Here is a 114,442-nt window from a genome sequence, read left to right as displayed (position 1 = left end):
TCTGCGTCCCCTCTACGATGCGCTGTATGATTTGCTGGGCTTTGACCGCACGCAAAAACTGTTTGAAAAACAGGTGATCGAGATCGCCCCGCTGGCCTACATGCGCGGACGCACCCTGAACCACGCCTTCGTCATCCTTGACGAGGCGCAAAACACCACCGTCGAACAGATGAAGATGTTTTTGACGCGCATCGGCTTCGGCAGCAAGGCCGTGGTGACGGGCGACGTCACGCAAGTCGACCTGCACAAGAGCCAGACGAGCGGCCTGATCGACGCCGTGCACGTATTGAAAGATGTGCGCGGCATCGGCTTCACGCAATTTAACAGCACCGACGTGGTGCGCCATCCACTCGTCGCGCGCATCGTCGACGCCTATGAAACGGCGCAGGCGGCCAACGCCGACGCCGCCCAGTTACTCCCCTTGTTGAAACCAGCTGCCGCCAAAAATGTCCGAAAAAAATAAACTGTCCCTGTCCGTGCAATACCCGGACGCCCGCCTGGAAACCCTGATCACGCGCCCGAAAGTGCGCCGCTGGGTCAAGGCGGCCCTGTTCGCCCCCGCCGAATTCACCATCCGCTTCGTCGACGCGGAAGAAGGCCGTACCTTGAACCGCGATTACCGCGAAAAGGACTACGCCACCAACGTGCTGACGTTCGCCTACAACGAAGGCGAAGAATTAAGCGACGACGAGCCGACGCGCGCCGACATCATCCTGTGCACCGACGTGCTGGAAAAGGAAGCGGCGGAGCAGAAGAAAAGCGTGGAAGAGCACACGGCCCATCTGATCGTGCACGGCGTGCTGCATGCGCAAGGCTACGACCACATGGATGACGAAGAAGCCACCGAAATGGAGGGTCTGGAAACGGAAATCCTCGCAAAACTTGGCATTACCGATCCGTACAAGGAGTAAGACCATGGGAACCTGGGCCACTGACGCCTTCGGCAACGACTACGCCATGGATTGGGCACAGGACTTGCACGAATATAAAACCCTGGAACTGGTCGAGACGACGCTCGACAACGTCATCGACAGCCAGGAAGCGGAACTGGAAGCGCCGTTCGCCGCCGAAGCGCTGGCCGCGCTGGAAGTGATCGCGCGCCTCCTGGGCAAGCCGGGCGAGGACGATCCGGCCACGGCGGAAGTGGACGAGTGGGTGGCCGCCTGCAAGAAAAAGGTGACGCCGCCGCTGCTGGACAAGGCGCGCCTGGCCTTCGAGCGCATCACGGCCGAGTCGTCGGAACTGCGCCAGTTGTGGCAGGACAGCGAGCATTTCGCCGACTGGCAAGCCGACGTGGCGGCCCTGCGCGCGCGCGTGCTGGGCCCGGACGCCGCGTAAAACATCGGGCAACGGCGCACTTCGACGTATTAAATTTGCATCAAAAGCGGGGAAATCCGGTATTCCCCCACTTTTGGTGTATCCTATATCCCTTCGCAACAACGGCTCACGCCTCCTATGCCCGAGCACCCTAGTGGCGTCAGAACTGACGTCAAGCCCCACCGGTCACTGTTTGAACGCCTGACCGCACTCATTTCCCCCGAGCCAGAGAACCGTGCAGAATTGCTCGATGTTCTACACGATGCGCATGAACGCAAGCTGATCGACGCCGACGCCCTGTCGATGATCGAAGGCGTGTTTCAGGTATCGGATCTCTGTGCGCGCGACATCATGATTCCCCGCTCGCAAATGGATGTCATCGACATCAGCAAGCCGATCGAGGAATGGATGCCGGAAGTCCTGTCCACCGCCCACTCGCGCTTCCCCGCGATCGAAGGCGAGCGCGACAAGGTCATCGGCATCCTGCTGGCGAAAGACTTGCTGCGTTATTACGCAGAAGAAACTTTCGACGTCCGCGACATGCTGCGCCCCGCCATCTTCATCCCCGAATCGAAACGCCTGAATGTGCTGCTGCGCGATTTCCGCGCCAACCACAATCACATGGCCATCGTCGTCGATGAATACAGCGGCGTCGCCGGCCTGATCACCATCGAAGACGTGCTGGAACAGATCGTCGGCGATATCGAGGACGAATACGACTTCGACGAAGCCGAGGACAACATCCTGTCGCTGAAGGAAGGCCAGTTCGGCCCCCGCTGGCGCGTCAAGGCGCTGACCGAGATCGAACAATTCAACGAAGAAGTGGGCAGCCACCTGGTGGACGACGACGTCGACACCATCGGCGGCCTCGTGTCGAAGTACCTGGGCCGCATGGCGCACAAGGGAGATATCTTCGACCTGGGCAATTTGCGCTTCGAGGTGCTGCGCGCCGATGCGCGCCAGGTGCACGTGCTGCTCGTCGAGCGCCTGCCCAACGTACCGGAACTGGAACTCTGACATGCGCGTCCTGTAAATGCGTTTCAGACGCGCCGACCCCAACGCCCCCGCCAAACCGCCCCGCAGCACCTGGGCGCGCATGCTGACTGCCGCCATCGCCGGCGCCGTCGCCGTGCTGGCGTTCGCCCCTTTCAGCTACTGGCCGCTGCAAATCCTCAGCCTGGGCGTGCTGTTCTACCAGGTGCTGCGTTCGTCCAGCGTCAAGGGCGGCGCGCTGATCGGCTGGGCCTACGGCTTCGGCTGGTGCGCGGCCGGCACGCACTGGCTGTACATCTCCATGCACCGCTATGGCGACATGGCCGCGCCGATCGCCGCCGTCGCCGTGGCCCTGCTGGCCCTCCTGATGGCCATCTACGTGGCCCTGGCCATGGGCGCGGCCGCCTGGCTGCGCCAGCGCTGGGTGCTGTCCCTGCCCGCCATGACCCTGCTGGTGCTGCCCGCGACCTGGACCCTGTTCGAATGGACGCGCGGCTGGCTGTTTACGGGTTTTCCGTGGCTGGCCACCGGTTACGCCCACAACGCCAGCCCGCTGGCCGGCTTTGCCCCCATCGTCGGCGCCTATGGCCTGGGCTGGCTGGCGGCGCTGTCGGCCGGCGCCCTGCTCTTGCTCACGCACCGCACGCGCTGGTTCGCGCTGGGCGGCGTGATCGCGCTGTACGCGGCCGGCATCGGCTTGCAATATGTGGCGTGGACGCACCCGGTCGGACGCCCGATCACGGTGCGCCTGCTGCAGGGCAATGTGCCGCAGCAGCAGAAATTCGACCCCGGCTTCGTGCTGGGCGCCCTGCAGATGTACCAGGGCGCCATCACCAGCGCGCCGGCCGACCTGATCGCCACGCCGGAAACGGCCGTCACCGTGCTGCCGCACCAGCTGCCGCCCGGCTATCTGGATAACCTGGCGACGTATGCGCGGCAGACGGGCAGCTCGATTTTGGTCGGCATGCCCGTGCTCGACGAGCAGCAGCGCTTTTACAATGCGGCCGTGGGGATCACGCCCAACGGCACGCCGGGACCGTACTACCAGTACCGCAAGCACCACCTGGTGCCGTTCGGCGAATTCGTGCCGCCCGGCCTGCACTGGTTTGTCGCCATGATGGCCATCCCGCTGGGCGACATGGGCCGCGGCGCCGAGGTGCAAGCGCCTTTGGCCGTGCGCGACCAGCTGGTGCTGCCGAATATCTGCTACGAAGACCTGTTTGGCGAGGAAATCGCCGGCCAGCTGGCCAGCGCCCACCGCAGCGGCAAGCAGTCGGCATCCGTGCTGCTGAATATCTCGAACCTGGCCTGGTTTGGCGATTCGATCGCCATCCCGCAGCATCTGCAGATCTCGCAGATGCGCAGCCTGGAAACGGGCCGCCCCATGCTGCGCTCGACGAATACGGGCGCCACCGCCGTCATCGACGGCAAGGGCGTGGTGCAAAGCCTGCTGCCGCCGGAACAGCAAGCCACCCTGGCGGCCAAGGTGCAAGGCATGGGCGGCATGACGCCATACATTCTTTACGGCAACAAACTGGTACTGGCCCTGGCCGCGCTGGCCCTGCTGACGGCCTTCCTGCTGTCGCGCGCCGCCCGCCGTGGCCGCGCCGCGCAGCAATAAGCGGCCGATATTGCCCGAAGAGTCACAGTGGGCCCGTAAAAACCGCTAAAATTAGCAAAACCCCGGCCCGGACGCGCTTCCAAGCATGTGTCCGGGCTTCAAGCAAACCTTAACAAAGCGCAGCCTCCCGCGCGGCGAACTCATACGATGCTCACATTTCAACAAATTATCCTGACCTTGCAAACCTATTGGGACAAGCAAGGTTGCGCCCTGCTCCAGCCTTACGACATGGAAGTCGGCGCCGGCACCTTCCACACCGGCACCTTCCTGCGCGCGATCGGCCCGGAGCCTTGGCGCGCCGCGTATGTGCAGCCTTCGCGCCGCCCGAAGGATGGCCGCTATGGCGAAAATCCGAACCGCATGCAGCACTATTACCAGTATCAGGTGGTGCTCAAGCCCGCGCCGGAAAACATCCTCGACCTGTATCTGGGTTCGCTGGCCGCCCTGGGCCTGGATTTGAAGCAGAATGACGTGCGCTTCGTCGAAGACGACTGGGAAAGCCCGACCCTGGGCGCCTGGGGCCTGGGCTGGGAAGTCTGGCTGAACGGCATGGAAGTGACCCAATTTACCTACTTCCAGCAAGTGGGCGGCCTCGATTGCAAGCCCGTGCTGGGCGAAATCACCTACGGCATCGAACGCCTGGCCATGTACCTGCAAGGCGTGGAAAACGTGTATGACCTGGTGTGGACCGAGTGGGAAGAGAACGGGGTCACGAAAAATCTGACCTATGGCGACGTCTTCCACCAGAACGAAGTGGAACAATCGACCTACAACTTCGAGCACGCGAATACGGACCTGCTGTTCGAACAGTTCGGCAACTACGAAGCGGAAGCGAAGCGCCTGATCGAGCTGCAACTGACCCTGCCCGCCTACGAAAAGATCATGAAGGCTTCGCACAGCTTCAATATGTTAGATGCGCGTGGCGCCATCTCGGTGACGGAACGCGCCGCCTACATCGGCCGCGTGCGCACCCTGTCGCGCCTGGTGGCGCAAGCGTATTACGACTCGCGCGAGCGCCTCGGTTTCCCGATGCTGCCCGCAGCAGACCAACCCGCCGCCGCTTGATCGCCTAGCTCATACACCGCCGTACCAGACAAGAACACCATGAACCAAACACTGCTCATCGAACTGCTGACCGAAGAACTGCCGCCGAAAGCGCTGGCCAAACTGGGCGCCGCCTTCACGGCCGGCATCGTCAACGGCCTGAAGGCGCGCGACTTCCTGGAAGCCGACAGCGTCGCCACCAGCTACGCCTCGCCGCGCCGCCTGGCCGTCTCCATCACCAACGTGCGTGAAGTCTCGCCCGATAAATCGATCCGCGAAAAAGTCTTGCCCGTCTCCGTGGCGCTGGACGCGAACGGCAACGGCACCCCGCCGCTGGCCAAGAAACTGGCCGCGCTGGGCTTCCCCGACCTGACGGTGGCCGAGCTGGAACGCGCCGCCGACGGCAAGGCTGAAAGCTTCTTCTACACCTACACGGCGCCCGGCAGCCAGCTCGCCACGGGCGCGCAAGCTGCCCTGGCCGAGTCGGCCGCCAAGCTGCCGATTCCAAAGCTGATGAGCTATCAGCGCCCGGACGGCAGCACCGTGCAATTCGTGCGTCCGGCCCACAGCCTGATCGCCCTGCACGGCATCAATATCCTGCCGTTGACCCTGCTGGGTTTGACGGCCGGCCGCACCACCCTGGGCCACCGCTTCCTCACCGACGGCGAACCGATCACCATCGCGCACGCGGAAAACTATGCGCCGTCGCTGATTCTCAACGCCAGCGTCATCGCCAGCAACGAGGAACGCAAGGAGCGCATCCGCGCCCAGTTGCTGGACAAGGCCGGTGCCGACCAGGTGCTGATGCCCGAAGCGCTGCTCGATGAAGTCACGGCCCTGGTCGAATGGCCGGTCGTGTATGAGTGCCACTTCGAGGAAGAATTCCTGGCCGTGCCGCAGGAATGCCTGATCCTCACCATGCAGACGAACCAGAAATACTTCGCATTGACGGACAGCGAAGGCAAGCTGCGCTCGCGCTTCCTGATCGTCTCGAACATCGAGACGGACACGCCAGAGCACATCATCGGCGGCAACGAGCGCGTCGTGCGCCCGCGCCTGTCCGACGCCAAGTTCTTCTTCGAGCAAGACAAGAAGAAAACCCTGGCATCGCGCCTGCCGCTGCTGGCCAATGTCGTCTACCACAACAAGCTGGGCACGCAAGCTGCGCGCACAGAGCGCGTCAAGTCGCTGGCCGGCGCCATCGCCGCCAAGCTGCAATATGACGTCGCCCTGGCCGAACGCGGCGCCCTGCTGGCCAAGGCCGATTTGCTGACCGACATGGTGGGCGAATTCCCCGAGCTGCAAGGCATCATGGGCACGTACTACGCGCGCCATGATGGCGAACCGGAAGAAGTGGCGCTGGCCGCCTCCGAACACTACCAGCCGCGCTTTGCCGGCGACAGCCTGCCATCGACCGCCACCGGCACCGCCGTGGCGCTGGCCGACAAGCTCGAAACCCTGGTCGGCATCTGGGCCATCGGCCTGGCGCCGACGGGCGACAAGGACCCGTTCGCGCTGCGCCGCCATGCCCTGGGCGTGCTGCGCATGCTGCTGGAAAAACGCCTGCCTTTGTCGATCCAGGGCTTGCTGGCCGATGCCGCCGCGCAGTTCGCAGCCGTTCCCGGCTTCAAGGACCCGGTCGCGGACGTCACCACCTTCATGCTGGATCGCCTGCGCGGCATCCTGCGCGAGCGCGGTTTCTCGCCGAATGAAATCGAAGCCGTCGTGGCGCAGAATCCGGACCGCCTGGACGACATCGTGCAGCGCCTGGAAGCCGTGCAGGCGTTTGCCGCCCTGCCGGAAAGCGCCTCGCTGGCCGCCGCCAACAAGCGCATCACGAACATCCTGAAAAAGAACGAAGAAGCCGTGAGCCAGGTCGCCGCCGGCGGCGTCAACGTGGCGCTGCTGCAGGACGAGGCGGAGAAAAAACTGGCCGCCGCCGTCTCGCGCGTGCAGCCGGAAGTCGACGCGGCCTTCGCCAAGGGCGACTTCACCAGCACCCTGCAAACGCTGGCGCAGCTGCGCGACGATGTCGATGGCTTCTTCAACGACGTGATGGTGATGGCCGAGGATGTCGCCCTGCGCAACAACCGCCTGGCCTTGCTGTCGTCGCTGCACGGCATGATGAACCGCGTCGCCGACATTTCGAAGCTGGCGGCATAATGGGCACGCCGGCGCTGAAACTGATTATTCTCGACCGCGACGGCGTCATTAATCATGACTCGCCGGACTTCATCAAGTCGCCTGCCGAATGGCTGCCGATACCCGGTTCGCTCGAAGCGATCGCCCGCCTGAACCAGGCAGGCTATCGCGTCGTCATCGCCTCGAACCAGTCGGGCATCGCGCGCGAATATTTCGACATGACGGTCTTGAACGCGATCCACCAGAAGATGCACACATTGGCGCAGCAGGTGGGCGCCGATATCGACGCCATCTTCTTTTGCCCGCATGCGGGCGCGGACAATTGCGACTGCCGCAAGCCGAAGCCCGGCATGTTCCATGAAATTTCGCAGCGCTACAACACCAGCCTGAAAGGCGTGCCCACGGTCGGCGATTCGCTGCGCGACCTGCAGGCAGGCTTCATCAGCGGCTGCGTGCCCTACCTGGTCCTGACGGGCAAGGGCGAGAAGACCAATGAAACGGGCGGCCTGCCGCCTGGCACCCAGGTCTTCCCCGACCTGGCCGCCGTCGTCAGCCACCTGCTCAAGGCGCCAGCGACACCGGCGCCCACAGTGGCATTCAGTATCTAATCTTCGGAGAACCGCATTGCGTAATATTTCCCTGTTCCTGCGATCCCTGCTGTTCATGATCATCATGATCGTGGCCACCATCGTCTGGGCCTGCGTGTGCTTTTTTGCCGCGCCATTGAGCTACAACAAGCGCTATTGGGTCACCTCGCGCTGGAACGTGTTTATCCTGTGGTGTGCCAAGGTCATTTGCGGCATCCGCTATGAAGTCAAGGGCGCAGAGAACTTCCCCGATGCGCCGGCCATCGTGCTCTCGAAGCACCAGTCGGCCTGGGAAACCATCTTTTTGCTTCCCAGCCTGCCACGCCCGCTCGTATATGTGTTCAAGAAGGAGATTTTGTACATCCCCTTCTTCGGCTGGGCCATGGCGCTGCTGCGCATGATCCCCATCGACCGCAAGCAGGGCAAGCATGCGTTCAAGAGCGTCGTCGCACATGGCAAGCGCCGCCTGGCAGATGGCCAATGGATTATCATGTTCCCTGAAGGTACCCGCATTCCCGTGGGCCAGGCGGGCAAGTACAAGAGCGGCGGCACGCGTTTGGCTATCGCCACGGGCGCCGTGGTGGTGCCGATTGCGCATAATTCAGGCGAGTGCTGGCCCAAGCAGTCATTCCTCAAACGCCCGGGACTGATCACCGTCTCGATAGGCAAACCGATTTCGCCGGAAGGGCAAACCCCGGACAGCATGATGCAACAGGTGGAAAATTGGATAGAATCAGAAATGCGCGTCATTTCGCCTCACGCCTACAACGCTGGCTAGACGGCATCAGCGCGGTCATCCAGGAGCCGACACTGCGCCAGCAGATGAAGACCATCAGGGTCGGCGACCAGCAACTGGATTTGTTCGCGCATGACGTCTCGACCAGCACGCCCCCGGCGGTGCGCCCCACGGCACCGCCAGCGCCGCCCGTGGCGCCACCGCTAGTGGCACCCGCGCCCCCCATCGCTCGTCCTGCCCCGCCTCCCCTGCCTTCCCCGCCACGCACCGCCGATGGCCCGCCACTGCGCCAGCTGCAACTGGGCAGCCACCTCGTCGAATTTGCCCTGCGCCGTTCCACGCGCCGTTCCATCGGCTTCATGATCGACGATAACGGCTTGCGCGTCACGGCGCCCAAGCGCGTCACCCTGGCCGAAATCGACAACGCCATCCGCGCCAAGCAAGGCTGGATCGTCTCGAAACTGCTGGAACGGGGCGAGCGCAAGGTGCAGCGCCAGCAGCGCCCGCCCGTGGCATGGATCGACGGCGCCGTGCTGCCCTACCTCGGTGGCGACATCACCTTGCGGTTGCACCAGGCACCGCGCCACCGCGCCAGCTTCCAGCGCGAGACGAATGAGCTGCACGTTTGGGTCACGCCCACGGGCAGCGAACAGCAGTTGAAGGAAAAAGTGAAGGGATGGTTCCAGCACGAAGCGCGCCAGCTGTTCGAGGCGCGCCTGGACGTGTATGCGGACAAGCTGGGCGTGCAGTACGATTCACTGTCGCTATCATCGGCCGGCACGCGCTGGGGCAGCTGCACCATCGAGCGCAAGATCCGCCTGAACTGGCGCCTGATCCATTTCGCCCTGCCGCTGATCGACTACGTGGTGGCGCACGAACTGTCGCATCTGCTGGAAATGAACCACAGCCCCCGCTTCTGGGCCACCGTGGAATCGATTTATCCCGATTACGATGGCGCCAAGCAGGCGCTCAGAAAACGCTCGCAGGAATTACCAGTCCTGTTCAATTAAGCTGGCAGCAAAGGCTGGATCGCAGCGATCGTGCGCGGCGTGGCGCCCCGGTGCTGGCTGGCAAACGCCAGCGCTTTTTCTCCCATGGCCGCCAGGCGCGCGGGATCCTGCAGCAGGGCCGCCGCCTGCGCCATCAGCGCGTCGGCGTCCGCCACCAGCGCGGCACCGCCGGCGGCAATCGCCTGTTCGGTCACCAGCGCAAAATTGAAGGTGTGGGGGCCGATCAGCACGGGCTTGCCCAGGGCCGCCGGCTCGATCAGGTTTTGCCCGCCCAGCGGCAGCAGGCTGCCGCCCACGAAAGCGCAATCGCAGGCCGCGTAATACGCAAACATCTCGCCCATCGAGTCGCCCAGCAGCACCTGCGTGCCCGCAGCCACGATGCCATCCTGGCCCAGACCGGACCTGCGCTGCACGGCCAAGCCCTGCGCCGCGATGAGTTTTTCCACCTCGTCAAAGCGCTGCGGATGACGCGGCACGATCAACAGCAGTGCATTCGCGGGCAGGCTGGCGCGGGTATAAGCATCGAGGATCAGCTGCTCTTCCCCTTCGCGCGTGCTGGCGCACAGCAGCACGGGACGTGTGCCGATGGCGCCGCGCAGCCAGGCGCCTGTCGCCAGCGCCGTTTCGGGCACGACGACGTCGAACTTGATGCTGCCCGTGACCACCACGTCCTGCACGCCCAGCTGACGCACCCGATCGGCATCGTCCTGCGTCTGCGCCGCCACCAGGGTGATGCCGCGCGCCGCATCGGCAATCAATTTGCCCAGGCGCTGCGCCTTGCCCAGCGATCGCTGCGACAGGCGCGCATTGGCCAGCACCACGGGTACTTTGTAGCGATTGCATTGGTGGATCAGGTTTGGCCACACTTCCGTCTCCATCAGGATGCAGATACGCGGCGCGAAATGGCGGATGAAACGGGCCGGCATGGCGCCCGTGTCATACGGCAGGTAGCGTTGCACGAGGCGCGTCCCGTGTTTCGCGAACAGGGCCTTGCCCGTGGCGCGCCCCGTCGGCGTCATGTGCGTGAGGACGATGCGGCATGCGGGCCATGCGGCCAGCAGCGCATCGATCAGCGGTTCGGCCGCGCGCGTCTCACCGACGGAGACGGCGTGCAGCCAGATGGTGTCGGTAGCGGATGTCGGCCGGCGTCCATAAAAGCCCAGACGCTCGCCCCAATGCTGGCGGTAGCCGGGTTCCTGGCGTCCGCGCAGCCACAGCCGCGCCAGCACCAGGGGCAAGGCCAGCCACCAGGCAAGGGTATAAAGAAGTCGCATATTTGTTTGATGTTAAAGTCAGGCGGGAGGGTGGTCGGCCAGCAGGCGCCGCGCCGCGGCCAGCACTTCCGGCACGCCGGGCGGCGCGCCTTTGTCGCCCAGGTTGATGATTCTCGGCGACCAGTTGCCTTCCGTTTTCCACAGCGGCGAATCGGCATAGATTTCCACCGTCGGACGCACAAAGGCGGCGGCGATATGCGTCAGGCCCGTGTCGACGCCGATCACCAGCGCCGCATGGCGCGCCAGCAGGGTGGCGTCGTCCATCGACAGCTTTGGCAGCAGGCGCGCGTTGGGCAGGCTGGCCGCCAGTTGTTCGGCTTCCGCCTTTTCCTTGGGCGAACCCCAGGGCAGCAAAATCGGCATGGGCGCGAGCGCGTGGCCCAGGGCGATCCAGTTCTCCGGCGCCCATTTCTTGGCGTCGCGCGCCGTGCCGTGGAAATACACGCAGTAGGGCGCCTCGCCCATCCAGTCCGGACGCGCTTCGCTGGCCGATACGTCCGGCAAGCCGAAATCGGCCGGCGTGTCGACCGTATAGCCGAGTGCCGCGCCGGCCACCAGGCGGCCGCGCGCTACCGCATGCGTACGCGGGTCGAGCGGAATGCTTTTCGTATGAAAAATGCGCGAGATGCCTTCGTAGCCGGAGCCTTCGCTGCCATTGGCCAGGCCGACTTTCTGTCCACCCGGCGCCAGGCGCGCGGCACCCATGATGATGCCCGTCTTGAGCAAGCCCTGGGTATCGAACACATAATCGTAGCGCGTCTGCCGCAGGCTGCGGAAAAAGGCAGCGATTTCCGCACGCGTTTCTTTCTTGCCCAGGCTCTTGCGCCAGCGCCGCAGCGCGAACGGGAAGATGGTACCCACGCGCTGGTTCAGGCGCACCAGGCTGACGTAACCCTCTTCGACCACCCAGTCGATGGTCGCATCCGGATAATGGCGGGCGATGTCCGCTACCATCGGCAGGTTATGCAGCACGTCGCCCAGCGAGGACACCCTCACCAGCAGGATTTTCAAGGGCGCCTGTGCGCCAGCTTGGCCGGCCATGCTGTCAGAACGGCAGCACAGCGTCTGGCTTGGCGGCCAGGATCACGCTTTTGAACTGTCCCTGGATGCGCGCCAGCGCTGCCGGCGTTTCCGCTTCGAAGCGCATGACGATCACCGGCGTGGTGTTCGACGAGCGGGCCAGGCCGAAGCCATCCGCGTATTCCACGCGCAAGCCGTCGATGGTGATGATCTGCTCATTGCCAGGGAAGACGGCGTCGCGGCGCAGCATGTCCATCAGCGCGACATTCTCGCCTTCCTTCAGCTCCAGGTGCAGTTCGGGCGTGCTGTCGGACTGCGGCAGGGAGTTCAGCAAGGCCGATGGATCGGCTTCGCGCGTGAGGATTTCCAGCAGGCGCGCAGCCGAATACAGGCCATCGTCGAAACCGTACCAGCGGTCCTTGAAGAAGATATGGCCGCTCATTTCGCCACCCAGCGGCGCACCCGTTTCGCGCAGCTTGGCTTTCACCAGCGAGTGGCCCGTCTTGTACATCAGCGGCACGCCGCCATGCTTGGTGATGTAAGGCGCCAGGTGGCGCGTGCACTTCACGTCATACAGAATCTGCGCGCCCGGATGGCGGGTCAGCACGTCGGCGGCGAACAGCATCATCTGGCGGTCGGGGTAGATGATCTGGCCATCCTTGGTGACCACGCCCAGGCGGTCGCCATCGCCATCGAAGGCGATGCCGATTTCCGCATCCGTCTCGGCCAGGCAGCGGATCAGGTCTTGCAGGTTTTCCGGATGCGCCGGATCCGGATGGTGATTCGGGAAATTGCCATCGACTTCACAGAACAGTTCGATGACCTCGCAGCCCATGCCGCGGAACAGGTCGCCCGCAAATGCGCCGGCCACGCCATTGCCGCAATCGACGGCGATCTTGATCGGGCGCGCCAGCTTGACGTCGCCCAGGATGCGCTCCAGGTAGGCGGCGCGGATATCATGCGTGGCATAGCTGCCTGGCGTGCTGCTGGCGCGGCCGTCGTGCGCGACGATGCTGTGGTACAGCGCCTGGATCGCTTCGCCGTGGATCGCTTCGCCGGCCAATACCATCTTGAAACCGTTGTAGTCGGGCGGATTGTGGCTGCCCGTGACCATGATGCCGGAACGCGTGTCGAGCACATTCGTGCCGAAGTAGACCATCGGCGTGGCCACCACGCCCAGGTCGATCACGTCGACGCCTGCCGCTTGCAAGCCCTGCGCCAGCGCCGCCGTCAATTCCGGCCCAGACAGGCGGCCATCGCGGCCGATCACGACCCGCTGCTCGCCCTTGGCCAGGGCGGCCTGGCCAAATGCCTGACCGATCTTGTGGGCCACGCTGGCATCGAGGGTTTTAGCGATGATGCCGCGAATATCGTAGGCCTTGAAGATCGTTCTGGACAATGGAAGCATGGTGTGGGCGGTATAAAGAGGGTCAAATAGGGTGCCTGGCAAGGTGCAGCGCGGGGCTGACAGCTTGCTACTGCGCCAAGAGTATACCGAATTATACGCGCAGCAGATCGATCGACTTGCCCGATTCCACCCATTGCCTGACCCACAGCGGCTGGCGGCCACGGCCTGTCCATTGCTCGGTCGCATTGTCAGGATGGCGGTAACGCACCGCGACTTTGCCCGTGCGCGGGTGCAAGCCGTCGAGTATCAGCTGTTTCAGCGGAATGCCCGCCTGCTGCGCGATGGCCATGATCTGTTCGCGCGCCTTGTTCAAGTCTTCGCGCTCGCGGCCGTTCAATTCCTGCTTGACATTATCTTCCAGCTTGCGCAATTCCAGCATCGTCATCGTTGACAGATCCATCCGGTATATCCTTTACATTAATTTAGATAATAAAATCACGTGGAATATACTACATTGCATAAACATCTGCGCAGCGTTGCATAATCCATCGCCTATTGAATCACCGCCATCGGCTTATTTATCTGCTCCATATTAAGATTCAATGAAAAATATCCCGAAAGTACGCGTAGAAAATAAATAAACATGGATGAGTGGTATTCCGGCAGCCTGCGCAGGCCGCTTGCAAGATCAGCGTGGCGCGGCTATCCATTCCGATAAACGCGCTGGCGGATGATTATCGATATACGCCAGCGGGAAATGCCGCCCCATTAAATCTCCGGCAGCATAATCGGCATCCGCTTTTCTTCCCGCCGGCCGTGCGCGCAATCGGGTACCGGCCAGGAATGCACCCAACGCCAAAGGGCAGGCATGCTTATAATGCAGGCGCGTAGTTCACTTCACCCCGGCACATATGAAAACTTACTTTATCGGCGATCTGCAAGGCTGCCATGCACAAACCATCGAACTGATCGAACTGATCCAGGCGGCAGCGAATGGCCCGTACCGCCTGCTGTTCGCTGGCGACCTGATCAACCGCGGCCCGGCCTCGCTGGCCACGTTGCGCCACGTGCACGCGCTGGCGCAGCAGGGCCTGGCCGACAGCGTCCTGGGCAACCATGACTTGCACCTGCTGGCCGTGGCTAACGGCATACGCCCCGAGCATGCGTCCGATACGCTGGCCGAAATTCTCGACGCGCCCGACCGCGACGAGTTGATCAACTGGCTGCGCCAGCGGCCGTTGGCACTGGCACACGATGGCCACGTGCTCGTACATGCGGGCTTGCTGCCACAATGGAGCGCGGCCCAGGCCCTGTCCCTGAGCGGGGAAGTGTCCGCGATGCTGCGCAGCGACGGCTGGGTGGCCTTCCTGCGCACCATGTACGGCAACGAGCCAGCCGCCTGGCGCGACGACCTGCAGGGCGCCGACCGGCTGCGCTGCATCGTCAACGCCATGACGCGGCTGCGCTTTTGCACGCCGGAAGGCGTGATGGACTTCAAGATGAAGGAAAGCGGCAGCCCGCCGCCGGGTTCCGGCCTGCTGCCCTGGTTCGACGTGCCGGGACGGCGCAGCGCCCGCGACACCATCGTCTTCGGCCACTGGTCGGCGCTGGGACTGCAGCTGCGGGAGCACCTGATCGGCCTCGATAGCGGCTGCGTCTGGGGTGGAAAACTGTCGGCCGTGTGCCTGGAAGACCGCTCGCTGCTGCAAGTCGCCTGCCCCGCCTTCCAGCAGCACAGCGGCAAGCGCTAAATGGCAAGCATGGCGCGCATATGCTTAGTCGAAATCGGTCGTTGGCCTTGCCGCGCGCAGCCCGTATGATGCAGCTTTTGCCTTTGCGATCCCATGCATCCTGATACCGACAGACTGGCGCGCTGGCTGCTCGGCAGCCTGGAACTCGACACCGCCGTCCTGCATGTGGGCCAGTACTGCGGCCGCTGGCGCGCCTCCACGGCGGGCCGGGAACTGGGCAGCTTTCACCTGGTACTCGATGGCCACTGCTATCTGCACCTCGACGGGGCGGCTCCGATTGCGCTCGGCCCGCGCGACGGCGTCTTCCTGCTGCGCGACTTGCCGCACTTCCTCAGCCCGCACAGCGACCCGCTGCAGGCGGTCAGCGCGCAAGCCATGCTGCCGCTGCAGTCGTCCACGGACCAGCCGGCGACGGCGCTGGCCTGCGGCTTCTTTCAATTTCGCGGCGCACTCTCCGCGCTGATCGTCGACTCCTTCCCGCCGTACCTGCTGATACGCGGCGACGCGCCCGCCTTCAACGCCGCTGCCGCGCTGTTCGACCTGATACTGGCGGAAGCCGGCGGCGACCCGGAACAACCGTCGCCGCTCATCGCGCGCCTGGTCGAACTGCTGTTCTTTTACCTGATACGCCATGTGGCGCAGGGCGAACAGGTGGCGGCCGGCCTGCTGTCGCTGCTGCACCGGCCCGCATTTTCGCCGCTGCTCGAACGCATGCTCGACGCCCCCGCCGACGACTGGTCGATCGAGAACATGGCCAAGGCCGCGTGCATGTCGCGCGCCAGCTTCTGCAAGCATTTCGCCAGCGCCAGCGGCCACTCGCCGGCACAGTTCCTGCTCCTGCTGCGCATGAAGATCGCCGCGCGGCGCCTGCACGATGGCGTCTCCGTCGAACGCGCGGCCGAACTGGTGGGCTACCGCTCGCACGCCGCCTTTACGCGTGCCTTCAAGCGGGTCACGGGCGAACAGCCAGGCGCCTACCGGCGCGACCAGCGCCAGCGCCAACTGGCCAGCTGAAATCAAGGATCGCACAATCGCAGACGAACGAGCACAAAAGGACGACGCTGACGTCTGTTACCTGCACGGCATGGCCGATATAATGCATGAGTGACTTACCAACTTAGCAAGGTACCCCATGTCCCGTCTGACGCTGCACACTCTCGATACCGCCCCGGCCGATAGCCGCCCCTTCGTGGAAAAGGCCATCGCCAACAATGGCTTCCTGCCCAACCTGATCGGCGTGCTGGCCAATGCCCCGCTGGCCCTGGAAACCTATCTGACCGTCTCCGGCATCAATGCGCGCGCCAGCCTGACGTTAATGGAACGCGAGGTGGTGCAGATCACGGCCGCGCGCATCCACGGCTGCGATTTCTGCATCGCCGGCCATAGCGCCATCTCGCTGAAAAAAGCGGGACAGACACCGGACACGGTGCGCGCCCTGCAGCATGGCCAGCCGACGAACGACGCCAAGCTGGACGCCGTCGCCGCCTTCGCCACGGCCGTCATCGCCACGCGCGGCGCCGTCAGCGACGCCGAATACCAAACATTCCTGGCGGCCGGCTACAACGAACAGCAGGCGCTGGAAGTGGTGCTGGGCATCAGCCTGGCGACGCTGTGCAATTTCTCCAACAGCCTGGCCGGCACGCCCGTCAATCTGCAATTGACGCCCTACCTGCCTGGCGCCGTCTGACATGGGCCACCTCAATCACTGGCTGCACACGCATGCCGACCAATTGGACCAATCGTCGGACCTGGCTGAAACCATTTTGCCAGCCCTCGCTGGCGACCAGTTGCTGGCCATCGGCGTGCCGCAGGAACACGGCGGCGCGGGCGGCGACGTACGCGACGCCATCGACGCCATCGCCAAAGTTGCCGAGCAATCGGTGACGGCGGCCTTTGTTTTCTGGGGCCAGCGCTGCTTCATCGAATTCCTGCTGCAAAGCGGGAACCGCGCCCTGGCCGAATGCCGCTTGCCTGGCCTGCTGGCAGGCACGCAGGCGGGCGCCAGCGGCCTGTCGAACGCCATGAAATTCTTGTCCGGCATCGAACAACTGCAAATCACGGGCGCGCGCCAGGAAGACGGCTTGCTGGTCGACGGCGGCCTGGCCTGGGTGACGAACTTGCGCAAGGCGGGCTTTGTCGCGGCCGCCGCCGTGGCGCCGAACGATGGCGCGCCCCCTGTCATCGTCGCCTTCGACAGCGGCACGGCAGGCGTGCAGCGCAGCGACGACCTGGACCTGATCGCCCTGCGCGGCAGCAATACGGCTTCCGTCAAGCTGGCACAGGTGCACATTCCCGCCGCGGACATCATCAGCGACAACGCGCCGGCCTGGCTGCCGCAGGTGCGCCCATCGTTCCTCGGCATGCAGTGCGGCCTGTCGATCGGCCTGGCGCGCGCCAGCCTGGCCAAGGCGGCGCAAATTTCCGCCGGCTCGCGCAACCAGCTTACGCCGCGCATCGAAGCACTGCAAGCGACCCTGGAAGCCGCCGTCGCCACCTTGCTGGCAGGCGTGCACGATGGCCGCTTCAAGACGCAGGCGCCGGCCATGTTCCGCCTGCGCATACAGCTGGCCGACGTGCTGCAGCAGGCGCTGATGCTGGAACTGCAAGCCATGGGCGGGCGCGCCTACCTGAACGCCGAGCAGCAGGGCTTTGCCCGCCGCTGGCGCGAATCGTCGTTCATCCCCATCGTCACTCCCAGCCTGACGCAGTTGCAGGCAGCCTTGCAGCTGTTCGACAGCCAGCAGGCGGCCAAGGCGGCGGGAGCGCCGGCATGAGCGTTGCTGATTGGGCCTTGCAGGCGCAGGATCTGAGCTATGCCTATGCGGGCAGCGCGCCCGTGTTCCAGCACGTGTCTCTGGGTGTGCGCAAGCGCGAAATCGTCTGCCTGCTGGGCGGCAGCGGCTGCGGCAAATCGAGCCTGTTGCGCGTGCTGGCCGGCTTGCAGCCGCCGTCCACGGGCGAGATTCAATTCCTCGATGCCCCCATGCGCGAACCGGACCCGCGCAGCGCCCTCGTCTTCCAGCAAGCCAGTTTGCTGCCCTGGCTGAACGTCACGGGCAATGCCGGTTTTGGCCTGGACTTCAAGCACCAGCCCAAGCTGACGCGCGAAGCGCACCAGGCGCGCGTGGCGCAAGCCATCGAAGCGGTGGGATTGAAGGGACGCGAAAAGCTGTATCCATCCGCCCTCTCGGGCGGCATGGCGCAACGCGTGGCGCTGGCCCGTGCGCTGGCGCGCGAACCGGAACTGCTGTTCGCCGATGAACCGTTTTCCGCGCTCGACGCCATCACGCGCACCGAGATGCAATCGCTGCTGGTCGACGTGGTGCACCGCTGGCACACGGCCGTGCTGCTCGTCACACACGATATCGATGAAGCGATCCTCGTGGCCGACCGCATCCTGCTGATGGGCGGCAAGCCGGGCAACATCGTGCGCGAATGGCCCGTCGCCATCGCTCAGCCCCGCATCGGCCACAGCGCAGACGTCATCGCCCTCAAGATGGACATCCTCGACGCCCTGCAGGCGCTGCAAAAGCAAGACCAGCAGCCAGCCTTCGCCCCCCTATAACCAATCGGAGCACTTCATGTCCCTCCCAGAAAATAACACCCCCCTGCATATCTGCGCCTCGTCCGATTGCGACTGCGGCCTGACGCGGCGCGACTTCCTGCGCATGTCGGCCCTGGCCACGGCCAGCGTGGCTTCTCCCCTGCTGTTCGCCGGCGACGCCATGGCCCAGCAAGGCCCAAAAGGCGACGACCAGCCCGTGAAAATCGGCTACCTGCCGATTACCGACGCCACCCCGCTGCTCGTCGCCCACGCCCGCAAGCTGTTTGAAGCGGAAGGCCTGCAGGCGGAAACACCTCGCTTGTTCCGCAGCTGGGCGCAGATCATCGAAGCCTTCGTCGCCGGCCAGGTCAACGTCATCCACCTGCTGTCGCCGGCCACCCTGTGGGTGCGCTACGGCGCCAAGTTCCCTGCGAAAGTCGTCGCCTGGAACCACGTCAACGGTTCCGCGCTGACGGTGGCCAACGAGATCAACAAGGTCTCCGACCTGGGCGGACGCACGGTCGCCATCCCGTTCTGGTACTCGATCCACAACATCCTGCTGCAGCAAATCCTGTCCTCCAACGGCCTGACCCCGGTCACGCGGGCGCGCAATGCCGCCATCAAGCCGAATGAAGTCAACCTGATCGTGCTGGCGCCGGCCGAAATGGTCTCGGCCCTGGCCAGCAAGTCCATCGCCGGTTACATCGTGGCCGAACCGTTCAACGCGGCGGCGGAAAACGCCGGCATCGGCAAGGTCCTGCGTTTTTCGGGCGACGTGTGGAAAAACCATGCATGCTGCGTCACCTTCCTGTCCGAGCGCGACATCAACACGCGCCCCGAATGGGCGCAGAAGGTCACCAACGCCATCGTCAAGGCGCAGTTGTGGACGCGCTCGAACCAGGTCGACACGGCCAAGCTGCTGTCGAACGTGGGCGAGCACCGCTACACGCCGCATCCGCTGCAGGTGCTGACCAAGGTGCTGGCCACCAGCGATTACGCCGGCTATGAAAAGCAGGGCCTGATCGTGCACAAGAACTGGCAGCAGCGCCGCATCGACTTCCAGCCATATCCGTTTGCCTCGTACACGGAAGAACTGGTGCGCGCCATCGGCCGTACCAAGGTCGAAGGCGATACGCGCTTCCTGGCCAACCTCGATCCGAAGTTCGCCGCGCGCGACCTGGTCGATGACCGCTTCGTGCGCAAGGCCATCACGGCAGTCGGCGGCCCAGCCGCCTTCGGCTTGCCGGCCAACCTGCTGCGCAGCGAAACCGTGGCGGTCTGACGATGGCAAGCAAGTTGTTCACGAAGTTCGGCCTGCCCCTGGTGGGGCTGGCCTGTGCCTTGCTGCTGTGGTCCATGGGCGTGACGGCACTGGAGAAATCCACGCCCATCGCCACCGCCTTCGCGCCCTTGCCCACGGCGCTGGCGTTCCAGGAGATGGTGGGCGGTTCGGATATCTGGCTGCACGTGGTATTGAGCCTGCAACGGGTGGCCGTGGGCCTGGGACTGGCGATCGTCATCGGCGTGCCGCTGGGCGTGCTGGTGGCCATGTCGAAGAGCTTTTCCGGTGCGGCCATGCCGCTGTTCCAGTTGCTGCGCATGATTTCGCCGTTGTCGTGGATGCCGATCGCCGTGATGGTGCTCGGCGTCGGTGATGCGCCCGTGTACTTCCTGCTGGCGTTTGCGGCCGTCTGGCCGATTTTGCTCAATACGGCGGCCGGCGTGGCGCGGCTCGATCCGAACTGGCTGCTGCTGGCACGCAGCCTGTCGGCCACGCGCAGCGAAATCGTCTTCAAGGTGATTTTACCGGGCATCACGGCCGATATCCTGACGGGCGTGCGCCTGGCCATCGGCATCATCTGGATCGTGCTGGTGCCGGCGGAAATGCTGGGCGTGTCGGCGGGTCTCGGTTACTTCATCCTCGATACGCGCGACCGCCTCGCGTATTCGGAGCTGATGGCCGCCATCGTGCTGATCGGCATACTCGGGTTTATCCTCGACTACCTGGCCCGCGCCGCGCATGCGCGCTGGCTGCACGTCAAAAACTAGGCGGTCTTTTCCAGCGGCAGCGCGGCGGCCACCGCCGCCTGCGTTGCCGTCGCCAGTTCGCGCCGGTGCGCATCGAGCGTCGCCACTGGCGCCAGACAGGTCAGGCGCGCCGTGATGGGCGGGCCGCTCAGAATCGCCACCATGCTTTGCGCAAAGCTCATCTCGCCGATGAAGTCGACGGCGTGGTGCAAGGCTCCCTTGTCATCCACATACACGAGCGCGAACGGCTGCACCGGCACTTGCGCGTCGATGGCCGCCTCGAACAGGTTGGCGTGAAACGGCAGTATCTGTCCTTGCGCGGCGGTCGTGCCTTCGGGGAAGAACGCAATGCGCTCGCCCGCCGTCAATTTATCCACCAGGCCCTGGAAGATCAGGCGCAAATCGCGCTTGCTGCCGCGCGAAATGAAGATGGTGCCGGCGCGTCCCGCCAGCCAGCCCAGGATAGGCCAGGCGCGGATTTCCGCCTTGGCGACGAAACGGCAAGGGTGCACGGCATTGATGACGAAGATATCGAGCCACGACACGTGGTTCGCCACCACCATCGCATGGTCGAGCGCCGGCACGCTGTCCGCCGGCTGCGCCACGTGCACGCCGCAGATATCGAGCAGCTGCGTCGACCAGCGGCGGATGCGCCGGTTCCGCCCCTCCAGGTCCAGCCAGGGAAAGAGCACGGCGCTCTTGGCCATGCCGCAGCTCAGGTGAATGGCGATGCGCGCGAGGCGGTAGGTAAGCAGAAGTTTCAAATCACACCAACAAATAAACCAGAACCGAAATCCGGGAGCAGACAAGGGATGCCGGGGCAGCGTGCCCCGGTCCACGGATCTGATTTTTTAACGCTGAAACGCCACCTGTCCGGCGACGATGGTCGCCTTGACGATGCCGCTCAGCTCATAGCCGAGGAAAGGCGTATGCTTGCCCTGGCTGGCCAGCGAGGCCGACGACACGGTCCAGCGCGCGGCGGGATCGAAGACGCAGATGTCGGCCACTTCGCCCACGGCCAGGCTGCCGGCAGGGATGCCGGCGACACGGGCCGCGTCGGCCGTGACCTTGGCCACGGCGCGCGCCAGCGGACGGGCGCCCGCCTGCGGCTGCGCCAGCGCATAGTCGTCGGCCCATTTCAGGGCCAGCGACAGCAGCAGTTCCAGGCCAGTGGCGCCGGGCGACGCTTCGCCGAACGGCAGCAATTTTTCATCGTCGTCGACGGGCGTGTGGTCCGAGCACATGGCGTCGACCGTACCGTCGAGCAGGCCGGCGCGGATCGCATCGCGGTCGCGCTGACTGCGGAACGGCGGCGTGACCCTCGCGTTCGGGTCGAAGAAACCGATATCGGCGTCCGTCAGGTGCACATGGTGTACGCCCACGTCGCAGGTGACAGGCAAGCCTTCGGCCTTGGCGGCGCGGATCAGTTCCAGGCCCGCCGCCGACGAAATGCGGCACAGGTGCACGCGCGCGCGGCTGGCGCGCATCAGCTCGAAAATCGTGTGCAGCGCGATGGTTTCGGACATCACGGGCACGCCAGACAAGCCCAGGCGCGATGCCAGCGGGCCGCTGTGGGCGATGCCGCCGCGGCCGATGTGCGGGTCTTGCGGGCGCAGCCAGACCGTGTAGCCGAAGGTGTTCGCGTACTGCATCGCGCGCAGCAGCACGGTGGTGTCTTCGATCGGCTCTTCCGCCTGCGCAAAGCCGATGCAGCCCGCTTCCGTCAATTCGGCCATTTCCGTCAGCGACTTGCCCTTCAAGCCCATGGTCAGTGCGCCCAGCGGATGCACGTGCGCCTTGTTCTGCGTCTTGGCGCGGTATTTCAGCATTTCCACCAGACCCGGCTCGTCGAGCACGGGATCGGTGTCGGGCGGGCACACCAGGCTCGTGACGCCGCCCTGAAGGGCTGCCTGCAATTCCGATTCCAGCGTTGCCTTGTATTCGTAGCCCGGCTCGCGCAGGCGCGCGGACAGGTCGACCAGGCCGGGGGAGACCACCAGGCCGGCCGCGTCAAAGGTGGTGTCGGCGGTGAAACCGGCCGGGGCACTGCCCACGGCCAGCACCTTGCCGTCGGCGATAAACAGGTCTTGCAAGCCATCGATGCCGTTGGCAGGGTCGATCAGGTGGCCATTCTTGATATGTAGTGTCGTCATGCTCGCTTACTCGTCCTTGGGCTATCAGCCCTGATTACCAGCCAAAATACTCATCACCGCCATGCGCACGGCGATACCGAACGTCACCTGCGGCAGAATCACCGCCTGCGGACCGTCGGCCACGGCCGAATCGATCTCCACGCCGCGGTTCATCGGGCCCGGATGCATGACGATGGCATCCGGTTTTGCCAGCGCCAGGCGCTCGGGCGTCAAGCCATAGCTCTTGAAATATTCCTGCGCCGACGGCAGCAGCGCGCCGCTCATGCGTTCATTTTGCAGGCGCAGCATGATGATCACGTCCACGCCTTTGAGGCCTTCATCCATGTTGGTGAAGGTGCGCACGCCCATCTGCTCCAGGCCGCCCGGCAGCAGGGTATGCGGGCCGATGGCGCGCACTTCCGGCACGCCCAGGGTGGTCAGCGCGTGGATGTCGGAACGGGCCACGCGGCTGTGCAGGATATCGCCCACGATGGCCACCGTCAGGTTGGTGAAATCCTTCTTGTAGTGGCGGATCGTATACATGTCGAGCAAGCCCTGGGTCGGGTGCGCATGGCGTCCGTCGCCCGCGTTGACCACGTGGACATGCGGCTGCTTCGTGTCGATCAGGTGCTTGGCGATCAGGTAGGGCGCGCCCGACTGCGCATGGCGCACGACGAACATGTCGGCATGCATGGCCGACAGGTTGTCGATGGTGTCGAGCAGGGACTCGCCCTTGCTGGCCGATGACGCCTGGATGTTCAGGTTGATGACGTCGGCCGACAGCCTTTTTGACGCGATCTCGAAGGTGGTACGGGTGCGCGTGGAGTTTTCAAAGAACAGGTTGAAAACGCTCTTGCCGCGCATCAGCGGCACCTTTTTCACATCGCGGTCGGAGATGCCGACGAACGAGGAAGCGGTATCGAGGATGTGGTTGACGATAGACTTCGGCAAGCCTTCAATCGTCAGCAGATGTTGCAGTTCGCCGTGTTTATTCAGTTGCGGATTAAGCATGGTGGGTATCTATGGTGAGCGTGAATTTTCCATCGTCGGCTTGCTTCAGGACCAGGGCCTGACCCGGCGGCACGGCAGTGAAGGCGGCCACGAAATCGGCGGCCACCGGCAACTGGCGTTCGCCGCGGTCGACCAGGGCGGCCAGCATGATCTTGGCCGGGCGGCCATAGTCGAACAATTCGTTGATGGCCGCGCGCGTGGTGCGGCCCGTGTACAGCACATCGTCGACCAGCAGGATGGTGGCGCCGGCCACGTCAAAGCTGATTTGCGTCGGCTTGACGTCGGCATGCAGGCCCTTCTGGGCGAAGTCGTCGCGGTAGAACGAGACATCGAGCACGCCCAGGCGGTCGAGCAGGTTCAGGTCGCGTGCCAGGCGTTCAGCCAGCCAGGCGCCGCCCGAATGGATGCCGACGATGGCCACGTTGGGGATGCCCGCCAGGCCGCTCTGCACCTGTTGCAGCAAGACCGCGTACAGGGCCTCGGCGTCGAGTTGGGAAGGATTCGTAGGATGCGGCATAGGGTTCTTGATCATTCAGGAATGGGTCAAAGGTCAGATTAATAATTCGCGTCGAAATACTGTTGCAGGATGATGGCGGCGGCGCGGTCATCGATGACTTCACCCCGCTTGGCGGCGATGACGGCCGATGAATAACGCTCGTCGACCAGTTCCACCGGCAGGTTGAAGCGGCCATGCACCTGGTTGGCGAAGCGGCGACAGCGCGCGCTCATTTCGTGTTCCGTGCCATCGGGATGGCTGGGCAAGCCCACCACGATGCGGCTCGCGCCCCACTCCTTGATCAGGCTATCGATGGCGGCAAACTTCGGCTCATTCGCCGTGGCCGTGATCACGCTGAGCGGCTTGGCCTGGCAAATCATGGTATTGCCGATGGCCACGCCGATGCGTTTCAAGCCGAAATCGAAGGCGAGGATGGTGTCGATGGCGTCACCGCTCATGCGTGGCCAGCCTCGCTGGCGAGCATGAGGGGATCGATACCGAGCAACTTGATGGCCGCCACATAGCGCTGCTCGATGGGGAAATCGAACAGGATGTCGGCCGAGGCGCCCACCGTCAGCCAGCCGTTGCGGCCGATCTCGTCTTCCAGCTGGCCCGGACTCCAGCCCGAGTAGCCGATCGAGACCAGCATGCGCTCGGGGCCATCGCCCTTGGCGACGGCTTCGAGCACGTCGATCGAGGTGGTAAACGCCACTTCATCGGTCACCGTCAGCGACGAGGAATAGCGCGCGCCCGGCGTATGCAGCACGAAACCGCGGTCGTCCTGCACCGGACCGCCGAACATGATCGGTTCGTTGATGATGGGCGTGTCGCTGCCGGCCGCCAGTTTCAGGTCGATACGGTCGAACAGCACTTCCATGGTCATGTCGGTGGGCTTGTTGATGACGACGCCCAGCACGCCGTTTTCATTATGTTCACACACGTACACGACCGTGCCGCCGAAGATCGGATCTTGCATGGCCGGCATCGCAATGAGGAAATGGTTGGCCAGATTCAGGGTGGAGGAACCGGTCGCGGCCGGCTCTCCCACACCCTGCATCAAACGATGTCCTGGTAGAGTCTGGTCGATTTTACTCTTTTTCATACGCGATGCTCTCTCTGTGGGCTTGCTGGCAAGTCTCGCTTACCCCGCTATCGTACGCCTGGCACCTCCTGCCGCGAATGTTGGGCGGCGAGAGCCGTGTTGCCAGGCGCTATTCTTGTTATGTTATAAATTAATGGTCAATTCGCTTTGCCTGCAGGCGCATTTCAATGCCAATTGTAAAATTGATTGCAAAATCGCTGTCGCACATAAAGCACCACGAACATACCCGGTAGTTTACACTGAATTGCCGCCGCAGCGACGCCAAAGGCGCGACGCGAGCGGCGATAAAGCCCCGTTGGCGGCAAAAAATGGCCTATCTTTGACCCTGAACACGCGAAATAATGACAATCAAGACTTCCCTGGTGTGGTTCCGGCGCGATCTGCGCGCGTTTGATCATGCTGCACTGCATCACGCCCTGCGCCAGAGCCAGACCGTGCATTGCGTCTTCGTGTACGACACCGCCATCCTGGCGGCCCTGCCGCGCCGCGACCGGCGGGTCGACTTCATCCATGCCAGCCTGGCCGAGCTCGCTGGCGAGCTGCGCCAGCTGGGCGGCGACCTGATCGTGCTGCACGCAGACGCGGCCGAGGCCATCCCGCGCCTGGCCGCCGAATTGAACGCCGACGCCGTCTTTGCCAACCACGACTACGAACCGCAGGCCATCGCGCGCGACGCCACGGTGGCCGCCGCGCTCACGCGCGATGCGCGCCTGTGGTTCAGTTTCAAGGACCAGGTGATCTTTGAAAAGGACGAAGTGCTGACGCTCTCGGCCAAGCCGTATACCGTCTACACGCCGTACAAGAATGCCTGGCTGAAGAAAATGCGCGCGGAACCCGGCTGCCTGGCGCCATTCGCTATCGAGCCGCATGCGGCCAGCCTGGCGCCGCCGCGCGCCGGCACACCGGTGCCCCTGCCCACCTTGGGCGAGCTGGGTTTCGAACCGAGCAACCTGGCCGAGCTGGCCATTCCCACCGGCATGTCGGGCGCCAGCATGCTGTTCGAGGATTTCCTGCCGCGCGTGGCCCGCTACGACGTGGCGCGCGATTTCCCCGCCCTGAAGGGACCGTCCTACCTGTCCATGCATCTGCGCTTCGGCACCGTGTCGCTGCGCTACCTGGTGCGCACCATCGTCGACCTGATGGATAGGGGCGGCGGAGGCGATGGCGCGCCCGTCTGGCTGGCCGAACTGATCTGGCGCGATTTCTACGCCATGATTTTGTACCAGAACCCGCACGTGGAAGGCGGCGCCTTCAAACCGGCCTACGACGCCATCGCCTGGGACACGGGTCCCGAAGCCGATGCCGCCTTTGCCGCCTGGTGCGAGGGACGCACCGGCTATCCGCTGGTGGACGCGGCGATGGCGCAACTGAACCAGACAGGCTATATGCACAACCGCCTGCGCATGGTCACGGCCTGCTTCCTGATCAAGGACCTGGGTATCGACTGGCGCCGCGGCGAAGCGTATTTCGCGCTGCACCTCAATGACTTCGACCTGGCGTCGAACAACGGCGGCTGGCAATGGGCTTCGTCGTCCGGCTGCGACGCCCAGCCCTACTTCCGCATCTTCAATCCGATCACGCAATCGGAAAAATTCGATGCCAGCGGGCGCTTCATCCGCCGCTATCTGCCGCAGCTGAAGGCGCTGGGCGACAAGGAAATCCACGCACCCTGGCTGGTGCCGCGCATGCTGCTCGAGCAAAAAAACATCGTGCTGGGGCGCGACTATCCGGAACCGCTGGTGCAGCACGACGAGGCGCGCAAGGAGACCCTGGAGCGTTATGCCGTGGTGAAGGTGGTGGCGTAGGTCAAGATTCGGTCAACAAGCGCCCCACTTCCGCCAGCAATTCCTCTTCCTGGAACGGCTTGCCGAAATACGCATTCACGCCCAGCTCGAACGCATGTGCGCGGTGCTTGTCGGCACTGCGCGAAGTGATCATGATGATGGGGATGGCGCGCGTCTTGTCGTCGCTGCGCACATTGCGCGTCAAATCAAAACCATCCATGCGCGGCATCTCCACGTCGACCAGCAGCAGGGCCGGCATGGCAGCCGGCTCCAGCGCATGCAACTGCTCCAGCGCATCGACGCCATCCTTGGCCAGCAGCACCTGGTAGCCTTCGCGCTCGAACAGGCGCTGCATCACGCGGCGCACCGTCAGCGAATCGTCGACCACCATCACGCGCACGGCTGGCACGGCCAGCGCGCTGGAAGCGGCATGCTGCGCGCTGCTGGCCAGCGCATATTGCGACAACAATTCTGGATGATGCTCCAGGTGCTGCGCCAGCGCCACCGGGTTCAGGATCAGCACGATGTCGCCCGTGCCCAGCACCGTGGCGCCGGCGATGCCCGGCATGCGCGCCAGTTGCGGGCCCACGTGCTTGACCACCACTTCGCGGTTGCCCACCACGTCATCGACCTGCAAGGCCAGCCTGTCGTTGCCATTTCTCAGCAGGAGCACGGGCGCATAGCGCTGCGTGGCCTGCGCCGCCGGCGTCTCGCCCAGCATGGCCGACAGGTGGTGCAGCGCCAGCGACTGGCCGTGCGACTCGATGCGCCCGGCCGCCCGCACCTGCTCCAGCTGCTCGCCTTTCAGGTGCAGCACCTGCTCCACCAGCACCGATGGCAAGGCATACGTCTTGCCGTTGGCCGCCAGCAGCACGACCTGGGTGACGGCCAGGGTCAGCGGCAGGTGGATGGTGAAGCGCATGCCCAGGCCCGCCTGCGTCAGCGTTTCCACGCGCCCGCCCAGGGCCAGCGCTTCGGAGCGCACGATATCCATGCCGACACCGCGTCCGGCCAGTTCCGTCAGGCTGTCGGCGGTGGAAAACCCGGGCGTGAAAATCAGCTCGGCCGCCTGCGCGTCGGTCAACGGCGCATCCGTCGCCACCAGGCCGGCGCCGTGTGCCTTGGCACGAATGCGTTCCAGGTCCAGCCCCGCGCCATCGTCGGAAAAGGCGATCGCCACTTCATTGCCCTGCTGGCTGACCTGCACCAGCAGCTCGCCCGTCTCGCTCTTGCCCGCCGCCAGGCGCGCGTCGCGCGGCTCGACGCCGTGCACGATGGCGTTGCGCAGCAGGTGCTCGAAGGGCGCGGCCATGCGTTCGAGCACGCTGCGATCGATTTCCACGCCGCCGCCGCGGATGTCGAGGTTGACCCGCTTGTCGACTTCCTTGGCGCTTTGTCGCGCCACTCGGAACAGCCGTTCGGCGATGCTGGCAAACGGCACCATGCGGATCTGCATCAGGTCGCGCTGCAGCTCGCGCGTCAGCCGCGCCTGCAGCACCAGGTCGTCCGTCACCGCATCGACGCTGTGGCTGAGGTTTTCATGGAAGGACGCCACGTCGTTGACGCTTTCGGCCATCATGCGCGTGAGCTCCTGCAGGCGCGTAAAGCGGTCGAATTCGAGCGGATCGAAATCGCGCTCGCTGCCGACGGCCATGCGCGAAGCGATCTGCGATTCGGCCTGCATTTCCACTTCGCGCAGCTGGCGCCGCAGGCGCGCCAGGTTGTCGGAAAACTCGGACAGAGAAGCGCCCAGCACACCGACTTCATTTTCCATCTTCGAGCGCGTGATCGACACTTCACCGGCCTGGTTCACCAGGCGGTCGAGGATATCGGCGCGCACGCGCACCAGCGCCGCCTTCGGTTCGACGGCCGGCGTGTCTTCCATGCCAGGCAAGGGCAGCAAGGGCTGCTGCAACTGCTCGAACAGGTGCAGCGCATGGTCGTAATGGGCCAGCAATTCCTCGAAGGCCTGCGGCGTGGCGGTACCGGCGTGCAGCATGTTTTCGATATGCGTCTCGATTTCATGCGCATGCTGACCCAGGCGCATGGCGCCGGCCATGCGCGCGCTGCCCTTGACCGTATGCAGGGTACGCAGCAGCATCTGCGCCTGGCCACTGTCGTGCGGCTGCTGCTGCCAGCTGCGCAGCGCCTCGCCAATCTGCGGCAGCAGGTCGGCGCCCTCCTCCAGGAAGACGGACAATAAATCGAGGTCGAGTTCATCGCTGATGCCGGCGCTGGCCGCCAGCAGCGCGGCCGCATCGGCCGGCATGATGGTGGGCGCAGGCGCTTCCGGCGCCGCATGCTCCAACGGCGGCGCGTGCTCGAAGCCGGCGTCGAACAGGTCGTCGCTGGCGCCGCTGTCGTGCACCAGCGCCGGTACGGGTGCTTCGGCAGCCTCCGGCTGCAGCGCATCGGCGACGATGCTCGCATACGTCGCCTCGAACAGCGCCTCGAGCTGGGGCACAGGCATCTCGGCCAATGCGTCGGCCAGCGCGTCGGGTAGCGACTCGGCAGGCTGGGCCGGTGCGCCGACGATACTGGCGTAAGCGGCCGCAAACAGGGCGTCGAGCCGCTCTTCCTTGCTCTCGCCGGGCGCCGCCGTCAGGGCGCGCCACAGGGTGTTGAGCGCTTCGATCATGTCCGGCTGCGTTGGCGCCAGATCGCCCAGCGCAAACGCCTGCAGCATTTGCCCGATGCGCTGCGTGGCCTGCTCCAGCACGTCGTGCTGTTCGGCGCGCAGGCCGGCCAGCGGCGGCACCACCGTTTCGATCACCGTCTCGAGCGCATGCGCCAGGTCGCGCAGGGACTGGAAGCCGACCGTGCCCGACGTCCCCGCCAGGGTATGCACGGCTTGCAGCGCTTCCGCGCTGACGGCGCGCTGCTCATGACGCCATTCGCCGAAGTCGCGCGTGAGCACGCGCAGCAATTCATCCGTCTCGGCCAGGTAGATGTTGTACAAGGGAAGGCTGATGCGCAGTTCGCCCACGTGCTTGAGGTGATCGTCCGGCGCTTCGTGGAGCGCGGGCGCCGTGGCCAGGGGAAGGCCGATCACATTGCCATTGCCGGCCACGGGCGCGGCCGGGCGCGGCTTGCGCAATTCGAACGGACCGCCTTCGCGCACGCGCTCGGCCGCCGCCAGCAGCATGCCGGCCTCGCGCTCTCGCCCTGCCCCGCCTTCCAGTTCCGCCACCCATTCGCTGAGCTGGTACCAGCCGTAGTTCAGCAGGGTAAACAGATCGTCGCTGACGGGTCGCGCTTCGGCCAGCCAGGTATTCATGACGCGCTCGATGGCGCCGGCCGCTTCGGCAAACTGCGCCAGGCCGATCATGCGGCTGCTGCCTTTCAGGGTGTGGAACGAGCGGCGCAGCATGGCCAGGTGGTCGCCGCTGGCGGCTTGTTCGCGTGGCAGGGCCAGCGTGGTGTCGACAAAGGCCAGCACTTCGCGCGCTTCGGCGATGAAGATGTCGAGCATCTCCGCATCGACATCGGTCACTGCCGGCGCGGCATCCATGCCGGCACGCGCGGCGGGCGCCAGGGCCTGGTCGAGCAAGGGTACGGGCACGGCGCCGGCGGCGGCGACTTTTTCAAATGGCAGGGCGCGGAAGGTGCCGGCGGCGGCATCGAAATGAAAACGCCCGCTGGCCGCCTGCGCGTTGCGACCCAGCATATCGATAAAAAAGCCCAGCGCGCTGACATTTTGCGCGATCTCGTCGAGCGCCTCGGCCTGCGCCTCCGCCTTGGCGTCGCCACCGGCCAGCTGCCGCACGGCCGCATCGACCTGCAGCACGGCGGCGCGCGCATCGTCCTGTCCCAGCCCGGCCAGCTGCTGCTGCAACTGCGCCAGCACGGGCGCGACGCCATCAAGGGTCCCCGTCCGCGACGCATCCGCGTAATACGCATTGAGCACCTTTTCCACCTGGCGCAAGCCCGTCTTCATGTCCTCGGCCAACGCGGCCACGGTCTGGCCCTGCTCGATCTGGCGCGACAGCTCGCCCGCCGTGACGGGCGGCGGCGCTTCGCCAGCCAGCAGCGCCTGCAGGCGCGCGACGATGGTTTCCGCATTGCCGGCGAAATCGTCCGGCAGGCGGCGCAGCTGTTCCAGGCCCGTGTCGGCAAACAGCAGCGCCATGCCGATTTCATTCTCCAGGGCCGCACTGCGCCCGCTGGCCACGGCTTGCCGCGCCACGGCCGCGCATTCGCGCAGCAGGCTGGCCAGGGCCGGCTGCTTGAGGGACTCCACATGCGCCGCCACCTGTTGCAGCGACTCGTCGAAATCCATGCCCAGGGCTGGATCGAGGTCGGCCTGCGCCAGGCGGTTCCAGCTGGCGCGCGCCTGCGCCAGGGCCGTGCGGGCGCCTTGCAAGGCATCCTGGTCGACCTGGCCATAGCGCCGCGCTTCCACGTCGGCGGGCAGCATGCCTTCCAGCGCGAAGGCGGCGCGCAGCTGGCGTGCCTGCGGCGTCGGCGCGTGTGCCGCGGCGATGAAGAACAGGGCGTCGCGCAGCATCGCTTCGGGCAGGCTGGCCGTGCCCTGCGCCAGGCGGCGCAATTGCAGGTTGATCAGGCCGAACAGCTGTTTGACGTTGAGCGTGCCCATGCCCTCGCCGCTGGCCGCCAGCCCCGCAAACGCCTGCATGGCGAACCAGAAGGTACGCGCCGGCGCCTCCTGCTGCGCGTCGGCCACCAGGGTCAAGGTGGCGTGCAGCTCGCCCGCGTGCTGGCGCCGCGCCGCGTCATCCTGCGCCTTCAGGAAAGGCAGCAGGGATTTCTCAAAGCGCCCGCGCCAGGCCGGATAATCGGCCGCCGGCGGCGCCTCCGCCAGCGCGATGGCATGCCCTTCCAGCATCGACGCTGGCGGAAAAAACAGGTCGGCCGGGTGGATGCGCTCGGCGCCCAGCATGGTTTGCAGGTCGCGGTAGTAGGGGAACAAACGCGTCGGCTGCGGCGGCGTGCCGGCCACCAGGTCTTCCAGGTATTCGGTCAGGGCCTGATACAGGTCGGCGACGACTTGCGCATGGTCGAGCGTGTATTCCAGGCTGCCGTCGCGAAAGCGCGCCAGCGCCTGTTCCGCGCCGTCCGTCAGCAGGCTGGCGCCGGCCACGTCCACCATCACCAGTGCGCCATGCGCCTGGTGCAGGTGCGAGCGCGCATGCTGCAGGGCCGTGGCGCGTTCCTCGCGCTCGCGGCCACCCGCCTCAAACAGGGCCGTTTTCGAGCGCCCCAGCGCTTCACGGATCTCCACCATCACCCACGACAGAGGTTCGCTGTCGAACGGCTTGGACTGCTGTGGACTATCAGGTGTGCTCATGCATGCCTCGGTAAGGAAATCGCCTGGACTGGCGCGGCGTTCAGGCGGCGACGCGGAAGCGCGACACCGAATTTTTCAGTTCCTGCGCCAGCATCGACAGTTTATGGATCGATTGCGCCGTTTGCTGCGTGCCATCCTGGGTCTGCTCCGTGACGCTCAGGATATGCTGGATATTCAAGGCCACGCCGCTGGCCGAACCGGCCTGCGTGCCGGTGGCGAACGAGATGCCCTGGATCAGTTCGGCCAGGTGTTTCGACACCTGGCTGATGTCGTTCAAGGCGGCGCCGGCCGCGTCGGACAGGCGCGCGCCCTCGACCACGCCCTGCGTTGAAGTTTCCATCGCCCGCGTCGCATCCTGGGTATCGGCCTGGATGGTGCGCACCAGCGCGCCGATCTGCTTGGCGGCGGCGGCCGAGCGTTCGGCCAGGCGCTGCACCTCCTCGGCGACGACGGAGAAGCCGCGCCCCGCCTCGCCGGCCGAAGCGGCCTGGATGGCGGCGTTCAGCGCCAGCACATTGGTCTGCTCGGTGATGTCGGAAATGAGCTCGGTGATTTCGCCGATCTCCTGCGACGATTCGCCCAGGCGCTTGATGCGCTTGGAAGTATCCTGGATCTGCTCGCGGATTTCATGCATGCCCTTGATGGCGTTTTCCACCGCCGTCGAACCCTGCTGCGCCGCCGCCACCGACTGGCGCGCCACGTCGGCCGAGACGCTGGCCGACTTCGACACGTCGGTAATCGCATTGGCCATCTTGACCACGGTGGCGCTGACGCCCTGGATTTCGCGCGACTGCTGCTGCGACGCGATCAGCAGCTTGCTGGAGATGCTTTGCGCCTGCGTCGAGGCGCGATTGACCTGTTCGGCCGTCGCCGTCACCCTGCCCACCAGGCCGCGCAATTCCTCGACCGTGTAGTTGACGGAATCGGCGATGGCGCCCGTGATGTCTTCCGACACGGTGGCCTGTACCGTCAGGTCGCCGTCGGCGACCTTCTGCAATTCGTTCATCAGGCGCAGGATGGCCGCCTGGTTCTGTTCATTCGTGGCCTTGGCCTGCTCCTCCTGTTCCTGCGACAGCAGGCGCAGGATTTCCGCCTCCTGGCGCCGCCGCTCGGCGTCGCGCGTGCGGTTGACGGAGTCCTGTAGCAGCACCCTGCCGATGCCGGCCGCCGCGATCAGGGTCAGCAGCACGCCGCCGACCATCATCCAGAAGGCCATGCCCAGGGTTTCCTGGTTCACGTGGTACATCTGCTGCAGCAGGGTCAAACGCTGGCGCAGGTCTTCGTTCTCGTTGAAGATCAGCTGTTCGGCGCTTTTCGCCGAACTGAATTTGTCGAGCCGGTCGAGTATCGACGAGACCAGCTTCTGGTAAGTATCGAAACTGGCCTTCAGCGCCACGAGCCGGTCGCGCAGTTCGGCGTCGCGCGTGGGCGCCAATTGCAGCGACACGCTGCCATTGAGCAAGCCTTCGACGGCCGTGCGGAAATACGTCGTGTCGCGCCCCAGCGAGAACGCCGTTTCCGAGCTGATGCTGCCCGACGACAGGAACTCGCTGGCGCTGCGGCTCATGCGCTGGCTCAGCATCATCAGGCGGCCGATGACGGCCAGGTCGCGCGCATTGCCGCCACGCTGCACCTTCAGGGCCGCGACTTCCTCGGTCTGCGCCAGCAGCGCCGGCGACAGCGCATTCAATTGCTGCAAGGTCTTGTCGAATTCGCCCAGTTCCAGTTTCAGGCGCAAGATGGTGCTGGCCGCGCGGTCGCTGCTGGCCCATTTCTTGCGCGCGTCAGCCACCGCCGCCAGCAGGGCGGAACGCGACTCGCCGATATCGCGCCCGTGATACGTCCCGCCGCGCAGCATCAGGCGGAAATCCTGGTTCAGTTCATTGCGGCTTTCCTCGAGCTGGCGGAAGGCTTCCGGATTGCCTTGCACGGCGTTCGGCGCGGCCTTGCCGATGCGCTGCGAATGCATCAGCGCGTCGCTGGCCAGCTGCGTCTGCGCCGAGGCGATATTGCCGCTGCGCGTATTGAGGCCGACGAACAGCAGACTGGCGGCCAGGCTCAGGGCCATCACCGTCGACAGGATGCTCAATTGTTTTTGCAGCGGCAAATGGCCGATCAGCGGCAGCTTCCAGTCCCCGGCCGGCGCGCTGGCCAGCGACTTGCGCCGTCCCAGCGCGTCGCGCAGGCGCAGCGGCAGGTCGGCCGTCGATGCCGGCTCCCCGGGCGCGTGCTGCGTTTCGGGCATGCCGGCCGCCAGGATCGGAGAATTGGCGCCCATCAGCAAATATCCTTGTGGTCGGGGAGGCCGCCAAAGCCGGCGTCGAGGAAGCGCTCCGCTTGCGCCAGCTGCGCCAGGTCCAGGCGCAGCCACTGCTGCCCTTCGCCGTCGCGCAGCGCCTGCGCCGCCCACGCTGGGAACACGCCCTGCGCCGCATCCTGCACGGGCTGCATCGTGCGCAGTTGGCGCAAGCCCAGCACGCGTTCGACCAGCAAGGCGCAATTGAGGCCGAGACGCGGAGAAAAGGTGATGATGCGGCAGTGATTACCGGGTACGCAAGCCGCTTCGCCCATGTAGCGGGCCAGGTCGACGACCCCCGTCAGGCGTCCGCGCATGGCCGCCAGGCCCAGATACCAGTCCTGCGCCAGCGGCACGCCCTGGATCTGCACGCCGGCGGCAATGACAATTTCGCCGAGCTGCGTCAGGTCGAGCAGGCACGGCCGGCCACCGAGCATCACGCCCAGTTCCTTGCGCGCCGCCAGCGCGCCACTGCGCGCGGCCTGTATCCGCTCGATCAATTGCAGCTGATACTGGCGCAAGCGCCCCTGCCGCGCGCCCGTCTCGAAGGAGGGCATGGCGGCGGACGGGTAAGCCGCGGTGGGCACGCCGGGACCTGGCATCGTTGGCATGGTCAGGAAATCGCGGCGATCTTGGCCAGCAACTCGGCTTCGACCACCGGCTTGACCAGGTAATCGCGCGCGCCCTGGCGCAAGCCCCAGATGCGGTCCGTTTCCTGGCTCTTGCTGGAGCAGATAATCACCGGCACGTCCTGCAATTCGGGATCGCGCGCGATGGCGCGCGTGATCTGGAAGCCATTCGCACCGGGCATCACCACGTCCATCAGGATCAGGTCGGGCCTGGCCTGCTTGAGTTGCGCCAGCGCGTCGGCGCCATCCTGCGCCGTGAGGACGGCGTAGCCGGCACGCACCAGGATCTCGCTCAGGTAATAGCGTTCTGTCGGCGAGTCGTCGACGATCAGAATTGTGTGTATGGCCATCTGCTTCCTTGCTGCGTTGTCAATCAATAAAACCACTTACTCAAAATGCCCGGCCAGGTGCAGCCGCACGGCCTCCAGCAGCGCCTCGCGCGCCAGCGGCTTGGCCAGGCAGGCGCTGGCGCCTGCCATGGCGCCGCGCGCGCGGTCGAACAAGCCCTCCTTCGACGACAGCATCAGCACCGGCGTGGCGTGATACGCCGCGCTGGCCTTGATCAGCGCACAGGTGCGGTAGCCATCGAGGCGCGGCATCACGATATCGCACACGATCAGCGCCGGCTGGCAGTCGGCGATCTTGGCCAGGGCCTCGAAGCCGTTTTCCGCCACCACCACGCGATAACCGGCCTCGCCCAGGATCTTCGCGGCCGCGCTGCGTATCGTCGCGCTGTCGTCGATGACGAGTATCGTGGTGCCGGTGCACGCGGCATCGGCCGGCGCCTCGGGCAAAAAGGGACGCGTCATGTGATTATTCGACAATCTTTCATACCATAGCACAGCCTGCCGCGATACCTGCTTGCGGCAGCGGCATCCCATGGACCGCGATCAATTACAGCGCCACCATCTCGAAATCATCCTTGCGCGCACCGCATTCAGGGCAGGTCCAGTTCATCGGAACATCGGCCCAACGCGTGCCCGGAGCGATGTCTTCGTCAGGCAGACCAGCCGCTTCATCATAAACCCAGCCGCAAATAAGACACATCCACGTTTGGAATTGCTGCGTTGTTTCGTTGCTACTCACGTTCTGCCACCCTTCAATCAAGTAAAATGCTGAATTAGGTATCTTAATCTACCCGCCGTGCAAAACCAAACTTCTCCCCTCATATTAAGCTTCGGCGTGTCCGATCCGGTCGGCGCGATCGGCATCCAGGCCGACCTGGCCACGTTTTCAGCCTTTGGCTGCCATGGCCTGTCCGTCACCACCGGCCTGTTGATCAGCGATACGGCGCGCGTGGAAGACGTGCAGGCGGTCGATCCGGACTGGGTTTCCGACCAGGCGCGCGTACTGCTGGAAGACATGTCCGTGGCCGCGATCAAGATCGGCGCGCTGGGCAGCGTGGAAAACGTCACGGCCATCGCCGAAATCGTCTCCGACTATCCGAACGTGCCGCTGATCCTCGATCCCTTCATTTCGGCGCTGCCGGAACAGGGCATGGACGACGAAGACATCCTCACGGCCGTGCGCCAGTTGCTGATCCCGCAAACGACCCTGCTGGTGCTCTCGCCGGTGGAGCTGGAACGCCTGGCCGAGACCTGGCGCGACGCCGATCCCGACGACACCTTGCAGAACGACGTCGATTACCTGGTGGCGCTGGGCTGCGAATACGTGCTCGTCACCGGCATGCCGGCCGACGCCAGCAAGTCCGGCACGGCCGAAGGCAAGTTGCGCGCCAATACCCTGTTCGGCGAAGACGGCGTGGTGCGCCACGACGAATGGCAGCACCTGCCCGGCATCTTCAACGGCGCCGGCAGCACCCTGTCGGCAGCGGCCACCGCCCTGCTGGCGCTGGCGGAAAACGAAGACGATGTGCCGCAGGTGGTGGTGGCGGCGCAGGAATTCACGGCCGGCGCGCTGGCCCACGCGCAGCGCCACGGCATGGGCAAGCTGGTGCCGAACCGGCTGTTCCGGCAGCAGCGCCAGCGCGGCGCCCAATAGACACCGATCAGACGACACAGACAACGATCCACTTTCAAGGCACGATTATCATGACGACGACTTCACAGAACGACATCCTGTTTGCCCGCGCACAAAAAACCACGCCAGGCGGCGTCAATTCTCCCGTGCGCGCCTTCCGCTCCGTGGGCGGCACGCCGCGTTTCATCACGCGCGCCGAAGGCCCCTACTTCTGGGACGCGGACGGCAAGCGCTATATCGACTACATCGGCTCGTGGGGCCCGGCCATCGTCGGCCACGCCCATCCTGAAGTAGTGAAAGCGGTGCAGGATGCAGCCGCGCTGGGCCTGTCGTTCGGCGCGCCGACCGAAGGCGAAGTGCTGATGGCCGAGGAAATCACGCGCCTGGTGCCGTCGATCGAGCAGGTGCGCCTGGTCTCGTCGGGCACGGAAGCGACCATGAGCGCCCTGCGCCTGGCGCGCGGCGCCACGGGACGCGACAAGATCGTCAAGTTCGAAGGCTGCTACCACGGCCACGCCGATTCGCTGCTGGTAAAGGCGGGCAGCGGCCTGCTCACCTTCGGCAACCCGACGTCGGCCGGCGTGCCGGAAGACTTCGTGAAACACACCCTGGTGCTCGACTATAACAACGTGGAACAGCTGAAGGACGCCTTCGACAGCTTCGGCGCGGAGATCGCCTGCGTCATCGTCGAACCGGTGGCCGGCAACATGAACCTGGTGAAAGCCACGCCGGCATTCCTGCAGGCGATGCGCGAACTGTGCACGCAACACGGCGCCCTGCTCATTTTCGATGAAGTCATGTGCGGCTTGCGCGTGGCCCTGGGCGGCGCGCAGGCGCTGTACGGCATCAAGCCCGACCTCACGGCGCTGGGCAAGGTGATCGGCGGCGGCATGCCGGTGGCGGCCTTCGGCGGCAGCGCCGCGCTGATGCACCACATGGCGCCGCTGGGCGCCGTCTACCAGGCCGGTACCTTGTCCGGCAACCCGGTCGCCGTGGCGGCCGGCATGGCCACCTTGAAACTGATCCAGCAGCCCGGCTTCTACGAGCAGCTGGGCGCCACGGCCAAGCGCCTGGCCGAAGGCCTGACCGCCGCCGCCAAAGAAGCGGGCGTGGTCTTCTGCGCCGACTACATCGGCGGCATGTTCGGCATTTATTTCAGCGAAACGCCACCGACCAGCTATGCGGAAATGATGGCGGGCGACCGCAGCAAGTTCAACGCCTTCTTCCACGCCATGCTCGACGAAGGCGTGTACTTCGCGCCCGCCGCCTTCGAAGCGGGCTTCGTCTCGGCGCAGCACGACGATGCCGTCATCGACGCCACCATCGCCGCCGCACGCAAGGTGTTTGCCAAGCTCGCGTAAAGTTACACCGCCGCGGTGTCCATCACCGCGGCCACCAGCGCCGGCAGGCTGGCCATGTCGCTGAACACGACGTGCGCGCCAGCCGCTTTCAACCTGTCTTCCTGGCCGGCGGCGATATGCCCGCCGCCGATGAATCCCAATACCGTCATGCCCGCCGCCACGGCGGCCGTCACGCCCGTGACGCTGTCTTCCAGCACCAGGCACTGGCGCGGCGGCACGTCAAACGCGGCCGCCGCCGCCAGGTAGACGCCCGGATGCGGCTTGGCATGGCCGACCAGGTCCGGCGTGAAGACGCGGCTGTCGAACAGCGGCGCCATGCCTGTGCGCTCGAGCGCCGACAGCACGCGCGCGCTGACGCTGTTCGAGGCCACGGCCTTGGGCAGGGGAATGGCGGCCAGCGCCTGCGCCACGCCGGGCACGGCGCGCAATTGCGCGTCGCAGGCCGCATCGACGGCGTTGCCGATGGACATGATCTCGTCGGCCGGCAATTGCGGCAAGCCCAGTTCCTTGTAGATATCCTGCATCAACGGCACCAGACGCTGGCCCAGGCGCGGCTCGATCAAGCCTTGCAGGGTGACGCCTTCGGGCAGGTTCGGCAGGCGCGGCGCCAGCAGTTCCAGCAGCGCTTGCAGGGCCACGGCTTCGCTGTCGATCAGCACGCCATCGCAGTCGCTGATCAAATGGGTAAAGCGCAGTGGGGTGGTGACGGTATCAGGCATGGACTCTCCAGAAGGCAACGGTGACGGGAAATGCGGCGGCCAGCCGGCCAAGGCTGGCATCGCAACGATCATAGGTGGAACAGGCGGACGCTACCACGCAGAAAACGTCTGAATGACGATACTTTTCTGCAAACAGCAGACTACGGGGGAAGAATCGGGCATCAGGCTAGCGTTGACGCGCAAATACCAATTCAATACCACGTAATACCAATGATTATCGCTGATTTTTGAAATTGCTGCGCTCGCCTTGAAATCCGGACAAGATCCGGTGGCGGCGCCGGGGCGCTGACGCGTCCCGGCGACAAGCGCTTATTTCAGCCAGCCGCGGTGGCGGAAGTACAGGAAGGGCGCGATGGCGCTGGTGATCATCAGGCCCCAGGCCCACGGATAGCCGAACGACCATTCCAGTTCCGGCATCAGCTTGAAGTTCATGCCGTACACGCTGGCGATCAGGGTGGGCGGCAGGAAGGCCACGCTGGCCACCGAGAAGATCTTGATGATCTTGTTCTGGTTGATATTGATGAAGCCGACGGTGGCATCCATCAGGAAGTTGATCTTGTCGAACAGGAAAGACGTGTGACCGTCCAGCGATTCGATGTCGCGCAAAATCTGCCGCGCTTCCTCGAACTGCTCGGAATTGAGCAGCCGGCCGCGCATCAGAAAGCTGACGGCGCGGCGCGTATCCATCATGTTGCGGCGGATACGGCCATTCAAATCTTCCTCGTGGGCAATCGCGTTCAGCGCTTCGGCCGCGTGCGCATCGGTAAATTCCTTTTGCAGCACGCGCGTGCTGACTTCTTCCAGGTTCTGGTAAATGCCTTCGAGCACGTCGGCCGAATATTCGGCATCGGTGGCGTACAGGTCGAGCAGCACGTCCATGTAGTCGGCGATCGAGCCTGGCCGCGAACGGGCGCGCATGCGCACCAGGCGGAACACGGGCAAGTCGTCCGTATGCATGGAAAACAGGATCTTGCGGGCCAGGATGAAGGCCACGGTGATGACGCGCGACGGGCCGTCGTCCTCTTCGCGCAGGAAGTCCGTGCGCAGGTGCAAGTCGCCGTTTTCCGCTTCGTAATAGCGGGCCGACGCTTCAATATCCTTGACTTCGTCTTCGCCCGGCAGGGTGACGTTGTAGATGGCCTTGACCCAGGCCCGTTCATCATCGGTGGGGTCGGTCAGGTCGACCCACACCGGTTCGGCATTTTCGAGGTCTGCGCGGCTGTCGATCGGCACCTGGTTGAGCCGGCCATTCTGTAATACAAAGACATTGATCATGCGCGCTCTCAGCCGGATGTTGGGTTATCGTGATGTGCTGGCGCTGGCGCCAAAAATGAAAACAGCGCAAGTGTACCCGCAAAGGCCTTTTCACGACCACCCCCGGCACCGCTTTTTCACGGAAAAAGTGCGGCGTTGCACCAACGGGGCCGATTAAGATGCTGCGCCGCAATAATGCCAATCAGGCAGCTTTGATTTTATGTAAAGAAATTCCACTATCCTCAAGGCAATTCCGCCGCCCCCATGCGGCGCAGGATCACACTGGTTCGCCGGTTTAGGTAGCCCGTATCGCGGTGACGGTCATAATAGCGGGGATTCGGCAGCATCACGGCCAGTTTTGCCGCCTGTCCGGCGCTCAGGCCCGCCGCGCTGACCCGGTAATAGTGGCGTCCGGCCGCTTCGGCGCCAAAGATGCCCGTGCCAAACTCCACCACATTCAAATAAATCTCGAAAATGCGCTGCTTCTCCATCAGGCTTTCCAGCATATACGTGATGATCAATTCCTGGCCCTTGCGCACATAGCTGCGCGAGCCGGACAGGAACAGATTCTTCGCCAGCTGTTGCGTGATGGTGGAGCCGCCCGCCACGACCTTCTGCTTCTTGCTGTTTTTTTCATATGCCTTTTGCAAGGCTTCCCAGTCCACGCCTTCATGCTCGGAAAAATTCGCGTCTTCCGAGGCGATGATGGCCCGTTTCAGGTTGTTCGAAATGCGGTTGTACGGCACCCACGTCTGCTGGATGGTGGCGTTGGGATTCTTGTCCTGCAAGACAGACAACTGTTCGCGCATGAAAGCCGTGCTGGACGGGTTATGGTCGACCCACCACCAGATTTGCAGGAAGAAATACAGTTGCACGACGATAAACGCCAGCACGGGCAGGATGAACAGCCACTTGATCCAGCCGTAGCGGCTGCCGCTGCGGCGCGCGCCCTTCTTGCCGGCGCTCACAGGGCACTGCGCAATTGCGCCAGCAAATCCTGCGTCTGCGGCCGCACGCCGCGCCACACGTAAAACGCTTCGGCCGCCTGCTCCACCAGCATGCCCAGGCCGTCGCGCACCTGCGCGCCATGCTGGGCGGCAAAGTCCATGAAGACGGTGGGCTGGGCGCCGTACATCATGTCCAGCGCCAGGGTGTGGCGGCCGAAAATACCCGGCGGCACGGGCGGCAAGTCGCCCGCCAGGCTGGCCGAGGTGGCATTGATGACGATATCGAACTGGCCATCGGGCTGCGCGAAGCCGCCGGCGCGCAGCTGCCCGGGGTGCGCCAGCGCATCGGCAAACTGCGCCACCAGCGCCTCGGCCGTGGCCACGGTGCGGTTGGCAATGAACATTTCCTGCGGCCCCTGCTCCAGCAAGGGCAGCACGACGCCGCGCGCCGCGCCGCCGGCGCCCAGCAGCAGGATACGCTTGCCCGCGACGCTCACGCCCGCGTTGCGCACAATGTCCGCCACCAGGCCCGCGCCATCGGTATTGTCGCCAAGAATGGTTTCATTATCGAAACGCAGGGTATTGACGGCGCCGGCCGCTTGCGCACGCGGCGTCAACTCGGTGGCCAGCGCGCACGCGTCCAGTTTAAAGGGCACCGTCACGTTCGCGCCCTTGCCGCCCTCGGCGGCAAACGTACGGGCCGCCAGCGCAAAACCGTCGAGCGGCGCCAGCCGGCGATCGTAGACCATGGCTTGCCCTGTCTGCAAGGCAAACGCGGCGTGGATCAAGGGGGACTTGCTGTGGGCGATGGGATTGCCGAAAACGCAATATTGATCTGGATGAATGTTTTGCTTGCTCAATTGCTGCCGCCAGTCAGGTTAGCTTCCATTTTTTCTTCGCGCGTAAATTTGAAGCGGGTGATGACGACCCACAGGTCATCCTTGTCACTCGACAACATATTCGGTGGAAAACGACCATACGGCGCCGCGCGGCGCACGATGGCCAGGGCCGCCGCATCGAGCGCCGGGTTGCCCGAGCTTTTTTCCACGCGGGCGCCGCCTTCCTTCTGGTAAATCGTGCCGTCCTGGAAGATGGGGATGTAGACGACCAGTTCGCCATACATCTTGCGGCCATTCTTTTGCGGGAAATTCAGGGTGCCGATTTCCTCGATGCGCTTTTGCAGGGTCTTGTAATACATGGCATAGCCGACTTCCTGCGTGCTGGGCGTAATAAAAGTCTTGCGCGGACGTTTATTTTGGTCTTCCACGGTCTGGCTGATCTCGGCCGCCATGCGCGCGATGGCCTTGCTGCTTTCCATCAAGTCCGAGCCGCTGGCCAGGGGATTGGGCTTGTCCTTTTCCGTGACGGGCGCGGCGCTGTAAGGCGTCGGCTTGGCCGCCTGCGTCAGCAATTCCTGCTGTTTTTGTTCCAGTTCGGCAATGCGCCTGGCGCTGGCCTTGACGCTGTCGCCCTCTTCCACCTTGCGCATGTCGGGCAAGGGCGACTTGGCGCGCCCCTTGTCGGCCTGTCCGCCACCGTCGAGGTTGGCTTGCGCCAGCGCCTCGGCCTTCAGCGGCTTGTTCGCATGCTTGGCATTGACCAGGATCACTTCCAGGCCGGGATCGGTGGCCACGGCCCGCTGCGGCGCCGGGGCGACAAAATGCATCGCCAGCAAGGCGCCGTGCGCCAGCAGCGAGACCGCCACGGCTATCATCAGGAAACGATTCTCTCGGAAAGACTTCACGCGCAACCCAGTTCGCAACAAGCACAAGATACAAGATGGCTGAATTCTACGTCAAAGGGCGGTGCCGGCAACAGTTTTCAGCACCGCCTGATGGCCTGACGGACGCCTTACTTGACCCCGGGTTCGCTGACCACGTCTTCGCTGGCCAGTTCCGCCACTTCCGCCTCGGCGTCGCTGACCTGGTTGGCCGCTTCCGGCGATGCTTCCGGCGCCACGTCGCCCTCGTCCGCGCCTTCGTCGCCCGATTCCTCTTCGTAGTCGAGCACGGCGTCGGCTGCCGCGTCCGGCACGGCGGCGATTTCCAGCAGGCGCGCTTCGATGCTCAGGTCGACTTCGTCCCAGCGCAGCAAGTCCAGTTTCACCTGGGCGCCGCGCGCCACCGATGGCATGCCCGGCAGCTTGATAACCAGCGGAATGTCGACCAAACGCAGGATTTCATCTTTCAGGACGACGGCATCGACCTGGCGCGCGTTTTCCTGATGCAGCCAGCGCAAGCACCAGTAGCGTTCCATGTTCGACTGGAAATCGCCATACGCGGCATACGCGGCGTCGAAGGCGGAGACGATGGCGAACAAATTCGCGTCGCGCGGCTTGAACGGTGCCACCAGCGGCGCCGTCACGCCATGCTCGGCGCAAGCGATGATTTGCCACTGGTTCACCAGGTCCGTGTAGCGGCGCAAGGGCGAGGTGCTCCACGCGTATTGATCCACGCCCAGGCCCTGGTGCGGCGCCGCATGGGTGACCATGCGCACCTGCATCTTTGCCGCCCAGCTATTGCCACTGCCGCCGCCCTGGCTGCGGTAGATGCCCGGCACGCCATGGTCGTGCAGCATCTTGCCCCAGGTACTGTTGGCAAAAATCATCAATTCGGCAACGATCTTGTCCAGCGGCGCGCCACGCTTGCGGCGCGCCACGGTGACGATGTCATTTTCCACATAGAAATTGAAATCGACGCGGTTATTCTGTTCCGGCTTCAAACCAAACGCTTCGCGCTTTTTCATGCGGCCCTGTTCCAGCTGCTGCGCCCATTGCCACAGCACGGCAAAATCGGCCTTGTGCGGGTATTCGCCCTCGCCGCTGGCCAGGGTTTCCTCGTTGACCAGGTCGTCCAGCTGGTTATGGCGCAAATTGCTGGCGATCGGCACCAGTTCCGCGCGCGTCTGCGTGCTGACAACTGCCCAGTCCGCTTTCGGGTCCAGCGTGGCGTACAGCGACAGTGCCGGGCACGTCGTGCCTTCCGCCAGGGTAAACGCATTGACGATTTCGTCCGGCAGCATGGTGATCTTGTCGCCCGGCATGTAGACGGTCGACATGCGCTGGCGCGCCATCTTGTCGATCACGTCTTCCGGGCGAATACCCAGGCCCGGCGCGGCGATGTGGATACCGACCTTGACCGTGCCATCCGGCAACGGTTGCACGGAGAAGGCATCGTCGATCTCGGTCGTGGTCACGTCGTCGATCGAGAAGGCGGCCACGTCGGCCAGCGGCAGCTTGGCCGTCACGGATGGCACGGGCACGCTCGGGAAGCCGGCGCCTTTCGGGAAATTTTCGAAGAGGAATTTCGACAGGTGCAAGTCTTTCGGCGAAGCAATACCACCGACGGCCAGCATCAGGCGCGGCGGCGTCGTGTGCAATTCCGTGCACGCCGCTTCCAGTGCCTTGTATTCGATCGTGTTCTTGTCCGGCTTGAACAGCAGTTGCAGCACCATCGGCTGCATCGAGGCGGGCAAGCGGTTCTGTTTCAGCTCTTCCACATACGCGGCTTGCACCAGCGCCTGCTGTTTTTTCTTTTCGATGCCGGCCAGGGCCGCCTTCAGGGACGCTTCCGGCGCCGCCTTGTAGCGGCCACGGCCCTTCTTGTAGAAATACACGGGCGCCGAATGCAGGGCCAGGATCAGGCCGGCAGCTTCCGGCGGCAATGGTGCGTGACCGAAATACTCGGCGCCCAGCTCGGCAAAGCCGAACTCGTCTTCGCCTGCCACTTCCCACAGGAAATCGAGGTCGATCTCGGCAGCAACAGTCTTGGCTTGCTCGAGCAGCTCGGCAGGGGACGGCTTTTCATACTGCAGCAGCACATCCTTGATCTTGACCTTGGTGCGCTTGCCGCTGGCCATTTCGACCTGGTACGCTTCGCCCGCTTGCGACAGGACCGTGCCGACCTTGAAATCGCCGGATTCTTCAAAAAATAGATTCATTGTTATGCTTTGTTTATTAATGTGTCGGTTGCAACGGTGCGAGTGACGGACGTCAACTCCAGCACCGCCGGCAAAAATACTTCAGTTACCAGCAACAATCCCTGGTGACGCTGGTACAGGCAGCGGCGGGCAAAAAACAGCGACTTGTCATTGGTGCGCTGCCCTTCCCCTGCCAGCGCCGCCTGCGCCCGCTGCACCAGCGGGTGCCCGGCGCGCAAGCGGGCAAATTCCAATTCACCGCGCCGTACCATGCGGTCGCCAAACAGGGTCGTACCCAGCGAACGCTCGCCCAGCGCGGAAAACAAGGGCCAGTCCGTGGCCGTCGCCTGTATGGGCACGACGGTATGGCCAAACACGGCCGGTTTGTTATCACAACGCAACAGCACTTCGCGTTCCCACACCCGGCCCGCACGGTGCAAACCGATGATGGCGGCCTCGTCGGTCAAACAGCGCGATGTTTCCTGATGCAAACATTGCACGCGGAACGCGCTGCTATGCGCTTTCAGCTTGGCCGTCAGCGAACCGCCGCCCGTCAGCCAGTGACGCAAGGCCGGCGGCGCATTGACGGCATTCACGTGCGCGTGCCATTGCGCCTGGCGCAGCGAACCCGGCCTCACCGCGCAGAGTCCGCGTCAATGCCGCAAAAGGCCAGCACGGGCGCCAGGTAATCGGCAAATTCGCTGATGCCATGGTCGCTGCCATCGATGATGCACTGCTGCGCCCCCTGATAATGCGCCACCATGTCGCGGTAGTCGAGCACTTCATCGCCGGTAGCGGCAATCAGGAAATAGCGTTGCGGCTGCGTAATTTTCTCCACGGCAAACGTGCGCAGCTCATCGATGTATTCGCGCTTGAACTCGAATGGCTTGTCCGAATGGAATTCGGTCGTCACGCCCACATGTTGCTCCAGGTCAATCAGGGGAACAATCGCAGGATTGAGCAGCACGGCGCGGCAACCGAGCTGTTCGGCCAGCCAGGTAGCGTAATAGCCGCCCAGCGAGGAGCCGATAATCGTCAAGTCGGCCGGCGCCGCATCCTTGACCAGCGACAGGGCCAGCTCGATGGCCAGCTTGGGCGAGGCCGGCAACTGCGGGCACAGCCATTCTGCTTCGCGGCCCAGCGCCTGCATCTGCGCGGCCAGCAGGCGCGACTTCATCGACAGCGGCGACGAGCGGAATCCATGCAGGTACAGAATCATCGGCCCAGCGCCTCCAGCAATTTCTGGTGCACGCCGCCAAAACCGCCGTTGCTCATGACGACGATCTGGTCGCCGGGACGGGCGCTGGCGGCCACGGCCGCCACCAAAGTATCGATGTCTTCATAGGCGCTGGCAATCTGGCCCAACGGCGCCAGCGCGTCGCCCAGGCTCCAGCCCAGCGCGGCATGGCTGCCAAAACCGAAGACCAGGTCGGCATCCTTCAGGCTGCCGGGCAGCGCATCTTTCATGGCGCCCAGCTTCATGGTGTTCGAACGCGGTTCCAGCACGGCCAGGATGCGGCCGCTGTTGCCGATGGTTTGGCTCATTTTTTGGCGCAGGCCGCCCACGGTGGTGGCAATGGCCGTCGGGTGATGCGCGAAATCGTCGTACACGGTAATGTTGTTGACCACGCCGCGCACTTCCATGCGGCGCTTGACGCTCTCGAACGTGGCCAGCGAGGCGCACGCCTGGGCAATCGGCACACCCACGTGGCGCGCGGCGGCGATGGCCGCCAGCGCATTGCTGCGGTTGTGCTTGCCCGTGAGCACCCACGCCACATGGCCTTCCTGCTGGCCATTAAAGTACACGTCGAAGCTGCCATCGGCCTGCTCTTGCAGTTGCCAGTTGGCATCTTGACCAAAACTTTCCTTTTCGCTCCAGCAACCGCGCGCCAGCACGCGCTGCAGCGACGCTTCGTCGCCGTTGAACACGAGGCGGCCGATGCCGGGCACGGTGCGTACCAGATGGTGGAATTGCGTCTCGATCGCGTGCAGATCGGGGAAGATGTCAGCGTGATCATATTCCAGGTTATTCATGATGGCCGTCTTCGCGTGGTAATGCACGAACTTGCTGCGCTTGTCGAAGAAGGCCGTGTCGTATTCATCGGCTTCGATGACGAAGAAATCCGAATCGGCGCTTTTGCCGTCGATCTTGCCGCTGAGGCGGGCGGAAATGCCAAAGTTCATCGGCACGCCGCCGATCAGGAAGCCCGGCGCGTAGCCCGCGTCTTCGAGTATCCAGGCCAGCATGGCCGACGTTGTCGTCTTGCCATGCGTGCCGGCCACGGCCAGCACCCACTTGTTGCGCAAGATGTGTTCGCCGATCCACTGGGGGCCGGACACATACGGCAGGCTGCGGTTGAGGATTTCTTCCACCAGCGGGTTGCCGCGCGAGACCACATTGCCAATCACATACAAATCCGGGTTCAGCTTAGTTTGTTCCGGATCAAAGCCCTGGATCAGTTCGATTCCCTGCGATTCCAGCTGGGTGCTCATCGGCGGATACACGTTGGCATCGCAACCAGTGACTTTATGGCCGGCTTCCTTGGCCAGGACAGCCAGGCCGCCCATGAAGGTACCGCAAATGCCGAGAATATGAATATGCATGTGATCAGTGCGAAAGGTGCACGCTTAAGTAAGTAAGACGGTGAGATAAAAAACAGCAAGTGCAGGATTTTACCTGACGCCATGACTTTTTCCGCTTCGGAGTATCATCTCGCTCATGACGAACGATGCATTTGACGATAGCGCGCAGTTGCGCCTGGAAATCGCCGCCGCTGCCGCGCGCCTCGTGGCGCAGGATGGCGCCGACTATGGCAGCGCCAAGCGCAAGGCGGCGCGGCAAGTCCTGGGCGACGCGCCGAACCGCCCCAATATCTTGCCGGACAACGACATGATCGAAGAACAGGTGCGGCAATACAATGCCCTGTTCCTGGCCGACAGCCAGCCGGCACGATTGTTCCAGCTGCGCACGATTGCGCTGCAGGTGATGGAAGCGTTGCAACAATTTCATCCCCTGCTCAGCGGCCCCGTGCTCAATGGCACGGCCGGCCCCCATGACGAGATCTATTTGCAACTGTTTGCCGAGAGCGCCAAGGACATCCACATCTTCTTGCTGAATAAAAATGTCGTGCTCGACATGTCGGAAAGCCCGCATTTCAAGGGAGCGCGTTATGATGCGGTCGAGACAGCCAGTTTCTTGTGGAAAAACGAAGGCGTGCACGCGGCCATGTATGAACTCGACGACATGCGCGGCGCGCTGAAAGCCAAGGCGGATGGAAAAGTGCTGCGCACCGACATCGCCGGGTTGCGCAGCCTGCTGGCCGCCAGCCTCGCCCACGGCGTGCCGGCTGCCGACTAACATTGATATAGATAAAGTTATGACAAAAAAGAATTGGATCGCCTGCGCCATCGTGGCGCTGATGTTCGGCGGCATGGGTGCTTACGTCGGTTTGAGCAAGGAAAAAGCGAAAGAAGCGGGGAAAGAAGCGGGACCGCAGACGACCGCCATCGCGCCAGGCGCGAAGGGTCCCGTCAACGAACTGTATGCGCTGTCCCTGCCGGACGCGGCGGGCGTCACGCAGGCGTTATCGCAATGGAAAGGAAAAAACCTGCTGGTGAATTTCTGGGCGCCGTGGTGCCCACCTTGCGTGGAAGAAATGCCAGAGTTATCCGAAGTGCAAGGCCACTACGGGGCGAAAAACCTGCAGGTGATCGGCATCGGTATCGATTCGGCCAGTAATATTGCCACTTTTGCCAGCAAGGTCAAGATCGCCTATCCCGTGTATGTGTCCGGCATGAGCGGCACCGACCTGTCGCGTCATTTTGGCAATGCCACGGGCGGTTTGCCCTTTACGGTGCTGATCGGCGCCGATGGCGAAGTCAAAAAGACCTATCTGGGCCGCTTGAAATTTGATCAGTTGCGCGCCGATCTGGATAAATTGTAAATTCGGAGCGTGCTTTTTTCTCTTGCCAATGCGTATCTTTGGCGGCAAAATGCGGAACTTTCGCTAAAACGGTCTTCCATACATGGCAAAAAACCTCCTTCTGCTCAACGGTCCCAACCTGAATTTGCTGGGAACGCGCGAGCCTGAGGTCTACGGCGCCAGCACCTTGGCCGATATCGAGCAGGCAGCAATGGCGCAAGCCATGGCGGCCGGTGCCGACCTGGTTTGCTTTCAAAGCAACCATGAAGGCGCGCTGATCGACCGCATCCATGCCGCGCGAGCGGAAGGGATCGATGCCATCGTCATCAATCCGGGCGGCCTGACCCATACCAGCGTTGCCTTGCGCGATGCGCTGGCCGGGGTCGCCATCCCGTTCGTGGAAGTCCATATCTCGAATATTTATCAACGCGAAACGTTTCGACATCACTCATTTCTCAGCGCGATCGCGCAGGGGACGATCTGCGGCCTGGGTATCGATGGATATCGGTTTGCCATCGACTTTGCGCTTAAAAAACGTTAATCTACGCGATCTGCACGCATTTAGCGCGGCGATAGGTTCTTGGACATCACCGCATCACTCATAAAACAAACTACATTCCTAGGGGTTTTACATGGATCTACGAAAACTCAAGACCTTGATCGACCTGGTCGCCGAATCGGATATCGCAGAGCTGGAAGTTACCGAAGGCGAAAGCAAGGTTCGCATCGTCAAATCGTCGGCCATGCCGCAAAACCAGATGGTCATGATGCAGCCGCAAGGCATGCCAGCCCAATACCAGCCAGCCGCGCCAGCCGCCGCTCCCGCTGCGGCAGCCGCCGTCGTGGTCGCCGCCGAGCCAACGGGCTATGTGGTCAAGTCGCCGATGGTCGGTACCTTCTACCGTTCCTCCGCTCCTGGCAGCGCCGCCTATGTTGAAGTGGGCTCGACCGTCAAGGAAGGTGATACCCTGTGCATCATCGAAGCGATGAAGCTCCTGAATGAAATCGACTCCGATAAAGCCGGTGTCGTGACCCAGATCCTGGTCGAAAACGGCCAACCGGTCGAATTCGGTCAACCCTTGTTTGTGATCGGCTAAAACCCAGTCCACACGGCCGGCAACGGCCGTTTGCAGTTTTAGCCCCTCACACTTGTTGTTTCGCCGGCTCGCCGGCTCTCACAGACATACGCGAACCTACCATGTTTGAAAAAATCCTGATTGCCAACCGTGGTGAAATTGCCCTCCGTATTCAGCGCGCCTGCCGCGAAATGGGCATTAAAACGGTTGTAGTCCACTCCGAAGCCGACAAGGACGCGAAATACGTCAAGCTGGCCGACGAATCCGTTTGTATCGGCCCGGCCCAGTCGTCCCTGAGCTACCTGAACATGCCCGCCATCATCAGCGCCGCTGAAGTGACAGATGCGCAAGCGATTCACCCAGGCTATGGCTTCCTGTCGGAAAATGCCGACTTTGCCGAACGCGTCGAGAAATCGGGCTTCGTCTTCATCGGCCCCCGCTCCGAATCGATCCGTTTGATGGGCGACAAAGTGTCGGCCAAGCAAACCATGATCAAGGCTGGCGTACCGTGCGTCCCCGGCTCGGAAGGCGCGTTGCCGGACGATCCGAAAGCGATCGTGCAAATTGCCCGCAAGATCGGCTACCCGGTCATCATCAAGGCCGCCGGTGGCGGTGGCGGACGCGGCATGCGCGTGGTGCACACGGAAGCGGCCCTGATCAACGCCGTGGCGATGACCAAGACGGAAGCCGGCACGGCCTTCGGCAATCCTGAAGTGTATATGGAGAAGTACCTGGAAAATCCGCGCCACGTGGAAATCCAGATCCTCGCCGACGAACACAAGAACGCCGTCTGGCTGGGCGAGCGCGACTGCTCCATGCAGCGCCGCCACCAGAAAGTGATCGAAGAAGCACCGGCGCCGGGCATCCCGCGCAAACTCATCGAGAAAATCGGCGACCGTTGCGCCGAAGCGTGCCGCAAGATCGGCTACCGCGGCGCCGGCACGTTTGAATTCCTGTACGAAAACGGCGAGTTCTATTTCATTGAAATGAATACCCGCGTGCAAGTGGAACATCCGGTCACCGAGATGATCACCGGCATCGACATCGTGCAAGAGCAGATCCGCATCGCCGCCGGCGAGAAACTGCGTTTCCGCCAGCGCGACGTCTTGCTGTCGGGCCACGCCATCGAGTGCCGCATCAACGCGGAAGACCCGTTCAAGTTCACGCCGTCGCCCGGCAAGATCGTCTCCTGGCATGCGCCGGGCGGCCCTGGCATCCGCGTCGACTCGCACGCCTACGCCGGCTACTACGTTCCGCCGCACTACGACTCGATGATCGGCAAAGTGATCGCTTACGGCGCCACGCGCGAGCAAGCGATCCGCCGCATGCAGATCGCCCTGTCCGAAATGGTGGTCGAAGGCATCAACACGAATATCGCCCTGCACCGCGAACTGATGATCGACGCGCGCTTCATCGAAGGCGGCACCAACATTCACTATCTGGAACAGAAGCTGGCCGACATGCCGGACCTGGGCAAGAACCTGAATGGCGGCAGCCCCAGCATCGCCAAGAAATCCGAAATCAAGGCGGGCGCATGAGCTGGACGGAAATCGTCATCGAAATCGCCCGTGACAACGCCGAGGCCATGTCCGACGCGTTGATGGAAGCGGGCGCCCTGTCGGTCTCGGTGGAAGACGCCGATGAAGGCACGGATGCCGAGCAGCCCTTGTTTGGCGAGCCAGGCATGGAACCGAAGGAAGCGGCGTGGGAACGCAGCCGCGTGGTGGCGCTGACGGACGTCGACGCCGACCAGGCCGCCATCGTGGCCGCCGCCGCCCAGGCGGTCGGCATGACGGACGTACCTGTCTTTACCATGCGTCCCGTGGAAGAGCAGGACTGGGTGCGCCTGACCCAGTCGCAATTCGCACCGATTCACATCGGCAAGAATATCTGGGTCGTGCCCAGCTGGCACGAGGCACCAGATCCTGACGGCCTGATCCTGGAACTGGACCCTGGCCTGGCTTTCGGCACGGGCAGTCACCCGACCACGCGCCTGTGCATGGAATGGCTGGAAGCGAACCCTGCTCCCGGCAAGACCGTGCTCGACTACGGTTGCGGTTCCGGCATCCTGGCCATGGTGGCCAAGAAACTCGGTGCGGAAACTGTCGCCGGCGTCGATATCGACCCGCAAGCGATCGAATCGGCGCGCGACAATGCCGAACGTAACCAGTGCGAGATCGAATATTTCTTGCCGGACACGTTTGCCACTTCGGCACACGCCACGGCCAAGTTTGACATCGTCGTCGCCAACATCCTGTCGAGCCCATTGAAACTGATGGCACCGATGCTGTCGGGCCGCGTTGCCGACGGCGGCGCCCTGATCCTGTCCGGCGTGCTGGCACGCCAGGCGGAAGAAGTGGCCGCTGCCTACGCACCGTTCATCCAGCTGGGTGTATGGGCCGAGCAAGACGGCTGGGTGGCCCTGCATGGCCGCCTGGGCAGCACGCAAGCACCTGCGCCCCGCGCGGAAGGTGCATAAGCACAGCAATGGCCCTCGCCACCAAATGCCCCCATTGCAACACGATATTTCGGGTCGCTGCTGACCAGTTGAAGTTACGTGGGGGCATCGTGCGCTGCGGCACGTGCAGGGAAGTCTTTGACGGCAATGCCGCGCTGGTCGATCCAGCTGCGGCATCGCCGTTTTTAACATCCGGCCCCGGCACTGCCGCCCCCCTGTCGACCAGTTACCCGATCGACAACAGCCTGCCGTCCGCCACGGACGACGAACCCATTTATTCCCTCGACTTCGATACCTCGTTCGACCCGTTCGGCATCTTGCCGGAAACGGCGCAGCTCAAGGACGATGCAGACGATGGCGATCACATCGAGCTGGACCTCGACGTGGCCCTGCCCGACGAGGCGCTGGACCACGTGCCGGCCGCCGCACCGCTCGATATACCTGAAGCAACACCAGTAGAAACACCGGCAGAACTGCCCGAGCCACCGTTGCCCCAGCCAATGGCGCCCTTCAAGCGCCGCCAGGTCGATGACGCGCCCGCCTTCGCCACGTATTTGCGCGATAGCCGCCGCGAACCGAACCTGAAAGCGGCGGCAGCCCCAGTGGCCCCGACATTGCCTGCCGCCGAAAAAGTCAGCCTGGACAAGCCCCTGCCGGCGGCGCCTGCCGCAACCAGCCCCGCGCGCCGGGAACCCACGCTGGCCGACCCGCTGCCCGTCCCCCCCATTACGCCGGATGCCGCCGAAGAGCAGGAAGAACCCGTCCAGCCGCCGGCCGACGACGAGCCGGCCTTTGTGACCTTGGGCCGGCGCCGCGAACAGAGCGGCAAGGCCTTGCGCGTGGCCATGGCCCTCGGCTCGGTGGTACTGCTGCTATTATTATTACTGCAAGTGATGACCACTTTCCGCAATCCGCTGGCGGCGCAGTTTCCCCAGTGGAAACCGACCCTGGTAGCCCTGTGCAAGCTCAGTGGCTGCCAAGTCGACTTGCCGGCGCAGATCGAGGCGCTGTCCATCGAGCAAGGCGAGTTGCAAACTTTGAAGGACCAAACCTTTTCCTACGTCTCGCTGCTGCGCAACCAGGGCCGCAGCGTGCAAGCCTGGCCCAGCATCGAACTGATCCTCAACGACGCCAACGACAAACCGGTCTTGCGCCGCGTAATCGCGCCGCGCGACTACCTGCCGGCCACGATCGACCTGAGCACGGGGTTTGCGCCGCGTTCGGAACAAGCCATCAAACTGTACTTTGCATTAGACCAGCTCACGGCGTCTGGCTACCATATCGCCATCTTTTACCCTTAACAGACACTATCATGACCAAAACATCGCTGATCTGCGGCTCGCTTGCCACCGACACCATCATGCAATTCCCCGGCCGCTTCGGCGAATCCCTGCTGGCCGACCAGTTGCACAAGGTAAACGTCTCCTTCCTCGTGCCCACCATGCGCACGGAGTTCGGCGGCTGCTCGGGCAACATCGCCTACAGCCTGAAAATGCTGGGCGGCGACCCGCGCATCGTCGGCGTCATGGGGCAAGATAGCGCCGCCTACCTGGAGCGCCTGCAAAAGCTGGGCATTTCCACCGCCAACATCCTGATCAAGGCCGACAGCTACAACGCGCAATGCTTCGTTACGGCCGACGCGGACAATAACCAGATCAACGCCTTCCACCCGGGCGCCATGTCGTTTGCGCATGAAAACCCGATCGCCAATGCAGGGCCGGCCAAGGTGGCCATCATTTCGCCGGATGGCGACCAGGGCATGCTCAAGCACGCCGCCGACCTGGCCGAGCTGGGCATCCCCTTCATGTTCGACCCAGGCCAGCAGTTGCCACGCTTCAACGGCGAACAGTTGATCGACTTCATCAACAAAGCCACGTATGTGTCGGCCAACGACTATGAAATGGAGATGTTGATGGAACGCACGGGCCTGACCCTGCCGGACATCGCCAGCCGCCTGGAAGCGCTGATCGTCACGCGTGGCGAAAAAGGATCGGAAATCTATACGGACGGCAAGCGCATCGACATTCCTGTCGTGACCGCCAAGGAAGTGCTGGATCCGACCGGTTGCGGCGATGCCTACCGTGCTGGCTTGCTGTTCGGCATCACCAACGACCTGGGCTGGGAAACGAGCGGCCGCCTGGCCAGCCTGCTGGGCGCCATCAAGATCGCCACCCAAGGTGCGCAAAACCACGTATTTACGCCGGAAAGCATCGCCGACCAGTTCGAAGCGGCGTTCGGTTACCGCTATTAATATGTAGTCCGGTCGGCTTGTGCACTAGCGCCAGGCCGACCTCCTCGTTTTACCTCAATACAATAATCATCCCCACCAGCACTTGCGCAATCTGCAGCAAGATCAACGCCACCAGCAAAGACAGGTCCAGGCTGCCGACCAGCGGCACGACCTTGCGGATCGGACGCAGCAGCGGCTCGTTCAGGGCCCGTACGAACGGCGCCAGCGGCGCATGCGGGTTGACCCAGCTGAAGATGGCTTCGATGATCAGCAAGGCCATGAAACCGTAGAGTATCCATTGCAGGAAGCGTTGCAGCGACTTGAGCAGTACCACCTCGACGGGATAGCCGGAAATAAACAGCACCGAGCTGGCCAGCAGCACGATCAGGAAGGCGCCGATCAGGCTGGCCCAGTCATACCCGCCCACGCCCGGCACCACGCGGCGCAGGGGACGCACCAGCCAGTCGGACAATTGAAACGTGAATTGCGCCACCGACGAGGGCGGCCGCACGCGCACCGCCTGCATCCAGAAGCGCAGCAGCAACACGCCGCCCAGCAAGGTGGCGATGGTATCAACGATCAATGTAAGGATAACGATCAGCACGACTAATTCTCCAAAAAAAAACCGCTGTGTGATTGAGTCACACAGCGGCGTGTTGCCTCATCCAGGCACCCGTATCGCAGAAATTACGATGGGCGGGTGCTGGTTGGGAATGGCCAGGCTGCAGCCGGTGCCAACACGGTTTTTGCTACAGGTGCGATAGGCGCCGATGGCTTGGCGACAGGAGCTGCCTTCTTCGGTGCGGCCTTTTTAGGCGCGGCCTTCTTGGCTGCTGGCTTGGCTGCCACGGCGGCTGGTGCCGCTGGAGCTGCTGCCGGCGCTGCGGCTGGTGCGGCTGCCACGACTGGCGCTGCGGCTGGCTTGGCGGCTGGCTTGGCGGCAGGTTTCGCTGCGGCTTTCACTGCCGGCTTGACGGCTGGCTTGGCTGCAGCTTTTACTGCTGGCTTCGCTGCTACCTTGGCTGCCGGTTTTGCTGCGACCTTGGCGGCAGGTTTCGCTGCTGCTTTGGCGGCCGGCTTGGCTGCGACTTTCGCTGCTGGCTTGGCTGCTGGCTTCGCTGCAACCTTGGCCGCAGGTTTGGCTGCCGCTTTCGCTGCTGGCTTCGCCGCTACCTTGGCCGCTGGCTTGGCTGCAGCTTTTGCTGCTGGCTTCGCTACTGCCTTGGCTGCTGGCTTGGCTGCTGCTTTGGCCGCTGGCTTGGCTGCGGCTTTGGCGGCCGGCTTGGCTGCTGCCTTGGCGACGACTTTTTTCGCTGCTGGCTTGGCTGCCGCCTTGGCGGCCGGTTTCGCTGCTGCCTTGGCTGCAGGTTTCGCGGCGGCTTTTTTCACTGCTGGCTTGGCTGCTGCTTTTGCTGCTGGCTTCGCTGCTGCTTTTGCCGCTGGCTTGGCTGCTGCTTTTGCTGCAGGTTTCGCTGCTGCTTTGGCGGCCGGCTTGGCTGCTGCCTTGGCGACGACTTTTTTCGCTGCTGGCTTGGTTGCTGCCTTGGCTGCAGGTTTCGCTGCAGCTTTTTTCACCGCTGGCTTGGCTGCTGCCTTGGCCGCTGGTTTTGCTGCGGCTTTTGCTGCTGGCTTGGCGGCCGGTTTGGCGGCTGGTTTGGCTGCGGCTTTTTTCGCGACAGGTTTGGCTGCTGCCTTGGCTGCAGGTTTCGCTGCGGCTTTCGCTGCTGGCTTGGCGGCCGGTTTTGCTGCTGCCTTGGCCGCTGGTTTCGCTGCGGCTTTCGCTACTGGCTTGGCAGCCACTTTTGCTGCAGGCTTGGCTGCGGCTTTGGCGACTGGTTTGGCGGCTGGTTTTGCTGCGGCTTTGGCAGCTGGTTTAGCGGCAACCGTCTTCGCTGCGGCTGCCGGCTTCTTCGCGGCAGGAGCAGCCTTGGCGGCTGGTTTCTTTACTTCTGATTTCTTAGCGGCTGTTGCCATTTGTCTCTCCTTCATCTGAGATGAGAAATTTAAGCTACAAGATTTAAACCCGTCCGACCCACCACAGGGATAGGCCAGGCGAATTATTCATCGGCACAAACGGTCGTTTGCGCTAATGAATTCGGCACCAGCTGAACTGCTGCAACTCCTCACGTTTGCAGCACTTCAGCCATCGTCGGTGCCACCCTGCTTTATCTCGCAGCTGGTGGCAAAGTCTGAATTCGGTCATTCGTTTTCGATGCCGTGCGTTTTTTCGCTCCTCGCATCGCGCTCGCCACAACACCCATCCGTCAAATAAAAAACCGCCATGCCTGAAAAAATTCGGGCACGGCGGCAGACGAAAACGGTGTGGTTTTGTGCATATCCGTGTAAATCTGTATCCCTGTTTTGCGAGGTTTTTTCGCTACCGCGCTGGTTAAAAAACCCCGCATTCTAACGCTCGCATTTGCAATCTCATAAAGTACACGAAAACCTTGTCAATGCGCAACCGGCACGACACGTTTTCGCCCGCTTTTTTGCACGTTACGCGTGCTATCGCACAATCGCGCGGAAAATGCCGCCGCCAGCGTCTCCGGAAATGATTTTTGGCGCCCGCGATGCGGCCATTCGCGGCAGCCGAAAATCCTGGTGCAAACCTCATCGCATGACGCGATGAGGCACGCATTTTCCCGCCGCCATGCAGGCGAAAAAAAAGCGCCGTCTCGATGACGGCGCTTTTGGGCGTTGACTGAAAAAGGGTTACTCCCAGTTCAGCGCACCACCGGTTTGGTACTCGGTCACGCGCGTTTCGAAGAAGTTACGTTCCTTCTTCATGTCGATCATTTCGCTCATCCACGGGAACGGATTTTCTTCCTGGGCGAACAGCGGCTCGATGCCGATCTGCTGCGCGCGGCGGTTGGCGATGAAGCGCAGGTAGCCCTTGAACATCGGCGCATTCAGACCCAGCACGCCGCGCGGCATGGTGTCTTCCGCGTATGCGTATTCCAGTTCCACGGCTTTCATGAACAGGTCCTTGATCTCTTCGCGGAAGGCGGCCGTCCACAACTGCGGGTTTTCCATCTTGATCGTGTTGATCAAGTCGATGCCGAAGTTGCAGTGCATCGATTCGTCGCGCAGGATGTACTGGTACTGCTCGGCCGCGCCCATCATCTTGTTCTGGCGGCCCAGCGCCAGGATCTGCGTGAAGCCGACGTAGAAGAACAGGCCTTCCATCAGGCAGGCAAACACGATCAGGGATTTGAGCAGCTTCTGGTCGTTTTCCACCGTACCGGTGACGAACGCCGGGTCGGTCAGGGTGTTGATGAACGGAATCAGGAATTCATCCTTGTCGCGGATCGACTTGACTTCGTTGTAGGCGTTGAAGATCTCGCCTTCGTCCAGGCCCAGGGATTCGACGATGTACTGGTAGGCGTGCGTGTGGATCGCTTCCTCGAACGCCTGGCGCAGCAGGTACTGGCGGCATTCCGGCGCCGTGATGTGGCGGTAGGTACCCAGCACGATGTTGTTGGCGGCCAGCGAGTCGGCCGTCACGAAGAAGCCCAGGTTGCGCTTGACCAGGCGGCGCTCGTCGTCCGTCAGGCCGTTCGGGTTTTTCCACAGCTCGATATCGCGCTGCATGTTCACTTCCTGCGGCATCCAGTGGTTGGCGCAGCCGGCCAGGTATTTGTCCCACGCCCACTTGTACTTGAACGGCACCAGCTGGTTGACGTCCGTCTTGCCGTTGATGATGCGCTTGTCGTCGGCATTCACGCGGCGCGCGACTTGCTCGGCGTTCGCTTCGGACGGCTCGGCACCGGCCGGCAGGTTCAATTCGGTATTACCCAGTGGCGCTTGCTGCGCCGGACGCGGCGCAGCTGCCGACGTGGTTTCATCATCCCATGACAACGACATATTCTTCTTCCTTTCCATGCCGGCGAACCGGCGATCCGCAACAGGCCCGTTGTATCGGACAATGCGGACATTGACAACATTGAATCAGCCCGACCGTGCCGGGCTGACAACTAAAATTTTACTGGCAGGCTTCGCATTCCTCAAAGCCATCGTCACCCGGACGCAGGTAGCAAGCTTCGCCATCGGCGTCGTCCGCTGCCGCTGCCGCTGCCACTACCGGCGCCACGGCCACTGCTGCTGCCGCCACGACCGCCGCCTGGGCGCTCTGCGCGCTGGCCGACATGCCGCCATCGACTGCCACGGCGTTCAGGGCGCCCGTCTTGGAGGTCGATTTCTCCATGTGGGTAGCGGCGATGGTACGCAGGTAGTAGGTGGTTTTCAGGCCACGCAGCCATGCCAGCTTGTAGGTCTCGTCCAGTTTCTTGCCCGATGCGCCAGCCATATAGATGTTCAGCGACTGGGCCTGGTCGATCCACTTCTGGCGACGCGAAGCCGCTTCCACCAGCCAGCTTGGCGACACTTCAAAGGCGGTGGCGTAGATATCGCGCAGGTCTTGCGGGATGCGGTCGATCTTCACCAGCGAGCCGTCGAAGTACTTCAGGTCGGAGATCATGACTTCATCCCACAGGTCGCGCGCCTTCAGGTCGCGCACCAGGTAGCCGTTGATCTCGGTGAATTCGCCCGACAGGTTCGATTTCACGTACAGGTTCTGGAATGTCGGCTCGATACAGGCCGAGACGCCGATGATGTTCGAAATCGTCGCCGTCGGGGCGATCGCCACGCAGTTCGAGTTGCGCATACCGAACTTGGCGATGCGCTCGCGCACCGGTGTCCAGTCCATGGCCGACGAGGAATCGACTTCCAGATAGCCGCCGCGCTCTTCAGCCAGCAGCTTGACCGAGTCCTGTGGCAGGATGCCGCGGTCCCACAGCGAACCGGCATACGATTCATAGCGGCCGCGCTCTTCGGCCAGTTCCGTCGACGCCAGGTAGGCGTAGTAGCAGACGGCTTCCATCGAGGTGTCGGCAAACGACACGGCGGCGTCCGAGGCGAACGGAATGCGCATCATGTGCAGGCAGTCCTGGAAGCCCATCACGCCCATGCCGACCGGACGGTGACGCATGTTCGAATTGCGCGCCTTGTCGACGGCGTAGTAATTGATGTCGATGACGTTGTCGAGCATGCGCATGGCGGTGCGGACGGTCTTGGCCAGCTTGACGTGATCGAGCTTACCTTCCTTCATGTGCGCCGGCATGTTCACGGAACCGAGGTTGCAGACGGCGATTTCATCGCTGCTGGTGTTCAGGGTGATTTCCGTGCACAGGTTCGAGCTGTGGACGACGCCGACGTGCGACTGCGGGCTGCGGATGTTGCAAGGGTCCTTGAACGTGATCCATGGGTGGCCCGTTTCAAACAGCATCGACAGCATCTTGCGCCACAGGTCCAGTGCGGCGATCTTCTTGAAGACGCGGATTTCGCCGGCGGCGGCCTTGGCTTCATAGCCCACGTAAGCCTGTTCAAAAGCCTTGCCGACCTTGTCGTGCAAGTCTGGCGTGTCCGACGGCGAGAACAGGGTCCATTCGCCTTTTTCCATGACGCGCTTCATGAACATGTCGGGAATCCAGTTCGCCGTGTTCATGTCGTGCGTGCGGCGGCGGTCGTCGCCCGTGTTCTTGCGCAGGTCGAGGAATTCCTCGATGTCCATGTGCCAGGTTTCCAGGTAGGCGCAGACGGCGCCCTTGCGCTTGCCGCCCTGGTTGACTGCCACGGCAGTGTCGTTGACCACTTTCAGGAACGGCACGACGCCTTGCGACTTGCCGTTGGTGCCCTTGATGTGGGCGCCCAGGGCGCGCACTGGCGTCCAGTCGTTACCCAGGCCGCCGGCGAACTTGGCCAGCAGCGCGTTGTCCTTGATGGCGTCGTAGATGCCTTCCAGGTCATCCGAGACGGTGCTCAGGTAGCACGACGACAGCTGCGAGCGCAGGGTGCCCGAGTTGAACAGGGTCGGGGTCGAGCTCATGAAGTCGAACGAGGACAGCAGGCTGTAGAACTCGATGGCGCGCGCTTCGCGGTCCGCCTCGTTCAGCGCCAGGCCCATGGCCACGCGCATGTAGAACGCCTGCGGCATTTCGATGCGCACGTCCTGGATGTGCAGGAAGTAGCGGTCATACAGGGTTTGCAGGCCGATGTAGCCGAATTGCAAGTCGCGGTCGGCCACGATGGCTTTGGCCAGGCGTTCCAGGTCGAAGCTGGCGAGTACCGGGTTCAGCAGCTCGGCGGCGATGCCCTTGGCGATATATTGCGGGAAATACGTCAGGTACTCGGCGGCAGCGGCCGCTTGCGGCACTTCCTTGCCGAACACTTCCTTGCGCACCGTGTGCAGCAGGATGCGGGCCGTGACCTGGCTGTAGGCCGGGTCTTTTTCCATCAGCGCGCGCGCTGCCAGGATGGCCGACTTGTGCAGTTCTTCCACCGGCACGCCGTCGTACAGGTTTTTCACGGTTTCAGCCAGGATGGCGTCGGCATCGACGTGCTTTTCCAGGCCGGCGCAGGCGGCGTTGATCAGGTCGCGTACTTCCTGCATGTCCAGCAGGCGGCGCACGCCGTTGTCGGTCACGTTCAGTTGTGGTGCGGAAACTTGCGCCGAGGCGCCTTGCGCTTCCTTCTGCAGACGGCGCTCTTCCATGTGCTTGGCGCGGTACAGCACGTAGGCACGCGCCACGTCGTGCTCGCCCGAACGCATCAGCGACAGTTCCACCTGGTCTTGCACGTCTTCGATATGGAAGGTGCCGCCGCCCGGGTGGCGGCGCACCAGCGCAGCGACCACGCCGTCGGTCAATTGTTCCACCAGTTCGCGGATGCGGGCCGAGGCTGCGCCCTGGCCGCCGTTAACGGCCAAAAACGCCTTGGTCATGGCGATGGCGATCTTCGAAGGCTCAAATGCCACCACCGCGCCGTTGCGGCGGATGATGCGATAGTCGCCCAATGCCGCGCCCGTGCTCGCTACGCTGTTGGCCGCGCCTGGCGCTGGCGATACTGGCGTTGGATGGATGGAAATATCTTGTGGTGATTGCATTGAAGCTCCCGTTGTCAGCTAAAGTCAGCCTGCAGTTTTGCTGCCGCGTGTGTTGTTGAATAGAACGCCCGATGGTCAGGGTTTCTTCAGGTATTTGTTGCTAAATAGTAAATTCATAGTACATAAAACAGCTCAGTATCCATCTCGCCACACCGCACTGCCCGGCTGGCGCAAAACACGATCAAGGGTGATAAACCGCCAGTTCCAGTGCTTTATCAGCAATCCGGGTAGCTTTGACAATAATTCTGAAAACGTCTGTGATGGCACTACATATAGTCTTTACATCCAACTTCTGCACTAATTGTAGTGCCCATCGAAGGGCGATGCAATAGTTTTCCGGCATCCGTCGGCGTAATTTTTTGTATTTTCATATACGATTTCGGTTGACTTTTCAGGGCATGGATGGGAAGCCCAATCCACGCGAAGTAAGCGCTAACGCAGCTTGTCCGCTCAGGGTTTCCAGCCAGCATTCTTGATAAAAATGCCAGTCAAAAAACGGCCCCGGATCCGTCTTCCTGCCCGGCGCGATATGCTCGTGGCCGCGCACCTGGGACAGCCCGTAGCGCGCCACCAGCGCCGCCGTCAGCGCCGCCAGCACATGATATTGCCGCCGCTGGAACGGCACATCGTCCGCACCTTCCATTTCGATACCGATGGAATAGCCATTGCACTGCGGGCGTCCTTCGAAGGCGGACGCGCCCGCATGCCAGGCACGTTGATCAGCAGAAACATATTGCAACAGCGCACCATCGCGCCGCACAAAAAAGTGCGCCGACACCTGCAAGCCACGCAGGTCGGCGAAAGAAGGATCGGCATTATAATCTACCCGGCCCGTAAACAAGTCCGACACATGCGGCCCGCCAAAGCGGCCACCCGGCAAGCTGATGTTATGGATCACCAGCAAGTCGACTTGCGCACCGTCCGGGCGCGCATCGCAGTACGGCGAGTCATAGCGCAGCGCGCCGTCGCACCAGCCGTCTTCATCTATCGTCCATACGCTCATCAAATAGGGCTTCCTGTATCGTCAATTTCTGCATACGGTAACGCAACTGGCGCACGCTCAGGCCCAGTTGGCGCGCCGCCCGTGCGCGGTGGTAGCGCGCCTGCACCAGCGCCAGCATGATCATGTCGCGCTCGGCCTGGCGCAAATACACGTCCAGCGGCAAGACCTTGGCCACGCCATACGCCGCCATGCCGGGCAGACACTGTTGCCGCTCCGACACAGCCGGCATGGCCGGCGCCGCCCGCAAGGGCACGTTGCCCGCCGCGGAGGGCAAGGCCAGCCCATCGAGCGCGATCACGCCGCCATCGGCAAAGGCCAGCGCCCGTTCCAGCACGTTTTCCAGTTCGCGCACATTGCCGGGAAACGCATATGCGGCCAGGGCCGCCAGCACCGGCGGCGCCAGGCTCACGACCCGGCGCGGCGACAGGCGCGCGAGGATCACCTCACATAATACCTGCAGATCGCCACGCCGTTCGCGCAGCGGCGGCAGCGCCAGCTCGATCACATTCAGGCGGTAAAACAGGTCCTGGCGAAACGTCCCGGCGGCCACGCCGCGCGTCAGGCCGTGCTGGCTGGCGCACAGGATGCGCACGTCGACGGCTTCGTCAGTACTGCCGCCCAGCTTGCGCACGCGGTGCTCTTGCAGCACGCGCAACAGTTTCACCTGCATGGCCAGCGGCAGATCGTCGACTTCGTCGAGCAGCAGGCTGCCGCCGTGGGCCGCCTGGAACAGGCCCTGGCGCTCGTGCAGCGCGCCCGTATAGGCGCCCGGGCGGCAGCCGAAGAATTCCGCTTCCATCAGCGCTTCGGGAATGGCGCCGCAGTTGACGGCGATAAACGGAAAGCTGGCGCGCGCGCCCTGCGCATGGATGGCGCGCGCCGCCAGTTCCTTGCCCGTGCCCGATTCGCCCCGGATGGCCACCGGCGCGCCACAGCAGGCGATGCGGCCGATCTGCGCGCGCAGCGCTTGCATGGGCAGCGAGTTGCCGCTCAGTTGCGGCGCCGGCGGCATGCCGTCGGCGGTCGGCGGGATGGAGCGGGGGCTGGGACGGGACATGGTGAGCGCGCCTTTCTGCAATGGCGGCGACGAACCGCCTGCTGCAGATGCTACGCCGGACGGATGCCGGAGGACGTTACGATACGGATGAGCAACGCACGCGCGCCTGCGGACCGCCCCTTACAGCGTGGCGTGCGCGTGGCTGCAGTAGTCGTGGCCCTTGGCCTGCACGTTTTCCGAGGCCGGGTAGTACACGCCGCAATGGGCACAGCAGAGCATCAGTTCGGCATCCGGCAACTCCTGCGGCCGCACCGGCGGCGTAAACGGATTCGGCCGCTGTTGCTGTTGCGCGCGGGCCCGCTGCTGCATGCCACGGATCTTGCTGCGGATAGCGAACAGCACCAGGAACACCAGCGCCAGCCAGAATAAAACACGTGTCATGCGAATCCTCGGTGTAAAACCACTTCCAGTACAAAACGGCTGCCGACATAGGCCAGCAGCAAGGTGGCGAAACCGGCCAGGGTAAAACTCAGGGCCGTCTTGCCGCGCCAGCCGCGGAAGCGGCGGCCTGCCAGCAGCGAGGCAAATAGCAGCCACGACAGCATGGTAAACACGGATTTGTGATCCCAGTTGAGCGCCTTGCCAAACAATTGCTCGGAAAACACGATGCCCGACAGCACGGTCAGGCTGAGCAAAATAAACCCCAGGCCGATCATGCGGAACAGCAACTTTTCCATCGTCAGCAGGGCTGGCAACTGGTCCAGCGCACTGCCGATGAAGCCGCGGCTTTCGCTGCGCGTGTGCAAGCGCGATTCCTGCAGCGCCATCAGCACGGCGTGAAACGCGGCAATCGTCAAGGTGCTGTAGGCGAGCACGGCCACGGCAATATGCCAGCCGAAGACGGCCGACTTGCCTTCCATGCTGACCTGGCTGCCGGGAAAGGCCCAGGCCAGGCCGATGGCGAGGACGGCGCTGGGCATGACCATGCGGCGCAGTCCGTCCAGGCTGAAATTGCGGTTTTCTATCCAGTAGGCGCCTACCGAGACCCACAGCGCGGCCGACAGCATGGCGGAAAAACCGAAGCGCAAGGTGCCCGGCGCCATCAGGTCGAACCACAGGGTGGCGGCGTGCGCCAGCCAGGCGACGCCGGTCAGGCCGGCAATGAGCCGGGCACGGGACGAGGGAAGCACCGCGCACACCGCATACAACAGGGCGGCGATGAAAAAGAAATAGATCTGCATAGTTTAAGTTTACACCATAGCCGACAAGCGCGATTCAGGCGACAGCCCGGGTGACAGGCACGACGCCGCCATCCAATGCCGCAAGCCTGCCATGATATCGCGCCTGAGGCATGACGGGGTGGCGCACCCTCAAGATTTCGGCAATCTTTCCTGCGACACACTGTCGCCGCGCTGCGGGTATGTTGCCACCCTGATTAGCCAGTCCTATAATTATGTCCACAAAGCAATATTTATCCACCCTGACGCCACCGCCCCCCGCCATGTCTTTTCTAAAATTGTCCTGGACCTGTCTCTTGCTGGCCGCCTGTACTATATTAGGCGGCTGCATGAAAGATGCACCTTCCCAATCCACGTACGAGGAATACTTCCGTACGTCCATCCAAAGCTATGATCTGTACAAACAGTACTTCGACATCGCGAAGCTGGAAAAGCTCAATGGCTGGAAAGAGAACGAACAGTACGAAATCAAGGGCTCGGCCGTGCTGCGCGCCAAGGTGGGCTACCTGGAATTGCTGGCCGACGTGGCCGACAGGCTCGAAACAGAGGCGAAGACGGATGGCTCCGTGGGCATGACCATGGGCCTGGGCCTGATGGCGCGCGGCATGGGCGGTGAAAACAAGGTTTTCCGCGAATTCTGGGCGCAGCAGCAGGAAAAGAAGGCGATTCCCGCGCCGCTGCTGGCGCGCCAGGCGGCGATGACGGCCGAACGTTTCGAGAACCTGATGCAGTGGTCGGACCAGATCGTGCAAGACAATTACGGCGCCATCATCAGCCGCCAGCTCAAGAAAGGCGACGAGCTGACCCGCATCTACACGCTGAGCTTCCGCCAGACGGAGAAAGGCTGGATGGGTTTCAACGCCCGCTAAAGGCAACCCGCCACAAGCTCCGCACCAGCACTGGCGCGGAGGTTTTTTTCATGGTTTCCTGATTTACTTCACATTCAGGCTCTTTTTCGCCTGCTCCAGCAAGTCCGTCTTGACCCAGTCCCTGGCCACGGGCGGCTTCGTCATGCGGCCCACGCCCGTTTTCACCATCACGTCCGTCGTGATCTGGATGTGTTCGGGCGAGATGTCATACGAATACGGCGAATTGCTGATCGCGTCGTCGAAGTCATCCTTCGTGATCTGGCCGCGGAACACCACTTCGCGCACATACTTTTCCGCCGTCGCCTTGTTGTCGATAAAGGCCTTGGTGGCTTCGACGAAGCAGCGCATGAATTTTTCCGCCACGGGACGGCGTTCCTTGTAAAACTTTTCCGTCATCACCATGGTGCGCACGGGTTCGCCGATCGGCGTGTCGTACGGCTTGATGACTTCGGTGCCGAAACCCTTGTTGATCGCCTGCGACGATTGCGGCTCCGACTGCATCATGGCGTCGATATTCTTGCCCATCAGCGCCTGGTTCAAGTCGGCGTAAGCCAGGAACACCAGCTGCACATCCTTGCCCTTGGTTTCGGAATACGTCAGGCCCGCCTGCGACAGCTCGGCCAGCAGCAGCACTTCCTGGATGCCGCCGCGCGTCACGCCCACGCGCTTGCCCTTGAGTTCCTTGACGCTGGCGATCTTTTGCCCGGCACCCGCCACCAGGCGCGCGCCGCCTTTGGCAAAGCCTGCCACCACATAGATGGGTGCGCCGCCGGCGCGGCCGGAAATGGCCGCTTCGGAGGCCGTCGCCCCCACGTCCAGCTCGCCCGCGATAATCGCCTGCATCACATCGAGGCCCTTGGCGAAGACATGCTCTTCGACCTTGATGCCGCACTTGGGCGCGATTTCCTTGATGTACGACACGGCGCCGTAATGGGCGAACTTCAAATTGCCCAGGCGCACGACTTCCTGCGCCTGAGCCTGGCCAGCGCCCATGCCAAAGGCCAGCATGAGGGCGGCGGCAATACCAGTCTTCAAAGTTGATTTTTTCTGCATCGGGTTCTCCTGTGGTGGTTGGTGTGTGCCCGCAAGGGCATAAAACACGGCGCTTTTATTATGAGGAGATAGTACCGTGTGTTGGAGCCAGGGCAACATTTTTTTTGCCGGCAGCCACGCTGCCGGCGTTGTCACTACTGCCCCGCCAGCGCCACCACCGGATCGAGCCCCGACGCCTTGCGCGCCGGCATGAAGCCAAACACCAGCCCCGTCACCACGGCGCAGGCAAAGGCGCCGCCGACGGCGCTCAGCGAAAAGATCACCGGCACGTCCCATACCAGCAGCAGGGCCGCCACCGTCACGCCAACCACGATGCCGGCCATGCCGCCCACCACCGACACCAGCACGGCTTCGGTAAGGAACTGGCGCAGGATGTCGCGCCGGCGCGCGCCCGTCGCCATGCGGATGCCGATTTCGCGCGTGCGCTCACGCACCGTCATCAGCATCACGTTCATGACGCCGATGCCGCCCACCACCAGGGAGACTGCGGCGATCAGGCTGAGCATCACGGTCATGTTGTCCTGCGTCTTCGCTTCCGCGGCGATCGACGCGGCCGCGTTGCTGATGCCGTAGTCGCGGATGCGGTGGCGCTCGAACATGGTGGCGTCGACCGCCGCCTCCACCTCCGTCACGCGCTTGACGTCGGCCACCGCCATGACGGTGTACGTCGGCTCGCGCTGGCCGAAGACGCGGATGCCGGCCGTGGAAAACGGCAGCAGCAGCACGTCGTCTTCATCCTTCTCGCCCGTCAGCGCCCCCTTTGCGCTCATCACGCCGATCACCTGGAACGGCACATTGCCGATCAGGATGCTCTGCCCCACGGGGTTGGCCACGTTGGGCATCAGCTTTTCCGCCAGGTGCGCGCCCAGCACGGCCACGGTGGCCATCTCGCGCTCGTCCTCCTCGGTAAAGAAGCCGCCCTTGGCCACCGGCCAGGTCTGGATCTGCGGCAGGGCCGGCCCCGTGCCCCGCACATAGGTCTGCACATCGAGGTTGCCATGGCGGATCACTTTGTTGCCCGTGACATTCGGCAGCACGTGGGTGATGCCCGGCACGTCCTTGAGCGCATCGAGGTCGGCCAGGGTGATGCTGCGCCCGGGGATGCGCGAGCTTTCGCCGCGCGACGCCATGTACAGCAGATTCGAGCCGAACGCGCCCAGCTGCGCCATCACCTGCTGGCGCGTGCCCAGGCCGATGGCCAGCATGACGATCACGGAAGCGACGCCGATGACGATGCCGAGCAGGGTCAGGCCCGTGCGGAAGCGGTTGATCCACAGCACGCGCCAGGCGGCGCGCGCCGCGTCGAGCAATTCCGTGCCCAGCGACGCGCCCGTGTCGTGGGCGGCGCGCGACATGTCCAGCGGCGGCAGGGCCGTCGACGTGGACGGAATGGTAACGGCGCCCGAGTCTGCGACGATTTCGCCGTCGCTGATCTCGATCACCCGGCGCGCCTGGGCCGCCACCTTGCGGTCATGCGTAATCAGAATGATGGTGTGGCCCGCGTCGGCCAATTCGCCCAGCAGGGCCATGACTTCGGCGCCGCTGCTGCTATCTAACGCCCCCGTCGGTTCATCGGCGAGGATGATGCGCCCGCCGTTCATCAGGGCGCGGGCGATCGACACGCGCTGCTGCTGCCCGCCGGACAACTGGTTTGGCCGGTGATCGAGCCGCTCGCCCAGGCCCAGGCGCTTGAGCAGCGCTTCCGAGCGCGCATGGCGGGCCGCGGCAGGCATGCCCGCGTACAGGGCCGGCACTTCCACGTTTTCTCGCGCCGATTCGGTGGCGATCAGGTGATAGCCCTGGAAGACGAAGCCGAACGCTTCGCGCCGCAGCCACGCCAGTTCATCGGGATTCAGGCTGGCCACGTCCTGGCCAGCGAAGCGATAGGTGCCGTCGCTGGGCCGGTCAAGACAGCCCAGCAAATGCATCAGGGTCGACTTGCCGGAACCGGACGCGCCGACGATGGCGACGAATTCGCCGGCGCCGATCGACAAGGTCAGGCCGCGCAGCACTTCCACGGCCGGCGCGCCGTCATGGCCGCCGTAGCGCTTGCGGATGCCCCGCAGTTCAATCAGGGGAACCGGCTGGCCAGGTTCCGCTGGCTGCCCCAGCGACCTGGCCTCGCTCATGGCGCTCACAGCTGGAACCTGCTGCTGCCGCTGCCGGCCGGCTGCTCGCCCGTGACCAGCAATTCGCCTTCGCGCAAGCCTTGCAGCACTTCCGCGCTGAGGCGGTTGCGCACGCCCACGGTGACGGTGCGCGTATCGACCTTGCCGTCCGCATCCATCACGCGGGCCGTAAACTGCCCCGGCTTGGCGCCTTCTTCCGTCGATGGTTTCAGGGCAGGCAAGGGCACGGCCAGCACATTGTTCGCCGCGGCCGTGACAAACACCACTTGCGCCGTCATCTGCGGCATCAATTCGCCATCGGCGTTATCCACGTCGAACAGCACCGTATATAAAATCACTTTGCTGGTCGACGGCGCCAGGGCCGTGCCGGCGGCAGAACCGCCTGGCACCGGCGGCGCCGGCAGCACTTGCCGCACCTTGCCGCTCCAGCGCCGCTGGTCGCCGCCCAGGGTGGTGAAATACACGGGCATGTCCGGACGCACGCGGCGCACGTCCGCCTCCGACACTTCCGTCCACACGGTCATGGCCGACAGATCGGCGATGCGCAGGATGTTCGGCGTCTGGTAGGTGGCGTTCAGGGTTTGCCCTTCCTTCGCATCCAGGCCCACCACCTTGCCGGCCATGGGCGCGTAGATGCGCGTATAGCCGAGGCGCGCCTCGTCCGCCTTCAGGCTGGCCTGGGTCTGGTCGATCTGCGCCTTCAGGTGGTCGATCTTGGCGCCGGCCGAGGCCAGCGTGGCTTCTGCCGTTTCCAGGTCGGCCAGCGGCGTGGAATCGAACTTGGCCATCTGTTTCTGGCGCACGTGCTGCTGGCCCGCCAAGCGGTGCTGCGCCTGCTGGTCGGCCAGCTGCGCGCGCAGGCCCGCCAGGGCGGCACGGCCCGCATCGACCGTGGCTTGCTGTACGCTGGGGTCGATCTCAGCCAGCAACTGGCCTTTTTCCACGGCGCTGCCGGGCTGCACGTGCAGGCGCGTGATCTGGCCCGACACCTGCGCGCCCACGTCGACATAGGTTTGCGGCTGCAGGGTGCCGATGGCCGTGACGCTGGCTTCGATATTGCCGCGCTTGACGGGCGCCGTATCGAACACGGTTGCCGGGCCGCGCGTGGCCCACAGTGCGCCGGCACCGAACAGTGCCAGCAAGACCACACCGCCCAGGATGCGGGTACGGCGGGAAGGCAGGCGGGCCGCCATCAGGCAGCCGCCATGGATGAAGTCAAAACGAAATTACAAACGTCAAACGGTGTCGCCAGGCGTGAAAAGTACATCGGTCTATCCTTGAAAATGGCGGTGAACATCACCGCAGGAACGTCACAAGACCTGCCAGCGCGGCGACGGCTGCCAGCAGGGAACTACGAAACAGCAAGCGGGGGGCATACGGCAGCAGCAGGGCCACCAGCAGCGCGCCCACCCCGATGAATCCGAGCCAGGCGACTACGCCGACGGTGGCGCTCCAGCCGGCCACGCAAGGCCAGATGGCCAGCGCCAGCAACAGCGCGCCAGCCAGCTGCAGCGCGCGCCGCACGTTGGGCGCCGCGTCCCGGCCCCAGACCTGGCCATGGTGGCGGTCCATCGCCAGGGAGAGGCTGGCCATGCCCGCATACGACAGGCCCAGCGCGCACAGGATGGTATGGATCATGACTGTCCCTCCGTATTGACTTGCAGGCTGGAAGAGGGCGCAGCGCTTTCCCTGGCGGCAGCCTTTTTCACCGGCTTTTCCTTGCGCTTGTGGACTTTCCACGCGCCCCAGGCGGCCAGCAGGCCGAAGGCCATGCTGCCCAGTTCCACGCCGGCGCTTTCCCAGTCGCCGCGCGCAATCTGCGCCGCCAGGTTGTCGCCCGTGCTCAGGACATTCAGGATGGGCAGCAGCAGGCACAGGGCCGCCAGCAAGCCCAATTGCTCGATCCACGCGCGTTTTTCCGCGCGCAGGCAGGCGTGCAACAGCATCAGGAACCAGACGCCAAAGAAGGCGCGCACTTCCCAGCCGGCACGCTGCTCGATGCCGACGGGGATCAAGCGGTTGGCCCACAGGAAGCCCACGCAGGCGATCGCTAGGCCGGCGATCGCCGCCACGTTCAGGCATGCGATGACGCGGTACACGCGCTGCGTGTAGGCGCCGAACTCGCCGCCGGACTTCTGGCGGCGCTTGACCATGAACAGGATGGCACCCGTGCCCATCATGGCCGTGCCGGCCAGGCCGCAGAAGAAATACAGCCAGCGCATGGGAGTGCCGCCAAAGCCGACCATGTGCAGGTTCGACATGACGGAGCGCGTCAGGCCCGCGCCGCCCGTGTCCGACTTGCCCGGCAGGCGCACGGCGACCTGTTCTCCCGTGGCCAGCGCATAACAGGCCCTGCCCGAATTGGCGCTGAGGCGCGTGAGCAGTTCCGTGTCCTCATTCCAGCCGTACATGCACACGCGCATGGAGGCATCGTTCGGATTGTCCAGCACCACGGCGCGGATTTCCTGGCCGATGGCCTGCTCGGCGCGCAGCGCGAACGATTCCAGCGCGGGAATGGCCAGCGGCTGGCCCGACCGCGCAGGCTTGCCCGCATCGTTCCAGTCGGCCAGGAAGGCTTTCTTGGGATTGTCCATGCCGTATTGCGCCGCCACGGGGGCCGGCACATAGTCGTCGCTGAAGAATGCCAGGCCCGTGTAGGCGATCATGAACTGGAACGGCAACGTCAGCACGGCCACCGCGTTGTGCGCGTCGAGCCACGAGCGCTGGCCCTTGGCCGGGCGGAAGGTGAAGAAATCCTTGAAGATGCGCTTGTGCGTGATGACGCCGCTCACCAGCGCCACCAGCATGATCATGGTGGTGATGGCGACGATCCACACGCCGATGCGGCCCGCGTGCAGTTCATAATGGAAATCGACGAAATGGTGGCCGCCGATGGTTTCCCGTTCCGTTGCCTCGCGCGCAGGCTCGATGACGGCGCCCGTCAGCGGATCGAGGTCCGCCGAGCCATAGCCGCCGCTGGGCTGGAACCAATAGGCGGACAGGCCATGGCCGGGACGCTGCACGGGCCAGATTTCCCACATATCCGCCTTCGGGTGTTCCTTCCCCATGAAGTCGAGCGCCAGCTCCAGGCGGTGCGCGCGGTCCGTGACCTTCGGCAGCGGCGGATCGTTCGCGTGCGCCGCCTCGGCCAAAGCGTGCTCGGGCGTCATCCAGTGGCCGATCGGGTCGTCGAAGACAGCCAGGGAACCGGTCAGGAAGATGGCAAACAGCAGCCAAGAAATCCACAGGCCGCTCCACGTATGCAGCCAGGCCATGGCCTGGCGCAAGCCCCCCTGCTGCGGCGTTTTCACCACTTTATCGACCTTGACGGCGTTCATGCGGCACCTCGCGACAGCAGCATGCCGATGCCGCCGCAGACGATGGCCGGCAACAGCATGCCCAGCCAGGCGCGGCGCAGGTCTTGCACGGCAAAGACCCAGATCACGGCGCAAGTGTAGACGACGAAGGCGCTCAGGGTCGCCGTCAGCACGGCTTCGGCGCGCGACAGCGGCAGCACGGCCGACAGCAACACGGCCACGCCGGACGTGAGCGCATAGCCGCCAAAGATGGCGGCGAGCACGCGCGAGAACAACATCATGTGGGCCGATTTCATCATCGCGGCACTCCTGGGTATGGCTGTTGTGCCGGGCGGCAGACCTTGTACATCAGATGCATCACACTGCGTCCTTCCATTTGGGTTGATCGTGGCGGCAGCACGCAGCGGCATGAAACCGGGCAGCGTGGCGCCTTGCATGGGTACTGGATATTGAGTCTCTTAACTACAGGTGCCGCGAGAATCGAAAACGGGCAGCCCGATTGAACATTATTTTTTATTGCAAGGGCTACGGCGCCGGTTCGACGCTGACCCAATACCGCGTGCGGCTGCGCACCTGCACGGGCAGCGAGTTGGGCAGCATGTTCAGGATGCGCTGGGTGTCGGTCAGCGGGAACACGCCCGACAGGCGCAGCTGGGCGACTTCCGGCGCGCAATGAATCACACCGGGGCGGTAGCGGGCCAGGTCGGCCAGGAAATCGCCCAGGGTTACATCGTCGACGATCAGCTGCCCGCGCGACCAGGCGTGCGCATGTACATCGATGGCGTGCGGCGCATCCGGCGCATGGCGGGAAAAGGCCACGCCGCGCCCGGCCGCCAGCAACAAGGGCGCGCCGACATCGTCGCGGGGACGGATTTCAACGGCGCGTTCAAACACGTCCACGGTGCTGTAGCCATCCTGCTGGCGCACGGCAAAGCGCGTGCCCAGCGCGCGCACCCGGCCTTCGCGCGTGGCCACTTCCAGCGGGGCGTCGCTGCCGGCGCCATGACCGCTGGTGACGAGGACCTCGCCGGCCAGCAACTCGATCAGGCGGCGGCCGGCGTCGAAACGCACGTTCACGGCCGATCCCGTATTCAGGCTGAGCACGCTGCCGTCGGCCAGCGCCACCACGCGCCGCTCGCCCGTGGCCGTGCGGTAGTCGGCACGCAGGGCGCGCACGCCATCCCAGACGCCCGTCTGCGCGGCCAGCATGCCGCCGCCGGCCGCCACGCCCAGCCACGCCAGCACCTGGCGCCGCTTGCCGTTGACGGCTTGTCGCTGCGTACCGGCCAGCGCCTGCGCGGCCGCGCCGCGGTGCAAGCCGTTGAAGCGCTGCGACACCGCTTCGATATGCTGCCAGGCCCGTTCGTGTTCCGGGTCGGCCCCGCGCCAGCGCTGCCAGGCGGCGTGTTCCGCCTTGCTGGCCTGCTCCGACATCAGCACCGTCAGCCACTCGGCCGCCTGCTGCTGCACCTCTGCGCGGATGGCTGCCGCGGCTGCGGGTTCTGCCACCGTGCTCATGCCGGCAGCGAGAAAAACACCTGGCGATTGGCCCGGGTCAGATATTGCTTGACCGAGCTGGCCGACACGTTCAGGCGCGCGGCGATCTCGGCATAGCTGAGGCCTTCCAGCTGCGCCAGCAAGAACGCCGTGCGCACGGGCGCAGGCAAGCCGTCGAGGGCCTGGTCGATTTCCTGCAAGGCTTCCAGCGCCAGCAGCCGCTCCTCGGGCGCGGGCGCCACCTCGGGCGGCAGGCAGGCCAGCGCCTCCAGATAGGCGTCTTCCAGCACTTGCCGGCGGTAGCGGTGCGCCACCAGGCGGCGCGCGATGGTGGCCAGAAAAGGCCGCGCTTCGCGGATCTGCGGCGCGGAATCGGCCGTCAGCACGCTGATGAAGGTGTCTTGCGCCAGGTCCGCCGCGTCGCCCGCATTGCCCAGCTTATGCCGCAGCCAGCCCTGCAGCCAGCCGTGATGGCTGCTGTAGAGCGCGTGCAGGTCTTGTTGCTGTGCAAAATCGGCAGCCGACATGGCATCCCTTTCCGCTCAGGCGTGCGGCGCCTGAGAATGTAAATAAGAATTATTCTCATTTTAACCGCGCAATGCCTTTCATGCAATCGCGGCATTGCCAGAAATACCAACTAATTCAAAAGCAGGCCAACCGCCAGGCGATGCAGCGCGGGAACGCCAGCCACCCGCGATAAGGTAAAATGACGGCCATCGTCCGGCTTGCGCCGCCCACTCCCAAGCTTTTCATTGCAGGTTCATCATGCTAGATAATCTCACCCAACGGCTTGCCAAAGTCGTCAAGACCATGCGCGGCGAGGCGCGCCTGACCGAAGCGAACACCGCCGACATGCTGCGCGAAGTGCGCCTGGCGCTGCTCGAAGCCGACGTCGCCCTGCCCGCCGTGCGCGAATTCATCGCCAAAGTCAAAGAAAAAGCCATGGGCGAGGATGTCATTTCCTCGCTCACGCCAGGCCAGGCCCTGGTTGGCGTGGTGCAGCGCGAGCTGGCCGCCCTGATGGGCGCCGACCTGGGACCGGAAGCGTCGCAGATCAGCTTTGCCCAGCAGCCGCCCGCCATCATCCTGATGGCCGGTTTGCAGGGTGTGGGTAAAACCACCACCGTCGGCAAGCTGGCGAAGTACCTGAAGGAAGAAAAGAAGAAGAAAGTGCTGACCGTCTCGGCTGACGTCTACCGTCCCGCCGCGATCGCCCAGCTGCAATCGGTCACCGCCCAGGTGGGCGCCGACTTCTTCCCGTCCACCAGCACGGACAAGCCCGTCGATATCGCCCTGGCCGCGCTGGACTGGGCGAAAAAGCATTACCACGACGTGCTGATCATCGATACGGCGGGCCGCCTCGGTATCGACGAAGAGATGATGCGCGAAATCGCCGCCGTCCACGGCGCCGTGAAACCGATCGAAACCCTGTTTGTCGTCGACGCCATGCTGGGCCAGGACGCCATCAATACGGCAAAAGCCTTCAACGATGCGCTGCCGCTGACCGGTATCGTGCTGACCAAGCTCGACGGTGACGCGCGCGGCGGTGCGGCCCTGTCGGTGCGCCATATCACGGGCAAACCGATCAAGTTTGCCGGCGTCTCGGAAAAACTCGACGGCCTGGAAGCGTTCGACCCGACCCGCATGGCCAACCGCATCCTCGGCATGGGCGACATCCTCGCCCTGGTGGAAGAGGCGCGCAAGGGCGTCGACAGCAAGGCGGCGGCCGACCTGGCGCAAAAAATCAAGGTCGGCGGCAAGTTCGACATGAACGACTTCAAGGCGCAACTGGGTCAGATGAAGAAAATGGGCGGCATGGCCAACCTGATGGACAAGCTGCCGGCCCAGTTCCAGCAGGCGGCAGGCGGCAAGAACATGGATCAGGCCGACAAACAGGTACGCCGCATGTGCGGCATCATCGACTCGATGACGCCGCAGGAACGCGCCAAGCCTGAACTGATCAAGGCCACGCGCAAGCGCCGCATCGCCGCCGGCGCCGGCGTGCAGGTGCAGGAAGTGAACCGCATGCTGACGCAATTCGAGCAAATGCAGACGATGATGAAGAAATTGTCGGGTGGCGGCATGATGAAGATGATGCGCTCCATGAAGGGCATGATGCCCGGCATGAGGTAGTGGAAGGCTTCAAAATCCGCTGCGCGGGGCGCTTTGCGGCCGGCGATGCTCACCGTACTTCAGTACGGTTGCGCTTCTCGGCCACAAATCATCCCCGCTCGCTGTGATTTTGAAGGCCTTTTTTACGCCGCGTGAGACGTAGTTCAAGTCAAGAAACACCGTTATAAAATCATGCCGGATTGCATTTTCATGTGTCCGGCATCATTACTTCCCTCCGCTGCAGTCCCCCTCCCCGCACAGCCAGCAACCATGCCATTTACGGGCAAAAACGCCGTTCTGCGCTCCCAAGCGGTGCGCCCGGGCGACAGCATTGCCATTTCCCTGCTTTTTCCTCGTGAAAACGTGAAAAACACTTGCATACAAGGTAAATCCACACCAATATTAGCCGTGCGATTAATTGCGCAATTTCCCATGTGTTTGTTAAGGAGGCTCGAAGATGGCAACAGCCAAAAAAACCCCAGTAGCAGCGCCAGCCAAAGCAGCAGCAGCCAAGCCTGCAGCCGCCAAGAAAGCAGCACCCGCAGCCAAGGCAGCAGCTAAACCAGCAGCGGCGAAGAAAGCGGCAGCACCGGCAACACCACGCAAGCCAAACGCAGCATTCATGAAAGCAATGACGCCATCGAAAGATCTGGCCGCCGTTGTTGGCGCAGCACCGCTGCCGCGCACGGAAGTGACCAAAAAGGTATGGGATTACATCAAAAAACTCGATCTGCAAGATCCGGCCAACCGCCGCATGATCAATGCGGACGACAAGCTGAAAGCAGTTTTCGGCGGCAAAGCCCAAGTCTCCATGTTTGAAATGACGAAACTGATCTCCGATCATTTGAAATAAATCAGATACGCGCCGGCTTCAACAGCCGAGCGAGTGCCCCGCCGCATCACTGCGAGCGGGGCATTTTTTTGCCTGCGGTTCAACTGGCCGTCTTGAATTCCCACTGCCGCCACGCCGCCCGCACGGCATTCGGGTACTCGGCCCGCCCCCGGCTGCCGTTGTAGCGCCCCAGCGCCAGGTACAAATCGCCCTTTTCCATATCCAGGTACATGCGCAGGATCGCGCAGCCATAGCGCAGATTCGTCTGCATGTGGAACAGCTTGCTGCGGTCGCTGTCGCCGATGACGCCCGTCCAGAACGGCATCACCTGCATGTAGCCGCGCGCGCCGGCCAGCGAGACGGCATATTTGCGATAAGCCGACTCCACCTGGATCAGGCCCAGCACCAGGGCCGGTTCCAGGCCCGCGCGGCGCGCTTCATACCAGACCGTTTCCAGGAATTCCGTGCGCAGCTGCGCATCCGGCAGCTTGCGCTGCAGGCGCGACGACATCTGCGCCAGCCATTGCTGGTAGCGCTGCAAGTCGGCGGGAGTGGCAAATTTGGGCTGCGGCGGGCGTTCGTCGCGGATCGCGTGCGACAGCGCCAGGCGGACGGAGTCGGCCAGCGCCTCCTCCTTCTGGTTGCCGGCCTGCGCCGGAGAGACGCAGGCCAGGCAGGCGGCCAGCGCGAGTGCGCCAGCCGTTTTACTTACGGATATGCGCTTCACTGCGCCATTTTGCCCTGGATGAAGGCGACGATCTCGTCCGGCGCCACGCCGGTGGCTTCCGCATCGCGGCGGCCCTGGTACTCCAGCTTGCCTTCTTTCAGGCCGCGCTCGCCGATGACGATGCGGTGCGGCACGCCAATCAGTTCCCAGTCAGCAAACATGGCGCCAGGGCGCAAGCCGCGGTCGTCGACGATGACATCGACGCCAGCGCCTTGCAGGGCCGCGTACAGCTTCTCCGTCTCTTCCTTGACCAGTTCGCTGCGGTCCATGCCCATCGGGCACAGCACGACCTCGAATGGCGCGATGGAGGCAGGCCAGATGATGCCCTTGTCGTCGAAGTTCTGTTCGATGGCGGCGCCCAGGATGCGCGTCACGCCGATGCCGTAGCACCCCATCTGCAGCGGCGCAGGCTTGCCGTTTTCATCGAGGAAGGTGGCTTTCATGCTTTCCGAGTACGCCGTACCCAGCTGGAACACGTGGCCCACTTCGATGCCGCGCTCGATGGCGAGCGTGCCCTGGCCGTCCGGCGAAGCGTCGCCGGCGACGACATTGCGCAAATCGGCCACGATGGCAGGCTCGGCCACGTCGCGGCCCCAGTTCGCGCCCGTGTAGTGGAAGCCGGCGTCATTCGCGCCGCAAACGAAGTCGCTCATGTGGGCAACCGTGCGGTCCGCCACCACGGTGACGGGCGCTTGCGTGCCGATCGGGCCCAGATAGCCGGGAATGGTGCCGTAGACTTCCAGGATTTCCGCTTCCGTCGAGAAACGGTGACCGGCCAGGCCGGCAACCTTGCCCACCTTGATGTCGTTCAATTCATGGTCGCCGCGCAGCAGCAGCATGAAATGCTGTTTCGTGACTTTTTCATCCTTGCCAACGGTTTCCACCGTCAGGGCGATGGTTTTCACGGTCTGCGACAGGGCTATGCCCAGCAGGGCAGCCACGGTTTCGCACTTGACGGTGTCCGGCGTGGCCGTTTTCGTCAGCGCCTGGCTTGCTGCCGGACGCTCGCCCGCTGGCGGCAGCGCTTCGGCCGCTTCCATGTTGGCCGCGTAATCGGAGGTCGGGCAGTACACGAGCGCGTCTTCCCCCGTGTGGGCGATGACGTGGAATTCATGCGAACCGGAACCGCCGATGGCGCCGTTATCGGCTGCCACGGCGCGGAATTGCAGGCCGAAACGCGTGAAGATGCGCGTGTAGGCGTCAAACATGACCTTGTACGACGCTTGCATGCCGGCCAGGTCGCGGTCGAACGAGTAGGCGTCCTTCATGGTGAATTCGCGGCCGCGCATCAGGCCGAAGCGTGGGCGGCGCTCGTCGCGGAACTTGGTCTGGATGTGATAAAAGTTCAATGGCAACTGGCGGTAGGACTTGATTTCCGTGCGCACGACGTCCGTGATGACTTCTTCCGATGTCGGCTGGATCGCGTATTCGCGGCCGTGGCGGTCTTTCACGCGCATCAGTTCGTCGCCCATCTTGGTCCAGCGGCCCGTCTCTTGCCACAGTTCGGCCGGCTGCACGAGCGGCATCAGCAGTTCGATACCAGCGGCTTTGTTCATCTCGTCACGGATGATGGCTTCCACCTTGCGGATCACGCGCAAGCCCATCGGCATGTAGGTATAGATGCCGGAACCGAGGCGTTTGATCATGCCTGCACGCATCATCAATTGGTGGCTGACGATTTCCGCGTCAGAAGGTGCATCTTTAAGTGTGGAAATAAAAAAACGGGAGGCGCGCATAACGGTGAATTCTTTTTAAAAAGAGAGGGTTATAATCAACCTAATTTTAAAGGATTAGCTGGCTGATGCGTCCATACTTTACACAAATGCGCTCAATTGGTGCGATTCCGGCGCTTTTCGCACCCCGAAAAGGTCACCGGCTTGCGAAGTTGTGGGTAATTATGTAAAAAAGGATGCACTGTCGCAGAAAGTTTGAGGTGCATTATGCTCGACCGTGAAGGGTTTCGGCCCAACGTCGGCATCATCCTGCTAAACGCCCAGAACGAGGTGTGGTGGGGCAAGCGGGTGCGCGAGCACTCATGGCAGTTTCCGCAAGGCGGTATCAAATATGGCGAAACACCGGAACAAGCCATGTTTCGCGAACTTGAAGAGGAAATCGGACTCAGACAGGAACACGTCAAAATTGTCGGCCGCACCCGCGACTGGCTGCGCTATGAAGTGCCAGACCACTTCATCAAGCGCGAGATTCGCGGCCATTACCGTGGCCAGAAGCAGATTTGGTTTCTGCTGAGAATGTGCGCGCGCGATAACGACGTCAATCTGCGCCTGACCGACCATCCGGAGTTCGACGCCTGGCGCTGGCATGAATACTGGGTCCCGCTCGATGTCGTCATTGAATTTAAACGCGATGTCTACCAGCGCGCCTTGCAGGAGCTGTCCCGCTTCCTGACCTGGCCCGTGCATGGCAACGCACAGCAAGCGCACCGCCACACGTCGCGCTACCTGCGCCAGCCCCATGCGCCACGGGCACAGGATGGGGCGGCACTGGCCAAGCCTTGCGACGGCATTGCCGCCGAAGGGTGTACGCCGGAGTTGATCTTGCCGGGCAAGGGGTAGTCCACCGCAATGAACGCACTCTCCCACGCAAAAGGGGCAGCCTGAACAGGCTGCCCCTTTTTTTCATTCCGACAGGAAACTCCCCTGCCGGCAAGGCTGACTTAGTTTGCTGCCGGCGCTGGCGCAGCGGCTGGCACGTCGAGCGTGATCGCCTTCAAGCCCAGGATGTTGCTGCTGTAGTGGCGGATCTTGTTCGCCAGGGCTGGGTCATTGTTCAGCTTTTGACCGTACGACGGCACCATTTCCACCATCTTCGCTTGCCATTCCGGCGTTGCCAGGCGGCTCTTGAATGCCGTTTGCAGCACCTTGATCATGATCGGCGGCGCGGTCGAGGCGCCTGGCGACGCACCCAGCAGGGCGACGATGCTGCCATCGGCGGCGCCGACGACTTCCGTGCCGAACTGCAGCAAACCACCTTTTACGGGGTCATCCTTGACGATCTGCACGCGCTGGCCCGCGTTTTGCAAGGTCCAGTCTTCCATCTTGGCATTCGGCAGGTACTCGCGCAAAGTCTTCAGGCGGTCTTCCGGCGTGTTCATGACCTGTTCGACCAGGTATTTCGTCAGCGGAATATTGTCGTAACCGGCTTGCAGCATGGGTTTCACATTGCCAGTGCCGATCGAGGCAGGCAAGTCGATCCACGAACCGTTTTTCAGGAACTTGGTCGAGAAGGTGGCAAACGGGCCAAACAGCAGGGCTTTCTTGCCGTCGATGATGCGCGTGTCCAGGTGCGGCACGGACATCGGCGGCGAACCGACGGACGCCTTGCCGTAGACCTTGGCCGCATGCGCCGCCACCAGTTCCGGGTTGGTGGTGACCAGCCATTGGCCGCCCACCGGCACGCCGCCGTAGCCCTTGGCTTCAGGAATGCCCGATTTTTCCAGCAGCGGCAGCGAACCGCCGCCGGCGCCGATGAAGACGAACTTGGCGCGCATGGTCTTTTCCTTGCCGGCGTTCAAGTCTTTCACCGTCACGTTCCATACGCCATCGGCGCCGCGCTGGATGTTTTCCACCTGGTGGCGCAGGTGCAGGACCATGCCGTGGCTGTCCGTCAGGTACTTGACCAGGCCGCGCGTGAGGTTGCCGAAATTGACGTCGGTACCGATTTCCATGCGCGTCGCGGCCACTTTCTGGCCCTTGTCGCGGCCTTGCATGACCAGCGGCGCCCATTGCTCGATCTGCGCCTGGTCTTCCGAGAACAGCATGCCCTTGAACAGGTTTTCCTTTTGCAGCGCGGCGTAGCGCTTCTTCAAAAAGGCAATATTGTCGTCACCCCACACAAAGGCCATGTGCGGCACGTTATTGATGAAGGTTTGCGGCGCGCCCAGGTGCTTGTTGGCAACCTGATAAGCCCAGAATTGCTTGGAAATTTCGAATTGCTCGTTGATGGCAACGGCTTTCTTGGTCTCGATGCTGCCATCGGCCGCTTCGGGCGTGTAGTTCAGTTCGGCAAACGCCGAGTGGCCCGTGCCTGCGTTGTTCATCGCATCCGAGCTTTCGGCGGCCACGGAATCGAGGCGCTCGACCATTTCCATCGTCAGCGACGGATCGAGTTCCTTGAGCATGCTGCCCAGGGTGGCGCTCATGGTGCCGGCGCCGATCAGCAGCACGTCGACCGGTTTTTCGGACGAGGCCGGAGGGGTCTTGTCACATGCCGCCAGGATCAGGCACGACATCAAAAGTAATAGCGATTTACGCATACGTAACTCCGTTTATGAATACTGAAGGATGATTCTTGCGCGCCACCGTGGCGGCACCATCGCCGTATTGAATGAAAAACAGCCAGCCAGCCGGAACGCCAGGGCGGCCGGACAGGTCAATGTCGATGGTGATAGGCATGCTGCCGCGCTCCGGGATATCCCAAGAGCATGATCTGGTGGCAAAGGTGCGGGCAATGGACAGCGCGGACCTCGTTGTCGGCTGAAAAACCGGCAATGAAATCGCCGTCATGTCCAGTGCAAATATCAAGAACGGCGATTTTATCACCGTTATTTGGCGCCGCCGGGCCGTGGCGGTAGTGGATAATACTTACTACAGGGTATTAAATGACGGTGACTATCAGGTCATGCAAGCGGCCGCCAGACGGCAAAAAGGGCATCCTCGATGCCCTTTATTTATGTACGCGGTACAATGCCGGCTGCCCTTTAGCCATAGTCCTTCAGCCATGTTCAACCCCTCTTCCGACGACGTGCGCCGTTTCTTTTGCGAAACATTGCGCAAGCACCGCGCCCATGAAATCCTCACGCCGATGGAAGCCATTGCGCTCGACTGGATCCTCGAACACCCCGAGTATGAAAACGAGCTCTCCGACGTCGAAGCGGCGCTGGCGCGCGACTATTCCGTCGAAGGGGGACAAGCCAATCCTTTCCTGCACCTGTCCATGCATCTGTCGATCACGGAGCAGGTGCAGGTGGATCAGCCGCGCGGCATCCGCCCGGCCGTCCAGCAGCTCACCCAGCGCCTCGATTCGGCCCATGCCGCCCAGCACGAAGTGATGGAATGCCTGGGCCAGATGATCTGGGCGTCGCAGCGCTCGGGCTTGCCGCCGGACACGGACGCCTATATCGACTGCGTCCGCCGCCGGTAGGAACACCTGTCAAAACCTGCTGCGCGTCGCGCTTTGCGGCCTGCGATGCTCACCGTACTAGAGAGTACGGTTGCGCTTCTTAGCCACAAATCGCTGCCGCTCGCTACGGTGTTGCCAGGTGTTGTACCAGTACTACCTCACATCGGTTTTACTGCCTCCTTCATGCGCTGAGGCAAGACCTGTGTCGGCCCTCGTCCCATCAATCCCAGCACCACCTGCAACGCCATGGCGATGGCGCCGACGATGAAGACCACGTCGCCAAAGGTGCGTATCCAGCGCAGGTTCTGCAACAGCGGCTGCTGCATGAACGCTTCGCTGCGCGCATACCACAGGCCTTCCGTCACGCTGGCGTGGAACTGGATGATGCCAATCGGTAGCAAACTGGTAAAGATCATCAGCACCAGGCCCGCGTTCAAGCCCCAGAACGCCGTCTTCATCAATGCAGGGCTGAAACGGTAGTCGGGACGCAGATAACGCAGCACCAGCAAGGTAAAGCCCAGCGCCAGGAAGCCGTACACGCCGAACAGCGCCGCATGCGCATGCACGGGGGTCGTGTTCAAGCCCTGGATGTAGTACAGGGCGACGGGCGGATTGATCATGAAGCCCAGCACGCCCGCACCCAGCATGTTCCAGAAGGCGACGGCGACAAAGCACATCATGGGCCAACGCAGGTTTTCCATCCATGGCGCGCGCTCCTTCAGGCGCCAGTTTTCCCACGCTTCATGCCCCAGCACGATCAGCGGCACCACTTCCAGCGCGCTGAAACTCGCGCCGATGGCCATCACGGGCGTGGTGGTGCCGGCAAAGTACAGATGGTGGAAAGTGCCGGGTATCCCGCCCAGCATGAACAGCGAGGCCGACGCCAGGCTGGCCGTCGTGGCCATGCGCACCGACACCAGGCCCAGGGTCGAGAAGATGAAGGCCAGCGCTGTCGTGGCGAACACTTCAAAGAAGCCTTCCACCCACAGGTGCACCACCCACCAGCGCCAGTATTCCATCACCGATAAATGCGTGCGTTCGCCGTAGAACAGGCCGGCGCCATAGAACAGGCCGATGGCGCCCACGGATGCGGTCAGGAGCGCCAGCAAGTTCTTGTCGCCGCCCTTCTGGCACAGGGCCGGTATGACGCCGCGCAACATCAGCACCAGCCACAGCAGGATTCCGACGAATTTGCCGATCTGCCACAAACGCCCCAGGTCCACATATTCATACCCCTGGTGGCCGAGCCAGAAATTCCACTCGGGCGGCATCACTTGCGCGATGGCCAGGTAATTGCCGATAAACGAACCGACGACGACCAGCACCAGGGCCCAGAACAGCACGTCGACGCCCAGGCGCTGCCACCTGGGGTCCTTGCCGCCATTGATCAGGGGAGCCAGGAACAGGCCGGCGGCCAGGAAGCCCGTGGCGATCCAGAACAGCGCGGCCTGGATATGCCAGGTGCGCGTGAGCGCATACGGGAACCAGCGCGACACGTCGATGCCGTAGAACTGCTGCCCCTCCACCGTGTAATGCGCCGTAAAGCCGCCGATGAAGACCTGGAAGATGAACAGCGCCACCACCAGGAACAGGTATTTTCCCAGTCCCCGCTGCGAAGGCGTGAGGGCGAAAGTGGTGAGCGGATCGCGCGGACCGGCCGCCGGCAGCGCTTCGTCATGGTCGCGCAGGAAGGCCCAGCCCCAGACGAGGAAGCCCACGCCGGCCAGCAGCACCACCACGCTGGCGACCGACCAGACGAGGTTTTCGCCGCTGGGCTGATTGCCGATCAGAGGTTCATGCGGCCAGTTGTTCGTATAGGTCACTTTCTGGCCCGGACGCTCGGTGGCGGCGGCCCACGCCGTCCAGAAGAAGAACTGCGTCATCTGCGCGCGCCGCTCGGCGCTGGGCAAGGTGTTTTCCTTCATGGCGAAATGCTCGCGGCTGGCGTGCAGCGCAGGCGCGTCGGAGAACAGCTGGTCGTAGTAGTGCGCCGTGCTGGCGATGGCTTGCACGCGGCGCGGCGACAGGCGCAGCACTTGCGTCTCATCGACCCGGTTGCCGCGGTATTCCAGCTTGAGCGCTTCGCGCAGCGCCGCCTGCGCAGGGCCGTCGAGCGCCGCGTAGGCCTTGCCATGCTGCTCTTGCGCGGCCAGTTCCAGCCAGGCCGTCAGTTCGCGGTGCAGCCAGTCTGCCGTCCAGTCGGGCGCCTGGTAGGCGCCGTGGCCCCAGATAGAGCCCAGCTGCATGCCGCCGACGGATTGCCAGGCCGTCTGGCCGTCGAGGATGCCCTCGCGGTCGAACAGTTGCCGGCCATCCTGCGCCAGCACTTGCGCGGGGATGGGCGGCGCCTGCCGGTAGACTTCCGTGCCGTAGTAGCCAAGTAGCGAAAACGTCACGATCAGTACACCGATCAGGGTGAACCAGAGTTTTTTGTACGGACCCATGGGTCATTCCTTTGTCAGTGCACCACGGCCGGCGCAAAGCGCTCGAACAGGATATTGTTTTCAGTATGGATGTGCGCCATCAGGTCTGCACGGAAGGTGCGCAAGCCCGTGTACAGCGCGCGCCAGGTGGTGCAGGCGCCACCAGGGGCGGTGATATCGTTCGTCATTGCCTCCATCGCGCGCAAGGCCACGCCATGGTCGTCGTGCTCCATGCGCATGACGTTGATGGGCGCACCGGCCCGCGGGCCCTGGCCGCGCACGATCATCGGGAACAGCACGTCTTCTTCCTTGCGCATATGGCTTTCCAGCTCCTGCGCCATGGCCGACAGGTGTTCCGCCAGCCCGTGCGGACAGTCGGCGCGGTCGCCATGCACCTGCTCGACCTTGCGTGCCAGGCGTATCAGTTCGGGCAGCTGCTCGCGGTGCACCGCGTGGTAGCGCGCCAGCAGGTGTTCCACCAGCTCGGTGGCCGAGGCGTCCTGCCAGTCACGCTCGCCGCTGGCGTCAATCCGTCCTGCCAGCAGTTTCAGTTCCTCGACGATGGGCGCCGCATCCACGCCGGCCGCTTCGGCCGCCGCGCGCAGGGTCTTGTTGCCGCCGCAGCAGAAGTCCAGGCGGTGCGCATCGAACAGGCGCGTGGCGCCAGGGATGCGGCGGGCCAGCTGGCCCAGGGATAGGTCGATCATTTCCATAACAGTTCCTTGAGGATGAATAGGTAGATTTATTGCACCGCGCCCGCGTGGTAGACGCCGGGTACGGGTTCGCCAGTCACTTCCAGCACGCCCACGGCGCCCTTGCCTGCGCGCGACAGCGCATGGTCGACCAGCAGATAGCTGCCCGGATGCTGTACCTTGAGTTCGACGATGGTCGCGCCGCCCGGCGCCACGAGCGTGGTTTGCACGTCGTGTTTCGGGCTGCTGATCGAGCCTTCGCTGTACACCTTGTCGAAGATCTCGCCGATGATGTGAAACGATGAAATCTTGTTCGGGCCGCCGACACCGAAATAGATGCGCACCGTCTCGCCCACTTTCGCCTGCAATTTGTGCGTCTTGCTCAAGGCGCCCACTTCGCCATTGAAGACGTAATAGTCGGGCAGCTCATTGGCCATTTTTTCCAGGTTCGGTTCCTGGTGCACGGGCGCGCCGTGCGGACGGCCCGTATACATCTCGCCCTGCATCACGTAATACTCGCGGTCCACCTTCGACAGGCCGCCTTCCGGTTCGACCAGGATCATGCCGTACATGCCGGCCGCGATATGCTGCGGCACCAGGGGCGTGGCGCAGTGGTAGACGAACAGGCCCGGATTGAGCGCCTTGAAAGTGACCGTCTTTTCCTGCCCCGGCGCCACCTGCGTGTGCTGTCCGCCGCCATGGCCGCCCGTCACGGCATGCAGATCGATCGAGTGGATCATCTTGCTGTCCCTGGCGTTGAACAGGGTCAGTTCGACCGTATCGCCCACCTTCGCGCGCAGCATGGGACCGGGTACTTGGCGGTTGAAGGTCCAATACGTAAAACTGGTGCCGTCATCGAGCTTGCCCGGCAATTCCACCGTCTCCATGCGGTATTTCAGGGTTTGCGGCGCGCGCGCGCCGATGGCGGTGGGCACGGAGGCAGGATTGGCCGCCACGCTGACGGCCGATGGGTCGGGGCCGCGCATCGGCGACGGTGCGGGCGTGTACAGGGCCAGCGCGGCGGCCTGGCTCGATTCGCTGGCCGCGCTGCCGGCGCCGGCAGCCTTCGGTGCTCCCGCTTCGGCCAGCGAAGTGCCGCTCACGACCAGCTTGCCTTCCATGCCGATCTGGCGGTGGCCGGGAATCGAGCAGTAATAGGTGAACGTACCGGCGCGCGTGACCTTGAAGCGCACGGTGGTGCTGCCGCTATTGGCGCTGAATTTGCTTGAAGCCACGTTCAGCTCGGGGATCAGCAGGTCGTGTTCGGCGCCTTCGCCGCTTTTCAGCACGAGTTCGACCGTTTCCCCCACCTTGGCCGCCAGCACCGGGTTGACCTGGCCCTTGGCGTCGATGAATACCATCTTGCCGTCGACGATATTGGTTTGCAGTTCATAGCGCTTGACCGCGGCGGTGGCAGGTTTGGCGGCAGTGGCGGCAGCGCTGGCAGGCAGGCTCGCCTGGGCCTGCACGGACAGGGGCATGGCCAGGACACAGACGGCGGCGGCAATGGCGCGGAGGGAGGGAGTCGTTTTCATCAAGCTTTCCTTGGTCTTGTATGCCGGTTTGGCACTCATATCTAGGCAAACCGTGTGCCAGGAAAAACTTGTTTTAAATCAATGATTTGAAAAACACAGGGTCGTAATGACCCTTGTTTGCCGTGGTTCGTTGTACCCTGCATGGTACTTATGACCACCACTGCCATCCACCTGCTGCTGCTCACCGACCTGGTCGCCGACCTGCCCGTGGCCGTGCGACTGCAGCGCCTGGTCGGCAGCCTGCGCGCGCACTTCGGCTGCGAAGCCGTGGCCTTGCTCAAGCTCGATGGCGAGCACTTGCGCCCCGTGGCGATGGCCGGCTTGGCCAGCGACGCGCTGGGGCGACGCTTCGCCGTCGCCGACCATCCGCGCCTTGCCGCCATCCTGCAACGGCGCGGCGTGCTGTGCTTCCATCACGACAGCTCCCTGCCCGATCCCTACGATGGCCTGATCGCCGAGCGGGCCGGCGAGCCGCTGCCCGTGCACGACTGCATGGGCATGGCGCTGGACCTGGAAGGCGAACGCTGGGGCGTGATCACGCTCGACGCCCTGCAGGTAGGCACCTTCGATACGCAAGCGCAGCGCGACCTGGGGGAACTGGCCTGCGCCATCGAGGCGGCCGTGCGCGTGACCCGCCTGGAAACGGAAATCCGCGCCCTGCGCCTGTCGGGCGGCGCCATGCTGGCCGATGCGCAAGCGCCGCGCGAGGAACACGATTTCGTCGGCCAGAGCAGCGCCATCACGCACTTGCTGCACGAGTTGCAAGTGGTCGCCGATTCCGAACTGCCCGTGCTGCTGCTGGGAGAGACGGGCGTCGGCAAGGAACTGTGCGCGCACCGCCTGCACCGGCTGTCGCGCCGCGCAGGCAAGCCCTTGATCCACGTCAATTGCGCGGCCTTGCCCGAGTCCCTGGCCGAGAGCGAATTGTTCGGCCATGTACGCGGCGCGTTTTCCGGCGCCGTCAGCGACCGGCCCGGGCGTTTCGAGGCAGCCGAAGGGGGCACCCTGTTTCTCGATGAAGTGGGGGAATTGCCGCTGTCGATACAGGCCAAGCTGCTGCGCACCTTGCAAAATGGCGAAATCCAGCGCCTGGGCGCGGACCGGCCGCGCCGCGTCAACGTGCGCGTGATCGCCGCCACCAACCGCAGCCTGCGCGAGCATGTGCGCGACGGCACCTTCCGCGCCGACCTGTATCACCGCCTGTCCGTGTATCCCGTGCCGATTCCGCCGCTGCGCGAGCGGGGCAATGACGTGCTGCTGCTGGCCGGTGGTTTTCTTGAGCTCAACCGCGCGCGCCTGGGCTTGCGCAGCCTGCGCCTGTCCGCCACGGCAGAAAACGCCCTGTGCCACTACCGCTGGCCGGGCAATGTGCGCGAACTGGAACATGTGATCAGCCGGGCCGCGCTGAAAGCTGTGATCCGCGGTGCGGACCGCAAGGACATCGTGACCCTGGAAACGGATATGCTCGACCTCGATGCGCTGGAGGCGCCAGCCGGCGCGGACGCGTCGCTCCCTGCGCCGGCCGCGTGCGGAGCGCCGGCGGCGCCGCTGCTGTCCATGCATCAGATCGTGGAAGCGAGCCAGCGCCAGGCCATCCGGCAAGCGCTGGTGCTACATCAGGATAACTGGGCCGCTGCCGCGCGCCAGCTGGGGCTGGACGCCAGCAATCTGCACAAGCTGGCGCGCCGGGTCGGCTTGAAAGCCTGAGCCCGGCTAAAACTCAGCGGTGAATGACCAGGGTGGTCGGCAGACTGTGCAGGTAGGCGGCCAGGTCCTTGATGTCCTGGTTGCTCAGCGGTTTCACCTGGCCCGTCATGATGGCGTTGTTGCGGCCATTGGCCTTGTCGCCCCGCTTATACGCCGTCAAGGCGTGTTCCAGGTAATCCTTGTGCTGACCCGCCAATTTCGGATAGGACGGGTCGATGGGCGAACCGTAATCCTTGCCGTGGCAGGTGGCGCAGCTGTATTTTTCGGCCAGGGCCTTGCCCGTATTGATATTGCCGGCGGCGCTGGCGCCGAACGAGACGGTGGCGCAAACGAGGGCGGCGAGTAGTGTTTTCATCATCTGGCTGGTCCTCAGTTCGGCTTGGCTTGTTGCGCATAATACGCGGCGACATCGGCGATATCCTGGTCCGACAGGCTGCTGGCGATGCCCTTCATGCTCGGGTGCTTGCGATCGCCCTTCTTGTAGGCTTGCAGCGCATTCTCGATATATTTTGCCGGCTGGCCGCCGATCATCGGCACCTGGAACACTTCGGGGAAGGTTGCCTTGTAACCGGGGATGCCATGGCAGCCGATACACATTTCCACCTTGGCAGTGGCTGCCTTGGCGTTTCCTACAATGTCAGCCGCTGTGACGGCATTTGCTATGCCGGCAAGCACGAGAAGTGCAAATATTTTTTTCATAGTGGCAATGTGAACAAAGGTAATCGGAGAAACGCCAGAGCTGGTTTTTATTGATTTTATGTGTTGACAATTAAGGTTGACAATTAATCTGCTGCTTGCCGATTCTAGCCAAGATATTCTTGCAAGTCCACCTATAAAACCCGCATTGTAGGCAGGCAGGCACAGGCCGTCAGCGTGGCGGTGCGCCACAGTTCTGTTTATACTCACCATTTCCCTACTTTGGCAGACCGCTCATGCAAGCACAGCACACCCAGCAAGGCCAACGCTTCGAAGGTTCCGACAGCTATGTCGCCACCGCCGACCTGAAACTGGCCGTGAATGCGGCGCTGACCCTGCAACGCCCGCTGCTGATCAAGGGCGAACCGGGCACGGGCAAGACCATGCTGGCCGAGGAAGTGGCCGCCGCGCTGAACATGCCGCTGATGCAATGGCATATCAAATCGACCACCAAGGCGCAGCAGGGCCTGTACGAATACGACGCCGTCTCGCGCCTGCGCGACTCGCAGCTGGGCGACGAGCGCGTGCGCGACATCCAGAACTACATCGTCAAGGGCGTGCTGTGGCAGGCGTTCACGGCGCCCGAACCGGTGGTGCTCTTGATCGATGAAATCGACAAAGCCGACATCGAATTCCCGAACGACTTGCTGCGCGAACTGGACCGCATGGAATTCTACGTGTATGAGACGCGCGAAATGGTCACGGCGCGCCATCGCCCGCTCGTCATCATCACCTCGAACAACGAAAAGGAATTGCCGGACGCCTTCTTGCGCCGCTGCTTCTTCCATTACATCAAATTCCCGGACAAGGACACGATGGAGCAGATCGTCGCCGTCCACTACCCGCATCTGAAACAGGAATTGCTGGCGCAAGCGCTGCAAACCTTCTATGAAGTGCGCGACGTGCCGGGCCTGAAGAAAAAGCCGTCGACGTCGGAATTCCTCGACTGGCTCAAGCTCCTGCTGGCCGAGGACATCCCCTTTGACGCGCTGCGCAGCAAGGACAACAAGGCCGTCGTGCCGCCGCTGCACGGCGCGCTGCTGAAAAACGAGCAGGACGTGCACCTGTTCGAGCGCCTGATGTTCATGTCGCGCACCAACCGCTAAGGAGCGCCGGTGAACGACATCAGCCCGGACAAGGTCTTCGTCCCCCTGGAACTGCACGGCATCCGCCTCGAAGCGCTGGCGCCGCACCACGCGCCCGGCTTGCGCGCGGCGGCCATGGATGGCGAACTGTGGAACCTGCGCGTCACCTCCGTGCCCGAGCCGAACCAGGTGGACCAGTACATTTTCAAGGGTATCGAGATGCGCCCTTCGCGCTTCGCCTTTGCCGTCATCGACGTGGCCAGCGGCGAGGTGCTCGGCACCACCAGCTACCACGACGTGGTGCCAGCCATCGGGCGTCTGGAAATCGGCTACACCTGGTATGCGAAGCGCTGCCAGCGCAGCCATGTCAACACCACCTGCAAATTGCTGCTGCTGGCGCACGCCTTCGACACACTCGGCTGCGCGCTGGTGGGTCTGCGCACCGACAATTTCAACCATGCCTCGCAGGCGGCCATAGAACGCCTGGGCGCGAAAAAGGATGGCGTGCTGCGCCACCATGCGCTGCGCCGCGACGGCACCGTGCGCGACACGGTCATGTACAGCATCACGCGCGGCGAATGGCCGGAAATCGCCGCCCATCTGCGCTACAAGCTGGCGCAGCGCCCGATCACCGCACTGCCTCGCGCAGGCGACGCCGGGACAGAGGAAGCGCCATGCTGATCGACTTCTTCTTCACGCTCAAGGATGCGAAGATTCCCGTCTCGATCAAGGAATTCCTGACCCTTCTTGAGGCGCTGCAAAAGAACGTCATCGACGCCTCGATGGACGATTTTTACTATCTGGCGCGCCTGACCCTGGTCAAGGATGAAGCCCATTTCGACAAGTTCGACCGCGCGTTTGCCCAGTACTTCAAGGGCGTCAACGCGGCCTTCGACACGAACGCGGCGATTCCCCTCGACTGGCTGCTCAAACGCATGCAGCGCGAGCTATCCGAGGAGCAGAAGGCGCAGCTGGAGAAATTCGGCTACGACAAGCTGATGGACCGCCTGAACGAGCTGCTGAAGGAACAGAAGGAGCGCCACGAAGGCGGCAGCAAATGGATCGGCACGGGCGGCACGTCGCCATTCGGCAATGGCGGCACGAACCCGGAAGGCATCCGCATCGGCGGCAAGGGCGGCAACCGCACGGCCGTGAAAGTGTGGGAAGCGCGCAGCTACAAGGATTACGACGGCGAGCGCGAACTGGGCACGCGCAACATCAAGGTGGCCTTGCGCCGCCTGCGCAAATTCGCGCGCGAAGGCGCGGAAGATGAACTGGCGCTCGACGCCACCATCGCCGCCACGGCCAATAACGCGGGCTATCTCGACATCAGGATGCGGCCCGAACGCAAGAACCGCATCAAGGTGCTGATGCTGCTCGATGTTGGCGGCAGCATGGACGACCATATCGAGCGCACCGAGGAACTGTTTTCGGCGGCGAAGACGGAATTCAAGAACATGGAGTTCTTTTACTTCCATAACTGCGTCTACGACTACCTGTGGAAGAACAACCGGCGCCGCAACGCCGAACGGTTCCCCACCTGGGACGTGCTGCGCAAATACCCGCCGGACACCAAGCTGATTTTCGTCGGCGACGCCACCATGAGCCCCTATGAAATCCTGCAACCGGGCGGCAGCGTCGAGTACAACAACGAGGAAGCGGGATCGACGTGGCTGGCCCGCTTTACCCAGGCATTCCCGAAATTCATCTGGCTCAATCCCGAATCGGAGGGATTGTGGCAATACCGCCAGTCGATCGGCGTGATGCGGCAACTGATGAACAACCGCATGTTCCCCCTGTCGATCGACGGGCTGGAACGGGGCATGCGTCTGCTCAGTAAATAAAAGCACGCAACAAAAAGTCCATGGCGGCAGGGGGCCGCCATGCCGTACACTGCAACACGGCACTACCGTGCGGAGCCTCTCCGCTGCGGGCGGGTACCATACGCTGATACCAGCCCTGCCCAACCTGCTGCATCCTGTGCGCGGCCGCCATGGCCGCGACACTGTTCGATTGCGCACATCGTGCGCGCCTTCTGCTCCGGTAGAATCGGCGCATCGCTCTGCGCAAACCATGCACCATCGCTGCACCACGACATTGCCGCGCCAGCCCCCGTGCTACCGGCCGGTGCAAGCGCCATTTTCAAAGGAATGAGCATGCAAAGTCTGATCTCGATCGCCGCCGACCTGTCCTGGCCGTTCGCCATCACCCTGGCCTGGGTGGTGGGCGAATTCGGCCACCGCTGGACTGGCCTGCCGCGCATCAGTTTTTACGGCGTGATCGGTTTCGTCCTCGCCCAAACCCAGGTAGGCATCCTGCCGCAGACGGACGCCGGCCCCATGCTGGTGCTGGCCGACGTGGCCTTCGGTCTGATCCTGTTCGAAGTCGGCTACCGCATCAACCTGCGCTGGCTGAAGAACAATCCGTGGATCGCCGTCACGGGCCTGGTCGAATCCTTGCTGACCTTTGCCGTCGTCTACTTCATCGGCATCGAATTCGGTTCCACCTCGATGACGGCGCTGCTGCTGGCGTCCCTGGCCATGTCCACCTCGCCGGCCACCATCATGCGCGTCATCAACGAGGAGCGCAGTTCGGGCCAGGTCACGGAACGCATCGTCCACCTCACCGCTCTCAATTGCGTGCTGGCCGTCTTCACGTTCAACATCATCGTCGGCTTCTGGATGTTCCAGAGTTCCACCGACCTGATCGAAGCGAGCAGCAGCAGCGCCGCCGTGCTGGCCGCCTCGGTGGCCGCCGGCACCGTCTTCGGCATCGTCGTGCCGGCCATGCTGCGCCGCCTGGGCAATATGGCACAGGATGCCACCGTCGCCTTCGCGCTGTCGGTGATGCTGCTCGTCGCCCTCACCTACACCACCAGCCTGTCGCCGCTGCTGGCCACCCTCACCTTCGGCCTGGTGGCGCGCCACCGCCGTGTCGCCTTCAGCCAGGCGCAGCGCAATTTCGGCGCGCTGGGCGAGCTGCTGACGGTGCTGCTGTTCGTATATGCCGCCTCGACCCTTGAATGGGCCAGCGTGGCTGCCGGCGCGGGTCTGGCCCTGGCCGTCGTCGGTGGGCGATTGCTGACGAAAGTCGTCGGCGTGGCCGCGTTCTCGCATGTGAGCGGCATTTCCTGGCGCAAGGGCGTGCTGACGGGCGTGGCACTGACGCCCGTCTCCGTCTTCATCATCCTGCTGCTGGAACACGCGCGCCAGCACGGCGTGAACTTCGGCGACGAATTGAACGCCCTGGCCGCCATCACCCTGGGCCTGGAACTGGTCGGCCCCGTGCTGGTGCAGCGCGTGCTGATGCTGGCCAAAGAAACCCACGAAATCAAGGAGCGCTAAATGCCGCTGGAACCCTTTGGCCAATCGGCCGCGCTGACCTTCGGCGTCGAACTCGAACTGCAACTGGTGAACCTGTCGGACTATGACTTGACGGCCGCCAGCCCCGACCTGCTGCATCTGCTGAACAAGAAGCCGTTCCCCGGCAACGTCACGCCGGAAATCACCGAGAGCATGATCGAAATTAACTCGAGCGTGCACACGCATCACGGCCCCCTGCTGGAGCAGCTGCAGGAAATCCGCGACACCTTGATCACGGCCGGCGACAAGCTCAATATCGGCATCGCGGGCGGCGGCACGCACCCGTTCCAGCAATGGTCGTCGCAAAAGATCTTTTCCAAGCCCCGCTTCCAGGAAATCTCGGAACTGTACGGCTACCTGGCCAAGCAATTCACCATCTTCGGCCAGCACGTGCACATCGGCTGCGCCTCGGGCGACGACGCCATGTTCCTGCTGCATTCGCTGAACCGCTACATCCCCCACTTCATCGCCCTGTCGGCCTCCTCGCCCTACGTGCAGGGACGCGACACCCTGTTCGACTCGGCGCGCCTCAATTCCGTGTTCGCATTTCCCATGAGCGGGCGCGCGCCGTTCACCCTGAGCTGGGACCAGTTCTCCAACGAGTATTTCGCCAAGATGGAGAACACGGGCATCATCAAGAGCATGAAGGATTTTTACTGGGATATCCGTCCCAAGCCGGAATTCGGCACCATCGAACTGCGCGTGTGCGACACGCCGCTGACGGTGGAACGGGCCGCCGCGCTGGCCGCCTACCTGCAAGCGCTGTGCCGCTACCTGCTCGAACGCCGCGAAACCCCGCCGGTGGAAGACGATTATCTCGTATATAACTACAACCGCTTCCAGGCTTGCCGCTTCGGCCTCGACGGCGCCATCACGCATCCGAAAACCTACGAAACGATGTCGCTGCGCGAAGACATCATGACCACCCTGCGCAAGATGGAACCGCACGCCGAGGCGCTGGGCAGCACGCCAGCCCTGAAACACCTGTCGGACGTGGCCAAGCAATGGAGCGACGCGCAATACCTGCGCAAGCAGCACAGCTTGCAGGGCAGTGCCGAGGGCATGGTCGATTCGGCGATCCGATGTTTTCGCGGTGAACCGATGAACTATTGACGCTGTCCGGTCCAGCCAACGTCGCGTCCATGGGGTCTGACCCGCCGGGTCAGACCCCAGCATTCAACAACGTCAAACCCAAAAAACCACACCCCATCTCCCCATCGTTTACAGCCGCCGCCACCGCTTGTTACAATAATTGAGAATGATTCTTATTATTGTTTAAAAACACCAGCCCACCCGGGCCGGCCATGCAAGGGGAATGCGATGCCGCTGGCAGAGCCGCTACAACGCCAGGACATCGCGACACTGTATGCCGACCACCACGGCTGGCTGCAAGGCTGGCTGCGCAAGAAGCTGGGCAGCACGGCGTGTGCGGCCGACGTGGCGCACGATACCTTCATGCGCCTGCTCGACCGCGAAGACGCCGTCGCCGCGCGCGAGCCGCGCGCCTTTCTCGCCACCGTCGCGCAGCGCGTGCTGTTCAACCATTACCGCCGTCAGAAACTCGAACAGGCTTACCTCGACGTACTGGCGCAACTGCCGCCCCGGCATGCGCCATCGCCCGAGGAACGGGCACTGCTGCTGGCAACCGTGTTTGAACTGGACCGCATGCTCGACGGCTTGCCGCCTCCCGTGAAACGGGCTTTTTTACTACGCCAGCTCGACGAGCTGCCGCAGGAAGACATCGCGCGCCAGCTCGGCATCTCGCTGGCCACGGTGAAACGCCACCTGCAGCGGGCCGGCCGCGCCACACAGGCGTGGCAGCAGTTGCAAACGCAGCATGAACACCTGCCGCCCGCCATGCACGCCACCCTGCTGCGCGCCTGCGTGCAAGCGAATGCGCCGCGCCGCCATGCCGTCAAGACCCTGGCCCTGCTGCTGGCCTGCGGTGCCTCGCTGTATGCGTTTGAGCGCCGCAGCCCATGGCGCGGCTGGATGGCCGATTACCGCACGGCAGTCAACCAGCGCCGCGTGGTGACACTGGACGATGGCACCCAGCTCACGCTCAACACCAGCAGCGCCGTGAACATCGCTTACGACGGCGAGCGGCGCAGCATCGAACTGCTGGCCGGCGAAATCTTCATCGCCACCGGCAAGGATGCGGCACGGCGCCCCTTCTTCGTCGGCACGCCGCACGGCAGCCTGCAGGCGCTGGGCACGCGTTTCACCGTGCGCCTGCACGAGCAATACGCCAGCGCCGGCGTGCTCGAAGGGACCGTCGCCATGCTGGCCAGCGACGGCGCCCAGCGTCTGGTGCTGCATCCCGGCGAAGGTGCCCATTTCGACAGCAACAGCCATCATCGCCAGGCGCTGGCGCCTTATGGCGGCGCCTGGCTGGACGGCATGCTGGTGGCGCGCGACATGCGCCTGGCCGATTTCCTCGCCGAGCTGGCGCGCTACAGCGACCATCCGCTGACCTGCGCGCCGGCCATCGCCAGCCTGCGCGTGTCCGGTTCCTACCCGCTGGCCGATGTCAGCGCCATCCTCGACGCCGTCAGCGCCAGCCTGCAACTGCGGCGCAATACCGTCACGCGCTTCTGGGGCCATCAGGTGGTGCGCATCGAACTGGCGGCCCGCTGAAAAATATTTTCTGCAAAGTGAGCTGTTTCGGCGTGCTCGCGTGACTTGGAAGATAGGCAGTCTCCATCTTGCGCATCCACGAAAGGTTTTATTCCATGCACCACGCTTCGCGTTCCCTCCTTACCCGCACCGTCCTGACCTGCGCCCTGTCGCAGATCGGCATGGCTATCACCCTGCCGGCGCTGGCCCAAGCACAAAGCCAGCAAGTGCGCGTCTACAGCATTCCTGCCGGCGCGCTGGGCGATGTGCTGACGCGCTTCGGCAGCGACAGCGCCATTTTATTGTCGTTCTCCAGCGACGCCACGCAAGGCTTGCGCAGCGCCGGCCTGCAAGGCAGCTATGGCGTGCACGATGGTTTCCGCGTGCTGATGGCGGGCAGCGGCCTGCAAGCCGTGCCGCAATCGAACGGCGGCTACCTGCTGCAAAAGATCCCCGCCGGCGCGGATACTGCCTCGGTGGATAGCCGCGGCGTGGCCGTCATGAGCGGCGTCACCGTGGTGGCGGCGGCCGAGCGTAGCGCCGTGACGGGCGGCACCGGCAGCTATATGGGCGGCCCCGCCAGCGGCGCCACGGGACTGGCGTTGACGCAACGCGAAACGCCGCAGTCGCTGACCATCGTCACGCGCCAGCAGATGGATGACCAGAACAGCAACGCCGTCTCCGACGTCATGAAGAACGTCAATGGCGTGAGCGTGCAAAACTACGACAGCGACCGCTGGAGCTTTCAGGCGCGCGGCTTTGCCGTTACCAATTTCCAGTACGACGGCGTGTCGGCCATCTATGACGGCGTCTACGACTGGGGCACGACCAATAGCGACATGGCCATCTACGACCGCATCGAGATGCTGAAAGGCGCGACGGGGCTGATGAGCGGATCGGGCGACCCGTCGGCCACCGTCAACATGGTGCGCAAGCGCCCTACCGCCCACTTCGAAGGTTCGGCCACCCTGGGCGCGGGATCGTGGAACAACTACCGCGGCGAAGCCGATGTCTCCGGCCCGCTCAATGCCAGCCGCACGGTGCGCGGCCGCCTGGTGGGCGCCTACCAGGACAAGCACTCCTACCTGGATCGCTACACGCAGCAGAAATCCGTCGCCTACGGCATCATCGAGGCGGACCTGACACCCGTCACCCTGCTCACGACCGGCTTCACGCACCAGGATTACAAGCCGCGCGGCTCGACCTGGACGGGTTTCCCCGTGCTGCTATCCGATGGCTCGCGCACGGATTTCCCCACTTCGTGGAATCCGGCCACGGACTGGAGTCGCCGCGACATGCAGAACACCACGCTGTTCACGTCGCTCGAACATACGCTCGCCAGCGAGTGGAAACTGAAATTGAGCGCCAACCAGCTGCGCAGCAAGCATGACAGCGTGCTCGGTTCGGCCAGCGGCGGCAATCCCCACCCTGTAACGGGCGCAGGCACGTTTTTCTTCATGGGAAAATACAAGGGCGACCGCCGCCAGACCACCGTCAATGTGGACGCCAGCGGCCCGTTTATAGCTTTTGGCCGCCGGCATGAAGCGATGATCGGCTACTCCACCTCGACGGCAAAGCAGGATGGCCCCGTCTATGATTCGATCTATCCGCCCCTCGATGGCAGCTACTTCGACTGGCGCGGCCAGTACGCGGAACCGGCATTCAAACGCACGGGCAACGACAACGACAGCACGCGCCAGAGCGGCCTGTATGGCGCCGTGCGCCTGCATCCCGTCGATGCGCTGTCGGTAATTCTCGGCGCGCGCGTGAGCGACTACAAGCAGGAACAGGAGCGCACCTTCTTCGACGCCGACACCGTGCGCATCACCTCGCGCATCGAGGAAAACAAGGTCATCACGCCGTATGCGGGCGTCGTGTATGACCTCGACAAGACCTATTCCGTGTTCGGCAGCTACACCAGCATCTTCGCGCCGCAGAGCAACCGCGACGTGAACCGCAACTTCCTGTCGCCCGTGCGCGGCAAGGGATTTGAAGCGGGCGTGAAGGCGGAATATTTGGATGGCAAGGTCAATGCCAGCGCCGCCGTGTTCCAGATCCGCCAGAGCAATGTGGCCAGCTCCGTGGGCGAAGTCAATGGCGAGGAAGCGTATAAAGCCATCGACGGCGTCACCAGCCGCGGCGTGGAAATGGAAGTGACGGGCGAAGTGATGAAGGATGTGAAGCTGAGCGCCGGCTACACCTACACCCACGTGCGCGACGCGGATGGCAAGGACGTCTTTTCCACCATGCTGCAAACGACGCAGCCTGCCCACCTGGTGCGCGTGCAAGGCACGTGGCGCCTGCCGGCCGGGCTGGACAAGCTGACCGTCGGCGGCGGCATCAACTGGCAAAGCAGCTACGACGGCAACATCTGGAATCCCGCCATCGAGGACAATGCACGCATCAAGCAGGGCAGCTACGCGCTGCTCAACCTGTTGGCGCGCTACGAGATCAGCAGGAACGTCACGGCCAGCCTCAACGTGAACAACCTGCTGGATAAGAAGTACCTGACAGGACTGGGCCTGTTCCAGACGGGCTTTTACGGCGAACCGCGCAATGTGATGTTCACCGTGCGCACGAAGTTTTAACGCGACGTTCCAGCTAAGTGCCGTACAGCGCCAGCGCCCACGCTGGCGGGCGCAATTCCAGCGCCAGCGGCAGGTAAGCGGGATCGAAGCGCGCCGCCAGCAGATACACATTGGCGGCGCCCTTCGGCTCCCAATTCCCCGTAAAGCCTTTTTCGCCGGCCGCCACGCGCTTGCGGTCGAAGGGCACGGCGCTTTTCGCGAACTCCTCGTGCGTCTTTCTCCCCTGCGCGTACGGCGCCAGCCAGGCCAGCGCCTCGGCCAGGCGCCGCGCTTCCGGCGCGCCATACCAGTCGTCGCCATGCGCCTGCGCCATCAGGGCGGTCGTCAGCAACGGCTCCAGGCTGTAGGTGGTGTAATGCAGGGCATCGCGCTGCTCGAAGTCGAAGGGTACGCCGCCGACGCCGATATTGCGCGGCACGTGCGCCAGGAAGTGTTCCTTCGCCCGCGCGATCAGCAAGGCGTCGCCCGTGACATACGCGGCGGCCGTGCCGATCTTGATGCGGTGGCTATGCCAGTTGTTGCGCGCCGTGGACGGGCCGCCCACCTTGATGGGGTCACTCAGATATCCGTGCGCCAGGGTGCGGCAAAATGCCTGCACCTGTTCGCGCTCCACGCCGTTCAAGCGTTCCTGCACCAGGTCAAAGCCCATCAGGAGGCTGGCCAGCTCCGTCTCGTCGACGGGACTGAACGACGGCTGGTAGGCGCCGCTCCAGGCCAGCAGCAGCTGGCGCGCCGCCTCGAAATGCGCCATCTCGCCCGATAGTCTCCAGGCCAGCGCCTGCAGGCGTGCCTGGCGCCAGTCTTCCTGCGCCTGCTGGCTGGTCTCGCGTCCGCCCTCGCCCTTCAGCAAGCCGCCCGTGCGCACTTCGGCCATCAGGTGCACGGGGCGCGCCGCATCCTTGCGCGCCGCCTTGACCACCTGTTCCGCAATGGCCGGCACCACCCGCGCCTTGAGCGTGCGGGCGCGCGCGGCGGACGTCAGCGCAAACGGCAGCGCGCCTTCATGCGGGCGCGGCGCCGCGCGCAAGCCAGCCAGGGGCAGCGCCAGCAGGCCGGCCAGCACAATGCGCCGGCGCATCAGGTGCGTACTCAAAACCGCGTCTCCCGCGCCGCGCGCAAAAAGTTATCGAGGATGGGTGTGCAATCGAGCAGTTCGACGCCGCCCGCCGAATGGAATTCCGGGTGCCACTGCAGGCCCATGACGAAGCGCGCCCGCTGGTAGCGGATGGCTTCGACGATATTGTCCCCTTGCGAATACGCTTCCACCGTGATGTCGCGCCCCAGGTCCTTGACCGACTGATGGTGGATGGAATTGACGAGCGCCTCGCCCGTCTTCGGGAACAGCCCCGCCAGCGACGAGCCTTTCGGGAAGACGATGCTGTGGCGGTGGCGGTCATACAGGTCGTTGACGTGCGAGGTGGCGCCTTCCACATCCGAGGCGATGTCCTGGTACAGGGTGCCGCCAAAGCCCACGTTGATGAGTTGGCAGCCGCGGCAGATGCCCAGCACGGGCTTGCCCGCATCGACGAATTCGTGCAGCAGTTCCAGTTCGTACAGGTCGCGCGCGCGGTCGCCGCTCCATTCGGGCCGCGTGGCCGCCTCCGAATACGTCTGCGGCGAGACGTCGGCGCCGCCCTGCAGCACCAGGCCGTCCAGGTGGCGCGCATAGTGGCGCAAGGTGATGTTACTCGGGTGTAGCTGGCCGCTGGTATTGACGGTCGGGATCATGAACACCAGCACGTCGCGCGACATCACCCACTGGGCGATCGACTCTTCCAGGTATTGCAGGTTCTTGCTGCGCAGGCCAGTGGCACCCGATTCGGGGTGGAAAATGCGCGCCGAGATGCCGATGCGCAGGGTGCGCCGCATGAAATCGCGGCTGGCCTTGTCGCGCATGGAGCGGTAGCGCGACGAGATCACCCGCCAGGCCAGCGCCAGCGGCGTGTCGTTGTCCTTCAGATAGCGGGGTGCGGCATCGCGCGCGCGGTGCTCATCATCGGGCGCCCTGCCTACCCGGTCGGGCCGCGCCGAAGCTGGCGCCGCGGGATCGGTGGAAGGGGGAAGCTGGGGATCTTTTTCGTCTGACATGGCGGGGCTGACTGAAAGCGGAGACGTTTTCAATATAAACCCCTGCCCCGGAAAGCACGATTCAATTTTGTAACAAAAGCCCACGCGCGGGGCATCCACGCAACACGTCCACACCCGATGCATACAGCCCGTTTACGCTGGCGGCCCCGCTTTTTAGAGAATCTTTACGCCCCCGCTGCTAATCTTGAACGTACCTCAACCACCGCTGCAAAGCCACCATGGAACCCCATTCACGCCAGCAAACGCATCAAGCCCTGCCCCACCGCCATCCCCGCCTGCCCACCTTTCTCATGCATATCACGGTCGACAAAGCCTGCCTGGCCGAGCTGCGCCAGCTGGTCGTGCGAACCTGCGGCGGTATGCTGTCATTCATGCGCGTCGAGGCAGTCGACCACGCCGAGCGCATGAAAGTCTGGCTGTGCGTGACGGAACCGGCCCTGCGCCTGACCATGGATGCCGTCATGCGCCTGCTGCCGGCGGCGGAATTTGGCCGTATCAGCCAGGGGAAATCGCTATGAACCAGTATGCCTGCGAACACGCGATGTCTTCCTTGCGCATCACCGCGCACTTCCAGGGCATCTGGGTGCCGATGGTCACGCCATTCCTTGATGTCGATGGCGAAATCGACTTCGACGCCGCCCAGCAACTGGCGTGCGAACTGGCCGCCAGCGGCATCGATGGCCTGGTGGTGTGCGGCACCACGGGCGAAGCGGCCATGCTGAGCGCCGCGGAACAGACCATGCTGCTCGACAGCGTGCTCGAAGCCGTCGGCCCCCGTTTCCCCGTCGTGATGGGGATCGGCGGCAGCGATACGCGCGGCGTCGTCGCCACGGTGCAGCGCTACAACGACCATCCGCTGGCCGGCCTGCTGGTCTCCGCGCCCGCATATGTGCGCCCGTCGCAGGACGGCATCGTGCGCCACTTCCAGGCCATCGCCGCCGCCACCGACCAGTCCATCGTGCTGTACAACGTGCCGGCGCGCACGGGCGTCAATATCGAACCGCAGACGGCCGCGCTGCTGGCGCGCGACTCGCACTTCGTCGCCATCAAGGAAGCGGGCGGCAAGCTGCAGCAACTGGGCGAACTGCTGCTCGACACGCGCCTGGACGTCCTGTGCGGCGACGATGCGCTGCTGCTGGCCAGCCTGTCCATGGGCGGCCACGGCGCCATGTCGGCCGCCGCCCATGTCCGTCCCGATCTGTATGCGCAGCTATATCATCTGGTCAAGCAGGGCCGCCACGGCGCCGCCGGTGCCCTGTTCAAGACCATGCTGCCCGTCATCCGCCTGCTGTTTTCCGACCCCAATCCCGCTCCCGTCAAGGCGGCGCTGGCCATGCAGGGCAAGGTGCGCGACGCATTGCGCCTGCCGATGACGCCCATGTCCGCCGCCGGCCAGGCCGCCCTGAGTGCGGCACTCGAGCCCTTGATGGCTCTGCCCGTCTGGACAGCCAGCGACAGGGACGCGCCGCGCGAAGGCTGTCTGCTGCAGCTGGTCTCCCCTGCCAACATCATGCCAGCCGTGCGCCAAGATGATCATCGCCATCACGGATGAACGCGGGGGCATGGAGAAATCCATCCTGGCCGGACGGCTGGCCGCCTCGCGCGCGCTGGCCGGACGCAAGGTATTGCTGCTCGATGCCGATCCGCGCCAGGGCGCCATGGCGCAGGCCAGGAACCTGCACGACGGCGCCATGCACGGCAGCCTGACGCGGCCGCGCCTGATGGCGCGCGCCATCAGCGCCAAGGGCTTGCAGCCGGAGCTCGAGCACCTGGTGCACTGCTACCACGACATCGTCATCGACAGCGAAGGCCGCGACTCCATGGGCAGCCGTTCGGCCCTGATCGCCGCGCGCGTGCTGGTGGTGCCGCTCGACGGTGTCGTCGATGGCGCCGCGCAGGCGGGCCTGGCGTGCCGCATCGCACACGCGCGCAGCGTCAATCCTGACCTGCGCGTCCTGCTGGCAACGGACGCGCAAGCGGCACCCGCCCATGCGCTGGCCGCGCAGATCCCCTCCGCCCGCGTGGTGGGACTGGGGCAGCTATACTGCGCCGTTTTCAACCTGCCAGCGTAAGTACGCAAAAAAGGCGGCGCATGCGCCGCCTCTCCTTTCAGTCAACTCAGTCCATTAAAACGTCTTGCTGACCGTCAGCTGCAGCGCCGTCTTGCCCATGAATTTGCCATTCACGGGCGAGGCATAGGCCGACTTGCCCGCGTTCGTGCCGATCACGGCCAGCGCGCCCGAAACAAAGCCGAAGTCGCGCGTGACGCCCACTTTCCAGTCCGTATAGCTCGACGCGTCGTTGTTCCTGACCTTCTGGTGGCCCGCATGCAGGTTGCCGGTCCAGCCGTTCGTCAGGTCAATGGTCGCGCCGATGTCCAGGTAGCCGCTGTTCTTGCTGTTGACGATGCCGAACAAGTTGGAGACGGCGTGCGAATATTTGACGTAGGCGGGACCATACGACAGCTGGCCGTAGACTTCCTGCGTGTCCGCGTTGGCCAGGCCGATATTCTTCAAGCCGTTGTCCGCATACACGTAGGCGAGCACGCCCACGTCATAGCCGATATCACCGGTCAACTGGCCGCGCTTGCCCGCATACAGGTCCACTTCCACGTCGCCGCTGCCGCCCGCGTCCTTGGTCCACTTGATGGTCGAGGCCCAGGCGCCCGCATACAGGCCCGTCGGGTTGTTGACGTAATCGACGCCGCCCTGCAGCGCCGGTTTCAAACGCGTCTGCGAAATGCCGCGGTAGCGGTAGTCGGACACGCCGGCCACGTTGAAACTGACTTCGTTGTTGGGCTTGACCTCATCCGCGTGGGCCAGGCTGCCCGTCAAGGCGGTGAAGGGGGTGGCTAGGGCAAGTGCCAGTAGCATTTTATTCATGGTTTTTTCTTCTTCATGGGTGGTATGGGCCTTTGCCAACATGGCGCAGCTGGCCCGCCGCTGCAAAAAAATGGGTAAAGCGTCCCCCTGGCGCGCGCGGCGCCTGTTTTCAAACAGGGAAATAACAGGTGTTAGAGCGGCAGCAGCAACCGGTAGCCGACGGCCGTTTCCGTCAGCAGGTACTGCGGCTGGGCCGGATCGGCTTCCAGCTTCTGGCGCAGATGGCCCATGTAGATGCGCAGATAGTGGCCGTTTTCGCTGTTCGACGGCCCCCATACTTCGCGCAACAGCTGCGGATTGGTGACCACCCTGCCGGCATTCTTAACGAGTACCGACAGCAGGCGGAATTCCGTCGGCGTCATGTGCACCAGCTGCTTGTTGCGTGTCACCAGACGATCCTTCAAATCGACGCGCACGTCGCCAAACTGCACCACGCCATCGTCGCTGGCGGCAGGCTGGCGCTGGCGGCGCAGGGTGGCGCGCACGCGGGCCAGCAGCTCGCCCACGCCAAACGGCTTGGTCAGATAGTCGTCGGCGCCCGCATCGAGCGCGCGAATCTTGTCCTGCTCGTCGACCCGCGCCGACAGCACGATGATGGGCACGGCCGACCATTTGCGGATGTCGGCGATGAAATCGATGCCGTCGCCATCGGGCAAACCGAGGTCCAGCACGATCAGGTCGGGCCGGCGCGTGCCCGCATCGATCAGGCCCCGCTGCATGGTGGCCGATTCGAAAATCTGCCAGCCCTCGTCCTCCAGCGCGGCGCGCACGAAGCGGCGGATTTGCGGTTCATCCTCGACCAGCAGGGCGGTGGCGGAAGGTTCGTTCATGTTGGTTTTCCTGTTTCATGGTCGTTGGCGTCATCGAGCTCGATCTCCGGCGGCGCCGGAGGCGTGCCCAGCGGCAGGCTGAACACAATGGCGGCGCCCCGTCCCGGAGCGTGCGGCTGCGCGTGGATGGTGCCGCCGTGGGCTTCGACGATGGCGCGGCAAATGGCCAGCCCCAGCCCGACGCCCGGCTTGTTCGATTCGCGTTCGCCGCGCGTAAATTTTTCAAAGATCGCTTCTTCGCGGCCGGGCGGCAAGCCCGGGCCATCATCGGCCACTGTCACCTGCAGGAACTGGCCGTGCACCCCGGCCGCGACCGTGATGGTGCTGCCGGGCGGCGTGTACTTGGCCGCGTTTTCCAGCAGGTTGCACAGCACGCGCTCGATCAGCACAGCGTCGTAGCGCACCAGCGGCAAGTCCGGCGCCAGCTGCGTCTGCACGGCATGTTGCTGCAATTGCGGACCGCTGGCGCGCAGCGCGCTGCCCACCACTTCTTCCAGCGCCTGCCATTGCAGGTTCAGGCGCACTTGCCCGCTTTCGATGCGCGCCATGTCCAGCAAGTTCGCCACCAGGGCGCTCATGCGCACGGTTTCGGATTGCAGCGAGCGCGCCATGTCCAGCTGCGCAGGCGACAAGGCTGGCCGGGACAAGGCCAGCGATTCGGCCAGGCCCACCAGCGACGTCAACGGCGTGCGCAAGTCGTGCGACAGGGCCGCCAGCAGCGAATTGCGCAGCCGCTCGGACTCCATCTGCAGCAGCGCGCCCTGGGCCACGTCGATGTAATGCACGCGTTCGAGGGCGATGGCCGCCAGCGCGGCAAAGGTGTCAAGGTGCTGGCGCTGTTCCGGCACCAGCAGCCAGCGCCCGCGGTGTGCGCCCTCGAGCGGCAGCAGTGCCAGCACGCCCCGTGTGCGCATCGGTGCGATCAGCGGCAGGTAGAAAATGGGCGACGCCGGCAAGGTATCCGTGCCTGTCCCCGCCGCCTGCGCATGGTCGAAGGCCCACTGCGCGATGCCGATATCGAGCGGCTCGCCGCCGTTCGGGGCTTGCAAGCTGACCTCGTCATCAGGTAAAAGCAAGGTGGCGCGCGCGCGGAAAGCCCGTTCGATGGCGCTTTTCGTGATGTCGAAAATCTGCTCCGTCTGCAGCACGCCGGACAGCTCGCGCGAGAATTCGTACAGGGCCCGGGCGCGCGCTTCGCGGTGCGAAGCCACGCGCGCCTGGAAGCGCAGGCCGGCCGTCAGGTGGCCCGTGATCAGGCCCACGGCCAGCATCACGCCAAAGGTGATCACATACTGGAAATCGCCCACGGCAAACGAAAAGCGCGGTGGCACGAAGATGAAATCGAAGCAAGCCACTCCCACCAGGCTGGCCAGCGCCGCCGGCCCGCGCCCCAGGCGCACGGCCACCAGCACCACCGTCAGCAAGGACAGCATGGCGATATTGGCCAGGTCAAGATAGGGCTGCAGGGGGACGGAGGCGAGAGCCGTGGCCAGGCTGGCGCCGGCCGCCAGGATGTAGCGCCAATGGCGCGAGGGCCGGCGCGGCGCCTCCGCATCGTCGCCGGCCGCGCGCCGGGGCGCCGCATCGGCAGGCGGCAAGCCCACCTCGATCAGATCGATATCGGGCGCCAGGCTGGCCATGCGCGCGGCTGGCGGCGTGTGCCACAGGCGCGCCAGCGCACCGGCGCGGCCACGGCCCACGATGACTTTCGAGATATTCGCGTTGCGCGCATACTCGACCACGGCGCCGGCGATATCGGCGGACGGCACAATGGCCGTGCGCGCGCCCAGGTCCTGCGCCAGTTTCAGGGTTTTCAGGATGCGCTCGCGCTGGACCGCCGGCAGGCGCTGCAAACGCGGTGTTTCCACGTACAGCGCATGCCATTCCGCATTCAGCTGGCTGGCCAGGCGCGCCGTGCTGCGGATCACGTGCTCGCCGCCCGCGTGCGGTCCCACGCAGGCGAGCAGCGCGGCGCCCGTCTTCCACACGGGATTGATCGATTTCTCGACGCGGTAAGCCTGCACGTCGTCCTGTACCCGGTCCGCCGTGCGGCGCAAGGCCAGTTCGCGCAGGGCGATCAGGTTACCCTTGCGGAAAAAATGCTGCGATGCCCGCTCGGCTTGCAGCGGCTGATACACCTTGCCCTGCTTCAGGCGGCGCAGCAGTTCATCGGCGGGGATATCGACCAGCACCACTTCATCGGCGCGGTCGAACACCGTGTCGGGCAGGGTCTCCGCCACGCGCACGCCCGTGATCCCGCCCACCACGTCGTTCAGGCTTTCCAGGTGCTGCACATTCACGGTGGAGAGCACGTCGATGCCGGCCGCCAGCAATTCCTCGACATCCTGCCAGCGCTTCGGATGGCGCGAACCGGCCACGTTCGAGTGGGCCAGTTCATCCATCAGTATCAGTGCCGGCGCGCGGCGCAGAGCCTCGTCCAGGTCGAACTCGAACAGGGTCTTGCCCCGGTATTCGATGGCCTTCAGGGGCAGCACGGGCAAGCCGTCAAGCTGGGCCGCCGTATCCTGGCGCCCATGCGTCTCCACCACGCCCACCAGCAAGTCCTGGCCATCGGCCAGCAATTTGCGGGCGGCGGCCAGCATCGCATAGGTCTTGCCGACGCCGGCCGAGGCGCCAAAGTAAATGCGCAGCCGGCCGCGCGCGGCTTTCTTTTCCTGCGCCTGCACTTGCGCCAGCAGGGCGTCTGGGTCGGGGCGTTGGCTGTCGTTGGGGAGCATGGGCATCTTTTAATGTCAAAACCAGGGGCAAAACCGGCGGCTCTGCCCCTGCATCATCTTACTTCGCGGCCGCATCCAGCGCCAGATTCAGTTCCAGCACATTGACCCGCGGTTCGCCGAAAAAGCCGATATACGCGGTTTTCTGCACCTTGGCGATGGCGTTTTCCACCTGCGCCAGCGGCAACGCGCGCACGCGGGCCACGCGCGGCGCCTGGTACAAGGCGCCCGCCAGGCTGATTTCCGGATCCAGGCCGCTGCTCGACGCCGTCACCAGGTCGACAGGGATCGGGGTGCGATTGCCCGGATCGGCTGCCTGCAGGGCAGCGATGCGCGCCTTGACGGCGTCCACCAGGGCCGGGTTGCTCGGACCCTGGTTCGAGCCGCCCGAACCGGCGCCGTTATTCGCCATCGGCGCGGTGGCCGATGGCCGGCCCCAGAAGTACTTGGGCGAGGTGAAGGACTGGCCGATCAGGCTCGATCCGACAGGTTTTCCACCACGCTCGACGATGCTGCCGTTGACTTCATCGTTGAAGGCCAGCTGCCCGATACCGGCCGTGGCAAACGGATAGACGACGCCGCAGATCACGGTCAGCGCGGCAAACAGGACCAGGGCGGGACGTACGATAGTGCTCATGATGGTTCCTTTAGACTAAATTGAGTGCGGACAGCAGCATGTCGATCAGCTTGATGCCAATAAAGGGCAGGACGATGCCGCCCAGACCGTAGATCAGCAGGTTGCGGCGCAACAGGCTGGCCGCACCGATAGCCCGGTACTGCACGCCTTTCAGCGCCAATGGGATCAGCACGACGATGATCAAGGCATTGAAGATCACGGCCGACATGATGGCTGACGCAGGGCTGGCCAGGTGCATGATGTCGAGCGCCTTCAACTGCGGATAGGTGCCCACGAAGGCGGCCGGGATGATGGCGAAGTACTTGGCGATGTCGTTCGAGATCGAGAACGTCGTCAGCGAACCGCGCGTCATCAGCATCTGCTTGCCGATTTCAACGATTTCCAGCAGCTTGGTCGGGTTCGAGTCCAGGTCGACCATATTGCCCGCCTCCTTTGCCGCCTGCGTGCCCGAGTTCATGGCCACGGCCACGTCGGCCTGCGCCAGCGCCGGAGCGTCGTTGGTGCCGTCGCCCGTCATCGCCACCAGGCGGCCTTCGGACTGGTAGCTGCGGATGAGTTTCAGCTTGTCTTCCGGCGTCGCTTCGGCGAGGAAATCGTCCACGCCCGCCTCGGCGGCGATGGCAGCTGCCGTCAGCTTGTTGTCACCCGTGATCATGACGGTCTTGATGCCCATGCGGCGCAGTTCCGCGAAGCGCTCCTTGATGCCGCCCTTGACAATATCCTTCAATTCCACGGCGCCCATGACGCGGCCATCGTCGACCACCACCAGCGGCGTGCTGCCGCGGCGCGCGATATCGTCGACGGCGCGCCCCACCTCCGCCGGATACGGCTGGCCCAGCGCTTCCACATATTTTTTCATGGAATCGGCCGCGCCCTTGCGCAGCTGGCGTACCTGCTGTTCGCCCGGAATATCCACGCCGCTCATGCGCGTCTGCGCCGTGAAGGGCACGAAGGTGGCGTGCAGGCTGGCCATCTCGCGTTCGCGGATATTGAACTTCTGCTTGGCCAGCACGACGATGCTGCGCCCTTCCGGCGTTTCATCGGCCAGGGAGGCCAATTGCGCCGCATCGGCCAGCTGCTGCTCCGTTACGCCGGGTGCCGGTACAAAACTCGATGCCTGGCGATTGCCCAAGGTGATGGTGCCCGTTTTATCCAGCAGCAGCACGTCCACGTCGCCGGCCGCTTCCACGGCGCGGCCCGACGTGGCGATCACATTGGCTTGCATCATGCGGCTCATGCCGGCCACGCCGATGGCGGACAACAGGCCGCCGATGGTGGTCGGGATCAGGCACACCAGCAACGCGATCAGCACGGTGATGGTCACCGGCGTGCCACTGCCGGCCGCCGCCACGGAAAACAGCGAATACGGCAGCAAGGTCACGGTGACGATCAGGAACACGATGGACAGGGCGACGAGCAGGATCGTCAGGGCGATTTCATTCGGCGTCTTCTGGCGCTTGGCGCCTTCGACCATGGCGATCATGCGGTCGATGAAGGCTTCGCCCGGATTGACGGAAACGCGCACCAGCAGCCAGTCCGACAGCACGCGGGTGCCCCCCGTCACGGCGGAAAAGTCGCCGCCCGACTCGCGGATGACGGGCGCCGATTCGCCCGTGATGGCGCTTTCGTCGACGGAGGCCACGCCAGCCGTCACTTCGCCGTCGGCGGGAATCACGTCGCCCGCCTCGACCAGCACCGTCATGCCCTTGCGCAGGTCGGTGGCCGGAGTGGGCAGCCAGGAAGTGCCGTACTTCGGCGTTTGCATTTTCTTTGCCATCACCGTTTGCTTGAGGGCGCGCAGGGACGCCGCCTGCGCCTTGCTGCGGCCTTCGGCCAGCGCCTCGGCGAAGTTCGCGAACAGCACGGTAAACCACAGCCACACGGCGACGGCGACGATGAAGCCGAATGGCGCTTCACCCTGGCCATTCAGGGCCTGGATGGCCAGCAGGGTCGTGATGATGCTGCCCACGTAGACGACGAACATCACGGGGCTGCGCCACTGCGTGCGGGGGTCGAGTTTTTTGAACGCATCGACGACGGCGGGGCCGATCAGTGCGGAATCGAACAAGGTCAGGCTTGTGCGTGACATGGTAGCCTCTTATTTGATGAAAAGTTGCAGGTGTTCGACGATCGGGCCCAGGGCCAGCGCGGGAACGTAATTCAAAACGCCGACGAGCACGACAACGCCGATCAGCAAGCCGATGAACATGGGGCCGTGCGTGGGCATGGTGCCGGCATTGGCCGACAGGCGCTGCTTGGCCGCCAGCGAACCGGCCACCGCCAGCACGGGCACGATCACGCCGAAGCGGCCGAACCACATGGCGATCGCCAGCATCACGTTGTAGAACGGCGTGTTCGCGGACAGGCCGGCAAACGCGCTGCCGTTGTTGTTGGCCGCCGACGTGAAGGCGTAGAGGATTTCCGAGAAGCCGTGCGCGCCCGGATTGGCCACGCCCACCGTACCCGGTTCGACCATCACGGCGATCGCCGTGCCCGTCAATACGAGGGCTGGCGTAATCAGGATGGCCAGCGACACCATCTTCATTTCATAGGCCTGGATTTTCTTGCCCAGATATTCGGGCGTGCGGCCTATCATCAGGCCGGCGATGAAGACGGCCAGGATGGCGAACATCAGCATGCCGTACAGGCCCGTGCCCACGCCGCCGAAGATCACTTCGCCGAACTGCATCAGCAGCAGCGGCACCATACCGCCCAGGGGCATGTAGGAATCGTGCATGGAGTTGACGGCGCCGCACGATGCGGCCGTCGTCACCGCCGCGAACAGGGTCGATGAGCTGATGCCGAAGCGCGTTTCCTTGCCTTCCATATTGCCGCCCGATTGCAGGCTGCTGGCCTGCTGGTCCAGGCCCAGGCCTTGCAAGGCGGGATTGGCTTGCTGCTCGGCGCTCATCACACCGGCCGTCATGACGACAAAGATCAAGGTCATGGCGGCCAGCACGGCCCAGCCCTGGCGCAGGTCGCCCACCATGCGGCCAAAGGTGAAGCACAGGCCGGCGGGGATGATGAAGATGGCCAGCATCTGCAGGAAGTTCGACAGCACGGTGGGGTTTTCATACGGGTGCGAGGAATTGGCATTGAAGAAGCCGCCGCCATTCGTGCCCAGCAGCTTGATCGATTCCTGCGACGCGACGGGCCCCATGGCGATCGTCTGCGTGGTCGCCACCTGCGCTTCCATCACGGGCTTGCCGGCGGCATCCAGCACGGGCTGGCCGTCGGCCGTCATTTTCGGCGTTTCATACGCCACGTGGTCGAGCAGGGTCACTTCCTTGTAGGCGGAGAAATTCTGGATCATGCCTTCGCCCATGAAGACGACGGACAGGGCCAGGGACAGCGGCAGCAGGATGTACAGGGTCGAGCGCACCAGGTCGACCCAGAAATTGCCGATCGATTTACCCGAGCGCGAGGCGAAGCCGCGCACCAGCGCAAAGATCACGGCGATGCCGGTGGCCGCCGAAAAGAAGTTCTGGCATGCCATGCCCAGCATCTGCGTCAGGTAGCTCATGGTCTGTTCGCCGCCGTAGCCCTGCCAGTTGGTATTGGCGACGAAGCTGACGGTGGTATTGAACGAGGAATCGGGGCTGACGGCGCCGAGACCCTGGGGATTCAAGGGCAAGAAGCCCTGCAGGCGCTGCAGGCCGTACACGAAGACGGCGCCCACGGTATTGAAGACGATCAGGGCGATGGCATAGCTTTTCCAGCCCATGGCCTTGTCGGCGGGCAGGCCGGACCAGCGGTACAGCAGGTTTTCCAGCTTTTGCAGCCAGCCCAGGCCGCGCACGGGGCCATCGCCGGCCACCCTGGCCATATACAGGCCCAGCGGATAGCCGGCGGCCAGCAGCACGGCCAGGAAAGCCACCAATAACAATATCGATTGCGTCGTCATCACAGTTCCTCCGCCTTCAGCAGCGCGACCAGCAGGTACACGAGCAGGCCAGCCGACACGACGGCGCCCAGCACATAAAACGCGTTCATTTGACGCTCCCTAATTTGTCGCAGGCGACGGCAAAGCCGGCCGCCACGACGAAAAACACGGCAATCAAGCCGAGATACACGAGATCCATTCCCACCCTCATTCAGGTTTGTTTTGATAGTGAGCAGATTAGCCAAAAGGGTCTAAAAAATTCGTAAAGACTGGGGAGGCAGCTGTAAACAAGATGTAAAAACGGGCGCTTTACCGCATAAAATCCTTCACAATGGGCGCCAAACCACGCGCGCGGCGCACTGTTGTTGCCTTGGAGTAGCGCTATTGCTCGCGGGACAAGATAGAATGCGCGAGCGTCCGCACAAGGACGCCAAGCCTGCCGCACTGCCCTCCCCCAGTGACGCTGGACGGGATATACTGTATATTCATACAGTTATCGCCGCCGCTGTCACTGTGCCCCGCAGTGCCCTGGCCTGGCGTTCCAACCACTGTCTTTACTTAGCTTGAACACGTATGGCCACTAAAAAACCAGCATCCGACTACAGCGAATCATCCATCCGTGTCCTGAAAGGACTGGAACCCGTCAAGCAGCGCCCGGGGATGTACACCCGCACTGAAAATCCGCTGCACATCATTCAGGAAGTGATCGACAATGCCTCCGACGAGGCGCTGGGCGGTCACTGCACGCATATCGCCGTGACGCAAAACACGGATGGCAGCATCACCGTCGAAGACAATGGCCGCGGCATTCCCGTCGGCCTGCACCCGGAAGAAGGCGTGCCGACGGTGGAAATCGTGTTTACGCGGCTGCACGCGGGCGGCAAGTTCGACAAGGGTTCGGGCGGCGCCTATGCGTTCTCGGGCGGCTTGCATGGCGTCGGCGTGTCCGTCACCAATGCGCTGTCGACGCGCCTGGAAATCACCGTCTGGCGCAAGGAAAGCGACGGTAACGGCTTGCACCATATGGTGTTTGCCAACGGCGACGTGATCGAGCCCCTGAGCTCCCGCCCCGCCCCGCGCGACGGCAAGAAGTCAGGCACGCGCGTCACCGCCTGGCCCGATGCCAAATACTTTGATTCGCCGAACATCTCGCAAACCGAGCTGCAACGCCTGCTGCGCTCGAAAGCCGTGCTGCTGCCGGGCGTCACCGTCACCCTCACCAACGCGAAAACGGGCGATACGCAAACCTGGCAGTACGCGGAAGGCTTGCGCGGCTACCTGACCGAAACGCTGGCGCAGGTATCGAATGGCGAAACCCTGATTCCCCTGTTCGAAGGCGCGCAGTATGCGGGCCCGGACTCGGAAGGCTTTGCCGAAGGCGAAGGCGCGGCCTGGGTCGTGGCGTGGACGGAAGAAGGCGCCATCGTGCGCGAATCGTACGTCAACCTGATTCCCACCTCGAATGGCGGCACGCACGAATCGGGCTTGCGCGACGGCCTGTTCGGCGCCGTGAAAAACTTCGTCGAAATGCACTCGCTGCTACCGAAAGGCGTCAAATTGCTGCCGGAAGACGTGTTCGCGCGCGCCTCGTTCGTGCTGTCGGCGAAGGTGCTGGACCCGCAATTCCAGGGCCAGATCAAGGAACGCCTGAACTCGCGCGACGCCGTGCGCCTCGTCTCGACCTTCACCAAGCCGCCGCTGGAACTGTGGCTGAACCAGCACGTCGACTACGGCAAGAAGCTGGCCGAGCTGGTGATCAAGCAGGCGCAATCGCGCCAGCGCTCGCTGCAA

The 114,442-nt window shown here is 63.7% G+C and carries 104 protein-coding genes and 1 pseudogene (2 of these 105 cut by a window edge); 47 read left to right on the top strand and 58 right to left on the bottom strand.

The genetic code is table 11. The annotated features are described in order from the left end of the window. The 10 genes from NCG91_RS15435 to NCG91_RS15390 all read left to right on the top strand — a co-directional run. Nucleotides 1–463, top strand: partial view of a PhoH family protein gene (locus NCG91_RS15435; RefSeq protein ID WP_099666560.1) — the final stretch only. The gene continues 602 nt to the left of window position 1, outside the view; the window shows 463 of its 1,065 coding nt (coding positions 603–1,065); its start codon lies off the left edge, out of view; it ends in the stop codon at nt 461–463. Beyond that, the gene (gene ybeY / locus NCG91_RS15430) at nt 447–911 is read left to right on the top strand and encodes an rRNA maturation RNase YbeY (RefSeq protein ID WP_251350305.1); all 465 of its coding nucleotides are present in this window, start codon (nt 447–449) and stop codon (nt 909–911) included. Before NCG91_RS15435 ends, ybeY begins: the two co-directional genes overlap by 17 nt. 4 nt (nt 912–915) lie before the next feature. Beyond that, nucleotides 916–1,338, top strand: a complete 423-nt coding sequence (locus NCG91_RS15425) for a DUF4259 domain-containing protein (RefSeq protein WP_099666558.1) — start codon at nt 916–918, stop codon at nt 1,336–1,338. A gap of 117 nt (nt 1,339–1,455) precedes the next feature. Continuing rightward, the gene (locus NCG91_RS15420) at nt 1,456–2,334 is read left to right on the top strand and encodes a CorC family transporter (RefSeq protein WP_071075558.1); all 879 of its coding nucleotides are present in this window, start codon (nt 1,456–1,458) and stop codon (nt 2,332–2,334) included. Between the two features lie 16 nt (nt 2,335–2,350). Then, nucleotides 2,351–3,931, top strand: coding sequence for an apolipoprotein N-acyltransferase (lnt, locus tag NCG91_RS15415; protein WP_251350304.1), 1,581 nt, complete (start codon nt 2,351–2,353; stop codon nt 3,929–3,931). A gap of 147 nt (nt 3,932–4,078) precedes the next feature. Further along, nucleotides 4,079–4,996, top strand: a complete 918-nt coding sequence (gene glyQ, locus NCG91_RS15410; RefSeq protein WP_251350303.1) for a glycine--tRNA ligase subunit alpha — start codon at nt 4,079–4,081, stop codon at nt 4,994–4,996. A 39-nt stretch (nt 4,997–5,035) separates the two neighbouring features. Beyond that, nucleotides 5,036–7,138, top strand: coding sequence for a glycine--tRNA ligase subunit beta (glyS, locus tag NCG91_RS15405; RefSeq protein ID WP_251350302.1), 2,103 nt, complete (start codon nt 5,036–5,038; stop codon nt 7,136–7,138). Continuing rightward, entirely contained in the window at nt 7,138–7,725 is a 588-nt protein-coding gene (gene gmhB / locus NCG91_RS15400) for a D-glycero-beta-D-manno-heptose 1,7-bisphosphate 7-phosphatase (protein ID WP_072455078.1), read from the top strand. The genes glyS and gmhB overlap by 1 nt, the downstream gene beginning before the upstream one ends. A 16-nt stretch (nt 7,726–7,741) precedes the next feature. Next, on the top strand, nt 7,742–8,482 hold the full coding sequence (locus NCG91_RS15395; protein ID WP_034746739.1) for a lysophospholipid acyltransferase family protein: 741 nt from the start codon (nt 7,742–7,744) through the stop codon (nt 8,480–8,482). A gap of 44 nt (nt 8,483–8,526) precedes the next feature. Further along, nucleotides 8,527–9,450 (top strand): M48 family metallopeptidase, encoded by a 924-nt coding sequence (locus NCG91_RS15390; protein ID WP_251350301.1) that lies wholly within the window; start codon nt 8,527–8,529, stop codon nt 9,448–9,450. Here NCG91_RS15390 and waaA read toward each other — a convergent pair. The 4 genes from waaA to NCG91_RS15370 all read right to left on the bottom strand — a co-directional run bounded on the left by waaA (nt 9,447) and on the right by NCG91_RS15370 (nt 13,552). Next, nucleotides 9,447–10,724, bottom strand: coding sequence for a lipid IV(A) 3-deoxy-D-manno-octulosonic acid transferase (waaA, locus tag NCG91_RS15385; protein ID WP_251350300.1), 1,278 nt, complete (start codon nt 10,722–10,724; stop codon nt 9,447–9,449). The two genes, NCG91_RS15390 and waaA, sit on opposite strands and share 4 nt — an antisense overlap. Nucleotides 10,725–10,742: 18 nt before the next feature. Continuing rightward, nucleotides 10,743–11,765 (bottom strand): lipopolysaccharide heptosyltransferase I, encoded by a 1,023-nt coding sequence (gene waaC, locus NCG91_RS15380; protein WP_251350299.1) that lies wholly within the window; start codon nt 11,763–11,765, stop codon nt 10,743–10,745. A gap of 4 nt (nt 11,766–11,769) precedes the next feature. Further along, the gene (locus NCG91_RS15375) at nt 11,770–13,152 is read right to left on the bottom strand and encodes a phosphomannomutase/phosphoglucomutase (protein ID WP_251350298.1); all 1,383 of its coding nucleotides are present in this window, start codon (nt 13,150–13,152) and stop codon (nt 11,770–11,772) included. 91 nt (nt 13,153–13,243) lie between these two features. Next, nucleotides 13,244–13,552: an H-NS histone family protein gene (locus NCG91_RS15370; RefSeq protein ID WP_099666551.1), complete on the bottom strand. Its 309-nt coding sequence runs from the start codon at nt 13,550–13,552 to the stop codon at nt 13,244–13,246. Nucleotides 13,553–14,003: 451 nt separating this feature from the next. On the opposite strand from NCG91_RS15370, the gene NCG91_RS15365 reads away from it, so the two are divergent. The 7 genes from NCG91_RS15365 to NCG91_RS15335 all read left to right on the top strand — a co-directional run bounded on the left by NCG91_RS15365 (nt 14,004) and on the right by NCG91_RS15335 (nt 20,436). Next, nucleotides 14,004–14,843: a symmetrical bis(5'-nucleosyl)-tetraphosphatase gene (locus NCG91_RS15365; RefSeq protein ID WP_251350297.1), complete on the top strand. Its 840-nt coding sequence runs from the start codon at nt 14,004–14,006 to the stop codon at nt 14,841–14,843. A gap of 93 nt (nt 14,844–14,936) precedes the next feature. Next, nucleotides 14,937–15,857, top strand: coding sequence for an AraC family transcriptional regulator (locus tag NCG91_RS15360; protein WP_251350296.1), 921 nt, complete (start codon nt 14,937–14,939; stop codon nt 15,855–15,857). 118 nt (nt 15,858–15,975) lie between these two features. Continuing rightward, nucleotides 15,976–16,530: a carboxymuconolactone decarboxylase family protein gene (locus NCG91_RS15355; RefSeq protein ID WP_251350295.1), complete on the top strand. Its 555-nt coding sequence runs from the start codon at nt 15,976–15,978 to the stop codon at nt 16,528–16,530. A gap of 1 nt (nt 16,531) precedes the next feature. Continuing rightward, nucleotides 16,532–17,617, top strand: a complete 1,086-nt coding sequence (locus tag NCG91_RS15350; protein ID WP_251350294.1) for an acyl-CoA dehydrogenase family protein — start codon at nt 16,532–16,534, stop codon at nt 17,615–17,617. Continuing rightward, entirely contained in the window at nt 17,614–18,408 is a 795-nt protein-coding gene (locus tag NCG91_RS15345; protein WP_251350293.1) for an ABC transporter ATP-binding protein, read from the top strand. Before NCG91_RS15350 ends, NCG91_RS15345 begins: the two co-directional genes overlap by 4 nt. Nucleotides 18,409–18,424: 16 nt before the next feature. Continuing rightward, the gene (locus NCG91_RS15340; RefSeq protein WP_251350292.1) at nt 18,425–19,669 is read left to right on the top strand and encodes an ABC transporter substrate-binding protein; all 1,245 of its coding nucleotides are present in this window, start codon (nt 18,425–18,427) and stop codon (nt 19,667–19,669) included. A 2-nt stretch (nt 19,670–19,671) separates the two neighbouring features. Then, nucleotides 19,672–20,436, top strand: coding sequence for an ABC transporter permease (locus NCG91_RS15335; protein WP_034780216.1), 765 nt, complete (start codon nt 19,672–19,674; stop codon nt 20,434–20,436). On the opposite strand, the gene NCG91_RS15330 is transcribed toward NCG91_RS15335, so the two are convergent. The 6 genes from NCG91_RS15330 to NCG91_RS15305 form a co-directional block, all read right to left on the bottom strand. Next, nucleotides 20,433–21,179, bottom strand: coding sequence for a lysophospholipid acyltransferase family protein (locus tag NCG91_RS15330; RefSeq protein WP_251350291.1), 747 nt, complete (start codon nt 21,177–21,179; stop codon nt 20,433–20,435). The genes NCG91_RS15335 and NCG91_RS15330 overlap by 4 nt on opposite strands. 87 nt (nt 21,180–21,266) lie before the next feature. After that, a complete protein-coding gene (locus NCG91_RS15325; RefSeq protein WP_251350290.1) occupies nt 21,267–22,568 on the bottom strand; it encodes a dihydroorotase in 1,302 nt (433 codons plus the stop codon). 24 nt (nt 22,569–22,592) lie between these two features. Continuing rightward, the gene (locus NCG91_RS15320; RefSeq protein WP_034746695.1) at nt 22,593–23,558 is read right to left on the bottom strand and encodes an aspartate carbamoyltransferase catalytic subunit; all 966 of its coding nucleotides are present in this window, start codon (nt 23,556–23,558) and stop codon (nt 22,593–22,595) included. Beyond that, nucleotides 23,551–24,075, bottom strand: coding sequence for a bifunctional pyr operon transcriptional regulator/uracil phosphoribosyltransferase PyrR (gene pyrR, locus NCG91_RS15315; protein WP_034780225.1), 525 nt, complete (start codon nt 24,073–24,075; stop codon nt 23,551–23,553). The genes NCG91_RS15320 and pyrR overlap by 8 nt, the downstream gene beginning before the upstream one ends. Nucleotides 24,076–24,113: 38 nt before the next feature. After that, nucleotides 24,114–24,512, bottom strand: coding sequence for a Holliday junction resolvase RuvX (gene ruvX, locus NCG91_RS15310; RefSeq protein ID WP_223278885.1), 399 nt, complete (start codon nt 24,510–24,512; stop codon nt 24,114–24,116). Further along, complete coding sequence (locus tag NCG91_RS15305; protein WP_034746689.1) at nt 24,509–25,111, bottom strand: YqgE/AlgH family protein; 603 nt, start codon at nt 25,109–25,111, stop codon at nt 24,509–24,511. Before NCG91_RS15305 ends, ruvX begins: the two co-directional genes overlap by 4 nt. Nucleotides 25,112–25,497: 386 nt before the next feature. On the opposite strand from NCG91_RS15305, the gene NCG91_RS15300 reads away from it, so the two are divergent. After that, complete coding sequence (locus tag NCG91_RS15300; RefSeq protein WP_251350289.1) at nt 25,498–26,961, top strand: cryptochrome/photolyase family protein; 1,464 nt, start codon at nt 25,498–25,500, stop codon at nt 26,959–26,961. A 1-nt stretch (nt 26,962) separates the two neighbouring features. Here NCG91_RS15300 and NCG91_RS15295 read toward each other — a convergent pair whose 3' ends face one another. From NCG91_RS15295 to NCG91_RS15270, 6 genes are all read right to left on the bottom strand, one after another. After that, on the bottom strand, nt 26,963–32,248 hold the full coding sequence (locus NCG91_RS15295; protein WP_251350288.1) for a hybrid sensor histidine kinase/response regulator: 5,286 nt from the start codon (nt 32,246–32,248) through the stop codon (nt 26,963–26,965). Nucleotides 32,249–32,288: 40 nt separating this feature from the next. Continuing rightward, nucleotides 32,289–34,526 (bottom strand): methyl-accepting chemotaxis protein, encoded by a 2,238-nt coding sequence (locus NCG91_RS15290; RefSeq protein ID WP_251350287.1) that lies wholly within the window; start codon nt 34,524–34,526, stop codon nt 32,289–32,291. Continuing rightward, entirely contained in the window at nt 34,526–35,155 is a 630-nt protein-coding gene (locus NCG91_RS15285) for a chemotaxis protein CheW (protein WP_251350286.1), read from the bottom strand. The genes NCG91_RS15290 and NCG91_RS15285 overlap by 1 nt, the downstream gene beginning before the upstream one ends. Nucleotides 35,156–35,157: 2 nt before the next feature. Next, nucleotides 35,158–35,523 carry a response regulator gene (locus NCG91_RS15280; protein ID WP_077408483.1) on the bottom strand — a complete coding sequence of 122 codons (366 nt, stop codon included), beginning with the start codon at nt 35,521–35,523 and terminating at the stop codon, nt 35,158–35,160. 36 nt (nt 35,524–35,559) lie between these two features. Beyond that, nucleotides 35,560–35,982 (bottom strand): response regulator, encoded by a 423-nt coding sequence (locus NCG91_RS15275; protein ID WP_251350285.1) that lies wholly within the window; start codon nt 35,980–35,982, stop codon nt 35,560–35,562. Between the two features lie 85 nt (nt 35,983–36,067). After that, on the bottom strand, nt 36,068–36,220 hold the full coding sequence (locus NCG91_RS15270; protein WP_010401308.1) for a rubredoxin: 153 nt from the start codon (nt 36,218–36,220) through the stop codon (nt 36,068–36,070). A 96-nt stretch (nt 36,221–36,316) separates the two neighbouring features. Between NCG91_RS15270 and thiD the strand changes: the two genes are divergently transcribed. After that, entirely contained in the window at nt 36,317–37,174 is an 858-nt protein-coding gene (gene thiD, locus NCG91_RS15265; RefSeq protein WP_152253115.1) for a bifunctional hydroxymethylpyrimidine kinase/phosphomethylpyrimidine kinase, read from the top strand. Between the two features lie 50 nt (nt 37,175–37,224). Next, complete coding sequence (gene hemL / locus NCG91_RS15260; RefSeq protein ID WP_251350284.1) at nt 37,225–38,514, top strand: glutamate-1-semialdehyde 2,1-aminomutase; 1,290 nt, start codon at nt 37,225–37,227, stop codon at nt 38,512–38,514. A gap of 2 nt (nt 38,515–38,516) precedes the next feature. On the opposite strand, the gene NCG91_RS15255 is transcribed toward hemL, so the two are convergent. From NCG91_RS15255 to mpl, 9 genes are all read right to left on the bottom strand, one after another. Continuing rightward, the gene (locus NCG91_RS15255) at nt 38,517–39,233 is read right to left on the bottom strand and encodes an HAD-IA family hydrolase (RefSeq protein ID WP_251350283.1); all 717 of its coding nucleotides are present in this window, start codon (nt 39,231–39,233) and stop codon (nt 38,517–38,519) included. Nucleotides 39,234–39,542: 309 nt separating this feature from the next. Further along, nucleotides 39,543–40,508, bottom strand: coding sequence for a magnesium/cobalt transporter CorA (corA, locus tag NCG91_RS15250; RefSeq protein ID WP_034746658.1), 966 nt, complete (start codon nt 40,506–40,508; stop codon nt 39,543–39,545). Nucleotides 40,509–40,729: 221 nt separating this feature from the next. Further along, nucleotides 40,730–41,470 carry a monofunctional biosynthetic peptidoglycan transglycosylase gene (gene mtgA / locus NCG91_RS15245; RefSeq protein WP_435526491.1) on the bottom strand — a complete coding sequence of 247 codons (741 nt, stop codon included), beginning with the start codon at nt 41,468–41,470 and terminating at the stop codon, nt 40,730–40,732. Next, entirely contained in the window at nt 41,452–42,294 is an 843-nt protein-coding gene (aroE, locus tag NCG91_RS15240; protein WP_251350281.1) for a shikimate dehydrogenase, read from the bottom strand. The genes mtgA and aroE overlap by 19 nt, the downstream gene beginning before the upstream one ends. Then, nucleotides 42,291–43,148, bottom strand: coding sequence for an energy transducer TonB family protein (locus tag NCG91_RS15235; RefSeq protein ID WP_077408490.1), 858 nt, complete (start codon nt 43,146–43,148; stop codon nt 42,291–42,293). The genes aroE and NCG91_RS15235 overlap by 4 nt, the downstream gene beginning before the upstream one ends. A gap of 137 nt (nt 43,149–43,285) precedes the next feature. Next, nucleotides 43,286–45,373, bottom strand: a complete 2,088-nt coding sequence (locus NCG91_RS15230; protein ID WP_251350280.1) for a ribonuclease catalytic domain-containing protein — start codon at nt 45,371–45,373, stop codon at nt 43,286–43,288. Nucleotides 45,374–45,375: 2 nt separating this feature from the next. Beyond that, on the bottom strand, nt 45,376–45,990 hold the full coding sequence (locus NCG91_RS15225; protein ID WP_251350279.1) for a chorismate--pyruvate lyase family protein: 615 nt from the start codon (nt 45,988–45,990) through the stop codon (nt 45,376–45,378). After that, entirely contained in the window at nt 45,987–46,571 is a 585-nt protein-coding gene (locus tag NCG91_RS15220) for a YqiA/YcfP family alpha/beta fold hydrolase (protein WP_251350278.1), read from the bottom strand. The genes NCG91_RS15225 and NCG91_RS15220 overlap by 4 nt, the downstream gene beginning before the upstream one ends. Continuing rightward, nucleotides 46,568–47,956 carry a UDP-N-acetylmuramate:L-alanyl-gamma-D-glutamyl-meso-diaminopimelate ligase gene (gene mpl, locus NCG91_RS15215; protein ID WP_251350277.1) on the bottom strand — a complete coding sequence of 463 codons (1,389 nt, stop codon included), beginning with the start codon at nt 47,954–47,956 and terminating at the stop codon, nt 46,568–46,570. The genes NCG91_RS15220 and mpl overlap by 4 nt, the downstream gene beginning before the upstream one ends. A 115-nt stretch (nt 47,957–48,071) precedes the next feature. On the opposite strand from mpl, the gene NCG91_RS15210 reads away from it, so the two are divergent. From NCG91_RS15210 to NCG91_RS15175, 8 genes are all read left to right on the top strand, one after another. Then, the gene (locus tag NCG91_RS15210; RefSeq protein WP_251350276.1) at nt 48,072–48,710 is read left to right on the top strand and encodes a hypothetical protein; all 639 of its coding nucleotides are present in this window, start codon (nt 48,072–48,074) and stop codon (nt 48,708–48,710) included. A gap of 19 nt (nt 48,711–48,729) precedes the next feature. Then, on the top strand, nt 48,730–49,296 hold the full coding sequence (locus tag NCG91_RS15205) for a TlpA family protein disulfide reductase (protein WP_251350275.1): 567 nt from the start codon (nt 48,730–48,732) through the stop codon (nt 49,294–49,296). Nucleotides 49,297–49,378: 82 nt separating this feature from the next. After that, complete coding sequence (aroQ, locus tag NCG91_RS15200; protein WP_034746628.1) at nt 49,379–49,816, top strand: type II 3-dehydroquinate dehydratase; 438 nt, start codon at nt 49,379–49,381, stop codon at nt 49,814–49,816. A gap of 91 nt (nt 49,817–49,907) precedes the next feature. Beyond that, nucleotides 49,908–50,372, top strand: a complete 465-nt coding sequence (gene accB / locus NCG91_RS15195; RefSeq protein ID WP_077408497.1) for an acetyl-CoA carboxylase biotin carboxyl carrier protein — start codon at nt 49,908–49,910, stop codon at nt 50,370–50,372. Between the two features lie 101 nt (nt 50,373–50,473). Then, the gene (gene accC / locus NCG91_RS15190; protein WP_034746622.1) at nt 50,474–51,889 is read left to right on the top strand and encodes an acetyl-CoA carboxylase biotin carboxylase subunit; all 1,416 of its coding nucleotides are present in this window, start codon (nt 50,474–50,476) and stop codon (nt 51,887–51,889) included. Further along, nucleotides 51,886–52,830 carry a 50S ribosomal protein L11 methyltransferase gene (prmA, locus tag NCG91_RS15185; protein ID WP_251350274.1) on the top strand — a complete coding sequence of 315 codons (945 nt, stop codon included), beginning with the start codon at nt 51,886–51,888 and terminating at the stop codon, nt 52,828–52,830. The genes accC and prmA overlap by 4 nt, the downstream gene beginning before the upstream one ends. A gap of 8 nt (nt 52,831–52,838) precedes the next feature. Further along, on the top strand, nt 52,839–54,110 hold the full coding sequence (locus NCG91_RS15180) for a DUF3426 domain-containing protein (protein ID WP_251350273.1): 1,272 nt from the start codon (nt 52,839–52,841) through the stop codon (nt 54,108–54,110). Between the two features lie 11 nt (nt 54,111–54,121). Then, nucleotides 54,122–55,060, top strand: a complete 939-nt coding sequence (locus NCG91_RS15175; RefSeq protein WP_034746615.1) for a carbohydrate kinase family protein — start codon at nt 54,122–54,124, stop codon at nt 55,058–55,060. Nucleotides 55,061–55,109: 49 nt separating this feature from the next. Here the strand turns inward: NCG91_RS15175 and NCG91_RS15170 are convergent, their stop codons facing one another. Beyond that, nucleotides 55,110–55,643 carry a YggT family protein gene (locus NCG91_RS15170; protein ID WP_251350272.1) on the bottom strand — a complete coding sequence of 178 codons (534 nt, stop codon included), beginning with the start codon at nt 55,641–55,643 and terminating at the stop codon, nt 55,110–55,112. 330 nt (nt 55,644–55,973) lie between these two features. Here NCG91_RS15170 and NCG91_RS15165 point away from each other — a divergent pair, with 330 nt between their 5' ends. Further along, nucleotides 55,974–57,032, top strand: coding sequence for a hypothetical protein (locus tag NCG91_RS15165; protein WP_251350271.1), 1,059 nt, complete (start codon nt 55,974–55,976; stop codon nt 57,030–57,032). 719 nt (nt 57,033–57,751) lie between these two features. Here NCG91_RS15165 and NCG91_RS15160 read toward each other — a convergent pair. From NCG91_RS15160 to NCG91_RS15135, 6 genes are all read right to left on the bottom strand, one after another. Continuing rightward, on the bottom strand, nt 57,752–58,903 hold the full coding sequence (locus NCG91_RS15160; RefSeq protein WP_071322017.1) for a ribonucleotide-diphosphate reductase subunit beta: 1,152 nt from the start codon (nt 58,901–58,903) through the stop codon (nt 57,752–57,754). Between the two features lie 118 nt (nt 58,904–59,021). After that, entirely contained in the window at nt 59,022–61,979 is a 2,958-nt protein-coding gene (locus NCG91_RS15155) for a ribonucleoside-diphosphate reductase subunit alpha (RefSeq protein ID WP_251350270.1), read from the bottom strand. Nucleotides 61,980–62,370: 391 nt separating this feature from the next. Continuing rightward, complete coding sequence (ampD, locus tag NCG91_RS15150) at nt 62,371–62,982, bottom strand: 1,6-anhydro-N-acetylmuramyl-L-alanine amidase AmpD (protein ID WP_251350269.1); 612 nt, start codon at nt 62,980–62,982, stop codon at nt 62,371–62,373. After that, the gene (locus tag NCG91_RS15145; protein WP_354004618.1) at nt 62,960–64,039 is read right to left on the bottom strand and encodes a sigma 54-interacting transcriptional regulator; all 1,080 of its coding nucleotides are present in this window, start codon (nt 64,037–64,039) and stop codon (nt 62,960–62,962) included. Before NCG91_RS15145 ends, ampD begins: the two co-directional genes overlap by 23 nt. 120 nt (nt 64,040–64,159) lie before the next feature. Next, a complete protein-coding gene (locus NCG91_RS15140; protein WP_077408507.1) occupies nt 64,160–64,420 on the bottom strand; it encodes a PP0621 family protein in 261 nt (86 codons plus the stop codon). Beyond that, nucleotides 64,417–65,220: a cytochrome C assembly family protein gene (locus tag NCG91_RS15135; protein ID WP_077408508.1), complete on the bottom strand. Its 804-nt coding sequence runs from the start codon at nt 65,218–65,220 to the stop codon at nt 64,417–64,419. Before NCG91_RS15135 ends, NCG91_RS15140 begins: the two co-directional genes overlap by 4 nt. Before the next feature lie 326 nt (nt 65,221–65,546). Between NCG91_RS15135 and NCG91_RS15130 the strand changes: the two genes are divergently transcribed. Further along, on the top strand, nt 65,547–66,086 hold the full coding sequence (locus NCG91_RS15130) for a hypothetical protein (protein WP_099666515.1): 540 nt from the start codon (nt 65,547–65,549) through the stop codon (nt 66,084–66,086). A gap of 63 nt (nt 66,087–66,149) precedes the next feature. Here NCG91_RS15130 and NCG91_RS15125 read toward each other — a convergent pair whose 3' ends face one another. The 8 genes from NCG91_RS15125 to NCG91_RS15090 all read right to left on the bottom strand — a co-directional run bounded on the left by NCG91_RS15125 (nt 66,150) and on the right by NCG91_RS15090 (nt 74,609). Beyond that, nucleotides 66,150–67,139: an ABC transporter substrate-binding protein gene (locus NCG91_RS15125; protein WP_369812309.1), complete on the bottom strand. Its 990-nt coding sequence runs from the start codon at nt 67,137–67,139 to the stop codon at nt 66,150–66,152. Between the two features lie 134 nt (nt 67,140–67,273). Continuing rightward, nucleotides 67,274–69,268, bottom strand: a complete 1,995-nt coding sequence (locus NCG91_RS15120; protein WP_251350268.1) for a MacB family efflux pump subunit — start codon at nt 69,266–69,268, stop codon at nt 67,274–67,276. 5 nt (nt 69,269–69,273) lie between these two features. Further along, nucleotides 69,274–70,461, bottom strand: a complete 1,188-nt coding sequence (locus NCG91_RS15115) for an efflux RND transporter periplasmic adaptor subunit (RefSeq protein WP_251350267.1) — start codon at nt 70,459–70,461, stop codon at nt 69,274–69,276. 103 nt (nt 70,462–70,564) lie between these two features. Further along, nucleotides 70,565–70,906: a DUF3325 domain-containing protein gene (locus NCG91_RS15110; RefSeq protein WP_251350266.1), complete on the bottom strand. Its 342-nt coding sequence runs from the start codon at nt 70,904–70,906 to the stop codon at nt 70,565–70,567. Then, nucleotides 70,903–72,606 (bottom strand): PepSY-associated TM helix domain-containing protein, encoded by a 1,704-nt coding sequence (locus tag NCG91_RS15105; protein WP_251350265.1) that lies wholly within the window; start codon nt 72,604–72,606, stop codon nt 70,903–70,905. Before NCG91_RS15105 ends, NCG91_RS15110 begins: the two co-directional genes overlap by 4 nt. Further along, the gene (locus tag NCG91_RS15100; RefSeq protein ID WP_251350264.1) at nt 72,603–72,884 is read right to left on the bottom strand and encodes a hypothetical protein; all 282 of its coding nucleotides are present in this window, start codon (nt 72,882–72,884) and stop codon (nt 72,603–72,605) included. Before NCG91_RS15100 ends, NCG91_RS15105 begins: the two co-directional genes overlap by 4 nt. 226 nt (nt 72,885–73,110) lie before the next feature. Next, the gene (locus NCG91_RS15095; RefSeq protein WP_285817140.1) at nt 73,111–74,103 is read right to left on the bottom strand and encodes a FecR domain-containing protein; all 993 of its coding nucleotides are present in this window, start codon (nt 74,101–74,103) and stop codon (nt 73,111–73,113) included. Further along, nucleotides 74,100–74,609, bottom strand: coding sequence for a sigma-70 family RNA polymerase sigma factor (locus NCG91_RS15090; RefSeq protein WP_099376517.1), 510 nt, complete (start codon nt 74,607–74,609; stop codon nt 74,100–74,102). Before NCG91_RS15090 ends, NCG91_RS15095 begins: the two co-directional genes overlap by 4 nt. 238 nt (nt 74,610–74,847) lie before the next feature. Here NCG91_RS15090 and ffh point away from each other — a divergent pair, with 238 nt between their 5' ends. Both ffh and NCG91_RS15080 read left to right on the top strand, forming a co-directional pair. Next, nucleotides 74,848–76,215, top strand: coding sequence for a signal recognition particle protein (ffh, locus tag NCG91_RS15085; RefSeq protein WP_034746567.1), 1,368 nt, complete (start codon nt 74,848–74,850; stop codon nt 76,213–76,215). Nucleotides 76,216–76,651: 436 nt separating this feature from the next. Continuing rightward, the gene (locus NCG91_RS15080) at nt 76,652–77,047 is read left to right on the top strand and encodes an SWIB/MDM2 domain-containing protein (RefSeq protein ID WP_071650146.1); all 396 of its coding nucleotides are present in this window, start codon (nt 76,652–76,654) and stop codon (nt 77,045–77,047) included. Nucleotides 77,048–77,126: 79 nt separating this feature from the next. Here NCG91_RS15080 and NCG91_RS15075 read toward each other — a convergent pair whose 3' ends face one another. Continuing rightward, entirely contained in the window at nt 77,127–77,753 is a 627-nt protein-coding gene (locus tag NCG91_RS15075) for a lytic transglycosylase domain-containing protein (RefSeq protein WP_251350262.1), read from the bottom strand. Then, nucleotides 77,750–79,489: a proline--tRNA ligase gene (locus NCG91_RS15070; RefSeq protein ID WP_251350261.1), complete on the bottom strand. Its 1,740-nt coding sequence runs from the start codon at nt 79,487–79,489 to the stop codon at nt 77,750–77,752. The genes NCG91_RS15075 and NCG91_RS15070 overlap by 4 nt, the downstream gene beginning before the upstream one ends. Before the next feature lie 204 nt (nt 79,490–79,693). Between NCG91_RS15070 and NCG91_RS15065 the strand changes: the two genes are divergently transcribed. Then, a complete protein-coding gene (locus NCG91_RS15065; protein ID WP_076566319.1) occupies nt 79,694–80,326 on the top strand; it encodes an RNA pyrophosphohydrolase in 633 nt (210 codons plus the stop codon). A gap of 101 nt (nt 80,327–80,427) precedes the next feature. On the opposite strand, the gene mqo is transcribed toward NCG91_RS15065, so the two are convergent. Then, nucleotides 80,428–82,026 carry a malate dehydrogenase (quinone) gene (gene mqo / locus NCG91_RS15060; RefSeq protein ID WP_218965305.1) on the bottom strand — a complete coding sequence of 533 codons (1,599 nt, stop codon included), beginning with the start codon at nt 82,024–82,026 and terminating at the stop codon, nt 80,428–80,430. Then, complete coding sequence (locus tag NCG91_RS15055) at nt 82,019–82,276, bottom strand: hypothetical protein (protein ID WP_150131050.1); 258 nt, start codon at nt 82,274–82,276, stop codon at nt 82,019–82,021. The genes mqo and NCG91_RS15055 overlap by 8 nt, the downstream gene beginning before the upstream one ends. Nucleotides 82,277–82,442: 166 nt before the next feature. Here NCG91_RS15055 and NCG91_RS15050 point away from each other — a divergent pair, with 166 nt between their 5' ends. Continuing rightward, nucleotides 82,443–82,913 carry a DUF1841 family protein gene (locus NCG91_RS15050; protein ID WP_435526490.1) on the top strand — a complete coding sequence of 157 codons (471 nt, stop codon included), beginning with the start codon at nt 82,443–82,445 and terminating at the stop codon, nt 82,911–82,913. Between the two features lie 137 nt (nt 82,914–83,050). Here the strand turns inward: NCG91_RS15050 and NCG91_RS15045 are convergent, their stop codons facing one another. From NCG91_RS15045 to nirK, 3 genes are read right to left on the bottom strand one after another with little or no spacing between them, the layout of a single operon-like run. After that, nucleotides 83,051–85,336 carry a nitric-oxide reductase large subunit gene (locus tag NCG91_RS15045; protein WP_251350260.1) on the bottom strand — a complete coding sequence of 762 codons (2,286 nt, stop codon included), beginning with the start codon at nt 85,334–85,336 and terminating at the stop codon, nt 83,051–83,053. A 14-nt stretch (nt 85,337–85,350) separates the two neighbouring features. Beyond that, nucleotides 85,351–86,028 (bottom strand): iron-sulfur cluster repair protein YtfE, encoded by a 678-nt coding sequence (gene ytfE / locus NCG91_RS15040; protein WP_251350259.1) that lies wholly within the window; start codon nt 86,026–86,028, stop codon nt 85,351–85,353. Nucleotides 86,029–86,057: 29 nt separating this feature from the next. Beyond that, nucleotides 86,058–87,542, bottom strand: a complete 1,485-nt coding sequence (nirK, locus tag NCG91_RS15035; RefSeq protein ID WP_251350258.1) for a copper-containing nitrite reductase — start codon at nt 87,540–87,542, stop codon at nt 86,058–86,060. A gap of 150 nt (nt 87,543–87,692) precedes the next feature. Here nirK and norR point away from each other — a divergent pair, with 150 nt between their 5' ends. Continuing rightward, on the top strand, nt 87,693–89,249 hold the full coding sequence (gene norR / locus NCG91_RS15030) for a nitric oxide reductase transcriptional regulator NorR (RefSeq protein ID WP_251350257.1): 1,557 nt from the start codon (nt 87,693–87,695) through the stop codon (nt 89,247–89,249). Between the two features lie 13 nt (nt 89,250–89,262). Here norR and NCG91_RS15025 read toward each other — a convergent pair whose 3' ends face one another. Together NCG91_RS15025 and NCG91_RS15020 are read right to left on the bottom strand one after the other, a co-directional pair. Then, nucleotides 89,263–89,604, bottom strand: a complete 342-nt coding sequence (locus NCG91_RS15025) for a c-type cytochrome (protein WP_071075485.1) — start codon at nt 89,602–89,604, stop codon at nt 89,263–89,265. Nucleotides 89,605–89,618: 14 nt separating this feature from the next. Next, complete coding sequence (locus NCG91_RS15020) at nt 89,619–89,948, bottom strand: c-type cytochrome (protein WP_092796428.1); 330 nt, start codon at nt 89,946–89,948, stop codon at nt 89,619–89,621. Nucleotides 89,949–90,181: 233 nt separating this feature from the next. On the opposite strand from NCG91_RS15020, the gene NCG91_RS15015 reads away from it, so the two are divergent. From NCG91_RS15015 to NCG91_RS14980, 8 genes and pseudogenes are all read left to right on the top strand, one after another. Next, entirely contained in the window at nt 90,182–91,051 is an 870-nt protein-coding gene (locus NCG91_RS15015) for an AAA family ATPase (protein WP_034780284.1), read from the top strand. A gap of 9 nt (nt 91,052–91,060) precedes the next feature. After that, entirely contained in the window at nt 91,061–91,711 is a 651-nt protein-coding gene (locus NCG91_RS15010; RefSeq protein ID WP_251350256.1) for a GNAT family N-acetyltransferase, read from the top strand. Then, a complete protein-coding gene (locus NCG91_RS15005) occupies nt 91,705–92,874 on the top strand; it encodes a vWA domain-containing protein (RefSeq protein ID WP_070256030.1) in 1,170 nt (389 codons plus the stop codon). The genes NCG91_RS15010 and NCG91_RS15005 overlap by 7 nt, the downstream gene beginning before the upstream one ends. Nucleotides 92,875–93,186: 312 nt before the next feature. Further along, complete coding sequence (locus NCG91_RS15000; RefSeq protein ID WP_034780723.1) at nt 93,187–94,374, top strand: cation:proton antiporter; 1,188 nt, start codon at nt 93,187–93,189, stop codon at nt 94,372–94,374. Continuing rightward, complete coding sequence (locus tag NCG91_RS14995; RefSeq protein WP_034780287.1) at nt 94,375–95,505, top strand: YbdK family carboxylate-amine ligase; 1,131 nt, start codon at nt 94,375–94,377, stop codon at nt 95,503–95,505. It begins immediately after the preceding gene. Nucleotides 95,506–95,712: 207 nt separating this feature from the next. Then, a pseudogene (locus tag NCG91_RS14990) lies at nt 95,713–96,192 on the top strand (sigma-70 family RNA polymerase sigma factor); the annotation flags it as partial. Between the two features lie 57 nt (nt 96,193–96,249). Beyond that, complete coding sequence (locus NCG91_RS14985; RefSeq protein WP_354004619.1) at nt 96,250–97,029, top strand: FecR family protein; 780 nt, start codon at nt 96,250–96,252, stop codon at nt 97,027–97,029. Between the two features lie 95 nt (nt 97,030–97,124). After that, the gene (locus tag NCG91_RS14980) at nt 97,125–99,596 is read left to right on the top strand and encodes a TonB-dependent siderophore receptor (RefSeq protein WP_251350255.1); all 2,472 of its coding nucleotides are present in this window, start codon (nt 97,125–97,127) and stop codon (nt 99,594–99,596) included. Between the two features lie 13 nt (nt 99,597–99,609). On the opposite strand, the gene NCG91_RS14975 is transcribed toward NCG91_RS14980, so the two are convergent. Both NCG91_RS14975 and NCG91_RS14970 read right to left on the bottom strand, forming a co-directional pair. Beyond that, nucleotides 99,610–100,689 carry an alginate lyase family protein gene (locus NCG91_RS14975; protein WP_251350254.1) on the bottom strand — a complete coding sequence of 360 codons (1,080 nt, stop codon included), beginning with the start codon at nt 100,687–100,689 and terminating at the stop codon, nt 99,610–99,612. Next, nucleotides 100,686–101,684, bottom strand: coding sequence for a gamma-glutamyl-gamma-aminobutyrate hydrolase family protein (locus tag NCG91_RS14970; RefSeq protein ID WP_251350253.1), 999 nt, complete (start codon nt 101,682–101,684; stop codon nt 100,686–100,688). The genes NCG91_RS14975 and NCG91_RS14970 overlap by 4 nt, the downstream gene beginning before the upstream one ends. 218 nt (nt 101,685–101,902) lie before the next feature. Between NCG91_RS14970 and NCG91_RS14965 the strand changes: the two genes are divergently transcribed. From NCG91_RS14965 to NCG91_RS14955, 3 genes are read left to right on the top strand one after another with little or no spacing between them, the layout of a single operon-like run. Continuing rightward, on the top strand, nt 101,903–102,202 hold the full coding sequence (locus tag NCG91_RS14965) for a hypothetical protein (protein WP_251350252.1): 300 nt from the start codon (nt 101,903–101,905) through the stop codon (nt 102,200–102,202). Then, entirely contained in the window at nt 102,199–103,236 is a 1,038-nt protein-coding gene (gene dapA / locus NCG91_RS14960; protein ID WP_251350251.1) for a 4-hydroxy-tetrahydrodipicolinate synthase, read from the top strand. The genes NCG91_RS14965 and dapA overlap by 4 nt, the downstream gene beginning before the upstream one ends. Nucleotides 103,237–103,246: 10 nt before the next feature. After that, a complete protein-coding gene (locus NCG91_RS14955; protein WP_251350250.1) occupies nt 103,247–103,756 on the top strand; it encodes a P-loop NTPase family protein in 510 nt (169 codons plus the stop codon). A gap of 54 nt (nt 103,757–103,810) precedes the next feature. Here NCG91_RS14955 and NCG91_RS14950 read toward each other — a convergent pair whose 3' ends face one another. From NCG91_RS14950 to kdpF, 7 genes are all read right to left on the bottom strand, one after another. After that, the gene (locus NCG91_RS14950; RefSeq protein ID WP_251350249.1) at nt 103,811–104,566 is read right to left on the bottom strand and encodes a TorF family putative porin; all 756 of its coding nucleotides are present in this window, start codon (nt 104,564–104,566) and stop codon (nt 103,811–103,813) included. Between the two features lie 131 nt (nt 104,567–104,697). Continuing rightward, entirely contained in the window at nt 104,698–105,396 is a 699-nt protein-coding gene (gene kdpE, locus NCG91_RS14945; protein WP_034746496.1) for a two-component system response regulator KdpE, read from the bottom strand. After that, nucleotides 105,393–108,134: a DUF4118 domain-containing protein gene (locus tag NCG91_RS14940; protein WP_251350248.1), complete on the bottom strand. Its 2,742-nt coding sequence runs from the start codon at nt 108,132–108,134 to the stop codon at nt 105,393–105,395. Before NCG91_RS14940 ends, kdpE begins: the two co-directional genes overlap by 4 nt. A gap of 58 nt (nt 108,135–108,192) precedes the next feature. Then, nucleotides 108,193–108,768: a potassium-transporting ATPase subunit KdpC gene (gene kdpC, locus NCG91_RS14935; RefSeq protein WP_251350247.1), complete on the bottom strand. Its 576-nt coding sequence runs from the start codon at nt 108,766–108,768 to the stop codon at nt 108,193–108,195. A 10-nt stretch (nt 108,769–108,778) separates the two neighbouring features. Beyond that, entirely contained in the window at nt 108,779–110,857 is a 2,079-nt protein-coding gene (kdpB, locus tag NCG91_RS14930) for a potassium-transporting ATPase subunit KdpB (protein ID WP_251350246.1), read from the bottom strand. Nucleotides 110,858–110,866: 9 nt separating this feature from the next. Next, on the bottom strand, nt 110,867–112,672 hold the full coding sequence (kdpA, locus tag NCG91_RS14925; RefSeq protein WP_251350245.1) for a potassium-transporting ATPase subunit KdpA: 1,806 nt from the start codon (nt 112,670–112,672) through the stop codon (nt 110,867–110,869). After that, nucleotides 112,672–112,761, bottom strand: coding sequence for a K(+)-transporting ATPase subunit F (gene kdpF, locus NCG91_RS14920; RefSeq protein WP_034746483.1), 90 nt, complete (start codon nt 112,759–112,761; stop codon nt 112,672–112,674). Before kdpF ends, kdpA begins: the two co-directional genes overlap by 1 nt. Nucleotides 112,762–113,224: 463 nt before the next feature. Here kdpF and NCG91_RS14915 point away from each other — a divergent pair, with 463 nt between their 5' ends. Next, on the top strand, nt 113,225–114,442 hold the 5' portion of the coding sequence (locus tag NCG91_RS14915) for a DNA topoisomerase IV subunit B (protein WP_077408539.1). The gene runs 780 nt beyond the window's last position; only the first 1,218 of its 1,998 coding nucleotides appear in the window; it begins with the start codon at nt 113,225–113,227; the stop codon falls past the right edge of the window.

It is taken from the genome of Janthinobacterium kumbetense (assembly GCF_023703445.1).
In the GTDB taxonomy this organism is placed as follows: Bacteria; Pseudomonadota; Gammaproteobacteria; order Burkholderiales; family Burkholderiaceae_D; genus Janthinobacterium; species Janthinobacterium kumbetense.
This window is presented reverse-complemented; position numbering and strand designations above follow the sequence as displayed.

Excerpts from the sequence above, each read along its gene's own strand:
- ybeY (WP_251350305.1), top strand. The coding sequence starts at position 447 with ATGTCCGAAAAAAATAAACTGTCCCTGTCCGTGCAATACCCGGACGCC.
- NCG91_RS15425 (WP_099666558.1), top strand. The coding sequence starts at position 916 with ATGGGAACCTGGGCCACTGACGCCTTCGGCAACGACTACGCCATGGAT.
- NCG91_RS15420 (WP_071075558.1), top strand. The coding sequence starts at position 1,456 with ATGCCCGAGCACCCTAGTGGCGTCAGAACTGACGTCAAGCCCCACCGG.
- lnt (WP_251350304.1), top strand. The coding sequence starts at position 2,351 with ATGCGTTTCAGACGCGCCGACCCCAACGCCCCCGCCAAACCGCCCCGC.
- glyQ (WP_251350303.1), top strand. The coding sequence starts at position 4,079 with ATGCTCACATTTCAACAAATTATCCTGACCTTGCAAACCTATTGGGAC.
- glyS (WP_251350302.1), top strand. The coding sequence starts at position 5,036 with ATGAACCAAACACTGCTCATCGAACTGCTGACCGAAGAACTGCCGCCG.
- gmhB (WP_072455078.1), top strand. The coding sequence starts at position 7,138 with ATGGGCACGCCGGCGCTGAAACTGATTATTCTCGACCGCGACGGCGTC.
- NCG91_RS15390 (WP_251350301.1), top strand. The coding sequence starts at position 8,527 with ATGAAGACCATCAGGGTCGGCGACCAGCAACTGGATTTGTTCGCGCAT.
- waaA (WP_251350300.1), bottom strand. The coding sequence starts at position 10,724 with ATGCGACTTCTTTATACCCTTGCCTGGTGGCTGGCCTTGCCCCTGGTG.
- waaC (WP_251350299.1), bottom strand. The coding sequence starts at position 11,765 with ATGGCCGGCCAAGCTGGCGCACAGGCGCCCTTGAAAATCCTGCTGGTG.
- NCG91_RS15375 (WP_251350298.1), bottom strand. The coding sequence starts at position 13,152 with ATGCTTCCATTGTCCAGAACGATCTTCAAGGCCTACGATATTCGCGGC.
- NCG91_RS15370 (WP_099666551.1), bottom strand. The coding sequence starts at position 13,552 with ATGGATCTGTCAACGATGACGATGCTGGAATTGCGCAAGCTGGAAGAT.
- NCG91_RS15365 (WP_251350297.1), top strand. The coding sequence starts at position 14,004 with ATGAAAACTTACTTTATCGGCGATCTGCAAGGCTGCCATGCACAAACC.
- NCG91_RS15360 (WP_251350296.1), top strand. The coding sequence starts at position 14,937 with ATGCATCCTGATACCGACAGACTGGCGCGCTGGCTGCTCGGCAGCCTG.
- NCG91_RS15355 (WP_251350295.1), top strand. The coding sequence starts at position 15,976 with ATGTCCCGTCTGACGCTGCACACTCTCGATACCGCCCCGGCCGATAGC.
- NCG91_RS15350 (WP_251350294.1), top strand. The coding sequence starts at position 16,532 with ATGGGCCACCTCAATCACTGGCTGCACACGCATGCCGACCAATTGGAC.
- NCG91_RS15345 (WP_251350293.1), top strand. The coding sequence starts at position 17,614 with ATGAGCGTTGCTGATTGGGCCTTGCAGGCGCAGGATCTGAGCTATGCC.
- NCG91_RS15340 (WP_251350292.1), top strand. The coding sequence starts at position 18,425 with ATGTCCCTCCCAGAAAATAACACCCCCCTGCATATCTGCGCCTCGTCC.
- NCG91_RS15335 (WP_034780216.1), top strand. The coding sequence starts at position 19,672 with ATGGCAAGCAAGTTGTTCACGAAGTTCGGCCTGCCCCTGGTGGGGCTG.
- NCG91_RS15325 (WP_251350290.1), bottom strand. The coding sequence starts at position 22,568 with ATGACGACACTACATATCAAGAATGGCCACCTGATCGACCCTGCCAAC.
- NCG91_RS15320 (WP_034746695.1), bottom strand. The coding sequence starts at position 23,558 with ATGCTTAATCCGCAACTGAATAAACACGGCGAACTGCAACATCTGCTG.
- pyrR (WP_034780225.1), bottom strand. The coding sequence starts at position 24,075 with ATGCCGCATCCTACGAATCCTTCCCAACTCGACGCCGAGGCCCTGTAC.
- ruvX (WP_223278885.1), bottom strand. The coding sequence starts at position 24,512 with ATGAGCGGTGACGCCATCGACACCATCCTCGCCTTCGATTTCGGCTTG.
- NCG91_RS15305 (WP_034746689.1), bottom strand. The coding sequence starts at position 25,111 with ATGCAGGGTGTGGGAGAGCCGGCCGCGACCGGTTCCTCCACCCTGAAT.
- NCG91_RS15300 (WP_251350289.1), top strand. The coding sequence starts at position 25,498 with ATGACAATCAAGACTTCCCTGGTGTGGTTCCGGCGCGATCTGCGCGCG.
- NCG91_RS15295 (WP_251350288.1), bottom strand. The coding sequence starts at position 32,248 with ATGAGCACACCTGATAGTCCACAGCAGTCCAAGCCGTTCGACAGCGAA.
- NCG91_RS15290 (WP_251350287.1), bottom strand. The coding sequence starts at position 34,526 with ATGGGCGCCAATTCTCCGATCCTGGCGGCCGGCATGCCCGAAACGCAG.
- NCG91_RS15285 (WP_251350286.1), bottom strand. The coding sequence starts at position 35,155 with ATGCCAACGATGCCAGGTCCCGGCGTGCCCACCGCGGCTTACCCGTCC.
- NCG91_RS15280 (WP_077408483.1), bottom strand. The coding sequence starts at position 35,523 with ATGGCCATACACACAATTCTGATCGTCGACGACTCGCCGACAGAACGC.
- NCG91_RS15275 (WP_251350285.1), bottom strand. The coding sequence starts at position 35,982 with ATGACGCGTCCCTTTTTGCCCGAGGCGCCGGCCGATGCCGCGTGCACC.
- NCG91_RS15270 (WP_010401308.1), bottom strand. The coding sequence starts at position 36,220 with ATGTGTCTTATTTGCGGCTGGGTTTATGATGAAGCGGCTGGTCTGCCT.
- hemL (WP_251350284.1), top strand. The coding sequence starts at position 37,225 with ATGACGACGACTTCACAGAACGACATCCTGTTTGCCCGCGCACAAAAA.
- NCG91_RS15255 (WP_251350283.1), bottom strand. The coding sequence starts at position 39,233 with ATGCCTGATACCGTCACCACCCCACTGCGCTTTACCCATTTGATCAGC.
- corA (WP_034746658.1), bottom strand. The coding sequence starts at position 40,508 with ATGATCAATGTCTTTGTATTACAGAATGGCCGGCTCAACCAGGTGCCG.
- NCG91_RS15235 (WP_077408490.1), bottom strand. The coding sequence starts at position 43,148 with ATGATAGCCGTGGCGGTCTCGCTGCTGGCGCACGGCGCCTTGCTGGCG.
- NCG91_RS15230 (WP_251350280.1), bottom strand. The coding sequence starts at position 45,373 with ATGAATCTATTTTTTGAAGAATCCGGCGATTTCAAGGTCGGCACGGTC.
- NCG91_RS15220 (WP_251350278.1), bottom strand. The coding sequence starts at position 46,571 with ATGATTCTGTACCTGCATGGATTCCGCTCGTCGCCGCTGTCGATGAAG.
- mpl (WP_251350277.1), bottom strand. The coding sequence starts at position 47,956 with ATGCATATTCATATTCTCGGCATTTGCGGTACCTTCATGGGCGGCCTG.
- NCG91_RS15210 (WP_251350276.1), top strand. The coding sequence starts at position 48,072 with ATGACGAACGATGCATTTGACGATAGCGCGCAGTTGCGCCTGGAAATC.
- NCG91_RS15205 (WP_251350275.1), top strand. The coding sequence starts at position 48,730 with ATGACAAAAAAGAATTGGATCGCCTGCGCCATCGTGGCGCTGATGTTC.
- aroQ (WP_034746628.1), top strand. The coding sequence starts at position 49,379 with ATGGCAAAAAACCTCCTTCTGCTCAACGGTCCCAACCTGAATTTGCTG.
- accB (WP_077408497.1), top strand. The coding sequence starts at position 49,908 with ATGGATCTACGAAAACTCAAGACCTTGATCGACCTGGTCGCCGAATCG.
- accC (WP_034746622.1), top strand. The coding sequence starts at position 50,474 with ATGTTTGAAAAAATCCTGATTGCCAACCGTGGTGAAATTGCCCTCCGT.
- prmA (WP_251350274.1), top strand. The coding sequence starts at position 51,886 with ATGAGCTGGACGGAAATCGTCATCGAAATCGCCCGTGACAACGCCGAG.
- NCG91_RS15180 (WP_251350273.1), top strand. The coding sequence starts at position 52,839 with ATGGCCCTCGCCACCAAATGCCCCCATTGCAACACGATATTTCGGGTC.
- NCG91_RS15175 (WP_034746615.1), top strand. The coding sequence starts at position 54,122 with ATGACCAAAACATCGCTGATCTGCGGCTCGCTTGCCACCGACACCATC.
- NCG91_RS15160 (WP_071322017.1), bottom strand. The coding sequence starts at position 58,903 with ATGTCGTTGTCATGGGATGATGAAACCACGTCGGCAGCTGCGCCGCGT.
- NCG91_RS15155 (WP_251350270.1), bottom strand. The coding sequence starts at position 61,979 with ATGCAATCACCACAAGATATTTCCATCCATCCAACGCCAGTATCGCCA.
- ampD (WP_251350269.1), bottom strand. The coding sequence starts at position 62,982 with ATGAGCGTATGGACGATAGATGAAGACGGCTGGTGCGACGGCGCGCTG.
- NCG91_RS15145 (WP_354004618.1), bottom strand. The coding sequence starts at position 64,039 with ATGTCCCGTCCCAGCCCCCGCTCCATCCCGCCGACCGCCGACGGCATG.
- NCG91_RS15140 (WP_077408507.1), bottom strand. The coding sequence starts at position 64,420 with ATGACACGTGTTTTATTCTGGCTGGCGCTGGTGTTCCTGGTGCTGTTC.
- NCG91_RS15135 (WP_077408508.1), bottom strand. The coding sequence starts at position 65,220 with ATGCAGATCTATTTCTTTTTCATCGCCGCCCTGTTGTATGCGGTGTGC.
- NCG91_RS15130 (WP_099666515.1), top strand. The coding sequence starts at position 65,547 with ATGAAAGATGCACCTTCCCAATCCACGTACGAGGAATACTTCCGTACG.
- NCG91_RS15125 (WP_369812309.1), bottom strand. The coding sequence starts at position 67,139 with ATGCAGAAAAAATCAACTTTGAAGACTGGTATTGCCGCCGCCCTCATG.
- NCG91_RS15120 (WP_251350268.1), bottom strand. The coding sequence starts at position 69,268 with ATGAGCGAGGCCAGGTCGCTGGGGCAGCCAGCGGAACCTGGCCAGCCG.
- NCG91_RS15115 (WP_251350267.1), bottom strand. The coding sequence starts at position 70,461 with ATGGCGGCCCGCCTGCCTTCCCGCCGTACCCGCATCCTGGGCGGTGTG.
- NCG91_RS15110 (WP_251350266.1), bottom strand. The coding sequence starts at position 70,906 with ATGATCCATACCATCCTGTGCGCGCTGGGCCTGTCGTATGCGGGCATG.
- NCG91_RS15105 (WP_251350265.1), bottom strand. The coding sequence starts at position 72,606 with ATGAACGCCGTCAAGGTCGATAAAGTGGTGAAAACGCCGCAGCAGGGG.
- NCG91_RS15100 (WP_251350264.1), bottom strand. The coding sequence starts at position 72,884 with ATGATGAAATCGGCCCACATGATGTTGTTCTCGCGCGTGCTCGCCGCC.
- NCG91_RS15095 (WP_285817140.1), bottom strand. The coding sequence starts at position 74,103 with ATGAGCACGGTGGCAGAACCCGCAGCCGCGGCAGCCATCCGCGCAGAG.
- NCG91_RS15090 (WP_099376517.1), bottom strand. The coding sequence starts at position 74,609 with ATGTCGGCTGCCGATTTTGCACAGCAACAAGACCTGCACGCGCTCTAC.
- ffh (WP_034746567.1), top strand. The coding sequence starts at position 74,848 with ATGCTAGATAATCTCACCCAACGGCTTGCCAAAGTCGTCAAGACCATG.
- NCG91_RS15080 (WP_071650146.1), top strand. The coding sequence starts at position 76,652 with ATGGCAACAGCCAAAAAAACCCCAGTAGCAGCGCCAGCCAAAGCAGCA.
- NCG91_RS15070 (WP_251350261.1), bottom strand. The coding sequence starts at position 79,489 with ATGCGCGCCTCCCGTTTTTTTATTTCCACACTTAAAGATGCACCTTCT.
- NCG91_RS15065 (WP_076566319.1), top strand. The coding sequence starts at position 79,694 with ATGCTCGACCGTGAAGGGTTTCGGCCCAACGTCGGCATCATCCTGCTA.
- mqo (WP_218965305.1), bottom strand. The coding sequence starts at position 82,026 with ATGCGTAAATCGCTATTACTTTTGATGTCGTGCCTGATCCTGGCGGCA.
- NCG91_RS15055 (WP_150131050.1), bottom strand. The coding sequence starts at position 82,276 with ATGACGGCGATTTCATTGCCGGTTTTTCAGCCGACAACGAGGTCCGCG.
- NCG91_RS15050 (WP_435526490.1), top strand. The coding sequence starts at position 82,443 with ATGTACGCGGTACAATGCCGGCTGCCCTTTAGCCATAGTCCTTCAGCC.
- NCG91_RS15045 (WP_251350260.1), bottom strand. The coding sequence starts at position 85,336 with ATGGGTCCGTACAAAAAACTCTGGTTCACCCTGATCGGTGTACTGATC.
- ytfE (WP_251350259.1), bottom strand. The coding sequence starts at position 86,028 with ATGGAAATGATCGACCTATCCCTGGGCCAGCTGGCCCGCCGCATCCCT.
- nirK (WP_251350258.1), bottom strand. The coding sequence starts at position 87,542 with ATGAAAACGACTCCCTCCCTCCGCGCCATTGCCGCCGCCGTCTGTGTC.
- norR (WP_251350257.1), top strand. The coding sequence starts at position 87,693 with ATGACCACCACTGCCATCCACCTGCTGCTGCTCACCGACCTGGTCGCC.
- NCG91_RS15025 (WP_071075485.1), bottom strand. The coding sequence starts at position 89,604 with ATGAAAACACTACTCGCCGCCCTCGTTTGCGCCACCGTCTCGTTCGGC.
- NCG91_RS15020 (WP_092796428.1), bottom strand. The coding sequence starts at position 89,948 with ATGAAAAAAATATTTGCACTTCTCGTGCTTGCCGGCATAGCAAATGCC.
- NCG91_RS15015 (WP_034780284.1), top strand. The coding sequence starts at position 90,182 with ATGCAAGCACAGCACACCCAGCAAGGCCAACGCTTCGAAGGTTCCGAC.
- NCG91_RS15005 (WP_070256030.1), top strand. The coding sequence starts at position 91,705 with ATGCTGATCGACTTCTTCTTCACGCTCAAGGATGCGAAGATTCCCGTC.
- NCG91_RS15000 (WP_034780723.1), top strand. The coding sequence starts at position 93,187 with ATGCAAAGTCTGATCTCGATCGCCGCCGACCTGTCCTGGCCGTTCGCC.
- NCG91_RS14995 (WP_034780287.1), top strand. The coding sequence starts at position 94,375 with ATGCCGCTGGAACCCTTTGGCCAATCGGCCGCGCTGACCTTCGGCGTC.
- NCG91_RS14985 (WP_354004619.1), top strand. The coding sequence starts at position 96,250 with ATGCACGCCACCCTGCTGCGCGCCTGCGTGCAAGCGAATGCGCCGCGC.
- NCG91_RS14980 (WP_251350255.1), top strand. The coding sequence starts at position 97,125 with ATGCACCACGCTTCGCGTTCCCTCCTTACCCGCACCGTCCTGACCTGC.
- NCG91_RS14970 (WP_251350253.1), bottom strand. The coding sequence starts at position 101,684 with ATGTCAGACGAAAAAGATCCCCAGCTTCCCCCTTCCACCGATCCCGCG.
- NCG91_RS14965 (WP_251350252.1), top strand. The coding sequence starts at position 101,903 with ATGGAACCCCATTCACGCCAGCAAACGCATCAAGCCCTGCCCCACCGC.
- dapA (WP_251350251.1), top strand. The coding sequence starts at position 102,199 with ATGAACCAGTATGCCTGCGAACACGCGATGTCTTCCTTGCGCATCACC.
- NCG91_RS14955 (WP_251350250.1), top strand. The coding sequence starts at position 103,247 with ATGGAGAAATCCATCCTGGCCGGACGGCTGGCCGCCTCGCGCGCGCTG.
- NCG91_RS14950 (WP_251350249.1), bottom strand. The coding sequence starts at position 104,566 with ATGAATAAAATGCTACTGGCACTTGCCCTAGCCACCCCCTTCACCGCC.
- kdpE (WP_034746496.1), bottom strand. The coding sequence starts at position 105,396 with ATGAACGAACCTTCCGCCACCGCCCTGCTGGTCGAGGATGAACCGCAA.
- NCG91_RS14940 (WP_251350248.1), bottom strand. The coding sequence starts at position 108,134 with ATGCTCCCCAACGACAGCCAACGCCCCGACCCAGACGCCCTGCTGGCG.
- kdpC (WP_251350247.1), bottom strand. The coding sequence starts at position 108,768 with ATGAGCACTATCGTACGTCCCGCCCTGGTCCTGTTTGCCGCGCTGACC.
- kdpB (WP_251350246.1), bottom strand. The coding sequence starts at position 110,857 with ATGTCACGCACAAGCCTGACCTTGTTCGATTCCGCACTGATCGGCCCC.
- kdpA (WP_251350245.1), bottom strand. The coding sequence starts at position 112,672 with ATGACGACGCAATCGATATTGTTATTGGTGGCTTTCCTGGCCGTGCTG.
- kdpF (WP_034746483.1), bottom strand. The coding sequence starts at position 112,761 with ATGAACGCGTTTTATGTGCTGGGCGCCGTCGTGTCGGCTGGCCTGCTC.